Consider the following 92,694-nt stretch of genomic DNA (forward strand, 5'->3'; position numbering starts at 1 on the left):
CAGGCGAACCGCTTCTTCAACAGCGATTTCGCAGAATGGGTTCATTGCCATTTTGACGTTGGCGAGATCAACGCCGGTGTTGTCCGGCTTGACGCGCACCTTCACGTTGTAGTCGATAACTCGTTTTACAGCGACCAGAACTTTCATTCATTTCTCCATTTTCCCAGCGCGAGAGACGAAATCCTTTGTGACTGTGGGGTTGCATCAGTAAGAAAAGACCCGGACAGTAGGGCTATCCGGGCTTTACGATAGGCTAGACTTGATCAGAAATTATATTGCGCAGCGAACATGACGCGGCTCGCATCGCCATCGTCACCATTTACTTTTTCCACTTGGTAGTAGCCGTACTGAACTCCAAGATTGATGTTTGTCACCGGGCTCCACTGATAGTTAACAAAAGCATTGCTGTTGGTTTCGTGCTTGTTCCCAACGGCCAGGCCATCATCGACAGCATCATCCCAGTCCATGGTGGTGAGGCCATAAACAATGTTGAAATCCCCCGGCCCCGCCTTGATGCTAGCGCCAATATTGGCGCTGTAACCAGTGAGAGTTTCTACGTTTCCGCTGGAATCCACATAGGCGTCTTCACCGTAGTAGTTGGTTCCTGAACGCCAGAGATAACCGTTGGCGCCGTCGGTGTAATTGACGTTGCCTTGGAGGCTGACCGTGTCAGTGACGTTGAACTTGGCCGAACCGAAGACAGCAAAACCCATTGCTGTATCGTCTTGAGTCCCAGTGTCATAACCAACCTGCTGTATCAATGCAGACGTGGAGAAAGCCAACGGCCCGGACTTGCCAGTATATCGAGCAGTAAAGGTCGGGATGCTTTGTTTGGTTGATACTGCGTCAGGGCCATCAGTGATGCTCGCTTTCGGATCTTCAGCCGCCAGTGATAGACCCCCAGTGGTGTAACGGACTTGAGTGGTGCGGCTATATAGGCCCGCATTGCCCGCTACGCCGTCAAACTCCAGCACCGAGGTAGCTCCTGTGAACGCTGTGTGGTTTGACCAGGTCTGCCCCATCAACCAGTTCTTATACTCGCCGAAAGCATGCCGCAGGCGCACGGTGCTGGTACTGGTTCGAAAATCACCTTCGACGGTGACTTTTACATCATTCGGAAGCGTCGTACGAACACCAAGGCGTGACTGTACTGCGTCGGCACCGAAATGACCGGAGACTTCGTTATCCTCTGCCGCGCCGGTGTTCACTTTACTGAAATCACCTGAGCGGGTGAGCGGGTGCCGGTAGCAACGCTGATATCTTCATCTATATCGTAGGAGGCATTGAGTCGTGCGTAGCCGTAAATATCGACTGTCGCATCGCCAGCATTAAATCCAATCGCTGCGGCTTGTCCGGCGACACTCAATGCCATAGTGACTGTAGCCAGTTTTATGGCTGTAGATAATTTATTGTTAGGCATAGGATCTTCATCTCCAAAGATTATTGTTGGCGTAGTCGCAATCTATCCAGACTAACCCTGACTGACGTACTTTCGAAATTGTCTTTCTCCGTCAGAGAGCGTTTGCAAATTAGCAGTGGATAAACTCACCAACAATTATCTATATTTTATACTAGCTATGCCTTGCTGTTATATTTTGGGGGCGGTTTAACGGTGGGTGCTCTCATTCCATGATTTCTTCAGGCATCCGAGAGCAGATTAAGGGGCTGATTGGAAGGATTAATTTCTTTTGGGTCAAACAGTAATTTGCCATTCCACGTTCCGGCTTGAACCTGGATTGCCACTTGCTGCATCATGATTTGTGCCAGTTTGAGAGTGGCCACTGAAGACGGGAGGTCCATCGGGGTGACAATCGCCAGGGTCCTGCTAATTTCAGGGGAGGTTATGGGAATGGCGACCACTTCGGATCTTGTTGTCATATCGTGAACGGCTGCTGACGAAAGGATACTGTAACCCAGGCCCCGGCGTACCATGTCCGTGAGCATTGGCCAGGCGCTGACTTCTAGTGCGAGGTTGAGAGATTTATTGCGCTCTGCCGCCTCTTTCTCCATCCGAACCCGCAAGCCATGTTTTTCTTCTGGAAGCACGAGTGGTAAATCCATGACTTCATCCAGAGTAATCTCGGAGAGCTTGGATACCTTGGTGTTAGGGGGTGATATAAGGTAAAAGCGCTCCTCGATCAGCGGGCGGTAGCGCAGATTCTTCTGGCTGCCGTGATGGCTGTAGGTAATGGCGAGGTTCAGTCTGTGTTGTAGCACCATCTGTTGCAGGGTCCCGCTCATGGCAGATTTCACTGCAAGAGTTACCTGAGGGAAGCGTTTGCGATACTCCTCAATGGTTGCACCGGAGAAAGTATGGGCGACGGTAGGTAGTAGTCCCAGAATTACCTGGCCCGTAACTTCGCCCGCAACTGCAGTTACATCGGCTTGGGTTCGCTCCAGGCTTTGAAGAAGCATCCGAGCTCTTTCGTATAAAAGTTCTCCTGCAGCAGTAAGTACCACACCTCGGCCGTGGCGCACGAAAACCTCTACGTTGAGAGCTTCCTCTAGCATCCGGATCTGTCGGCTCAACGCAGGCTGGGCCACAAACAACTTTTCAGAGGCGCGGCTGAAGCTACCTGTGTCGGCGACCGTAAGGAAGGTGTTCAACTGGCGTAGGTCGATGTTGAGATTGAATGGCATGGACGTGTATTTCCCCATAACAACTAATTATTAGTCCTCCCTACTCTATATTATTTTTATGGGTCCGACCTAGTTCCTGTTGATCAGCAATGCTATGCCAAAAAGTGATGAATGGTATAAAAAGTATATAATTGTTGTAGATTTTTCTTGCTGGTACGGTTGGTTGCATCTGGCTACTCCCGCGGAACGCGGCTTTGCGACTTCTTCGCAGGGTTAATTGAGCTTCGTAATTAATCGCGACCAAATCGCGACTGAAAGTAATCAAGAGGGTTGAAGTTATGCATAATCGTTCTATTTACGGTAGCGACCACCAGCTGTTCCGCGAGAATGCTCGCCGCTTTTTCCGAGAAGAGCTTGAGCCAAACATCGAGCAGTGGGAGAGCGATGGCATTGTGCCCAGGGCTTTCTGGCGTAAGGCTGGCGAGCACGGATTTCTTTGCTGTGGCGTGCCGGAAGAGTACGGCGGGCCTGGCGCGGATTTCCTCTATAACATGGCACTGTCAGAAGAAACGGGTTATGCCATAGGTGGTGCCAGCGTTGGTTTCTCCGTGAGTGCTGACATCGTTGCTTACTATCTGATGAACGCCGGCTCCGAGGATCATAAACGTAAGTGGTTGCCAAAAATGGTGACCGGCGAGGCAATTGCCTCTATTGGCATGACCGAGCCTGGCGCCGGCAGTGATCTCAAGGCGATCCGTACTTCTGCTGTTCGTGATGGTGATGACTATGTTATTAACGGGCAGAAAACGTATATCACTAATGGCCAGAATGCTGACTTTGTGCTGCTGGCTTGTGTAACTGGTCCGGGCAAAGGTGCCCACGGCATCAGCATGATCATCGTGGAAGCCGACCGTCCAGGTTTCGAGCGTGGTCGCAATCTGGACAAGATCGGCCAAAAGGCTGCAGACACCTCCGAAATGTTTTTCCAGGATGTTCGTGTGCCGGTAACCAACCTGGTGGGTCAGGAAGGTGAGGGTTTTGCCATGATGATGCGCGAGCTACCCCGGGAGCGGATTACTATCGCTTGCCGTGCCCAGGCTGAAGCACAGCGTGCTTTTGATCTGACCAACGAATACGTCAAAGAGCGCAAGATGTTTGGTCAGGCACTGGCAGATTTCCAGAACACCCAGTTCACACTCGCCGAAATCAAGACTAATCTGGAAGTGGGTTGGGCCTACCTCGACCAGTGCATCAGGAAATGCGACGAGGGCACACTGACTGCGGAAGAGGGTGCAATGGCCAAGCTGTGGACCACCGAGAATGAGGGAGTGGTGGTCGACAAGTGTCTGCAGTTATTCGGTGGTTACGGTTACATGTGTGAGTATCCGATTTCCCGCATGTTCGTCGATGCACGGGTTCGCCGAATCTATGGTGGTGCTTCTGAAATCATGAAGCTGGTTATAGCGCGCTCTCTTTAAATCGGTATTCAAACTGGCCAGACCGGCAGCCGCTGGCTGCCGGTTCTGTAATCAAGAAAGGAAGGAAATCCCATGTCTGGTATTACCGCATACGGTGCCTACATTCCCAGAACTCGCCTGTTGAAGTCTGCTATTGCTGATGCCAACGACTGGTTTGATGCCAGTCTTCGTGGTCTCGCCAAAGGCGAGCGTAGCGTCTGTAACTGGGATGAAGACACCATCACCATGGCTGTCGAGGCCGGCCAGGATTGTTTGTCCGCTCTGGATCAACGTTCTGTCAGCTCACTGTATCTCGCCTCGACCACGCTGCCATTCCTTGATCGGCAGAACTCGGTTGTGGTCAGTCAGGCCCTGAATCTTGGCGATCACCTGCGCACGATGGATGTGGCTGCTTCACAGCGTGCTGCAACCTCAGCGCTGATCACCATGCTGGAGTCCGGTCGTGCCAAGGGTAACTCACTATTGCTGGCCTCTGAGCATCGTCGCAGCAAGTGCGGGTCCCGTGCCGAAATGTTGTGGGGCGATGGTGCGGCAGCTGTTGCGGTTGGCGATGACGATGTGATTGCTGAATACCTGGGTAGTGAAACCTACGTAACGGATTTTGTGGACCACTATCGCGGTGAGGATTCCACCATTGATTACGAGTGGGAAGAGCGTTGGATCCGTGATGAAGGCTATATGAAGAGCGTCCCGCTGGCGGTATCCCGTCTGCTGGAGAAGACTGGTGTGAAGGCGTCCGAGATCGCTCATTTCGTGCTGGCATCTGATCAGGCCAGAACTCCCGCCGCTGTTGCAAAAAAGATTGGTATTGCCGCAGAGGCCATCGCTGACAACCACATCGGTGAGGTCGGGGTGGCTGGAGTAGCCCAGCCTGTTCTTATGCTCACCGACGTGCTTGAAAAGGCAAAAGCCGGTGACCTGATCCTGCTTACAGGCTTTGGTCAGGGTACGGATGCCGTGCTGCTCAGGGCTACCGATGCTATTGCCGGCAGGCGACCAAAAACCGGTTTCAGTGGCGCCCTTGCCCGCCGTCGTGAAGACAAAAACTACAACAGGTTCCTAAGCTTCAATAATCTGGTTGATCGTGACGTCGGTAAGCGCGGTGAACTGGATAAGCAGAGTTATCTGGCCGCCATGTATCGGCGGAAGGACTTGCTGACCGGGTTTATTGGTGGCAAGTGCCGTGAATGCGGGACGATTCAGATTCCCAAGGAAAAATACTGCGTTAACCCTGAGTGTGGCGCCCTGGATAGCCAGGACGATCACCCGATGTCGGCTGTTAAGGGACGCGTGATGACCTGGACTGCTGACCGCCTGACGTTCGATTGGAATCCTCCTGCCTATTTCGGCCTGGTGGAGTTCGAGGGCGGTGGTCGTCTGATGATGGACTTTACGGAAGTTGAGGCTGATGCCATAGATGCAGGTGTTGAGGTTTCCGTGCACTTCCGTATCCGTCAGTTCGATAACCAGCGGGGCTTCCGGAAGTACTTCTGGAAAGCTACCCCGGCTCAGCAATAACTTACGCAGCGAATACAGGTGAATAACAATGGCTAGTGGAATCAAAGATAAGGTAGTGATCCTTGGGATGGGCTGTAGCAAGTTTGGTGAGCGTTGGGATGCCAGTCCTGCTGACCTGATGTCCGAGGCGTTTGAAGAAAGCCTAGCAGATGCGGGTGTCCACAAGGGCAAAATTGAAATGGCCTGGTTCGGTGCTGGTATCGATGCTTTCAACGTCGGCTCCAGCGCCATGCCGCTGTCCATTGCCCTGCGGTTGCCGAACATTCCGGTGACCAAGGTGGAGAATATGTGTGCAACCGGTACAGAGGCATTTCGCGGCGCGGTTTACGCTGTGGCCTCGGGTGCCTGCGATATCGCCCTGGCGCTCGGTGTGGAGAAACTCAAGGACGTTGGCTATGGAGGCCTGCCTCAGCGTACCCGGGGTGTTGAAAACGATATGTACTGGCCCAACCTTTCAGCGCCCGGCGCCTTTGCCCAGCTTGCCAGTGGCTATCGCGCCAAACACGGTGTCGACAAGGCTGAGTTGAAGCGTGCCATGGCTCACATCTCCGTGAAGAGCCATGCCAATGGTGCCAAGAACCCAAAGGCCCACCTTCAGCGTGAGATTACCGAGGAACAAGCAATTAATGCGCCATACATTGCAGAGCCCATCGGGCTGTTTGACTGCTGTGGTGTGAGTGACGGCGCTGCCTGTGCAATTGTCTGTACACCGGAAATTGCCCGTGCCCTCGGCAAGTCGGATCTAGTCTCCGTCAAAGCTTTGCAGTTGGCGGCATCGAATGGTGACGAGGCTGGCTTCAGCAATTGGGATGGTTCTTACCTGAAAACAACCAGAATTGCAGCCCAGCGTGCATATGATGAGGCTGGCGTTCGTAAACCCCGAGAAGAAATCAGTATGACCGAAGTCCATGATTGCTTTTCGATCACTGAGCTGGTCACGATGGAGGATTTGCAGCTGTCAGATGAAGGGCAGGCCGTTCGGGATGTGCTGAATGGTGACTTTGATGCAGACGGTCGAATTCCGTGCCAGATTGATGGCGGCCTCAAGTGCTTTGGGCACCCGATCGGCGCTTCCGGGATGCGAATGATCTACGAAAACTATCTGCAGTTTTATGGCAGGGCTGGCGACCGTCAGCTGAAGGATCCTCGTCTGGCGCTGAATCACAATCTGGGTGGCTTTCCGCACCAGAATATTTGCAGTATTTCGGTGATCGGCCGGTATGAGTAACGTGGCTCACCCGGGGACGACCTGGTCCTCCCCCCAGCCAGCTTCTCCTAATTCACACTGTCAGGAAGGTAGAGCATGAGTGCCGGTGAACAGATTGCTGCCCTGGAACTTGCCGATAACAGTATCAGCGCGATTGACGTGTTTGTTCGCCAGGGACTGAAGAGTCTCAAGGAGTTCAGCACCGTTGATGGCTGGCTGGATGGAGGGCTGCTGGATAAGCACCAGCTGAGTTGCTACGAGTTGGCGTTCTGTACGGCTGAGCTCGGCGCTGCCCGTGAGGTGTGCCGTTACGCCCGCGATGCTGGGGAGGAAGACAGTCTTTCTGTGGATACCGCGCTCGCGTTCACCGCTGAAGCCGCAGCCTCGGTACTTCAACGTCTTGTGGCGCGTGCCACTGATTTGGGGCTGGATATTACTGAACTGTCTGGGCTGTATTGTGATAGCACCACGGGAGTTCTGCGAGCCAGGTATGGTAGTGCGGAATTTCTTGCAGCCATAGGCGCTGCCGTTACTGAGCGTGGCAGCAGCAGGCTCCCTACATTGCTCAATGAAGACAAGGAGATGGTTCGTGACATGTTCGCCCGTTTCGGTGCGGACGTCGTTGCTCCCGTTGCTGAGAAGATTCATCGCCATGACCTGGACATCCCCGATGAGATCCTTAATCAGGCCGCGGAACTGGGCTGTTTCGGCATCAGTATCCCTGAGAGGTTCGGCGGTCTACAGCCAGATGATCGAGACGATAGTCTCGGCATGATTGTGGTTACGGAGGAGCTGTCCAAAGCATCGTTGGGCGCAGCGGGGTCGTTGATTACCCGTCCCGAAATAGCTGCCAAGTCCCTGTTGCAAGGCGGCACCGCGGCCCAGCAGGAAACCTGGTTGCCAAGGATTGCCTCCGGTGAAAGCCTCTGCGCCATTGCCATTACCGAACCTAATTTTGGGTCTGATGTGGCATCGCTGGGGCTAAAGGCAACTCCGGTAGATGGCGGCTGGGTACTGAATGGTAGCAAGACCTGGTGCACCTTCGCTGGCAAGGCAAGTCTGTTACTGGCGATGGCGCGCACCGAACCGGACCCAAGCCTGGGGCACAAGGGGTTGAGTCTGTTTCTGGTGGAGAAGCCTGCGGCAGCTGGCCATGAGTTCCGTCACCAGCAACCACAAGGTGGGGTCATTCAGGGTAAGGCGATTGCCACTGTGGGTTATCGCGGAATGCACTCCTACGATGTGTTTTTTGAGGATTATTTCGTTCCCGCTGATGGTCTGATCGGAGAGGAGAGCGGTCGTGGTAAAGGGTTTTATTTTACTATGGCCGGTTTCGCCGGCGGTCGTATCCAGACTGCAGCGAGGGCTACGGGCGTGATGCAGGCTGCGTTTGAAAAGGCTCTGAGCTACTCCCGCGAACGCAAGGTGTTCGGTAGTCCTGTAGGCGACTATCAGCTTACACAGGTGAAACTGGGGCGCATTATGGCCACCCTGACGGCGTCTCGCCAGTTCAGTTATGCGGTAGCACGAATGATGGATGAGGGGACTGGCCAGATGGAGGCGAGCCTGGTGAAGCTGTTCAGCTGTCGGGCAGCTGAATGGGTAACTCGTGAAGCCATGCAGATTCATGGTGGCATGGGCTATGCCGAGGAAACTGCGGTAAGCCGTTACTTTCTGGATGCCCGTGTGCTGTCCATTTTCGAGGGTGCTGAGGAGACACTGGCACTCAAAGTGATCGCAAGAAACCTGGTAAGTAACGTCTGAATGTAAGGCTTATCCGCGGCTGGTGGACCTTTCTGGTGAGCCAGTTAACTATGTTGGTAAATAATTCGTAAGAGACCTGTAGGAGGGTGTCATGAGTGATAAGAAGCTTCTGGAAGATAAAGTTATTGTGGTTACCGGTGCCGGGCGTGGTATCGGACGTGCGACCTCAATGATGCTTGCCGAGAAAGGCGCCAAGGTTGTCGTCAATGACATCGGGGGCAGTGCAGACGGTTCCGGTAATGATTCCACTCCGGCCCAGGAAGTGGTTGACGAGATCAGGAAAGCCGGTGGTGAGGCTGTTGCAAACTTTGACAGCGTGACTGAATGGGAAGGTGGCCAGAAAATTATCCAGGCTGCCATTGACACGTTTGGCCGCATCGATGGTGTAATCAACAATGCCGGTAACCTGCGCGACGTAATTTTCCACAAGATGAGCGAGGCCGATTTTGAGGCCGTGCTGGCGGTTCACCTGAAAGGAACCTTTAACGTCAGCCGTGCGGCAGCCCCGATTTTCCGGGAGCAGGGCAGCGGTACCTTCGTCAATATGACTTCTACCTCAGGGCTGATCGGTAATTTTGGCCAGGCTAACTATGCCGCTGCAAAAATGGGCGTCGTCGGTCTCTCCAAGTCAATGGCTCTGGACATGCATCGTTTCGGTGTAACTTCTAACTGCATTGCACCATTTGCTTGGAGCCGCCTGATCGGCAGTATTCCTACTGATAGTGAAGAGCAGAAAGCGCGCGTTGCCAAAATTCAGCAGATGACGCCTGACAAGATTGCCACTCTGGCCGTGTCACTATGCAGTGATGAGGCGAAAAATGTTACTGGACAGATTTTCGGTGTTCGGAACAACGAGATCTTCCTGTTCAGCCAGCCACGCCCATTCCGCTCTGCCCACACGTCTGATGGCTGGACTCCGGAGACCGTGCTGAGCCGTGTACTGCCGGCATTTGAAGCGGACTTCTACCCGTTGAGTCGCTCCGCCGATATCTTCAGCTGGGATCCGTTCTGATCCGGATATGACACCGCAGTATCGCGCCGGCCTTTGAGGGGCCGGTCACCTGTCCGGTACTGACGCAACAACAAAGGAGCGCCACTGTGGCTATCGATTACGATAAGCTGATGAATCGCAAGTTCGAGCGCCTCGAACACACCTACACCGAGAAAGACACCATCCTTTATGCCCTGGGTGTCGGCATGGGTATCGATCCCCTTGATGAGGACTGTCTCAAATTTGTCTACGAAGATGGTCTCAAGGCGTTGCCGAGCATGGCCAACGTATTGGCTTACCCGGGCTTTTGGGCGAAAGAGCCGGATACCGGGATTGACTGGGTCAAGATTCTTCATGCTGGTCAGGAGATGATCATGCATAAACCGTTGCCTGTTTCCGGCACGGTGGAAGCCACAACAAAAGTGAATGAAATCATTGACAAAGGTGAGGGTAGGGGTGCCCTGATTCTGTCGGAGCGCACGGTCCGTGATGTCGCCACCGGTGATGACCTCTGTACCCTGATCATCACCACTCTCGCCCGTGGTGATGGTGGTTTTGGCGGCCCCTCCGTGACTTCTCCGAAGCCCGATCCGATTCCCGAGCGTGAGCCGGACGAGGTTTGTGACCTTCCGACCTTGCCAATGTCCGCGTTGATATACCGGCTTTGTGGCGACTATAACCCGTTGCACGCCTCACCTGAAGTTGCCAAAGCCGCTGGCTTCAAGGCGCCGATTCTGCACGGGTTGTGCACTTTCGGAGTGGCCACCCATGCCATTCTGAAAACAGTGTGTGACTACGATCCCGCACGGCTCCATCGCCTTCGCCTCAGATTTTCTTCGCCCGTTTATCCGGGCGAAACCATTCGCACCGAAATCTGGCGTGAGAGTGATCAGGTGGCGTTTCGTTGCCGGGTTATCGAGCGGGATGTCGTGGTGATCAACAACGGTTACGCCGAAGCCGGCTGATCCTCTGGCCGGTGAGCAACATCGGTCGTTGTTTCCAGCACACAGACAGTCAGGATTTAAACAACATGCAAAATATTCTCTCAGGACTCCGTGTCGTTGAAGGCAGTGCCTTTGTGGCTGCTCCCTCCGGTGGAATGACACTGGCACAGTTGGGTGCAGACGTAATTCGCTTTGATCCCATCGGCGGGGGTATTGACTACAATCGCTGGCCGGTTACGGCTGACCAGAAAAGTCTCTACTGGCACAGTCTTAACAAAGGCAAGCGTTCCATCGCAGTGGATTTCCGTCGCCCGGAAGGTCAGGAGCTGCTGACCCGCCTGATTACCCAGCCCGGTGACGAAGCAGGACTGTTTCTGACCAACTTCCCTGCAAAGGGCTGGTTGTCCTACGACCGCCTGCGGGAATATCGGGAAGATCTTATCTATCTGAACCTGATTGGTGACCGCCATGGCCGAGGTGCGCTGGATTACACTGTCAATTGCAAGGTCGGATTTCCGGCACTGACAGGAGAGGGAAAAAGCAGCGAAATTCCGCCACTGAATAACCCGCTCCCGGCCTGGGATGTGATCACCGGTCAGCAGATTGCCCTGGGCATGCTGGCGGCAGAACGCCATCGCAGCAGAACCGGTGAGGGCCAGATGGTCCGCATCGCGCTCGCAGATGTTGCAATGGCTACCCTGGGTAACCTTGGTTATATCGCAGAGGCCATGATCAACGGGGCTGACCGTGACGGTATTGGCAACAACATCTTCGGCACCTATGGCCACGATTTTCAGTGCCAGGATGGTGAGCGGGTAATGGTTGTGGGGGTCAGTCCAAATCAGTGGCGAGCGCTGGTGGAGGTGACTGGTACTGAAGCTGAGATTAATGCGCTTCAGCAACAAATGGGACTGGACTTCCGCAAGGAAGGTGATCGCTACCAGGGCCGTGATGGCATCACTGAGATTTTCCGGCCCTGGTTTGCGGCACGCCGTTTCGAGCAGGTGGCAACGGAGCTGGACAATGCGGGTGCTTGTTGGGGCAAGTATCAGACCATCCGTGAAGTTGTAGAAAATGATATTGACTGCTCTGAAGATAATCCGCTTTTCCAGATGGTCGACCAGCCCGGAATCGGCAAATATCTGATGCCCGACCACCCGTTGCGTTTCACCTCGATGGAACAAGGGCCTATACGTCCGGCGCCCCGACTGGGTGAGCACACCGAGGAAATTCTGGCCGAAACCCTGAGTCTGTCCACTGGAGAGATTGCCCGGTTGTTTGACCAGAAGATTGTGGCCAGTTCGGGCCAGTAATCACCCGTTAAAAATTACAATTCCGCCGGCTACCGGCGGCGATGGAGAGGTGGAATGGGACCATTACACGGATATCGGGTCATCGAGTTGGCCGGTATTGGCCCGGGGCCTTTCAGCGGCATGATGCTGGCCGACTTGGGCGCCGAAGTGATCAGCGTTGAGCGCCCTGGCGCCGGGGCGTCGAAAGTGGCGCTGGATTGCAGTCGACGTGGCAAGCGTTCGATCGCCCTGAATTTGAAGAGCGAGGCAGGCGTTGAGGCGTTACTGAGGCTGGTGGAAAGCGCTGATGCCCTGTTCGAGGGGTTCCGTCCGGGCGTGATGGAGAAACTGGGCGTTGGCCCGGATGAATGTCTGGCCCGCAATCCGAAACTGGTCTACGGCCGAATGACCGGGTGGGGTCAGTACGGCCCTATGTCCCATGCGGCCGGTCACGACATTAACTATATATCGCTGACGGGTGCGCTCAATGCAGTGGGGCGTGCCGGGGAAAAACCCGTACCTCCGCTGAATCTGGTGGGTGATTTTGGAGGCGGCGGTATGTTCCTGGCATTGGGTCTGGTGGCCGGGCTACTGGAAGCCCAGAAATCCGGCAAAGGCCAGGTCATTGATGCGGCGATGACTGACGGGTCTGCCGTCCTGATGTCCATGTTCCACAGTGCCCACGCCATGGGGCTCCATACACTGGAACGAGGCACCAACAAGCTTGATGGTGGTGCGCACTTTTATGACACTTATGAAACAAGAGATGGTAAATACATTTCCATTGGTGCCATCGAACCTCAGTTTTATGCCCAGCTGGTTGACGTCGCCGGCTTGTCGCCGGAGTTGTTTGCTGACCAGTTGAACCGGGAACGTTGGCCCGAGCTAAAACGGGTACTCGCCGGTGTTTTTCTTCAGAAAACCCGTGACCAGTGGTGTGAACTCATGGAAGGCACGGATATCTGCTTTGCTCCCGTTCTCGACCTGCAAGAGGCTCACAGCCACCCCCATAACGTTGCCCGAAAGTCCTATATCAAGGTTGGTGAGATGATGCAGCCGGCTCCGGCTCCGAGGTTCAGCAGAACATCCCCGGAGGTCCGCCACGAAGCACGGGCGTACGGTGCTGACACTGAGGCCGTGTTAGGTGCACTGGGGTTCACCGAAGCACAGCTTGAGGCCATAGTCGAAAAGCCCGTAGCCAGCTGAGTAGATCCCGATTCAATAAATCTGAAATGGATAGCCGAAAATGAGTCATCTGCTATACGAAAAAAAGAGCGGTGTTGCCTATCTCACGATGAATCGCCCTGAAGTCAGGAATGCGCTGTCGCTGGAGATGCGTGAGAAGTTGTTGACGACTTTGCAGATTCTGGAGTCGGACAGTGCCGTTCGCTGTGTGGTTTTGCGTGGTAAAGGCGAGCACTTTATGGCAGGTGGCGACGTCAAGTCGTTCATGGAATTCACCAGGCTGACACCAGCAGAAAGGCGCCTGACCTTCATTAACCGTATTCATACCAATCTCAATGGCATCATGTACACCATGCGTCGGCTGAACAAGCCAATCATTGCCAGCGTATCTGGTGCGGCAGCCGGTGCTGGCATCAGTCTGGCGCTCAATTGTGACCTGGTGATTGCTTCCGACGATGCCTTCTTTACCCTCGCATACAGTCGTATTGCCAGTAGCCCGGATGGTGGTGCGACCTATTACCTGCCTCGCCTGGTAGGGACCAAGAAGGCAATGGAAATTGCCCTGCTTGGCGATCGCTTCACCGCCGCAGAAGCGAGAGATATGGGCATGATCAATCGTGTAGTACCTGCGGCAGACCTTGAGGAGCAAACCCAAAAGCTGGCAGAACGTTTGGCTAAGGGGCCCAGCAAGGCCTACGGCAACATCAAACAATTGATCCTTCAGTCGTCCGAGAACTCTCTGGAACAGCAGTTACAGTCCGAAGCAGAAACCTTTGGCGCAACTGTCATGGCAGAGGATTGGGTCGAAGGGGTTAGCGCCTTTAATGAAAAACGTAAACCGCAGTTTACTGGCCGTTGAAGTCGTCACTCTGAACGGACGTGGCGGGCTGGTTACAGGAGATTAATAGTGAGTAATACAACGATAGACAAAGCAACCTTCAAAGGTATCGTCTGTGGAAGCAGACACCTTACCCACGAGGAATTCCAGCAACATGTCCGCCGCGCAGCCGCAGGCCTGAAAGGTCTGGGAGTCGAGCCTGGAGACTGTGTCGGCATCTTCATGCGAAACGACATACCGTTTCTGACCGCTAATCACGCTGCCAACTATGTCGGTGCCTATGCTGTCCCCATTAACTGGCATCTGGCGGGTGAAGAGCTCACCTATATTCTGAATGATTGTGGCGCGAAGGTGCTGATCATTCATGCCGATCTATGGCGGGCCATCCATGACGCCATTCCCGAACGTGTGACGTGTCTTGTGGTTGAAACCCACGAAGATCTCCGTTCAGCCTTTGGTCTGGATGTCCACGCCTGCACGATTCCGGAAGGACAGACCAGCTGGTACAAGTGGCTCGAAGCCCAGCCGCCTATTTCTGAGCCAGCACAGATAGGGCCATCATCCATGCTGTATACGTCGGGTACCACCGGTCACCCCAAGGGAGTTCGCCGGATTGCCCTTGATGAAGAGAAGGCGGCCCGGATGCGCGATTTTCGGTCCCGGGTTTACGGGTGTGCTCCGAAGGCCCGCTGCATGGTGCCGGGGCCGCTTTACCACAGTGCGCCCAATGGTTACGCCATGCAGGCATCCAAGATCAGCGACTTATTGGTGATTGTGCCGCGTTTTCACGCCGAAGGTGTATTGAAGCTCATTGAGGAGTACCGGCTTACTGCAGCGATGATGGTGCCGATCATGTTCATTCGCCTGCTCAAGCTGCCGGAGGACGTCCGCAACAGGTACGACCTGTCCACGCTGGAATTCATCATTCATGCCGCAGCACCTTGTCCGCCGGATATCAAGCGGAAGATGATCGATTGGTTCGGACCGGTGATCAACGAATTCTACGGATCCACAGAGTCGGGCGCGGTTGTGGCCTGCAACTCAGAACAGGCACTGGCGAAGCCAGGCAGTGTTGGCAAAACTGTACCGGAGGCGGATGTCCGGATTCTTGATAAAGCGGGAAATATCCTCCCTGCTAACACTATTGGTGAGATTTACTCCCGCTTTCCTATTCATGATTTCACCTATAACGGCAGGCCGGAAGCGCGGGAAGAAATCGATCAGGACGGGTACATAACCTCCGGTGATATGGGCTATATGGATGAGGATGGCTTTCTCTTTATTGCGGACCGCGCCAAGGATATGGTGATTTCGGGCGGGGTTAACATATACCCGGCAGAAATCGAATCAGCGTTGCACAATTATCCGGGCATCAAGGATTGTGCTGTGTTCGGGGTGCCCGATGAAGAGTTTGGCGAGTCAGTGATGGCAGTGCTGGAGGTCGAAAACGAGGGGGATATTTCCGTTGATGAGGTGAGGGTTTATCTGCGGGAACACCTGGCCGGTTTCAAGGTTCCCAGGACCATCGAGATTGGCAAGGATTTGCCCCGGGAGGACTCCGGCAAGATCTTCAAACGTCGGCTCCGTGACAAATACTGGCAGCAGGCGGGCCGCAAAATCTGAGGTTGCCATACTTCTGGCACGCATGCGGCCTCCTGGGCTTTTCAGGGGGTCAGTATCCGCGAAATGCCGGCCGTCTCCTGTGATGACGAGCATCGATAGCTTCGGCGAAATCCTCGGTGTTGAAGGCCGTTTGCTGGTACTCGGCTTCCAGGCTAAGTGTGGAAGAGAGATCCAATGTGGCGGCCATCGCCACCTCTTTCTTGATCAGGCCGAGAGCTGTGGTCGGTCCGGATGCCAGTTCGCCGGCCAACTCTTCGGCTGCCCCCCAGAGCCGATCATTGTCCACCACTTTGTGGGCAAGCCCCCAGGCGAGTGCCTCTTCTGCCCCGAAGATGCCGCCAGTCAGTGCCAGTGCTGCTGTACGTCGTGCGCCGAGGGCACGGGTCAGAAACCAGGAGCTGCCCCCGTCCATGACTGCGCCAATACGGGCAAAGGAAATATGAAATGCTGCATCCTGGTTCACCAACATAAGATCAGATGCAAGGGCAAGGCTCACGCCGGCGCCTGCAGCAGGACCATTGACGGCAGCTATGACAGGCACCGGCAGGCTGGTAAGCCGCCTGATGACCTGATTGATTCCGTTTTCCACCTGATCACCAATGGTTGCGCGACGGCCGAGGATTTCATCCGGCTGGACATCAGCACCGGTGCAGAATCCTCGGCCGTTGGCGCGGATCACAACGGTGCGAACATTCAGGTCTGAGGCCTGTTCTGTAAGCAGTCGGAGTAACTCCCCGCGCATCTCGTTGCTCATCGCATTGAGACGGTCAGGTCTGTTCAAAGTAATGGTCAGAATGTTGTTGTTTATCTCATGTTCTATATCAGCCATGGCGACTCCGGATGTTATTGCCTTGTGACGATTTGTGGACTTTTATCAGTTTTTAAAAGTAACCCGAAATTGCTGTTTAATCCTGACTTTTGGCATATCCGATCAGCATGGAAAGTATAGATAAATTATAACTGTGCCAATGCAGGCATAGTGATAGCGTTGAGCATCCGTTCTTTGTCATCTGGCAATCCGGATTAATAAAAAAGGATAACCGTGGCGACATCATTCACGGCCAACAGATTGTGAGAGTAATATGAGTGACGCAAACTTACAGTTTGAAGATTCAAATATGAGCGGTTTTCGGGAAGTTCTCGGGTTTTCGGTAACGGATTGGGAGCCTGGTCGAGCCGTTATTACCGCAGAGATGACGGAGCGTCATCTCAATCGGAATGGTTTTGTTCACGGTGGGGTATTTGTGTCCTTGCTGGATAGTGCCGCAGGGCTTTGCGGAACATACTGTTCGGTGCCCGGTAACGTCAGGCGTTGCATTACGATATCGCTTAACACCCATTTCATGAATCCATTGCAAGCAGGGGTGGTGCAGGTCGAAGCTGAGGTAGTCAGCCGCGGCAGGAAGATATTTTTCGTCGAAGGAAGAATTACTTGTGAAGAGCTTCTGGTCGCGACCGGCCAGGGAACCTTTCGCTATGTCCTGGGTGGCGAAAATGAGGAGGGTGTTCAGGCAGATTGAAGTCTGCCAAGTTATGCCTGTCTGGCAAGGGTTCTATAAAATATGGGTCGTTGTTGATATTGCTTTGCGGTGATAGTTTGATTCTGTGAGGTGGATGCGTGTTACCCGCCACACCCAACAAAAACAAAACCCCATGCTGGGAGCAATCTCATGATAACAAAATTCAAGTCGCTGACCTTCGGCTTTGTTCTGGCGATAGCCGGGGCGACCCAGGCCTCTGCTGACGTTGTGCTGCGTTACGCAGAAGCAGGGCCTAATCGCGGCACCCGCGCTGCAGCCGTGCAGTTTTATGCGGATGAAGTTGAGCGCCTGTCGGGTGGTGACATCAAGGTTGATATCCATTGGGGCGGTGCGCTGCTCAAGTGGAGTGGCGTCATGAGTGGTGTCTCTGCGGGTAGTGCCGATCTTGGCTCAGTGCTTTCTTCATATGAGCCTCAGGAGCTCAAAGCGCTAGGTATTGGCGATATTCCGCTTGAATACGCTGATCCCTGGGTTGGTATGCGAGCCATGTACGAGCTGATGACCACCGAGTCCCAACTTCAAGAGTCGCTTGCCGGTCAGTCACTGGTCTACCTCAGCAACTTCAGTACAACCGGTGTCCAGTTCGAGTGTACCGAGGGCAACCAGATTCGCACCGTTGACGATATCAAGGGCAAGCGTGTTCGGGCCACCGGCACCTATACCAACGTGCTGGCGGAGCTGGGTGCTGACACTGTGAGCATGACTTTCGGTGAAGTTTATCAGGCACTGGATACGGGCCTGGTGGACTGCCTTGCCAGTTACTTTTACACCATGAAAGCCTACAAGACTTATGAGGTGGTAGAAACAGTGACCCGGGTTGACTGGGGGCAGCTTCTTGGTTTTGCCATTGTTATCAACGAGTTTGCCTGGTCCGATTTAAATGAAGAACAGCAGACCATTATGCTGAAGGCCGGATCAAATATGATTGATCACTTTGCCCGCCTGACGATCGAGGATGCAGAGAAGGTGGCTAAGACCCTAGCGAATGGAGGTTTTGGCAAGGTGGTTCCGGTAACCCCGATGGCGCCCGAAGAGCGCAAGAAGATTCTCGAAGCCACGCTCCCATTCCGTGATAGCTGGATTGAGGACGCAAATCGTAGAGGAATGGATGGCCAGCGGATCTGGGACACATACATCGGACTGCTCGAGCAGTATCAGTCCGAATTCGAGGCCAATGGTTACCCCTGGCAGAACTGATATTTAATGGACAGGTCCGCCCTTAGGCTGAATGGCTCAGGGGTGGGGCTTTGAATCACGAATGGGCGGCCATGCCGCAATTCGCAAAACAAGAGGATACAAACAATGGATACCAAAAAAACGCTGAAATCTTTGGCCGTCGGCTCCGTTCTCTCTCTTGCTATATTAGGCCATGCCGGGGCGGAGACCACGTTCCGGTTCGCTGAAGCAACTCCAAACCGGGGCGCACGGGCAGACGCACTGCAGTATTTCGCTGATCAGCTGGAATCGCAGTCCGGTGGCGACATGAAGCTGGACATTCACTGGGGTGGGGCGCTGCTCAAATATAGTGCCATTCTGGGTGGCGTCAGCTCCGGAACCGCGGATATGGGGTCCGTTCTGGCCGCCTATGAGCCTCAGAAAATGCGGGCCCTGAGTGTCGGCGATATTCCGGTGCCACAGTCCGATTCCTGGGTCGGTATGCGTGCCATGTATGAACTGATGACGACCAACGAGCAGTTGCAGCAGGAGTTTGAGAAGAACGAAGTGGTGTACGTCACCAACTACACCACCAGTCCGATGCAGTTCGAATGTGCGGGTGATGTGCGAATCGAGAAGCTGGAGGATTTTGCTGGCAAGAAAGTCCGCGCCTCCTCGATCTACGCCAAGATTCTCGATGAAGTTGGCGCAAACATGGTGAACTTCATCTATTCCGAAGTGTATCAGGCTCTGGATACCGGTCTGGTGGACTGCTCTGGTGGCTACCTTTACGCCATGCAGGCGTTCAAGACTCCGGAAGTGACCACCAGTGTGGCGTTGATGAACTGGGGGCAGATTGCGGGTTTTGCCATGGTCATGAACAAGTGGACCTGGGATGACCTGACAAGAGAGCAGCAGGAGCTGTTGCGGGAAGTTGGCTCGGAAATGGTCGACTTTTATGCCGAAAGGGTAATTGCAGACAACCAGGAAGTGATCGAAAAACTGCCTACTGGTGAGTTGGGCAATGAGGTCGAAGTCATTGAATGGTCCGATGAGAATCGCGCTGAACTGTTTGACGAATCGGATAAATACGTTAAAGCCTGGATTGAGGACATGAACGAGGCCGGTCTTGATGGTCAGGCCATATGGGACGAGTATCAGTCTCTGTTGAACAAATACCAGACGGAACTGGACGAAAACGGTTACCCGTGGGCCCGGAGCTGAACCCGGGAAGCCTTGGCTTTCTGCAGGCGACAATGTCGCCTGCAGGTCAGGGTAACCTCACGGACCTGCCAACAATATACAACTACTGGGTAAACGGGACCCGTCCTCGGTCGGAAGGGTTCTCATTGGGAGGTGCACATGGTCGTCACCGAGCGTTCGGAACGACTGCAGTCTGAAGGCTTATCGACTGCTCCCCTGAAGGCGGTGAGGCATGCAAGGGGCGCTCTGGCCTGGCTGGAGAACGTGTTTTTGCTGATCGCCGTGGTTTGTATTCTGGGACTTTGCGTCGTCATTGCCAGCAGCGTTCTGTTACGAACATTTGCTTCATCCGGAATCCCCGATGAAGTCGTCATAGTCGGCGAAATGATGATCGGCGCGCTAGTTTTGCCGCTGGCATTTGTGGCCGCTGACCGTGGGTTTATCGCCGTGGAAATCTTCACCCAGTTGCTGGGGCCAAAAGTGCAACAGCTGCTGAACGTGTTGACCGTGATTGTGGGATTGATTGCGGTGACGCCGATTACCTATGCGGCCTTTATTTCCGTGGTGGATGCTTTCGAGTCCGGGGCTTATTTCTTTGGCCTTCTGGAGCTGCCCAAATGGCCGGGGCACACCCTGTTCTTTCTGGGTTATTTCCTGTTTTTTATACGGCTGATTGATCTGGCTATCCATGACTGCCTGGAGGCACTGGGAGTCATCAAGCGTAAACAGCCTAAAGCCGCAGATGAGGTAGAGCGCTAATGGAGCCGTCCGTTATTGGCAGTTGGGGCTTTGGCGCCGCGCTGGTGTTGATGATTATGCGTGTCCCGATCGCCTATGTGCTGGTTGGCGTGGCCTCGGTGTGCTCACTGCTGGCCTACGCGTGGCGGCCAGATGGGGAGTTCCTGTTTGAGCGCGGTCTGCGCCCTGCCATGGCACTGATCGAGTCCAATGCCTTTGATTTTATCCATTCCTATTCACTGAGCATGATCCCGCTGTTCATTGCGGCCGGACACATTGCCTACCATGCACGTATTACGACTGATATTTATGAAGCGGTTCGAGTCTGGTTAGCCAAGATGCCCGGTGGCCTGGCTATTGCCTCGCTTTTCGGTTGCGGAGGCTTTTCCGCCATCACTGGCTCCAGTCTCGCCTGTGCATCTTCCATGGGAAGAATCTGTGTTCCGGAGATGCTCCGCTTTGGTTACGACAAGCAACTGGCGACTTCGACCGTAGCCATGGGGGGCACTTTGGGATCGCTTATCCCACCCAGTGTACTGTTCATTCTTTACGCCATGTTCACTGAGCAATCCGTCAATAAGCTATTTTTGGCTGGTGTGCTTCCGGGCATTCTCACTATCGTCGGGTTCATCCTGGTGGTCATGATCTGGGCCATGCTTAAACCGCATCATGCTCCAGCGCCCAAGGACCTCAACTTCACCAACCGTGACCGGCTTAAGGCGGCGATTAAAGGCTGGCCGGCGCTGATGCTGATGGTCATCATTATTGGGGGCATATACGGTGGCATCTTTACTGCCACTGAAGCGGCGGCGGTCTGTCTGTTATTTGCCATTGGTTTTGGAGTGCTCTCCCGCCGGCTGAGCTGGAACGATTTTCTGAATTCCATGAAGGAGACAGCGTTCCAATCGGCATCGCTGTTCTTTATTGCCGTTGGTGCGAAGATTTTCGTGTCCTTTGTGTCCCTGACCGGCGTAACCGGTGCCTTTGTTGGATTTGTCGAGGGTCTGGGTCTCGATACCTGGATGGTCCTGCTGTTCATAGTCTTGCTGTACATCGTGTTGGGGATGTTCCTGGATTCCATTGGTACCATGTTGCTGACTCTGCCGTTTGTCATTCCGTTGGTGGAAGGCATGGGGTTGGATCTGATCTGGTTTGGCGTGGTGGTAGTCAAGTTGCTGGAAATAGGGCTGGTTACTCCGCCGTTGGGCATGAACGTGTTTGTGATAAACAGTGTGGTTGGAAGGGAAATCAAGGTGCATACCATCTTCTTCGGGGTCATGAAGTTCTTGGTGGCAGACCTGATTGTACTGGGCCTGATTGTGGCATTCCCTATCATATCGCTGCTGATCCCCAACAGTATGGGTTGATGAACCAGGGAGTCTGATTCAATGTTGAACGAGCAGTTTGCCGACGGTGCCCAGGATTCTGCAGCCATTGCGGTACAGCACCTACTGGAGAAAACAGCCGATCGTTGGCCACAGAGTCCTTCTGTCAGCTTTGAGGGCAAAACTTTCACCTGGGAGGAAACCTACAGCCGCTGCCATCATTTTTCCTTGGCCCTGGGGGGGTTGGGGGTGGTTTCGGGTGACCGGGTTGCCTATCTCGGTTTCAACTCCCATTGGTGTTTCGAGCTGTTTTTCGCCGCGCCTATGACCGGCGCTATCGTTGTGCCGGTTAACTTTCGTCTGTCGATAAGCGAGGTGATCACCTGCCTAGAGGACGCGGAGCCGGTCGTGTTGCTGGTGGACGAACATCATCATGACCAGGCTGCTGCCATTATGCGGACTTACCCTTCGCTCAGGGTCGTCTATGCAGGACACGGTGAGGTTCCCGACGACATGCTTGGTTATGAAGAGCTCTTGGCCAGAGCTGAATCTATCGGACTTTCCCCCAGTGGCAACGATGATACCCTGGCGATTTTCTATACGGGGGGCACCACCGGGCGCTCGAAAGGGGTGATGCTTTCCCACATCAACCAGTTCACCAATGCGCTTGGCGGTATCTCCTGGTACCGCATGGTCGAGCGGGAAACCCACCTGCTGGCGAACCCCATGTTTCACGCCGCTGCCGGCTCAAGGGTTTATACCGCTACCATGACGGGTACCCACACCGTGATCCTGTCCCGATTTGATGTCGGGGAAGTGATGCGACTGGTGGAGCGCTATCGCATCAATACTATGCAGATCGTACCCACCATGCTGCAAATGATTCTGGACCATCCGCAATTTGCTGATGTCGACCTTTCCAGCTTGCGGCTTATTAGCTACGGAGCCGCTCCCATGCCGGTAGCACTGATGGAGCGGGCCCTGAATGTGTTGCCCGGGGTTTCGTTCGCTCAGTCCTATGGCATGACCGAAGCCTCACCGGTTGTCACTGTGCTTGATGGTGATGATCATTCGCTGGAGCCGCAACGGCTGGCACGGCTGGAGTCAGTTGGGCGTCCTGTGTTCCACAACCATGTCCGGATTGTGGGTGCAGGGGGGGGGGCAATGCCCTCGGGAGCAGTGGGGGAGATTGCCGTCAAGGGCTCCAATGTCATGAAAGGATACTGGCGTGCCCCTGAACTTACGAGTGCGGTTCTAAAGCAGGGCTGGTATTACACTGGCGATAGTGGCTACCTGGACGAGGATGGTTACCTGTTTCTTTCTGGCAGGATTAAAGACATGATCGTCAGCGGCGGCGAAAACGTCTACCCGATTGAAATTGAAAATATCCTGTCTCGTCATCCCGATATCAAAGAGTGTGCGGTGGTAGGGGTGCCCCACGAAAAGTGGGGGGAGTCTGTTCATGCTGTTGTCAGGCTCTCGGAAACCAGTCGTGTTACGGAACACGATATAAAGGACTATTGTCGAGAGCGAATTGCTCATTACAAGTGCCCGACTGCTGTTACATTTGTAGATGAGCCACTTCCGGTTTCAACTATCAATAAGATACTCAAGACTGAAATCCGGAAGATGGTAGTTCGCAAACCAAAGTAATGCCTGTCCGGCATCGAATTAATCACTTATTGATATTTGTGTTGTGATGAGAAAAGTCAGATAGTCTCATGATGTGGTTATTTTAGACCTCTTTCGTGGGTTTCTTTCGGGCTTTCTGATCCTTCAGAAAGCCCTTTTTTTGTCCAAAGATAATGTAAATTCTTGAAAGAGCGTTCGTTATGGAAAGTGTCCGATTTAAATTTCCCGCTCCGGAAATCGATGGAAGTATTGATGAGCTACGTAAAGAAGTGCGTACCTTTCTCGATACGGAGGTTCGCAGTGGCGGTTTTATTCCAGTGACGGACTGCTGGTGTGCCGGGGTTGATCCGGAATTCAGTCGCAAGCTGGGCCAGAAAGGGTGGATAGGGGTTACCTGGCCGCGGGAATATGGTGGCCGCGAGCTGAGCGCCTTGCATCGCTATGTCATCACTGAAGAGCTGTTGGTTGCGGGGGCTCCTGTGCACGCCCACTGGATTGCTGATCGCCAGAGTGGACCGCTGATTCTGGCAACCGGCACCGAGGACATGAAATGCAACATTCTTCCCCGGATCGCGGCGGGTGAGTGTTTTGTGGCCCTTGGTCTGAGTGAACCGGAATCTGGTTCAGACCTGGCATCTGTTCGGACTCGTGCCCGGAAAGTTGACGGCGGATGGGAAATTACCGGCACCAAGCTGTGGTCGTCGGGCGCGAAACATTGTCAGTACATGACAGTACTGGCTCGGACCAGTGAGCGGGACCCGAACCAGCGCCATGAAGGCTTGACACAATTTCTCGTGCCCCTGAACTCGACCGGGGTGACCGTGCGCGGCATACGCGACATGAGTGGCGTGGAGCACTTCAATGAAAGTCACTTTGAGAAAGTTTTTGTGCCCGACGATGCGGTATTGGGAGCAGTTGGTGCGGGCTGGAAGCAGATTACCAGTGAGCTGGCGTTGGAACGCTCAGGCCCCGAGCGTTTCCTGAGCACATTTGTTGCCCTGGAAAAGGTGCTGCAACAGGGTGCGTCCAGTATTACCGGACACCAGGCTGCCGTTATCGGTAGTCTCCTGGCCCGAATTCGTGCATTGCGGGCTATGTCTCTTGGTGTGGCAGCGCTGTTAGGCCAGGGTCATTCTCCCGAAGTCGAGGCGGCACTGGTGAAGGATCTTGGTACCAGGCTGGAACAGGATATTGTTGAGCGGCTGCGTGAGTTCTGGCCAGTGCATCTAAAGCAGAGCTACGGAGATGAGCTTCAGAGGCTGATGTCTGACAGCCTTCTGCGTCAGCCTTCCTTTACCTTACGGGGCGGTACTAACGAAGTACTCAAGGGCATAATTGCCCGAGGTATGGGGCTACGCTAAAGCGTGCCCCTCCAGGATTTTTGGGGGTTTGAGATGGAAGAGACGGAACAACTGGTTCTCGATACCGCACATCGGATTTTCACTGACCAGTGCAGTGCTGGCATTGTTAACGGCTCAGAGCGAGGCGAAGTGCCGGATCGGCTGCGGCAGGCCATCCTTGAGTCAGGAGTGACGCTGGCCTGGGTGCCAGAACCCGCGGGTGGAGTCGGAGGCTCACTGGCCTTGGGCTTCAGCCTGATTCGTCAGGCCGCTGAGTTTGCCCTGCCGGTGCCATTGGCTGACACCCTGGTCGCCAACCTGTTGCTGGCGGAAAGCGGGCTTGCGGCAACCGAGAGCTGGGCCGCGCTGGCTTTTGACGGCGGCGAGCTGCCGCTGATGGTGGATGGCAAAGTCAGTGGCATGGTTGAGGCCGCCGCAGGCGCGTCCGGTGCAGAAGTGCTGGTCGTGCCTGTATCAGACAAGGGTGCGGTCAGAATTGCTACGTTTGCACACGCTGCGGTCGAAGTGGAGCATCGGGAAAGCCTGGCTGGTGAGGCGAGGTCCCGAATTACGTTCAGGTCAGTAGCGCCGGATCAGCTTTCCGGCCCGGTAGATTGCATGACTGCAGACGGCTTGAAGCAGTTCTGCGGGCTAGTCCGTGCCTGTCAGATTTCAGGCGCTCTGGAAAAGATTACAGAACTGACAGTGGGTTACGTTAAAGAAAGGCAGCAGTTTGGTCGCCCCCTGGGTAAGTTCCAGGCGATTCAGCACAAAGTGGCGGATATTGCGGGTGAAGCGGCCCTCACCGGTGCGGCGATTGATCAGGCGATCAGGATGGTGTCTGCCCAGTATGCGCCACTGAGGGGGGGCTCGCAGGCATTCCTGGCGCTGGCAACGGCCAAAGTGGTCGCATCTGAAGCAGCCGGCAAAGTGGCTCGAGATGCCCACCAGGCTCATGGCGCCATGGGGTTCAGTTATGAGTATCCACTGCAGCAATACAGTCGCCGAATCTGGAGCTGGCGTGAGGAGTTCGGCTCCGAGTTCTACTGGTCAGAGCGTCTGGGTATGGCGGTGACTTCTGAAATTCGTGCCCATGAAGCCCGCCATACGACCGGATCTGCCTGGCATATGGTTTCCCGATGAGCAGCTTGACAGGAGAGTCGATGAATACCTTTGAAGACGTTGTTATTGAGTGGCACGGGCATGTTGCGCTTGTTGAAATTTGCCGTCCGCCACTGAACTTCTTTGACGTTACACTTATTGAGCATCTGGCCTCTACATTGGAGACTCTTGACCGGGATGATCGTTGTCGCGCAGTCGTGTTGGCGGCCCGAGGCAAGGCATTTTGTGCCGGCGCGGATTTCTCTTCCAGTGGCAGTGATCTCTTCGAACCAGACTCGGATAACAATGCGCTGAGTTTGTATGGCGCCGCGGCCCGGCTGTTTGGTTGCCGCAAGCCGGTGGTGGGCGCCATCCACGGTGCAGCAATCGGCGGAGGCCTGGGACTGTCGCTAGTGCCAGACTTCCGGATTGTCTGCCCGCAAACGCGGTTTGCCGCCAACTTTGTCCAGCTCGGCATACACGCGGGTTTCGGCATCAGTCTGGTGTTGCCGAAGATTATTGGCCAACAACGGGCACAGTTGATGCTGTTGACTGGTCGCCGGATCAAGGGAGAGGAAGCGCTGGAGTTTGGTCTGGGAGACAAACTTGTTCCTGCGGACAAGGTCCGTGACGAGGCGATCGCGCTGGCTACTGAAATCGCACGATGTGCTCCACTGGCAGTGGAGTCTACCCGGGCTACGCTTCGTTACGGCCTGGTAGAGGAGTTGAAAAAGCGTCTTGAACACGAGTTTGCGGAACAGGCCCGGTTGGCCAGTACACAGGATCACAAAGAAGGGATGGCAGCAGTCAGTGAGCGGCGGGAGGGTCGATTTACCCGCTCGTGACGGGCCAGCCATCGCAGACATAAAAGGGGCCTTGGCTGCCCCTTTGTGTCCACGGTTGTTCAGAAGCCGCTGGTTACCTGCTTTTTCGCCGCTACGTACTCATCTTTGAGTTCCGCGACAGTAGCAGCCACAGACTTTTGCTGGGTGATGCCGCCCACGCCCTGGCCAGCACCCCAGATGTCCCGCCACGCTTTGCTCTTGCTGCTACCCGAGCCAAAACTCATCTTGCTCTTGTCCGAAACTGGAAGATTGTCCGGATCGAGGCCGGCACTCTCGATACTGCCCCGCAAGTAGTTGCCATGAACGCCGGTAAACAGATTTGTGTAGACGATATCAGACGCGGACGACTTAATAATCATGTCTTTGTACGACTGTTCCGCATGAGCTTCTTCCGTCGCGATGAATCGGGTGCCCATGTAAGCGAGGTCTGCACCCATCACCTGAGCACTCAAAATGTGGTTACCCTTGGTAATGGCCCCTCCCAGGATCAGCGGGCCATCAAATATCTGTCGGATTTCCGATAGGAGCGCGAACGGGCTAAGGGTTCCGGCATGTCCCCCGGCACCGGCGGTCACCAGAATCAAGCCGTCTACACCCATGCTGAGGGCTTTTTTTGCATGGCGGATATTGGTGACGTCGTGAAACACCAGCCCGCCATAGCTGTGCGCGGCCTCGATAATCATCGGGTTTGCCTGCAGACTGGTGATAATGATAGGCACCCTGTGCTTCACGCAGATCTGCATGTCATGCTCCAGACGCTTGTTGGTCGGGTGGGCTATTTGATTGACCGCATAGGGTGCCACTTTTGCTTCCGGGTTTTCGGCCTGGTAAGCAGCCAGGGCCTCTCCGACTTCGGTCAGCCACCCGTCAAGCTTTTCTTCCGGCCGCGCATTGAGTGCCGGGAATGAACCTATGATTCCGGCTTTACATTGCTCGATGACCATCTTCGGATTGGAAATGATGAACATCGGTGAACAGAGTACCGGGAGATCCAGTTTGTCCCTCAGGGTGTCCGGTAAGCTCATGGTGTTTGCTCCTGATTGATGTTTGTTTTAACAGTGCGTCAAAGCACCAGGTAAAGGGTCAGGTACATGATTGCCAGTGTGCTTACGCTGAACCAGCCATTCCAGAGCACGCCAAAACGTAGCGGAGATATACCCGAGAAGCTGGAAATAAAACGCAGGGAAGCCGTAAAGGGTGAGGCTCCGGCAAAGACCGCCCATGTGATCGAAATGACTGATGCCTGTACCAGGGGGGAGATGTTCAGGTCGGGGATCTGTTGTAAGGCCCCCAACATCAATGTAACCGTAATGATGGCGTTGACCCCTATGAATGCAAAAATCACCATGACCAGTGAAATGCCCATCATCAGTGCCGCGTTGCTGACATTGGCCTGAGTGAGCAGGGTGCTTGCGGCGACAGGGTCAATCAGCGGAATCAGGATCACGCCGATAAAACCGGATGAGGTGAACAGTACCACTTCGTTACGCTGGTTGGTGAAGGTTTGCGGAAACGAGTGCCTCATCCGCCGTATCAATAGCCCGGCCTTGACGTCTGTCGGACGGCCGCTGTACTGCTGCCAGATCCAGACCAGGCCGATGACAGGCGCGCACATTAGCAACGTTGGAAATAGATCCAGTCCGGTCAGCCTTGAGAGGCTGTAGGCAAGACTGGGGATCAGCGCGACCAGCCCTACCAGCGGAATTAGCTGTGTCAGGTTTCCTCCGTTAGTTGTGCGGGTTCTGGGTCTCGGGTAGGCAAACCAGTCCAGCGCTCCTCCCCAGAGAATGAACAGTAGCGTCCAGACCAGACCAAGAGGTGCGTACTGCTCCCAACTTAATTGCGGAATTCCTGACAGCACCAGAAGCATCGTCACAGAAGTTGGTGCCCAGAGTGGAACACCACAGAAACCTCGCAGCGTCGCAGTAAGCATGCGTCTGCTCCGGATTGCAGCAATGCGCTGGGCTTCTGGATCTGCCGTCGGACGAATGGCTCGGCGAACCATGGTGCCAAGCACGTTGAGAGCGCCAATGTTCAGCATCACGCTGAACAGATGTGACCCAAATGCCATCAGCATATAGCGCCGTGCCGGGGGCTGGTTAACCAGTACCTTGCCGCATTTGCGTACGAGCGAGGAGGATTTTGCGGACTCTCTCAGCACTGCAAGTGAGGTAAGGAAAAAGGTGAAGAACGCAGCGCGATCAACACCGGTGGTAATTGCCTCACCCTCAATCTTGCCAATCAACCAGAGCGTTGCGGCAAGGGCCGGAGCAATAACAGAAAAAATCCGATAGGTCAGACTTATACCCGGCCACTGAAGAACCACAAATAGCAGTAGTGATGCGCCAGCCAGGCCACTGAGCCAGTCAGTGGTGACAAACTGCTGGATGATGGCGCACGCAGAGACAAGTAACAGGCAAATGGTTGCCACGTTGCGACGGAACAGTGCTCCGCCGTTACTGAAAGCTTGATCCAACGCTAGCGCACTCACACGGGATTCGGTCTCCAGGTAGCTTGCTCATTACTTGTGGCTGAAAGCGCCCGGCGGGGCCGGGCATTGCGGAGGTTGGTCAGCCCAGGAAACTGACTGAGTTGGCCAGTGGCTCTCGCACGGTGCGCGTCCTGTTGGCATCGACTTCCGGGTCTTCGTAACCAAAACTGATGCCCAGCAGGATCCCGATGTTGTCGTCCAGTCCAAATGCCTCCCGAACCAGGTGTGGATAACCGCGCATGCTACCCATCGCGCAGGAACTGATGCCGAAGGCCTGCATCGTCAACATAAGTGTCTGGGCGTAAATGCCAACGTCCAGGGCGATGGTTGATCCGAATTCGCGGTCCATGCCCAGAAAGACGATATGGGGGGCATCAAAAAATTCGAAATTGCGGCGTACCGCACGGAATCGCCCCGCCTTATCATCACGGGCGATGCCCATCTCATTGTAGAGCGCGACAGCACAGTCTATCTGACGATGGCGATACTCTCCCTCCCAGCGCGAAACATAGGGGAAATCCGGCTCGGCGGGTGTTCCCTGATCCAGTCCAGCGAGAAACTGTTTCTGTAGCTTATCTCTGACCTCACCCGAAGCGACAAATGCTTGCCAGGGTTGAGTATTACAGTTGGACGGTGCTTGCTGGGCTATATCAAAAATGTGCTCAAGCGTCTCCCTTGGAACAGGATCAGGTAGAAAGCCTCTGACTGATCGCCGGGAAGTAATGGCATCAAGCAGTGACATGGAGGGTTTGGTGACAACCATAGCGTTCTCCGGTGTGATTCCTGCAAATATCCTTACCTATACGTTAGCAAGTTAGTGGTTGTCTGGGAAAAGCATATTTGGTATCGAAGCTATGCCGATAGCGTATAGCTTCGAGGTTCCTGGCCCCTCATGGTTGACGTATCAGCTCCTGATGGATCTGGCTAGCAGTCTCCCGAAGCTGCTCCAGCAGGTAATCCAGAACGCCGGGCTCTGCTGCCTTGCTCGGCGGAAGCGTGATATTGATTGCAGCGATGGTTCTGTCGTGCCGGTTATGAATCGGAACAGATAAGCCGCACATACCCTCTTCGAGCTCCCGGTCAACCACAGACCAGCCCCTCGCACCATCTTCCCTGATGATTCGGCGCAATTGCTCTTTGTCGGTGACAGTAAACCGCGTGTATTGCTCGATACTGACGGTATCAAGGAAATGGTCCAGCTCTTCATCCGGGAGGTCTGCAAGCTGTATCCGCCCCAGCGAGACTACGTGGGCAGGAAGCGATGACCCGATATTCAGCGTGCTTTTGAGTAGCTTCCGGGTGGGGATGCGCATCACATAGTAGATGTCATACCCGTCCAGCACCGCAATTGAACAGGACTCATGGACACGCTGTACCAGCTCTTCCATGTGGGTCTGAGCGAACGACCAGATTTCCATCGAGGACAGGTACGAGAAACCGAGATCGAGGATGCGGGGGGTGAGCCAGAAAAGCTTGCCATCAGTGCGGGCGTAGCCCTGGTCGCAAAGTGAGTGCAATAGTCTCCGTGCGCTCGCTCTCGAAATGGACGCTCTGGCAGCAACCTCCGACAGTGACAGTGTTGAAGCGCCCTCACCAAAAGTTTTTATGACCTCCAGTCCGCGTATAAACGAATGGACAATAAGGCTTTTGTCGATTTCTGCGGCAGGCGGCATTGTATTGATTCCCAAAATACATTTTGACACTGGGTGTTTTTTGAGCTTTTCTGACGTACGTTCTCTAAGAGAACATTGTGTGCGCTAAGCGAACAAAAAACAAGTCGTCGCGGCGTATTCCCTGAATTTGGAGATAACGACAATGCTAAAAATTCATTCTGGTCTGTTTAAGTCGATAACCACCGGCTGCCTGTTAGCGGCTGGTATTGCAACTTCAGCCAGCGTCCTGGCACGTGATCTTACCTACGGTAGCTACTTGCCTCCTCAGCACCCCACGAGCACGGGCATAAGCGCCTTCCTGGAAGAAGTGGAGAAGCGAACCGACGGTAGTATCACGTACAGCTTCTTCCCATCCGGTGCTGCGGCATCGGGCAAAGAGATGCTGTCAGCTGTCCGTGACGGGATGATAGATGGTGGCTTTCTGGTAACCGTGTATTACCCGACAGCCATCCCGGCGAATACGACGATCTCCGATCTCTCGTTCTGGGATCAGAACTCCCTGATTGCCACTGCGGCGAGTATCGACACGGTTCTTACGGGCTGCCCTCAGTGCCTCGAAGAATTTGAAGAACATGACGTTCAGTTTCTTGCCAGCTATGCCACGCCTCCTTATCAGGCTATGTGTAAAGATGAGTTTGCCTCCGGGTTTGAGCCTGATGGCATGAGAATGCGGGTAGCAGGCGAGGAAATTGGTCGTTGGGTAAGTCAGATAGGGGGTATTCCTGTAAACATTCCCAACAATGAGTCCTATGAAGCAATGGAACGCAGTCAGCTTGACTGTGTAATCGGGGCTACCAGCTGGCTGAAATCTCTGTCTTTGAGCGAGGTGGCCAACAGTGTTGTTGACCTGCCGATGGGAGCCTTTCTCGGAGGCTCGCTGCTCAACATCCGCAATTCAGTCTGGGAGGAGCTGACAGTTTCGGAGCGCAACGCAATTATCGAATCGACTCCTGTGGGAGTTGCAAGAACCATTTTTGAGTATCAAAAAGAAGAGGCAGAGGTTCGTGAAGCAGCAAGTGATCAGGGTATCCGGTTTGTTCCGGTCTCGGACCAGATGAAGCAGATTCGCGGTGAATTCATGCAAGCTCAGGTAGAGCGGGCAGCGGCGACAGCATCTGATCGAGGCGTTGAGGATGCGAATCAGATTGTAGAAAACTTCATCGCCAACCTTGAGAAGTGGGAGCAATTGCTGGCCGACCCCGACATAACGGAGCAGCAGTACGCTGCCTTGTTGAAAAGTGAAATCTACGACAAGGCATTCTGAATCCTGATCAATCCGGCCCGGGTCCTTTCAAATCGGTGGGGCTCGTGGCCGTTGCCAAGGTGAGCTGATTAATGAGTAAAGAAGCAACTGAATTTCTGCCGTTCCGTGGCATTCGGGTGCTGGACCTGAGTCAGGGGCTTGCGGGCCCGTATGCGACCCAGATGCTGGCGATGATGGGGGCAACGGTGTTGAAGGTAGAGCCCCCCCAAGGTGATTGGGGGCGCCTGATGGGCCTGCGCCGGGAAGGCCATAGTACATTGAGTGTTTCGGCGAACTGGAATAAACGTGCCATCTGCATCGACGCCAGAACGGAGGGGGGGGCATCGGTGTTGAAGCGACTTGCAAGCCAGTCCGACATGGTGATGGAAAGTTTCCGGCCGGGGGTTATTGATAAAATCGGCCTAGGTTATGACGTGCTAAACGAATTGCGCCCGGGAATAATAATGGGTTCCATCAGCGGGTTTGGCCAGACCGGCCCCTACGCGGAAAGGCCGGGCTCTGACAGTATTCTGCAGGCGATTTCCGGGATGTCAGTAATGAACGCTGACGCCCAGGGGAATCCGAAGCGGGTGGGAATGCTGGCAGTGGATATGATCACAGGCCTTTATGCCGGATTTGCCCTGGCGTCTGCCCTGTATCAACAAAAACTTACCGGAGAGGGCGGCCATATTGACTTGTCCCTGCTCGCTGGGGCTTCCGCCTTTCAGGCGATGCCAATGATGGAGTCCTTTCTGCAAGGCGGTCAACGCAGTGCGCACGTTACCGTTCCATCCGGCACCTTTGAGGCCAGCGACGGCCCCATTTCGGTGGTCTGCCTCCGGAATGAGATGTTCTATGGTCTGGCTCGGGTACTTGGGCATCCGGAGTGGCAGCAGGATCCGCGTTTTTCTGACAACGAATCGCGACAGCGCCACGCAACGGAAATCCATCAGCTCATAGGACAGGTGTTTGCGACTCGTCCGAGAGCCCACTGGATCGATCGCTTGAATGAGGTGGGGGTTCTCTGTGGCCCGCTGAACGATTACACCGATTTGCTTCGCGACCCCCAGGTCCAGTCCCTCAACCTTATGCCTGAGGTCAGCCATCAGGCTTTTGGAAAGATTCCTTTCCCGAAGTTTCCGGGAGTCGGGCCTTCTGTTGAAAACCTGAGGCCGGCACCCGGTTTGGGTGAGCACACTTGTGAAGTGCTGCGGGAGGCAGGCTATGACGAAGAGCGGATTTCGTCACTGGTTAGTACGAAGGCCTGTTTCCAGGCTCTGACTAAGACTGACAACTGAGGAATGGGGGAGCGATGAAAGCAATCTTGTGTGAAGAGTTAACTGGTTATGAAAACCTGAAAATGGCTGATGTTGAGCGACCAGAACTGGCGTCAGGGTGTGTCCGGATCAAGCCCCATTATTCAAGCGTAAGCTACGCCATTTCATTAATGGTCGCCGGTCGATATCAAAGGAAGCTGGCTTTGCCTTTCATTCCGGGTACCGAGGTTTCAGGGGAGATCCTTGAATCTGGCCCAGGCGTGGAGACCTTCAAACCCGGTGACCGTGTAGCCGCCATTGTCGATGCCGGGGGGTATGCTGAGGAGCTGGTCACTGACGCGGCTACGGTGTATCCGGTGCCCGATAACGTTTCACTGGAACGGGCGGTAGGTATCCCGCTGTCCTTCGGAACCGCCGCAACCGCTCTGGAGCGCGGGGGTGTAAAAGATGGGCAGACGGTGCTGGTGTGCGGTGCGGGCGGGGCGCTGGGTCTGGCAGCTGTCGAGGTTGCCAGGCTTAAAGGAGCCAAAGTCATTGCGGCAGCGAGCTCCGAGTCCAAACTGGAGGCAGCCCGGGAGGCTGGAGCCGACATCCTGATCGATTACAACAAACGGAATCTTCTGGAGGCTGTCAGGGCCGAGACCGGGGGGCGCGGGGTGGATGTGGTGTTCGATCCGGTAGGGGGTAAGCTATTTGAAACGCTTATCCGCTGTACAGCGAACGGCGGGAATTTACTCTCACTCGGTTTTGCCAGTGGTGAGATTCCTCAGGCGCCGGTAAATCTGCTTCTTGTCAAAAACATCAGCCTGCACGGTGTGAATTTTTCCGAGTATATCGGTTGGGGAAAAACCGATCGCCGCCAGGAGTTTGTGCCAAGAATTTGTGGTTTGATGAACTGGCTGTTTGCTGCTGCCTCGACCGGTAGTCTTAACGTCAGAGAGCCACAAGTGTTTGATTTATCTCAAGTGATACAGGCAATCGACTGTGTTGTGGGACGGCGCTCGGTAGGCAAGGTTGTTCTCAGGATCCATTGATGGAGGCGGTTATGGGTAGATGGCTGAAAAAAATAAGCGACGGATCAGCAGTGGCTGTTGGCGCAGTCACTGTGCTGATGATGTTGCATGTTACGGCTGAGGTGCTGCTCAGGGTTGTGTTCGCCATGCATATTCCCGGAACTATGGAAGTGGTCACCTACTACTACATGGTTGCTGCGGTTTTTATCGGTATTTTTTCCTGTACCACGGACGATGTTCACGTTCGCGTGGATGTGGTTGCCCAGTTTCTTTCGGGACGCCTTCGGCGTCTGGTTGACGGTATTGGCGTGGTAGCGATAGCGGTGTACTTCGCTATTTTTTCTTATGGGCTTTATCTGCAGGCAGTGCGTAGCTGGAAGCGCCAGGAGACGGTAGATGCGATTGTTGTCGAGCTGTCGATCTGGCCATCCCGCTGGTTGGCTGTTATCGGCATCTTCCTTGCCATGTTGGCATCATTGTATTGGCTCTACCAGTTTGTGGTACCTCGATTGGATAAGACGGAGGATAAGCTGTGAGTCCTGTAGAGATTGGCCTCGTCTGTATCGGATTACTGCTAATACTTCTTGTTCTGCGCCTGCCCATTGGGGTTGCGTTAGGCTTGACCGCTTTTACCGGCATCTGGTTCCTCCGCGGGTCAGGGGCCGCATTTTCGCTCATGGGGGCGACTACATTCCAGTTTATTGCGCACTGGTCGCTGACCGCCATCCCGATGTTCATCCTGATGGGCTCGATTGCTTTCCATACGGGCCTCACCCGCACACTCTTCGACGCAGGTCGAGCCTGGCTCAGTTTTCTGCCTGGTGGTCTTGCAATTGCCACGAACGTTTCAAGTGCCGGCTTTGCCGCCGCAAGTGGCTCCAGTGTGGCAATGGCTGGTGCCATGTCGCGCCTGGCGGTGCCTGAAATGCTGCGGGCTAAATACGATCCCGGGCTTGCTACCGGTATCGTTGCCGCCTCTGGCACTCTTGGGGCTTTTATTCCTCCGAGTATCCCGTTTGTTCTCTATGCGGTATTCATGGAGGCGTCTGTAGGTCAACTGCTGATGGCAGGCATAATTCCGGGGCTGCTGACCATGTTCGCCTATGCTGCTGTCATCATCATCAGGGTGAAGTTGAATCCTGACCTCGCACCACGGACGAACGACCACTACGAGATGCCCGAAAAGCTTCGTCTTCTGGTTAAATCCTGGCCCCTGCCGGTGATTGTTGCGGGTGTGGTGGGTGGTCTGTACACGGGTGTTGTTACGGCCACGGAAGCTGGCGCTTTCGGAGCCTTTATCGCCGTGATTGCAGCGGTTGTCCAGGGCTCCTTCAGCTGGTCGGCGATGAGGGAGGCGGTCTCCGAGACTGTTCAGAGCACAGCCTCGATATTCCTGATTGCCATTGGCGCGGTGCTATTCAGCCGGATGCTGACGCTGAGCCAGATACCGATGAATATAGGTATATGGGTTGAAGACTATGCTGTGGCGCTATGGATTTTTCTGATAATAGTTACCGTGTTTTATATCATCCTGGGTATGTTTCTCGATCCTATCGGCTTGATGCTGGTAACACTCCCGGTTTTGGCGCCATTCGTAATTGCTTTCGATATTAACGTCATCTGGTTTGGTGTGCTGGTGGTCAAGTTTATAGAAATCGGCCTGCTCACTCCTCCTATTGGACTCAACCTTTTTGTGGTCAGCGCTGGGGTCGGGAATGCCGTTCCGTTTGGGACGATTGTGAGGGGGACTTTGTGGTTTCTGGCAGCGGAAGCTGTCGTGCTGACATTGCTTATGTTCTTCCCTCAGATTTCGCTTTTCCTTCCTTCACTGATGTATTGATGAACTTGTTCAGGGTAGCTCGGTTAATCGGTGTTGCGGGGGTATCTGTTAGGCCGCCGTGATGGCAAGGTATAAAGATTCGGCATGGTATCGATAGAATAATGGTTTGCGGGGTAAGGGAAGATTCGTTGACCAATTGGTAGAGAGCGGTTAGCTTTTGCTGACTGCATGTATTTTCATCGCAGTGGCTCAGTCGATACGTGTTTGTGTTGGCAGGCTTGATCCATGACAACAAAAACCTCGGGAGATTCCTATGACCAATCACTCTTTAAAATTCATGCGGCCACTGACGGCTTCAGTCTGCTCTGCCGCCCTGATTTTGGGGGCAACCAGCGCTACTGCCCAGGATGCCGACCCCAACCTGCCTGATACCATGACCTGGTCCTCGTATGATGTAGGCTCAGCAGGTTATGCAGAAGCCTCAGCCATCGCCGATGCCTTTGGCAGGAAATACGGCACCCGCATCCGTATTCAACCTTCAGGCTCTGCTATTGGTCGCCTGCAGCCCTTACTTAGTGACCGGGCCACGGTTGGTTTTCTCGCCACTGAAACCTTTTTCGCAGCTGAAGGGGTCTATGATTTTTCAACTCGCCAGTGGGGACCACAAGATTTGCGCGCCCTGGCCGGACGTCCTTCGTCGATTGGTATCTTCACAGCCAAGGATGCCGGTATCGAGACTTTGGAGGATCTCGAAGGCAAACGCTTTGCTTACGTGGCGGGTAACCCCTCAATCAACGTTAAATGTAACGCTTTCCTGGCATTCGCCGGCCTGACTGAGGATGATTTGGAAGCGGTGGTTTTCCCGACTTATGCCAGTGCGATGAGCTCTTTGGCCAGGGGAGAGGCTGATGCCTCATGCACAACGACTACGCCCAGCCATGTCTATGAGCTGGCAGAGTCTCCTCGAGGCATTCGCTGGCTGAACATGGATCCCGACGACCAGGAATCCTGGGCGAAGGTAAATGAAGTAGCCCCGTTCTTTGCACCCTTCCGGGAAACGATTGGCGCAGGCATCAGTGAAGAGAACCCCGTCGACATAATGGCGTATCGCTACCCCGTAATGGCTGTGAAAGCGGAAATGGATGCCGATACCGCATACAACATGCTTAAGGCAGTGGATCAGGCCTATCCGATGTACAAGGACGCTACTGCTGCAATGCCTCGCTGGGAACTCACCAAGTCCGGGGTGCCAGCTATTGATGTACCGTTCCACGAGGGTGCGATCCGGTACCTTAAAGAAAAAGGCATCTGGACAGAAGAACATCAGGCCTGGAATGACGATCGTACTGAGCGTCTGAATGCTCTGTTGGAAGCCTGGCCGAAGGCGGTTGCGGAAGGGGAAGGCAAGAGCGATGAAGAGTTTGCCGAAATCTGGGAAAAGCATCGTCAGCAGGCACTCAACTCTCTCTGATTGTCTAGCTGTTTGTTAAAGCTCAGGTGGCGGTGCTCGCTGGCGCCGCCACCCATTATTTTAATTCCGGAGCACTTTCCAACATGACATCTCCGCAGGCTGCAGATACCCCGAACGCTACTCCTGAAATCCAAAGCTCTGACAAAGGACGTCTGCGTGGAATCGGATACTGGATAGTCCTGGCCCTCGGTACTCTCGGGTTGCTCATGGCGATCAACCAGACCTTTAACCTCAAATTGCTGGGTTTCCAACCTTTGGGAAACTCCTATCTTTATTACCTCATCGGAATATTTCTAGCTGCGGCATTTTTGTGCTTCCCGGCCTGGTCAGGCGCCCGTAACCGAATCTACTGGTATGACTGGGTTCTTGCCTCCTCGGCACTGGTTTCTTGTGGCTATCTTGGCTTCCACGGCCTGACCATGATCAACATGGGCTGGGAGTATACTGCGCCGACTGCAGCCACAGTATTTTCGGGCATTCTGCTGGTGCTCGTTCTTGAGGGTGTGCGCCGTTGCGGGGGGTGGCCTTTGCTGGCCGTATCACTGTTTTTTGGCAGTTATCCCTTATACGCAGACAGTATGCCCGGTTTTCTCTGGGGTAATCAGTATGAGCTGCCGGAGCTGCTTCGCGCCCATGTCATTGGTGTGGAAAGCATTATCGGTATTCCCATGCAGGTGGTTGCGCAGCTGGTCATCGGTTTTGTGGTATTTGGTGCCGCACTTACCATTACCGGCGGTGGTGACTTCTTCATGCGGTTTGCTACCGCTCTGATGGGGCGTAGCCGGGGAGGCCCGGCGAAGGTTTCGGTACTGTCCAGTGGTATTCTGGGCAGTCTTTCGGGCAGTGTAATTTCCAACATCCTCACCACCGGCCCGATCACGATTCCGACAATGAAAAAAACTGGCTATCCGGCGCATTATGCCGGTGCGGTGGAAGCATGTGCCTCCACCGGTGGAACTCTTATGCCGCCGGTGATGGGGGCGGTTGCCTTTATCATGGCGTCGTTCCTTGGCGTGCCCTATGCGGAAATTATGATTGCGGCTTTCCTCCCGGCTTTGCTGTTCTACCTGGCGCTGCTATTCCAGGTGGATAACTATGCCGCTCGTCGAGGCTTGAAGGGTTTGCCGGATTCCGAGATTCCTTCCCTCAAGGAAACCCTGAAGGATGGCTGGCCTTATCTGCTGTCGCTGGTCATGCTGATTTATATGCTCCTGGTCATGCGCATTGAGGCATACGCGCCTTACTATGCCTCGCTCGTTCTGCTGGGTGTTGCGCTGTTCAAGCGCGACTACCGCATGAACTGGACCCGTGCCAAGGCCTTTATTGCAGATTTAACAACCAATGTCTCCAATCTGGTAGCAATTCTGGCGGGTATCGGGCTGGTAGTTGGCGGGCTTTCCTATACCGGAGTTGCCGGTGCGTTCTCGCGGGAGCTGTTGCTCTACGCGGATGGCAGTATACCGCTGATGTTGATTGCCGGTGCTATCACCAGTTTTATACTCGGGATGGGGATGACCGTCAGCGCCTGTTATATATTCCTGTCGATCCTGTTAGCACCGGCATTGGTTAACGCGGGCCTTAACCCCATTGCCAGCCACCTGTTCATTCTATACTGGGGCATGTTGTCGTATATCACTCCGCCGGTCTCCCTGGCTGCGATCACCGCTGCCGGTGTGGCGGGTTCCAATGCGACTAAAACCGGTATCTATGCCATGCGACTGGGGGGGATTCTGTTTATCCTCCCGTTCCTCTTTGTGGTAAACCCTTCCCTGATACTGCAAGGTGATATTGAGCGAATTCTTTTGTCGGCAGGTACTGCAATTGCAGCAATCTGGTTAATTGCCTCGTCGATGGAAGGTTATCTGTATCGGATCGGAATCGTTGGCTGGCCTCTGAGAGTTCTGGCACTTGTTGCGGGCGGCCTGATGATCTATCCGGACATCCTCACTGAGCTCCTTGGATTCGGGTTGGTCGCAGTGATGTATATGGGCAACCGTTTTCTCGGGGCGCACAAGGCTCCCGTTTTCAGAAACTGAGGCTGAAAGCCGTGAAAGGATGAGTGGCGATGATTGATAAACGGGTGGCGTCGTTGCGGGAGGCGGTAATGGATATTCCGCATGGAGCGAGCGTAATGATTGGCGGGTTCGGGAGCTCTGGCATTCCGCTTGGCCTGATTGAAGCGTTAAGGCAGCAGCGCGCGGGAGATCTCACCATCATCTCCAATAATGCCGGGGTAGGAGAGGAAGGTATTGCCAGCTTGCTGCGCGATGGTCTGGTCAGGAAAATTGTCTGTTCCTTCCCGCGCTCTGCGGGTTCCATCTGGTTTGAAAAGCGGTTCGAAGAGGGGGCTGTAGAGCTTGAACTGGTGCCCCAGGGTACTCTGAGTGAGCGAATCCGGATAGCGGGCGCTGGCATTGGAGGGTTTCTGACACCGACCGGCTACGGTACCAAGCTTGCGGAGGGCAAGGAAACACGGGTAATTGACGGCAAAGGCTATGTGCTGGAGATGCCACTGAATGCAGACTTTGCCCTCATCAAGGCTGAAGCGTCAGACCCCTGGGGTAATCTGGTTTATGACACGGCTGGCCGGAATTTCAATCCGATGATGGCTATGGCTGCACCTTTATCAATTGCAGAAGTGAAGCATATCGGCCAGTTGGGCGAGCTTGATCCGGAACGGATTGTCACTCCGGGCATTTTTATTGATCGGGTCGTATCACAGGAGACAATACATGTTCCGACTTAGCTCTGAAGATATGGCACGCCGCGTTGCGGAAGATATTCCGGATGGTTCGTACGTCAACCTTGGTATTGGTATGCCGACCAGGGTTGCGAATTTTGTTGCCGATGACAAACAGGTTATCTACCACAGCGAAAATGGAATACTGGGAGTTGGCCCTGCCCCGAAGCCCGGGGAAGAAAACACCAATCTGATCAATGCTGGCAAACAATACGTCACACTATTGCCGGGCGGCTGTTATTTCGATAATGCTGAATCCTTCGCAATGATGCGAGGTGGCCATCTGGACATTGCAGTACTGGGTGCGTTTCAGGTAGCTGAAAACGGCGATCTGGCCAACTGGGCCACAAATGAAGACCGATTTCCGCCCGCGGTGGGCGGCGCCATGGACCTTGCCGTAGGGGCCAAAAAGCTGTTTGTCATAATGCGTCATACCACTCGGGAGAATGAGCCCAAAATCCTGCAACGCTGCACCTTTCCCCTAACCGGCATGGGAGTTGTCAGCAGGATTTTTACGGACCTTTCTGTACTCGATGTGACACCGGAAGGGTTGCGGGTGATTGAACTGTTCGGGTCTAACACATTCGAAGAAGTACAATCGCTCACGGAGGCCCGGTTATTGCCTCCGCTGAACTCATGATGCGGCGAGCCCCATCCCGAAATATGTCTGGGACGCTTCGACTATAGGTGGATGGGACATGATTGACGCTTTTTCGCGACCGGACAGCCTATCCGGAATTCGCACAGTGCTTACATACCTGGCACTCTTTGCCGGTATTGCGAACTTTCTCCCTGGTCATAACTACCTTGCCACCGTGCTGGCCTGCCTGGCGATTCTTATGGGTTGGGGTAACCTGCGTACGGTGGGCCGTGCGATTTTGACACTAATCGTGGTATTGACCTTTGTCGGGCTTGCTGTAGAGCCTTCAGCGGTCCCGAAAGCTGCCGGCAACATGGCTAGAATCGGGGCGTTGATCATAACCGTAATGCTGTTATCGGCAGTGCTGGGACAGTCTGACGACCTGAAGCTGATTTCCCACAGCCTGTTTGGGGGTAGATCGCTGTTCCGCTACGCTGGCATGACTTCTGGTACTGCCTTGCTTTCTGTGCCGCTCAATTTTGGCGCGGTCGGGGTCATCGCGACCATGATCGGCCTTCAGGTCAGGGACCAGGGCGACAGCCCGATGGCGCGGAACGCGGCGAGGGCGGTGGTTCGTGGTTTCGGGGCATCTCCAATGGCATCGCCCTTGTCCGTTGCTGTTGTTTTGACGGTGACTTTCCTCCCAGCTCTGTCGAGCTGGAAGCTGATTGCCTTGGGGCTGCCGTTTGCCGTGTTCTACCTCCTTGCCGGAACCCTTTCGCGGGAAGACGAACCACCACGTGAAGAGCTGGCGATCATTCCGGAAAAAGTCGATGCAGCAGTGCTGCCGTGGTTGCGCTTCATCGGCATTATTGCCCTTGTCTGTGTGGGTGCTTTCACTTTGAGTGTTGGGTGCGGTCTCGTGTACTCCCAAGCGGTGACGCTGAGTTGCCTGACGGCTGTTGTCATCGGGCTGGTATACCGCCGCGTTCATGACGGGGTCGTGAGTATGCCATCACTCGCAATGATGAATAACGAGTTAGTCATTATGGGTGGCTCCTCGTTTCTAGGCGGAATCATTGGCACTCTGGCATTGAGTTGGCTGGGTACGGGGTTCAGTTTGCCGGTCTGGGCCTATCCGATGGTCGCCATGGCAGTGCCCTGGCTGTTCTTTGCCGGTGGCACGATCGGCGTGAACCCGATTATCTCGGGTACCCTGTCGGGCAGTATTCTTGGGCCGATCTGGCCAGAGTACGGTCTGCTGGGGCTAGGGCTGGGTATGGTGGCGGGATGGGGTATTACCATCGCTGGCACACCATATTCCGCTAATGCGTTGTTGCTGGAGCGATGCACGGGTTATAGCGCCACCATAGCCTCCTATGGCTGGAGCCTGAAACTCTCACTAATGGCACTGGTTACCTGCAGTGTGGTGTGTGCTATTTTCACGCTGCCGTTCTGACGTTACATCGACGGGAACCGGATCTTCTCGTCGTATCCCGACATTTCAGCTGTGACCGGCTACCCGGTGAGGCACATAGTGTTCTTCCAGCGCCATTTTTTCTTCCTCACTCAGTTCTAACTCCAGCACAGCCAGTGCTTCCTCAATATGACCGGGTTTGCTGGCACCGATGATAGGGGCGGTGACCGCAGGGTTGGAGAGCACCCACGCCAGGGCAATACGGGCCATAGACGTACCACGATTCTCTGCTACTTCCTGCAGCGCGGCGATAACGGATTGATCAATATCGCTGCCGAGGCGCCATTTCCGGGTATTTTCATCGGTGCGCGCCCGTGCTGTCTCACCGGCTTCGCCCTGCACGGTTTTCCCGGCCAGGATACCCCTGGCCAGCGGACTCCACGGAATCACGCCAATGCCCTGGTCAGCACATTGTGGCAGCATTTCACGCTCTTCTTCCCGGTAGATCAGGTTATACATCGGCTGCATGGCCACAAATCGTGTCCAGCCGTGCTTTTCTGCCGCGAACTGGGCTTTGGCGAATTGCCAGGCAAACATCGAAGATGCGCCGATGTAACGTACTTTGCCAGCCTTCACGACATCATGAAGCGCCTCCATCGTTTCCTCGATGGGCGTGTGGTAGTCCCAGCGGTGAATCTGGTACAGATCAACGTGATCGGTGCCGAGACGCTGCAGTGAACTGTCAATGGCATCCATGATGTGTTTCCTGGACAGGCCCCGGTTGTTCGGGCCATCTCCGGTAGGGTTAAAAACTTTGGTGGCAATGACCACATCTTCCCTCGGCGCGTAATCCAGTAACGCCTTTCCCACCACTCGTTCGGATTCACCGATCGAATACATGTCTGCGGTATCAAAGAAGTTGATTCCCGAATCCAGGGCCTGCTTGATAAAGGGGCGACTGGACTGCTCGTCCAGTACCCACTCGCGCCATTTCGGCGAGCCATAGGTCATGGTGCCAAGACATAGGCGAGAGACTTTCATGCCGGTGGTTCCAAGGCGGCGATAGTTCATGAACCTGCTCCTTTATGCCATTCATGATTCGCATGTTTGTTGGGGCCGACCTGATGCTGGCCCGGGGCCTAATCAAGAGTAGATGAAAGCGTCGTTACGTGGACCGCCCTTTAATTCATATTGTGTTAACAGGGTCTTAACAAATGGCGAATTGTGTGTTGCTCAAACGGTGCTACGTTTGATTAGGACAACAACAATACTGAGGATAGCTTATGTTACGTAAGACACTTTCTTCCATCGCTCTCACCTTAGGTCTTGCTTCTGCTGCATCAGTGCAGGCGGAAGACATTGAAATTGGTGCGTTATTTCCGCTCAGCGGCCCTAATGCCACCTATGGTGATATATTCATGTCGGGGTCAGATCTGGCTGCCCAGCATGCCAATGAAGACGGAATGTTGTCAGGCAATCTGAGCATTCTCTACGAAGACAGCCAAGCATTGCCCCAGCAGGGCGTTGTCGCAATGAACAAGCTGGTCAATGTTGAAGGCGTTCCCTACGTCCTTTCTGCCTTTACCGGGGTTTCCAAGGCAGTGTCCACACTGGCTCAGCGTAGCCAGACGGTGACGGTCAACGGTGGCGGTGTTGGCCCGGACCTGGCAGAGCTGGGTGAATATTTCTGGAACGTTATACCTCTGGCGAACAATGAAGTGGGGGCATTGGCCCACTACGCCGTGAATGACCTGGGCCACAAGCGGTTCACCCTGGTGTATGTTGATGATCCACTGGGAGAGTCGATTCTCAACGAGTTAGAAAAAACCTTGCCTCCACTGGGTGCCGAGCTCGTGGAGTCTCACTCGATAGCTGCTTCTGCCCAGCAATTCAGCGGGGTGGCTGCCCGGGTTCGCAGCGATAATCCGGATGTGGTCTATGTCGCTTCCTACGGTTCCCAGCAGTTGCAGATCGTCAAACAACTGCGAGATAACGGTGTCAAGGCGCAGATCGCCAGTTATTCAGCCTTTTCCGTGCCCGAGCTACAAGAGCAGAAGGAATCCCAGGGAGCATTGTTCACGACTCAGAGCATTGACTGGGATTCTGAAGATCCGGTCACCAAGCGCTTTGTCGACGACTATAATGCTGAACACGGCAAGAACCCGACGTCATACATTGCCAATTACTACAACGCTGTAAGAGTTTTCGCACTACTCGCTCAGGACCTGGAAGAACAGGGCAAAGAGATTACCGGCGCCAACCTCCTGGCCCAGCGTAAAGCGACAGACACTTTTGAGCTGGTTGGGGGTGAGGTGTCTTTTCAGGAAAATGGCACCCTGCTGGCACCGATCCAGGTGCTCGAAGTCGACGGCTCAGGCAGCGGCAAAGTAGTTTCTGTCAAAACTGCGGAGTAAGGAGCTGACATGCTGTTTCTGCAACTCCTTGCAAACGGCTTGCAGGTGGGGGCGATTTACGCCCTCACTGCAGCTGGCTTCTCACTGATCTTCGGGTCTACCAAGATATTCCATTTCGCCCACGGCGCGACCTTTGCAATCGCGGCCTACCTGTTCCATTTTGCGCTGGCCGGGCTGGGTATGCACTGGACCTTTGCAGTGTTGTTGGCAGCCGTCAGTGCGGTGGTGTTTGGTGTTTTGCTGGATCGGCTGATGTACGCACCGATCCAGCGTCACGAAGGCTCCTTCTTTACCGTATTTGTCGCTTCCTTCGGTATTGGGATCGTGGTGCAGAACCTGCTCGGAAGTGTGTTCGGGCGGGGCTTCATGTCTGTTGCTACCCCCTTGAGCACCTCTATCGAGGTGATTCCTGGCCTCTATCTTTCGCCGCTGAACGGGCTGGCAATTGTGGCGGCCATAATCTGTTTCGCGGCACTGCATTTCTTCCTGACCCGTACCTTCGTGGGTAAGGGTATGCGAGCTCTGAGTGAGAATCCGGAGCTGGTGCGTACATTCGGGCTCAGCCCCCGCAGGTTGTCGACTTATGCCTTTGCTCTCGGGTCTCTGCTGGTAGTGCCAGGTGCGATCTTTACCGCAGCTGGTACCGGTATCAACCCGGCTGTGGGGCATCATGTCATGTTAATCAGCCTGGCTGCGACCATTGTGGGCGGGATTGGCAGTCTCCGTGGCGCCGCCTGTGCCGGCTTGCTCATCGGTGTGGCAGAGAACCTGGCAATGTGGAAGTTGGGTACCCAGTGGAGCGAAGCAATTACTTTCGCGATCCTGTTCTTCTTTATCATCTTCAAACCGTCCGGTTTCTTTGGACGGCAGACGGTTTCGTGAGGCGCTGACATGACAGCTTATATACTGAACTTGCTGGTCCTGATCTCGGTTTACGCGATCCTGTCGACCACACTGAATTTCATTATCGGCTATGCCGGTATCTTCTCTCTGGCCCATGCGGTGTTTTTCGGAATCGGTGGCTACACTGCAGCTCTGGTGGCAATGAATGTTACCCCGGAGTTCTTTGTGGCCATTCCCATTGCCATGGCTGCTGCCGCCGGGACGTCTCTGCTTCTGGCGTTGCCCGCCCTGCGGGTGCGGGGCGAATACTTTGTGGCGGCGTCCCTGGGGCTGCAGGTGCTGGCAGTTACCCTGTTTTCGGAATGGAAGAGTTTCACCGGGGGCATTGGTGGCGTCATCGGGATTCCGTCCGTGGAGCTGTTTGGCTTTCCCGTATACCAGCCCTGGCAGTTTCTGGTCATGTCGCTGATTTGTCTGGCGATTATCATTGTTATTATCCGCACGCTCGTGCATACCAGCTTCGGGCGTAGCCTAAAGGCAATACGGGACAGTGAATCGGCTGCATTGGCGTCGGGCAAGAATATAACGGTGATCAAAACCCTGTCTGTCGTACTGTCTTCGTCGTTGGCCGCTGTTGCCGGAGCGCTCTATGCTTTTTACATGAGTTTTATAAATGTCGAGAGCTTTATGCTTGATACTTCGGTACTGGTAATGGCCATGGTCATTATTGGAGGCACCGCCACGATACTGGGTCCGCTGCTGGGCGCCGGGTTATTGATGCTCCTGCCCAGTGCCCTGACTTATCTGTGGTTCCTGCCTCAGACCGAGATCGGTTCCATCCAGCAGATCGTGTACGGAATGGCCATGGTATTGCTGATGATTTTCCGCCCTGGAGGCATTGTGAGTTCACACCCGGGAGGTAGCAAATGAGCGAGCAGTTAACTTCAGCTCAGGAGAAGGCAAGTCCTGTTCCCGGTTCCGGCTTTACGGGCTCGACGGATGATCAGGAGGTATTGCTTGAGATCAGTAACCTCAGCAAGAACTTTGGTGGTCTGCAGGCGATCAATGATGTTTCGCTAAATCTTCGGGCCGGCATTATTACAACCCTGGTTGGTCCGAACGGGGCAGGTAAAACCACCTTGTTCAATATGATTACCGGTCACATTCAGCCTTCTGAGGGTGATGTGCGCTGGCAGGGAGAGTCGTTGATCGGAAAGTCACCCTGGAAAATTGCCAGGGAAGGGATTGCCAGGACATTTCAGGATCTTCGGCTGTTTACCCACATGACGGTGGAAGAAAATATCCTCACCATGATGGAGCCGGGGTCGTGGCTCTGGCAGCTGGGTGGAAAATCCGGCAAGGCCAGGCGATACGATAAAGTGAGCCGGATTCTTGAGAGAACGGGGCTAACGGACAAGCGCCATACCCGGGCACTGGACCTGGCTTATGCCGAGCGCAAGTTCCTGAGCCTGGCCCGTATCATGGCAACGGATTCCCGGCTGTGGCTGCTGGACGAACCGGCGTCAGGGCTTGACCCCAACTCCTATAACCTGTTTCTGCAGTTGCTCAGAGAAGAAGTCAAGGAGGGTATAACGGTCTGCATCATCGAACACAATCTGGATATAGTGGTGAATATTTCCGACCGTATTGCATTCCTGGATCAGGGTAAATTGCTGGCCGATGGCGAGCCGGAGACCATCCTGAACGACCCGGCCCTGGCCGCAATTTATTTCGGGGAGAGATAACCATGACAGACAAAATTCTCCAGGTTGAGAATCTGGTGGTCGGTTATGGTGGCCGACCCGTGCTGACGGACATCAATGTTCATGTTAACGACAATGAAGTACTGTGCCTGATCGGCCATAACGGTGCTGGCAAATCCACCCTGTTGAAGTCCATTTTTGGTCTGGTGCCCCATGAAGGTGGCCGCATTCTGTTTAATGGCAAAGCGGCAGTCACTGAGCCCCGGGCGATGACCATGGCAGGCATGTCCATGGTGCCGGAGGGCCGTGGTGTGTTTCCGGGTATGACCGTAGAGGAAACAATGAGCCTGGGCATGTGGGCTGCGGGTGTTCCTGAAAAGGAGCGGGCGGAGCGAATCGATTGGGTGATGTCGATCCTGCCGGTGATGAAAAAATTCTACCAGACACGGGCGGGTGATCTGTCCGGCGGGCAGCAGCAGATGGTCTCTATTGGCCGTGCTCTGCTCAGTCGTCCTCGCTGCTTGCTGATGGATGAGCCCTCGATCGGCCTGGCGCCAAAGCTGTTCCAGGATCTCTGTGGCCCGATACGGGAACTGCAGCAGAAAACAGGGATGTCGATCCTGCTGGTGGAGCAGAACGTCAAGGAGGCCCTGAAAATCTCTGATCGGGTCGTGGTGATGAAATCCGGTCAAATGACGTGGGAGGGCCAGCCGGAAGAACTGAGCGATAACAAGAAACTGATGGAACTGTACTGATGAAGAAGCTGACCCTGACTACGCTGGTGGCAGCGCATCTGGAGCGGGCTCCGGAGTCGTGTGCCCTTGTGGTGGGTCATCGTCAAATCAGCTACCGGGAACTGGATCAGATGGGCCTGGCAGCGGCTGCCTGGCTGAGTGAGCAAGGTGTCCGCCCGGGTGACCGGGTGGCTGTATGGTTGGTTAATCGGCCTGAGTGGCTGGCGTTAATGCTGGGATTATCCCGTATCGGCGCTGTGCTGGTGGCAGTGAATACCCGTTACCGCACGTCAGAACTGCAACACATCCTGTCAGTGTCGGGAGCCCGTATGCTGATCATGCAGCCGCGCTTTCGGAAGATTGATTTCCAGGCTTTGCTGGAGGATCTGCAGCCCCACACTGTGCCGGATCTGGAAACAGTTGCCGTTATTGATCCGGAACCACAATTGCCCCGGCTGGACGGATGTTCCGCGCTGTCCTTTCCGGATTTGGCAAGCTCGGATGCGCCGGAAATAGCGGACAAATCCAGCGACAATGACCTGGCTATGCTGTTTACCACCTCAGGCACCACCAAAATGCCGAAGTTGGTGATGCATAGCCAGTTCTCGCTTGCCAGCCACGCACACTGCGTGGCTGCAAAATTTCTGTTTGAGCAGCCAGGCGCTGGACTGCTTGCGCCGTTGCCATTCTGTGGAACCTTCGGGCTGGTGCCGGTGATTGCCGCGCTGGCGGCAGGCACGCCCATTTCCGTCATGGAGACGTTTGATGCGAAGCCAGCTGTTGAGCTGATCCGGAAACACCAACTGACCCATTTGTTCGGCAGTGACGAGATGTACTGGCGTATCCTTGATGCATTGCCTGAAGACTCCAGGCTGGATAGCCTCCGGGTATGTGGCTTTGCCGCATTCCAGACCGGCGCCGAGGAGCTTGTCAGGCAGGCAGATGCCCGCGGCATACCGCTTGCGGGGGTCTATGGATCCAGTGAGGTGCAGGCCCTGTTTTCAATACAGCCCAGGCCAGAGAGTGCGCAGGAGCGGTGCAGGGGAGGAGGCTTTCCTGCAGATCCGAAGGCCCGGGTGAGGGTTCGTGATGCCGAGTCTGGCGGGTTGCTGGCTCCTGAGCAGAGCGGCATTCTGGAAATTACCGCCACGGGTAACTTCTCAGGGTATTTCAACAACCCTGGCGCCACTTCTGAGGTCATCGACCAGGATGGTTATTTCTCTACCGGGGATATTGGCTATCTCCGTAAGGACGGCTCATTCGTCTACCAGACCCGACAGGGTGATGCGATTCGCCTTGGCGGGTTCCTGGTAAACCCGTCAGAGATCGAAGATGTCATGAGAGACTGCCCGGGTGTCGTTGAAGCCCAGGTGATTGGGGCTGATGTCGATGGTGTGCAGTCCTGTGTGGCGTTCGTGATTGCCAAACCGGATAGCGATATTGAGGCTGAAGGCATCAGGGTCTGGCTCAGGAACGTCATCGCGCCGTTCAAGGTGCCGGCGCGAATCTGGTTTCTGGACGACTTTCCGGTTACTGAGAGTGCCAATGGCGTCAAGATTCAACGGGCGAAGCTGAGAGAAATGGCCGCCGAGCGTGATGCGGGTGTTCACACTTAGCCTATCCTTATTATTTGGGACGGTGCATCTGGAACTTCTGAGAAGCATCCACTTTGAAGTAGTCCTCTGGGCCACCACCACGAAGTACAGGTTCCGCCGCTGCGGTATCGTAGATACCGTTGCGGAGCAGGCGCCTCGCAATGTGGACGCCGACTACTTCACCGAATACCATCCAGGTGTCGACCTTTTCGCCATTGGCACCGGCAAGCTGGAGCACCTGAGCTACACGACATTCGAGTGTGACCGGGCTTTCCGCCACGTGCGGTACCGAAATCACACGGGCCGGGGCCGGGGTCACACCTGAAAGCGCGAATTCGTCCACCTCCGGTCCTACTGCCGCGCAGGTTTCGTTCATGGCTTCGCTCAGTGGACGTGTCACCAGGTTCCAGCAGAACTCCCCGGTTTGCTCGGCATTCCGTACAGAATCCTTGAAGCCGATACTGGAGAACGCGACGATGGGCGGGTGGTAATTGAAGGCGTTGAAGAAACTATAGGGTGCCAGGTTCAGCACACCGTTGCAGTCCCTCGAGGAGATCCACCCGATGGGGCGTGGTGCCACCAGGGCATTGAATGGATCATGGGCCAGTCCGTGACCGTCGGCCGGTTGATAAAAGTGGATATCCTCGGACATACAACGTACCTGCAGGGTTAAGGGGTCAGTACCCTATTCGATGAAAATTATTGCCCTGATCCTCCCATGATGCCATGTCATAGATATCGAGACCGCAGGATCTCACAGAACTCTTGGGCGAACGTTGGTAAGGTTTCAAAGTTTTCGGCGCAGAGTTGAAAATTGCGCTCTGCCCAATTGTCCGTCAGTTTGATCTGCTTGATGTTACGGGTGCCCTTGTGGCGGGCGAATCCCAGCTCAGGGATAATGGCGATACCCACGTTGGCCGCTACCATACGATAGATGGCATCGTAGCTTGCTACCTGAACGCGGATGTTCAGAGTGATATGGAGTTTTTCGGCTTCTTTCATCAGGAATTGATGAATGGCTGAGCCCTCCAGTAACGAAATCAGAGGATAGGAGAGGCATTCCTCAAAATCAATCTGGTCAACTTTGGATATGGGATGGTCAATTGGACAGATCACCACCAGGCGGCTTTTTGCGAAAGGTAGCGTCTGTAATCCTGCAGTGACGACGTTGCCCGAGACAATGCCAAGATCGGCGCCCCCTTCCTTGACCGTGCGAACAATTTCTTCGCTGAGCTTTTCTTTCATTTCAACATGCACGTTGGGATGAGACAGCAAATACTCACCCAACACATTCGGTAGCAACTCGGTGATGGCAGTGGTGTTGGCGAGAAGTCGTAGCTGCCCCGTGATGCCGTGCGCGAATTCCTGCAGATCGCCAGTGAGCACTTCCAGTTGTGATGCAATCTTGCGGGCATGATGGAGGTAGACCTTGCCCTCATTGGTAAGCTTTACCCCCTGCGAGTTTCGCTGCAGCAGTTTCAGGCCGAGATGGTCTTCCAGGTTCCGGATGCGGTTGCTGGCTGCGGGGACAGACATGTGGCATTGCTCGGCACCTTTGGAAAGGCTTTCGGACTCGGCAATCTTGATGAACAGCCGAAAATCCGTCAGGTCGTACTTGATAGCCATTTTTACCCCGCTTGCCGGAAACAACAACGGGTAAGCTAAAGGATTTTGAGGGGTTTGGCTATAAGATGATCTCTTGACTCCAGAAAGCCCCCGCCGGAACGGGGGCTTTGTATTGGTGTGGTTAAAGGATCAAAGCATTTCTCTAACGACCTTGTTAGCTGGCAATCCGCGCTTTTCAAGAGGTTTGGCCCAGTCCTCGTGTACCTGGGTCAGGTCTTCGCGGATTCCTCTCAGCTCATCTTCCGGCAGGTACAGTGGTACGATGCCGTGCTTCACCTCGAGATCTGAAATGGCTTGTTTCTCAGCACGATTGACATAGTCGCAGTGATTCTGGTTTGCATGCTGGCCAGCTTTCACCAAGGCTTCCTGGTTTTCCGGGGAGAGCTTGTCCCAGGCACGGTCACTGATTGAGTAGGTGACATTGAAGCTGCCAATGCTCAAATTGGGAATCATCTGGTCCAGTGCTGTCTCCAGGCTCCAGTCCTCAATGCTGATAAGACCCCAGAATACACCGTCGAGCGTTCCGCGTGACAGAGATGGTAGTACATCAGAGCCTTGCATGCGGATAGGGTTTGCTCCGAGGCGATTCGCAGTCATCGCCATTGCACCCCCGGCTGTACGGAGTTTCAGGCCGGAAATATCGAGGGGTGTGGAGAGCTCCTGATTATTGGTGAGAATCCGATAGGGGCCGAGGTTAGCCGTGAACAGGGGGCGAACGCTTTTCTTCTTGAACTCAGCCTCGTAGAGTGCTTTGCCAGGTTGGACCAGATCGTAGAACTTGTTGGCCGCTGTACAGGAGTCCGTAACCATCCCCGGGAGTTCTACCACTCCGGATAGGGGCAGATGTTCCGAAAGGTAGGCTGGTGCAACGTTGGCGACGTCGGCGACACCTGAGTTCAGTAGTGTCAGGGCCTCAGAGCCTTTGCCCAGTTGCTCGGCAGGAAAATACTGGAAACTGATGCGGCCTTCAGAAAGTTCTTCAGCCTTCTTCATGAACGCCTTGGCACCGTAGGATGTTGTGAAAGCGGATTCCGGCATCCAGTCTGCGAACCGCAAAGTTATATTGTCCTGAGCATTGGCGGTAGCAATCGATCCGGCGGTCATCGCTACCGATACGCATGCAGTAAGAAAAAGTTTGGTTTGGTTCATGACATACCCTTTTTGTTAGCTTTGTGCTTTGTACAAACAACGGACTTTAAAAATATCAGAGTTTCCGGTGTGGTCTATTTATAAAATATTCACTGAGTTTTAATGGCTGGTTAATGGTGCCTTTCAGGGGGCGTCATGCCGGCGCCTTAAGAGATCGTTAATAGCGTCTTTGTATTTTTTGCATTGACATATTTGTCGCTGCTGAAAGATATTTGGGTTAGCTAAATAGCCAGATTTATTTAATTTCTACGACTGAAATAATCATGACAAATAGTATAAAAGGTGACAGCTATGATTCATTCCCGGCTGGTTGGTGACGCGAAGGTTACCAACGTTATCGAGTACTCAGGTCCCACCCACGATCCGGCCTTCCTGTTTCCGGAAGCAGAGCGAGCCGATATTGATCGGCTGGAGAGCGCTATGGCACCCCATCACTGGGTGCCCCATATGGGCAAGCTGATTGTCACCATTCAATTCTGGATCGTTCAGGCAGGCACAAACATCATCGTAATCGATACTGGCGTTGGTAACTTCAAGCCCCGGGAGAGTATCCCACGGATGCACATGCTTAACGGCCTCGTTCGTGAATGGCTGGTTGCCGCCGGCGCAGCGCCTGAAGATGTTACCCACGTGGTGACAACCCACCTGCATGCGGACCACGTGGGCTGGAATACAACCTGGCAAGACGACCGCTGGGTGCCGACGTTCCCTAATGCGACCTATCACTTTCCCCTGGTGGACTTTGATTTTTGCAAGGAAGGCAAGAATAAAGAGCCAGGGGTTATCGACGTGTTTGGAGACTCTTTTTTCGACAGCGTAATGCCTGTTGTGGATGCGGGGCTGGCAAAAATGATACGCCCTGGCGAGGAAATTGCCGACTGCCTGACCGTGCAGCCGGCCGAAGGCCATAGTCCCGGTCAGGTGATTTTCCGACTGGAATCCAAGGGCGAAGTGGGAATTTTCTGTGGTGATATTTTTCACAGTCCATTGCAGATAATGCGGCCTGAATTCAACTCTGGTTACTGTATCTGGCCGGAGAAAGCGCGTGAGGTCCGCCTGAAAATGCTGAATGACGCTGCTGACCAGTCCGCATTGTTGTTACCGGTTCACTTTGGATCGCCCTATTGCGGGTACGTGCGGCGCCAGGGCGAAGGTTTCCTGTTTGAGCCGGCAACCTGGTAGTCCTTCTCTGACTGCCCCGACCTGAATAACAAGACAAGGGTTCTACATTGAGTACGTTAGCTAACATTCCCAGACCGCTGAAGTACCTGGACTGCCCAGTGCGATACATGGAAAACGCACTGGTCGCAGTCGCTGCATTAATGATCCTGGTGGCCATGGCTGTTACCTGCGTGGACGTTTTTATGCGGTACGTCCTGTCGATGCCCCTGAGCTGGTCCTTTGACTTTATTGTCTTGTACTTGTTGCCAGGCTCCTATTTTCTAGCTTTTTCCTATGCTCTCAGAACAGGCACCCACCTGAAGGTGGATTATTTTGTCAGTTACATTAACCGGAGGTTGCGGGGGCTGGTGCTGTTTCTGGTTGGTCTGGTCGCGGTGGTGCTGTTTGGCTACATTGCCTGGTTTTACCTGGTTGAGGCCTACCACGCGTGGCTGGATGGCGACGTGATGGGGGGAGTGATTCCCTGGCCCATGTGGCCGGGAGATATGTTGGTATTTGTGAGCTCGCTGATCTTTGCACTGCGACTCCTGATTATCAGCTTTAGCCACCTCTCACTCTTGCGTGGAGGTGAGGCATGACAGTCTACCTTCCCTTTATCGTTCTCTTTTTTCTGCTGGCTTTTGGCGTACCAGTTGCGATCAGTTTGGCGTTAGCGGGCTCGCTCGGTATATTTCTAGCGACCAGCGCCGATGTGCTGGTAGGTATTTTGACGGCCTCCCCCGGCTCCGCTCTGACTACCTATGAATTGCTCACAATCCCCATGTTCATCCTGATGGCGGAGTTCATGGGAGTAAGTGGGATTACCTCCTCACTGTTTACCGCAATTGCAAAGTGGACCCATAACATCAGGGGCGGTGTGGGTATTGCTACGGTCATCACTGGTGCGGCGTTCGGCGCCATCTCGGGTTCCAGCACGGCAGCCGCAGCGACGCTGGCAAAAACCAGCATTCCTGCCATGCGGGAGCAGGGATACAGCAGCGGCATGTCGGGCAGTATCGCTGCCATTTCAGGCACCATTGCGATGCTGATTCCCCCTAGCGTTGCGCTGATTTTTTACGGACTGCTCAGCGGCGTCAGTATTGCCAATCTGCTGATCGCCGGGATTGTGCCAGGCATTCTCGTGGCAACGACCATTGCCGTGACCATTAAGGTATTGTTGTTGCGAAATCCTCTGCCAAGACAGGATGTCCAATACAGTCTGGCTGAAAAGTTCCAGTCGCTTAAAGTTGCGGGCCCGTTCGTTGTTCTGTTCCTTTTGGTGACGGGACTGATTTATACCGGTATTGCCACGCCGGTTGAATCTTCAGGCCTGGGTGCTTTCGGAGCTTTTTTGATCGCGCTGAAATCGGGCAACCTGACGCGTTACCGGTTCTCTGAAGCCCTGTCTAATACCTGCTCAATTACCGCGATGATCGGCCTGATCATTGTCTGCGCCCACATATTTGGCTACTTCATTACCTTGACCGGCCTCACCAAGGAGATGGTGGCATGGGCTGGCAGTCTCGACGTGTCGCCCTATGTCATTCTGGCCGCGATCGTCGTTCTTTACCTAGTGCTGGGGCTGTTCCTGGATCTGATCTCCATTCTGATATTGACGGTACCGGTGGTGCTGCCTCTGGTAACAAGCCTGGGATTTGATCCCCTGTGGTTCGGCGTTATCGTTATTTTGCTGGCCGAAATTGGCATAGTGACTCCTCCTGTGGGCATTAATGTTTTTGTTGTCTCAAGGTCTGCCAATATTCCTGTGGAGAAAATATTCTCCAGTGTAATGGTTTATGTGTTGTCGCTGCTTTTGTTGGTTGGGGTTCTTATTATATTTCCGGAACTGGTTCTTTGGCTGCCTTCAACTTCCGGATGACAGGCAGCTTTACCAACTGGATATGATGGCGCCGTGTTTATTTTGAATGAATATTAATAAAAGACTTATGAATTGAAAATTTTTATTTGAAATGAAAAAAAGGGAATCCAATGATTAATAAACAGATTGGCAGTCCTGAGGAAGCGATTTCGCGGATCAAGGATGGCGACATCATCGGCATCGGAGGATTTGGAGGAGCCGGCTCTCCGAACGTCCTGATTGATACGCTGATCGCTCATAGTGACGCAAAAAATCTGACAGTCGTGAGCAACAATGCCGGCCAGAATGAAGAGGGTATTGCTGCGCTGCTGAAGACTGGAAAGGTAAGCAAGATTGTCTGTTCTTTTCCGCGAATGAAGAACGCATGGGTTTTCGAGGAGCTTTATCGTAAAGGGGATCTCGAGCTGGAGTTGGTTCCCCAGGGTAATCTGGCTGAACGGTTGCGTGCCAGAGGCGCAGGCATCGGAGCGTTTTTTACGCCCACCGGTTATGGAACTGCTCTTGCCGAAGGTAAGGAAACCCGTGAGATTGAGGGTGTTCATTATGTCTTGGAACATCCCATAAAGATCGATGTGGCATTGATCAAGGCCAAGTCTGCAGACCGCTTTGGCAATCTTGTCTACAACAAGACAGCTCGCAACTTCGGGCCGGTAATGGCCATGGCCGCGGATACCACCATCGCTGAGGTCAGTGATGTGGTGGAGGCCGGCGATCTGGACCCGGAGGTGGTTGTGACTCCGGGAGTCTATGTGGATTGTTTCGTCAAAGTCTGAGCACGCTACCATGTTGGCGGCAGAAGGTGTAACTAATGAAGACAGAAGAGAAAATGGCGCTGGCCGGACGAGTGGCAGCGGATGTACCGGAAGGAGCTTACCTTAATCTTGGCATCGGCCTGCCTACACTGGTGGCTAACCACTTGGGTGGTGACGATAAGGAAGTAGTACTTCATACAGAAAATGGTGTTCTGGGCCGCTGGATAGACGCGCCAGAAGGCGAGCAGGATCCGGATTTGATCAATGCGGGCAAGGTGCCTATCAAATTATTACCCGGCGCAGCTTTCTTCCACCATGCTGACTCCTTTTCGATGATGCGTGGCGGGCATCTCGATATTTGTGTGCTTGGTGCATTCCAGGTCTCTGCCAGTGGTGATCTGGCGAACTGGCATACCGGGGACCCTCAGGCAGTTCCGGCGGTAGGCGGGGCAATGGACCTTGCCATTGGTGCAAAGCAGACCTTTGTGATGATGGATCATGTGGACCGGGAGGGTAATCCCAAGATCGTGTCGGAGCTGACCTATCCACCGACAGGGTTAGGTTGTGTGACTCGCATTTATACCAACCTTGGAACATTTGAAACCACCCCGGACGGAAACAGGGTGAAAGCTGTTTACGTAACTCCGGATCTGACGTTGGATCAGATTCAGCAAAAGACCGGAGTGGCGATTGATTTTTCCATGATTTCACAAACGCGTCAGGAACATTAATCATGATCAGAATAGTCTATCTTCTGGTAAGACCGGAAAGCATGACTCCGTCGGAATTTGCTGAGGAATGCCGGGTGCATTACGACATGTCCCGCAAGGTTCCGGCCCTTTATAAATATGAGGTGAGGCTTGTGGACCAGGAGCCCTCAGACACCCATGTGGCCTATCTCGATATTGGGCCATTTGATGCGGTGGCAGAATGCTGGTTCGAGAATCGTGATAAGTATGACGAATACCTTGCCTCAGATATTCGCAAGGAGTGGTTTGAACACGGTAAGACCTTTATAGGGCAACTTAAGCCTATTTATACACGGGAAATCCATTGAATGCCGGATTCTCCGCTGGCCTTGAACACAAAACACGGGAGTAAGACCATGTTGTTTCTAGTGCAGATGAAAGTGAACCCACCTACGCACCTGTCGCAGGACGAGTTCGCACGGATCAAGGAAGAAGAAAAGCAGCGGGCCCTGGAAATACAGCAACAGGGGAAGTGGCCCCACCTGTGGCGGGTGACTGGCAAGTATTCCAATGTAAGTGTTTTTGATGTGGAATCCAATCAGGAGCTCCATGACCTGCTGACGTCTCTGCCGCTCTTTCCGTTTATGGAGGTAAGCGTCACACCAATGAATGTTCATCCAAGCGCATTGAGCGATTGATACGTTACGTGTATTAGTTCGGTTGTATTCTTTCTCGCCCAAGATATGCGGGTAACCCATAACGGCTTACCCGCATCGGAATTTTGTGCACACCAAGCCCCTCGCCGATATTTGGTGGACTTCAGTTTGTAGGGCGGTTGCAACGCCGAGGCGCACTGCTCGCTAATCGAATAAGTGTTCTGTGTCACTGAACGATCCATTAACAAAAAATGAATTCTAACGGAACGCCCTAAGCGCGAGTATTACGGGCAGAACCCGTGGGCCGTGGTCACTCACCAAAGCGGCTAATACAAATAATAGGGGCACACAATGAACACACTGGTTACTTTTTTCACTCGACTTATGCATAGGTATATGCCGGATGCATTTGTTATTGCCATTGCTTTGACCCTAGTGACTGCGGGGCTGGCGGTCGTCGCGGAGGGCGCCTCAGTGGCGGAAGCTGCCACGCTCTGGGGTGATGGATTCTGGTCACTGCTCTCCTTCGCAATGCAGATGGCTATCATATTGATATCCGGATATATGTTGGCGAAGACCCCACTGGTGGATAATTTGTTGGATAGAGTGACGAGCAAAGTAACGTCGCCTCGTAAAGCTATAGTTATAGCTACCTTGGCCGGTGTTTTAGGGTGCTGGTTCAACTGGGGATTCGGTTTGATCGTGGGTAGTGTAGTGGCTCGCAAGCTGGCCATTAATGTCAAGGGGCTGCACTTTCCACTGGCCATCGCCGCGGCCTATTCCGGTTTGTCGGTCTACGGTATAGGCATGTCCGGTACGGTCCCACTGCTGATTGCGACTGACGGTCACTTTCTGGAAGGCACCATGGGTATAGTCCCTTTGACGGAAACCATTTTCTCGCCGTTGCTGTTAGGCACATCCCTTTTCGTACTAATTACGCTACCCATCTTTAATGCCATGATGCATCCATCTGATCCTGAGCACATTCGTGAAATTGATCGGGAGGAAGTTGCTCGCAGGGATGCAGAGGCACACGCCCGGGAAGCACGTAAGCCTGCTCATGGGGAGAAGACTTTTTCCCAAAAAATGAATGACAGCCGTTTCTTTGGTATTGCCATTGGCCTTATGGGGATGTTTTACCTATTTCTGTATGTGAAGGATGGCGGTTCACTGAACTTGAACAGTCTGAATTTTGCTTTCCTGTTCCTGGCCATCCTTTTGTTCGCCCGGGCATCGGCGTTTCTTGAAGCACTTAATGACGGTATTAGAACCGTCTCCGGCGTTATCATCCAGTATCCCTTCTACGCAGGCATCATGGGGATTCTTGTAGGCTCTGGCCTTATGATTTCGTTTTCTGATGTATTCGTTGGCTCTGCATCAGCCACAACGTTACCTTTCTGGTCTTTTCTCAGTGGAGGTCTGATTAACATTCTGGCCCCTTCAGGGGGTGGCCAATGGGCGGTTCAGGGGCCGGTGATGATTGAGGCTGCCAAAGAGCTCGGGGCTTCCTATGGTGCGACAGCGGTAGCCGTACAGATTGGTGATCAATGGACCAATATGGTCCAGCCATTTTGGCTGTTACCCGCGTTGGCGATCTCCGGACTTAAGCTTCGTGAGATTATGGGCTATCTGGTACTGATACTGGGCTATCTGGGTGCGGTCTTCGGCTCAACCGCACTCATTTGGGGCTACATGGCAGCCTGATCTCTTCTGTCTCCAATCGGATGTCTGGGAGACTACCCCAACATACTACAACACGAGGATTTTACATGAACAAGCGCAGAGCAGCTATCATCGCACCGGTTCGCACCGGCGTTGGCGGGTTCGGACGCAGTCTTCGCCCGCTTTCTGTAGAGCATCTGATTGGCACGGTGGTGAAGGAGACCGTGGATCGTTCTGGCATTGATCCCAAAAAAATCGAGGATGTGGTCATAGCGCAGTCATATGCCAACAGTGAGGTACCCTGTGTCGGTCGGTGGGCAGCCTTGCAGGCAGGCTTGCCGGAAGAAGTGCCGGGATTGCAATTGGACCGTCGTTGCGGTGGTGGACTTCAGGCCGTTATTAATGCCGTCATGATGGTGGAGTCCGGGGCATGCGACGTGGTCGTTGCCGGTGGTGTGGAAAGTATGAGTAATATTGAGTATTACTCCACCGATATGCGCTGGGGCAAGAAAGCCGGGTCGTTCACGATGCACGACCGCTTGGACCGTGGGCGGGAGCGTTCCCAGCCAGAGGATCGGTTTGGCTACATCTCGGGAATGATCGAGACCGCAGAAAACCTGGCCCGCAAATACAACATTTCAAGGGAAGAAGCTGACCAGTATGCCGCGCAGAGCCAGCAAAGGGCAGCTGCCGCCTGGAGAGAGGGTAAGTTTGATGAGGAAGTCGTCTCCCTGTCCATACCTCAGCGTAAGGGTGATCCTATCACCTTCAAGCAGGATGAAGGCATTCGGGGTGAGACGACCATGGAAACCCTCGGAAAACTCAAGCCTATTATTCCTGGCGGCACAGTCACCGCAGGCAATGCAAGCCAACAAAGCGATGCAGCGGCTGCCTGCCTGATCGTTTCAGAGGATAAGCTTGAGGAGCTTAACCTGACCCCTATGGGCTTTATGGTGGGATGGGCCGCCGTTGGCTGTAACCCGGCTACCATGGGGATCGGGCCGGTGGGTGCAGTGGATAAACTGTTCCGGAAAACCGGTCTCAGTCTCGAGGATATGGACCTGGTGGAAATCAACGAAGCCTTTGCCTGCCAGGTACTGTCTGTGCTCAAGGAATGGGACTGGGAAGATTACGACAAGCTTAACGTCAATGGCTCCGGCATATCCCTCGGCCACCCTATCGGAGCGACCGGTGTTCGAATCATGACCAGTTTGCTTCACGAAATGAAACGTAGAGGTAGCCGCTATGGTCTGGAAACCATGTGCGTTGGCGGCGGTCAGGGTGTAGCCGCGATCTTCGAACGGTCTTGAAGTCGGCCTCTTAAGGGAGTCAGCCCATGAACAGTAGCGAGCATCTGTACAGTCTGGTAGAAGACAATCTCCAAAGTAATCCGGAATCGGTAGTCTTTGTGGAGGATGGTCAGCAAACTAGTTTCAGTCAATTTGACCAACTGTGTCTGCAAAAGGAGCAGTGGCTCCGCAGTCAGGGTATTGGTAAAGGGGATACTGTTGCCATGTGGTTGGTGAACAGCCGCCACTGGCTTGCATTTTATTTTGCCCTGGCCCGTATTGGGGCGACTCTGGCGCCACTGAATACCCGCTACAAAAGCCACGAAATCGGCTACATGATCAACAAGTCCCGGCCGCGATTGCTTATCATGCAGGATCGCTTCCGCAAGATTGACTTTACAGACATTCTCCTGAAAGTAGATCGGGATGAATTAAGCTCGCTTGAAACCGTGGCGTATCTGGAGACGGGTGAAGCTCTACCGGAAACCTTACACGGTATTCCCGTCACGAGTACTATGATCACCGGCAACCAGTCTTCCCGGGAAGAGACGCCTGACGCAGACGGAGTCTCCATCCTTTTCGCTACCTCCGGCACCACCAGCGGTCCAAAGCTGGTCATGCAAACCCAGGCTAACCTGGTTCGCCATGCTCATTACTGTGCGCAAAGCTATGGTATGACGGGGCCGGGGTCTGCGTTACTGTCGGTGTTGCCGCTCTGTGGAGCGTTTGGCCTAAATGCGGTGTTAGCAGCCATGGCGGCGGGCTGCCCGACGGTGATGATGGCTGCATTCGACGGTCCCCAGGCCGCGTCACTGATGCGACAATACAACATCAGCCACGTGTACGGTAGTGACGAGTTGTACCGGAAGCTGATCGATGCTGCCGACGGCGACAAGCCCTTCCCCGCAGCCCGCCTGTTCGGTTTCGGGGCCTTTACTTCCAGCTTCAACGAATACGCATTGGCTGCCTGGGAGAGAGGCATTCCACTCTGTGGCCTATACGGTTCAAGCGAAGTCCTGGCGATTTTTTCTGCACAGACCGGTGACAGACCTGTGCGGGAGAAAATCCGCGGCGGAGGCGTCCCTGCAGCATCAGATCGAGCGCAGCTGCGCATCAGGGATATCGGGTCAGGTGGATTGCTGCCTGCCGGAGAAATCGGAGAAATCGAAATCAAGGGGCCCACCAACTTTATTGGCTACCTTAACAACCCGGAAGCGACAGAAAATGCGATCACGGACGACGGTTTTTACCGCACCGGTGACCTGGGGTACCTGCGAGAAGATGGCTCCTTGGTGTACGAAGCTCGCATGGGGGATGCCATTCGCCTGGGTGGTTTTCTGATCAGCCCATCAGAAATTGAGGCGGTGTTAAAGAATATTCCCGGAGTTGAGGATGCCTATATCGTGGGCATCGAAATTGACGGCAAATCACGCGTGGTCGCTTTTGTTCGGGACGATGGCCAGGCAATGCTCAGTGAGCAGCAGGTTATCGATATTGCGAAGCAGGAACTGGCCGCATTTAAGGTGCCTTACAGGGTTTGGTTTGTGGATGATTATCCGGTTACGCAGAGCGCGAATGGGCTTAAGGTGCAGCGCGGGAAACTTAGAGCTATAGCTGAAGAAAACCTGGCAGAAGGAGATTGACGATGGACCATTCCCTGTATTTCGAAGACCTGGTGGTCGGGCAACACTTTGAAAGCGCCGCCCGAACCGTCACCGAATCAGACATGACTTTTTTCTCCATGCTTTCCGGGGACTGGAACCCCATTCACTGCGACCAGGAGTTTGCGGGCAATACCCGGTTTGGCGAGAGACTGGTTCACGGCGCCTTTGGCATCGCGGTCGCCACCGGCATGATGCACGCCCTGGGTATTTTCGAGAAGTCCGCGGTGGCAATGATGTCCATCAGCAATTGGTCGTTTCTGAAGCCTATTACCATCGGTACGACTCTGCGGCTGCGACTCACCATCCTGGAGGCGGAAGCTGGGGAGAGTAAGCGGGTCGGTAGGGTAAACCGCCGGCTGGAGCTGCTTAACCAGAATGATGAAGTCGTTCAGAGTGGCCAATCCGACATGTTGATTCTGAAAAAGTTGGCCTGACTCCGGTTTGCCTTACCTGAATTTAGTTTGGAGATACCATGAGCAATAGAATTCCAGATGCTTTGCGAAACCTGACGCTGCCAGTCATTTCGTCCCCCATGTTTACCGTTAGTTACCCTGACTTGGTCCTGGCGGAGTGTAAAGCGGGTATTGTCGGCTCTTTTCCGGCGCTGAACGCACGACAGCCAGAATTGCTGGATGAGTGGCTGACGATGATGAATGAAGAGCTGGACAGCTTCAAAGCTACCAATCCTGACAAGCGGGTTGGCCCCATTGCAGTAAACCAGATCTCTCATTCATCCAACGTGCGTCTGGAGCAGGATGTGGAAACCTGTGTCAAACACAAAGTGCCCATTATTATCTCCTCTTTGAGAGCGCCGGTTAAGGAAATCGTGGACGAGGTGCATAGCTACGGCGGCATCATACTGCATGATGTCATCAATTTGCGTCACGCGATGAAAGCACTGGAAGCTGGCGTTGACGGCCTGATTTTGGTCGCGGCCGGGGCTGGTGGCCACGCAGGCACCCTATCCCCTTTCGCTCTGCTAGGGGAAGTTCGCAGACACTTTGATGGCCCGGTGGTCCTGGCAGGGTCTATTGCTACTGGAAATTCGGTGCTGGCAGCCGAGGTTATGGGCGCTGATTTTGCCTACGTAGGTACCCGCTTCATTGCCTCTCAGGAAGCTAATGCCCGGGAAGACTATAAGGAATGCATCGTTCAGTCTGGCGCCTCTGATGTTGTCTACAGCAACTATTTTTCCGGAGTACATGGCAATTATCTGAAAGAGAGTATTCGCCGTACCGGCCTTGACCCGGATGATCTCCCTGTTGGCAACAAGAGCAAGATGAGTTTCAAGGATGGTCGCTCCAAGGCCAAGGCCTGGAAAGATATCTGGGGCGCAGGGCAGGGTGTGGCTATGATAAACGACTTCCCGCCAGCGGAGGAGATCGTGGCGCGTATGAAAGCAGAATACGATGAGGCGTATGCCAAACTGTGTAACAGGCGCTGACAAAGGCGCCTATGTGAAGTTGGCTTGAGAGCGAATTTCTTTCACCAGTTCCTTGCCGCATGTCGGTAAGGCATTCAGTTCCCTCACAATCAGACTGCGCTCCCGCTCTGCCCAGTCGTCCTCCAGGTCGATGGTGGCGATGTCAAGGAAAGCAGCATAGCGGCGAGCGATGGAGCGGGGCAGGATGCCAATGCCCACGCCGCGGCTGACCATTCTGCAGGCAGACTCGAAGCCGAAGACCTGGATACGCATCTGAAGGGGGGAGCCGGTTTCGCTGGCCTGTTCCTTGAGGAAATTGAATAGGGTGCTGCCCTCACGTAAACCGATGTGTGGGTAGTCGAGGGTTTCCCGAAACGAAATGGTCCGGCTTGCTGCCAGTTCGTGATTTATAGGGGTGACAACCACCAGCCTGTCAACACTAAATGGAATGATCTCAAGTTTCTTGTTTGCATTCACCGGACCGGCAACCACCCCCATATCTGTTGAGCCGTCGATCACGCCCCGAATAATATCGTGCGTCAGTCGCTCCTGAAGATCCACGCTGACCCCCGGGCGGGTCGCCAGAAAACGCGCCAGTACGTCGGGCATGAAATCGCTTACTGCTGTGGTGTTGGCAAAAATCCGCAAATGCCCCGACTCGCCTTCCGCGTATTGCGAAAACTCGTCCTTGATGTAGTCAACCTGTCGCATGATAGCCCGAGCATGAACCAGCAGGTCATGGCCCGCGGGCGTAAGCTCGACACCCTGGCTATCACGATAGAACAGTCGGCTTCCCAGCTGTCCCTCAAGGGATTTGATACGCATGCTGGCCGCCGCCGTTGAAAGGCTTGCACGCTTGGCCCCGCCCGTCAGGCTGTTGGCTTCTGCAACGTGGATAAACAGACGTAAATCGGGGATATCAAAGTGCATAATAAAAATTCGACAGCAAGCTAACAAATGGATTCACAGTCTAAACCACCGGGGTGTTCATGGAAACCAAACGCACCCTTGAGCAAAAACAAATTCTCACTTGCTTCGTATACCTGCATTATTGTCATTATTCCGAACCCAGAATAAAGATTGATAGAGGATGCACAATGTCACGTTCCCCCGAAGACTGGATTGGCGAGAACGAATCCTGCAAGGATCGACTGGACCCTGCGCATGCCTGTCGTATTGCGGCAATGCTGGATCAGCCATTTCCTCAAGAAGGCGATGCCTTGGCGGCCTTGTGGCACTGGGCATTTTTCCAGATACCGGTTCCGCCGTCTGCAACAGGGCCTGATGGCCATATTGCGCCTGGAGGTTTTTTGCCGAAATCCGAAGGCAACACCCGGATGTGGGCGGGGGGCCGGGTTAACTTCCACAAGCCGTTGGCAATCGGTCAACCAGCGGAACGTCAGTCGCGTATCGAGGCCGTGAACGAAAAAAACGGGCGTTCCGGTAAGTTGCTGTTTGTTACCGTGGCACATGAGTATCACCAGAACGGTGAGCTGTGCCTGAGTGAAGAGCAGGACATCGTTTACAGGGCACCGTCAGTTCCCCGTCTGTCGCTCGATAAACCGGTTGCCGATCCCCAGTGGAGTCAGTCGGTGACGCCGTCCCCCCTGTTGCTATTCCGGTATTCAGCCGTCACCTTCAACGGCCACCGTATACATTACGACCACCCCTACACGACAAAGGAAGAGGGGTATCCGGACCTGGTGGTCCACGGCCCACTGATTGCTACCCTGATGGTGCAGGCGTTCGTTGACGCCAATCCAGGTCTGAATCCGGTGCGCCTGTCGTATCGAGGCTTACGGCCGCTGACCGTCAATAGGCCCTTCCGTGTTGAAGGCAGAATTGATGGTGATGGTAAAGCATTGCTCTGGGCCGCCAATGAAGATGGCCCCGCTCACGAAGCAGAACTTCAATTTGAGGAGAAGAGATAGATGACCAGTCCATCCCTGAAAAAGTACGAGGATATCCGAGAAGGCGTGCGTGGTCTGTGTGCGGAATTTGATGCCGCGTACTGGCGCGGCGTAGACGAACGTAAGGCCTTCCCGGAGGAGTTCGTTGAAGCTATGACCCGTGCCGGTTGGCTGGCGGCGATGATTCCCGAGGAATATGGTGGTTCGGGTCTCGGTGTATCGGAAGCCTCGGTGATACTGGAGGAGGTTAACCTTGCGGGCGGTAATTCCGGAACTGTGCATGGCCAGATGTACAACATGTTTACCCTGCTGCGCCATGGCAGTGAGGAACAGAAGCAGAAATATCTGCCAAGAATCGCCGCAGGTGAATTGCGTTTGCAATCGATGGGGGTGACCGAGCCAACTACCGGAACCGATACTACCAAGATCAAGACCACTGCGGTGCGTCAGGGCGACAAGTATGTAGTCAATGGCCAGAAGGTGTGGATTTCCCGCATCCAGCACTCAGATCTGATGATCCTCCTGGCCCGGACCACGCCGTTGGCAGAAGTGAAGCGCAAGTCGGAGGGGATGTCGATCTTTCTCGTTGATTTGCACGATGCAATCGGCAATGGTCTGACCGTTCAGCCTATCGCCAATATGGTGAATCACGAAACCAATGAACTATTCTTCGACAACCTTGAGATTCCTGCCGAGAATCTGATTGGCGAGGAGGGCAAGGGATTTCGTTATATCCTTGACGGCCTGAATGCCGAGCGGGCACTGATCGCGGCCGAGTGTATAGGTGATGGCCGCTGGTTTATCGACAAAGCTCGCAAATATGCCAGTGACCGGGAAGTGTTTGGCCGTCCGATTGGCAAAAACCAGGGCATCCAGTTCCCCATTGCCAAGGCGCACATCAATGTAGAAGCAGCTGACCTGATGCGCTGGCGCGCCTGTGAAGAATACGACAGCGGTCGCAATGCCGGCGCCAGCGCCAACATGGCCAAGTACCTGGCGGCTGAGTCATCCTGGGAAGCGGCTAACGTGTGCCTGCAGACCCACGGAGGGTTTGGCTTTGCCAACGAATATGACGTAGAGCGGAAGTTCCGTGAAACCCGTCTGTATCAGGTGGCACCGATTTCCACCAACCTCATTTTATCCTATGTGGCAGAGCATCTTCTTGAATTACCCCGGTCGTTCTAACTCTCAATAACTGCGAGAACGTTTTTGTGGCAGCAAATAAAGCCCCCCTCCCCCTGGAGGGGGTTACAGTGATTTCGTTGGAGCAGGCGATTGCCGCGCCCCTGTGTACCCGGCAACTAGCGGAGCAGGGGGCGAGGGTTGTCAAGATTGAGCGTCTTGGAACCGGAGACTTTGCCCGGGACTACGATACCAGAGTTAATGGATTGTCCTCCCACTTTGTATGGGTTAACCGCTCCAAGGAAAGCCTGGCGTTAAATTTGAAAACTCCCGAGGGGCAGGAAATTCTGCATCAATTGCTGGCGGATGCGGACGTATTCGTGCAGAACCTGGCGCCCGGTGCTACGGCCCGTATGGGGCTGTCGTTCAGTGAGCTGTGTGCACAGTACCCGGGACTGATTGTCTGTGATGTGTCCGGCTATGGCGAGGGTGGGCCGTACAGGAACAAGAAGGCTTATGACCTGCTGATCCAAAGTGAAAGTGGTTTTCTGTCGGTGACGGGAACACCCGGGGCCGGTGGTATGGCAAAGGCTGGCTGTTCAGTTGCGGACATTGCCGCTGGAATGTACGCCAGCAATGCCATTCTGTCGGCACTGTTGCTACGTGGTCGAACCGATGAGGGCAGCCATATTGACGTCTCTCTGCTCGAAAGCCTGGTGGAGTGGATGGGCTACCCGATGTATTACAGCTTTGATGGAGCGCAGCCACCACCAAGGGCAGGAGCTTCTCACTCCACGATTTATCCGTACGGACCGTTTCCGGTCGGGGATGGTAAAACCGTGATGCTTGGGTTGCAGAACGACCGCGAATGGCGGATTTTTTGTGAGAGGGTTCTTGAGCGTTCGGAGCTGGCAGGAGATGCGCGTTTTTCTGATAACGCCCGTCGGTCAGCGAACAGGAACCAGCTCGGTGAGCTTATCGGTATGATCTTTTCGGAGTTGACACTGGATCAGGTGCTAACCCGCCTGGATGAGGCCGGTATCGCCAACGCATCGGTTAACGACATGACACAGGTATGGCAGCATCCTCAACTAGCGGCCCGTGACCGCTGGCTAGAAGTGGCAACGCCTGTCGGGCCCGTGCCGGCACTAAAGGCACCCGGGCTATGGTTTCCGGAAGCCGTCTCGGCGGTGCCATACCTTGGCGAGCACAGCACTCTAATTCTTGAACAGCTCGGCTACAGCCGTGACAGGATTGATCAGTTAAAAAGCGCAGGAGTGATCTAACACCTGCGTAACTCAGAAAACAGGATTCTGACCATGACAGGCAAAGATTTGAAAACCATGCTCTTCGTGCCGGCTTCCCGACCTGATCGCATTCCCAAGGCGATCGCTAGCGGTGCCGGAGCGGTAATTGTGGATCTAGAGGATGCGGTGCCAGCGGATGCCAAGATCCCTGCCCGTGAGGCATTAGATGCGTTCTTGGCAGACCATCACGGTGAGTCGATCTACGTGCGCGTTAATGCCCGGGGTACTAATGAGTTTGAGGTGGACATGGCGCTATGCGCCCGCCATTCGAAGGTGGTTGGCATCATGTTGTCGAAAGCCGAGTCCGCGGAGGACGTCCAGGCCGTGGCCAGTTTTGGCAAGACCGTCATTCCGCTAATTGAATCAGCTCGTGGTCTGGTTGCCCTTAACGAAATTGCCTCGGTGCCCGGAGTTGAGAGACTGAGCTACGGTGGCCTGGATCTCAGTGATGACCTCGGCATTGAAGGTAATACGGAAGGGGCGGAGACGGTCATGGACCAGTGCCGCTATCAGCTTCTGGTGAGCTCCCGAGCAGCTGGTTTGCTGGCTCCTATTGATACCGTGTTTCCCGTTTTTGATGACGAGGATGCGGTACTAAGTCGTGCGCGCCGGGCCCGTAATATGGGTTTTGCGGGCATGCTTTGCATTCATCCAAAACAGATTCCACAGGTGCAGGCTGGTTTTTCCCCGGATCCTGATCAGGTGGCCTGGGCGCGTAAAGTCATGGAGGCGGCGAGGTCAGGTGGTGCTGCTTTCAAGGTGGAGGGCCAGATGGTGGATGCTCCAGTGATTGCTATGGCCAGAACTATTCTTGAGCGTGCCAGTTAGACTGCTCGCCAGAATTTCGGGAGGTTCATAGCAGGAACAGTTTCAGCAACATCTTAGCCGCAGAGCCGGGAGAAAACATGAAAGCAGAACGGAACACCTATTGGCCCAAGGGGTTGCCACGAACACTTGAACTGCCCAAAACGAGCCTCTACTACAACCTGGAGGTGGCGGCAACCCGCTACCCGGACAAGCCGGCGGTAGTATTCTATGACTCGGTGGTCAGTTATTCCGAATTGCGTCAGCAAGTTGGGGCACTGGCGGGGTATCTGCAGTTGGAGTGTGGTGTGTGTCCCGGTGACCGTGTCGCTCTGTATTCGCAGAATTCTCCTCAGTATGTCATCGGTTACTACGCGATTCTCCGTGCTCAGGGGGTGGTGGTTCCCGTCAACCCGATGAACCTGTCAGAGGAGCTTCAATACTGTGTATCCGACAGTGGTGCCCGCACGGCTCTGGTGTCTCAGGAACTGTACGGTAATGTGCAACCTCTATTGGCCTCGGGCGATCTTGATCACGTGATTGTTCATGCCTATGCTGATTACCTGACTGCGGAGACTGACCTCGCTGTTCCGTCTGCTGTAACAGAACCTAGGCAGGAGCACGCCGCCCCCGGCGTTGTCCTTTGGCAAGACGTGATTAGTCGCGAACTGGCGCCTTCTGCTTTTACCGGTAAGCACGACGACCTGGCCGTTATTGGCTATACCTCCGGTACCACGGGGCATCCGAAGGGCTGTGTTCATTCCCACAGTACCGTGATGGCCGCAGTGGCAGCTTCGGCCGTCTGGCGCGGTGGTTCGCCGGCATTCTCGGCACTGGCCATTGCCCCGCTGTTCCATTTTCTGGGGATGCAAGGTGGAATGAATGGGCCTATCTTCAACGGTGCAACCTCGGTGCTGATGCAGCGGTGGGATCGGGATGTGGCGATGAAACTGATTGAGCGTCACCATGTCAGCCTGTGGAGCGCTCCGCCGTCGATGATTGTCGATTTTTTCTCGAATCCGGACCTGGCCACCCATGACGTCTCCAGTCTCCGTAAACTGATGGGGGGTGGGGCGGCGATGCCTGAAGCCATTTCTCGCAAGCTGGCAGAAGAGTTTAACATCGTATACAACGAAGCCTACGGACTGACCGAAACTGCTGCTTTCATTCTTGGTAACCCCGTCGAGCGCGGCAAACGACAATGCCTGGGCATTGCCAGCTTTGGGGTAGATGCACGTATCGTTGACCCTGCCACGCTCGAGGATCTACCCCAAGGCGAAACTGGAGAGATCATCCTGCACGGCCCTCAGGTAATGCTGGAGTACTGGAACAATGCGGAAGCGACCGCCAAGAGTTTTCTGGAACGTGATGGTAAACGCTTCCTTCGCACTGGCGACTTGGGATACATGGATGAGGAGGGCTACTTCTTCATGGTCGACCGGCTCAAGCGAATGATTAATGCCTCCGGATTCAAGGTCTGGCCGGCGGAAGTAGAGAGTATCATGTATGGTCACCCGGAGATTCACGAAGCCTGCGTCATTGCAGTGCCGGATCCGAAGCGGGGCGAAACGGCCAAGGCGATGGTTGTACTGAAACCCACTGCACCAGAAAATGTCACCGAAGACGACATTATCGAATGGTGCAAAAAGCATATGGCGGCTTATAAAGTGCCGACAGCCGTTTCGATTATCGATGAGTTGCCGAAGTCCGGCACCGGTAAGATCATGTGGAGACAGTTGCAGGAAGAAGCCCGAATGGAGGGGGCAAATCGTGCCTGATGCCGGCATGAATCTTAAGAACGCAGATAGAGTACCAGAAGCTGCCGAGTTGGTTGAGGTAGCGCAGAACGTTTTCTGGTCCCGTATCCCCCTGCCTGGAAAACTGAACCATATTAATATCTGGCTGATCCGTGACGAGGACGGCTTTTCCGTGGTTGATACCGGCATGTGTACACCCACGGCTGAGACCGCCTGGAAGTCTCTGTTGGAGTCTCTGCCGGAGGGCAAGCCGGTCCGGCGGGTGTTTGTGACCCACTTGCATCCGGATCATGTGGGTATGGCTGGCTGGTTGTTGGAGCGGGACGCAGAAGAGTTCTGGATGACTCGAATGGAGTATCTGACCTGTCGGGTAATGGTGGCTCAGTCCCACGACGAAACCGTACCTGAGGACTTCGCCGCCTTTCACCGTGCTGTTGGCTGGCCTGATTCGGCCATCGACTGTTACTACGATCATTATCACAATTATGGCAGACGGGTTTCACGGTTGCCCCGCAGCTACCAACGGCTGGAGGAAGGGCAGCACCACGTTATCGGTGGACACCGATGGCGGGTTGTTGTAGGTAACGGGCACTCTCCTGAGCACGCCTGCCTGTACTGCGAAGAGAGCAAATTGCTGATCTCCGGTGATCAGGTGTTGCCCGGCATTTCGTCCAATGTCTCAGTGACACCCCTGGAGCCGACTGCAAACCCGATGGCTGATTGGCTGGCCTCACTCACTAAGCTGAAAGCTGAAATTCCCGATGATGTGCTGGTGCTACCAGCTCATCAGCAGTGTTTTACGGGATTGCATGATCGGATTGAAACCCTGATTGCAGACCAGAAGAGGGCCTTCACGGGTTTGCGGGCGGCTCTTGCAAGTGAGCCAAAGAGAGTGATTGACGTATTCGCAGTGCTGTTTGGTCGTGACATATCAGAAGAGGACTTTATGGTTTTCAACTTGGCAACCGGAGAGGCCCTCGCCTGCTTGAATTATCTCATTGAACGTAACGAAGTGCATTTTGTGACCGATGCGAAGGGTGTTCGCTGGTATCGGTCTGTTGGGTTTCAGGAGCAGGAACGGGAAGCACGGCGTCCGGAATAACTCAGGTCAGCTACTCAAGGGGGCTAACCATCATCCTATTTTCTAACAAGGAGGCCACAATGGCACTTGATCAAGAAATGCTGAATCAGTTTGTCGAAAGTGTGCGTCGGTACGTCCGTGATCGCCTGATTCCCCTGGAGATGCAAGTGGCAGAGGAAGACCAGATTCCGGAAGACGTCATCGCCGAAATGAAAGAGATGGGGCTTTTTGGAATTTCGATACCTTCTGAGTTCGGTGGTCTGGGTCTGAGCATGTCAGAGGAAGTCGCAATTATTCAGGAAATGGGCTACACCTCACCAGTTTTTCGTTCAATGTTTGGTACCAATGTTGGCATTGGTTCGCAAGGCATCGTTATGGACGGTACACCGGAACAGAAGGAAAAATATCTACCCAAGCTTGCCACCGGCGAACTGATCGGCTCATTTGCGCTGACCGAGCCTGATGCAGGATCAGATGCCGGGTCAGTGAGAACAAGCGCCCGGCGAGATGGTGATGATTACATCATAAATGGAACTAAACGATACATCACTAATGCACCCAGGGCGGGGATCTTCACAGTGATGGCTCGCACCGGCACCCGTGAAGAAGGTGCGCGCGGTGTGTCCGCATTCCTGGTCGATGCGAAACTACCGGGTATATCGCTTGGAAAACGTGATCAGAAAATGGGGCAGAAAGGCGCTCATACCTGTGATGTTATCTTTGAGGATGTGCGCGTACCTGCAGATACCTTGATCGGAGGAAAGGAAGGGCAGGGTTTCAAAACAGCCATGAAAGTTCTTGATCGGGGGCGCTTGCATATCAGTGCGTTAAGCGTGGGTACGGCCAAGCGACTCATTGATGAGAGCGTTTCATATGCATCTGGCCGGAAACAGTTTGGAACAGAAATTGCCAATTTTCAGTTGGTGCAGGCAATGCTCGCAGATAGCCAGACTGAGTACTATGCCGGAAAGTGCATGGTTGAAGCGGCTGCTAAATCCTTCGATGCAGGCGAGGCGGTGTCGATGAATGCCTCGAGTTGCAAGCTGTTCTGTACAGAAATGGTAGGGCGTGTTGCGGACCGGGCAGTTCAGGTCCACGGTGGCGCTGGTTACATCAGCGAGTACTGTGTTGAGCGTTTTTTCAGGGATGTCAGGTTGTTCCGCCTATATGAGGGAACGTCGCAGATCCAACAACTGGTAATTGCCAAGCATCTAGTCCGCAACGCGGAACATTCGCCGGGGTGATTCGCAGATAAAATTTGATAATGCTGAACTCCTAATGGGGCTCCTAGGCCTGGACTTACCCCGTCCAATAACGCTCGAAAGACATAATGATTGAAATTCATCGTTCCCGTTTCGAGACCGCGGAAGAATACAGCAGGCCAGGGGGCTATGGGTTTGGTGCCAACACCACAGCGTTCTTCCGGGTCATCGATGTTGGCGTTCGTTGTTATTTAACGATCACAGCAGGATATTCCAGGCGGGTGGCGGAGCCAGTTACTTTTTATCGGCTTATCATCGGAGCGGTTCCGGTGGGCGCCTGTTTACTCGCATCTGTACAACAGGTCCAAGGTCATTCGCTACCACCTTTTCATTATTAATGCCTGAATCAGTGACTTTGCAGGCGAATATACCCCGCAAATCGCCATCGGCGCTAACGGGAGCCATCAATTGTCGAAAAATAGGTTGCGAGTGCCTGAAACGCGCAGCCTGAAGTCGACCAGAGACCAGGATTTGGCTGCTTTTTGATCAAACCATGGTCGTTAGGCAATAGCGGATTGCCCCGGTATGGTTTCCCGGGTGGTTTTAAGATGATGCGGTCACTGCCGAACGAGCCTATCCGGAGGCGGCGATTCCTTCGTAGAGGTCGCGGTAAACGGCAAAGCCCGGACAGTGTCGACCAAAGCGCAGAACCCACTGTCGGCCACTGTGTACCAGGCGACAGGCCATGGTCATCAGCTCCTGCATCACGGTTCTCAGGCGGCGGCGTTTAGCCGGGTGGCGCACTGGCGCATCCGGGCCAGTCAGTCTCAGGCCCATCCAGCGCAGCACGTTATATCCCAGTGTTGCGAAGGCCATGACCAGGTTGTTGGTGTCGAACTTGCCGGACGGCAGGCGCTCCAGATCCAGGTCGGTTTTGAACTCGCTGTGGAATTGCTCACTGGTGGCGTGATCGCTGTAAAACGCCATGATTTGTTGTTCATCGGCCACCTCGGCTGGCAAGGAGGTAATCCAGCCTTCAAGACTGACCTCCGGCTCCAGATACAGCTGGCCACCGGCATCGCTGGTGCGCACCGTGACTTTAACGATCTGGCGCAACCCGGGCTCGTCCGACAGGTTTTCCGATAAAACCGCCTCCATCTTGCCGTTGCGGTCCAGTGTCCAGGCTTTCTGAGCCTGGGCCTTCTCCGCCCAGGCCAGGGGATCCTGCTTGCGGGGATTCCACTTGATCAGGAAGTCGACCTGCTTCTGCTCGCGCAGAAAGTCGCGATTGTCACGGGCATCGTGTGCGCTGTCCAGGCGCAGCAGGATGGGCTTGTCCGTCAGTGCCCGGGCCCGGGGTAAAACCCGCTTGAGGGTATCGAGAAACCCATTATTGGCGTGCTGGCTGCCAGGGCGCAGTTCGCAGCCCAGGCACCAGCCTTCCTGGCCCAGATAGGCCGCTATCGGTGCGTAGCCGTCGTAGCCCTTGTAGGTGTAGCTGACACCCTCTTTGCGGGTCTGGCTGTTGTCCATGGGAAAGACGTCCATATCCAGGGCAACGTGACCCATCGCCAGAGGTGATACCGGGGCTTCGATGGACTGAAGAAACTCAACGCTGGCATCATCCAAAAGCGGCGTCAGGGCTCGGGCATCTTCATCAAACCGTTGCCGCAAGCGGGCTGACGATGGCGACTGCTTGATGCCCATGGCGGTTTTGAAGAATGGATCCGTGCGTACCGGCTCGACCGCCTCGAAGTCACTCTTGCCCAGCGTGATCAGGCCAAGGTAGGTGCGGATCAGCTCGATGTTTGGAATGCCGTGGCGCTTGACGACCGTGCGAGCGGTTTTGATCAGCGACGTGTGCCGGTTCAGACAATGGCCTATCAAGGCCAGTCCGCCATGGGGTGTATAGACTTCGGTTCGGGATTGCTGGAGAGTGAAAGTACGCATGAGCCAAATGCACTGACTGGGTGAATGGATGTCAGGTGCCATTATATCGCTTAAGGCTCTGTTATTGCAGGCTTTAAGCGCAGTTTTAGCCGATTGAAGTCACTGATTCAGGTGGAAATCAAGGATCGCCTGAAAGACATCATCATCTCCGGTGGCGAGAACATTTCCACCATTGAGGTGGAAGACACCCTTTATCGTCATCCAGCCGTTCTTGAAGCCGCGGTGGTGGCCCGTCCTGACGACAAGTGGGGCGAGACGCCCTGTGCGTTCATCACCCTCAAACCGGAAGCCGGTGAGGTCAGCGAAGAAGATCTGATCGCTTTCTGTCGTGAGCGGCTGGCCCGCTTCAAGGTACCCAAAACCATCGTGTTCACCGACTTGCCGAAAACCTCCACCGGCAAGATCCAGAAATTCGTGCTGCGTGATCAGGCGAAAGAGCTCGGCTGACCAGGCACAGACTTAATCCGGTTCCGCGGGGCCCGGAATCCATCAACACAAGAACAACATCAGGCGCGGCTTGTTACGCGCCAGGAGAACTTTTGCATGCAAATGTACCATCGCAAGAACGGGGAAGAGCAACCGTACTGGCCTGCGGGCCCCTTCAAGATTCGTCTGCCGTTTGTCCACTATCGCTGGGAATTCGCGGAAATGGTGCAGGGCCTGATCATGTTCGTGGTCAGCCTGGCCATGATTCCCCTGTTGGAGAAATACCTCGGCGTGCCTTACGACGTCGCGCTCGCCTACGTGGTGATCTGCGGCATCGGTTTCATGTTGCCGGCGCTGTTGGGCGTTCCACTGGTACCGGGCTGGATTACTCCGGGTATTCCCGTAGTACTCCTGTTCCTGGGCGACTACGAACCCGGGCCTGAGGCTATCCAGGCGCTTTTCGCACTGCAGTTCCTGGTGTTCATTATCTTCCTGGTACTGGGGATAACCCGCTTGGGCAGCAAACTGGTGGAGCTGATACCCCGATCCATGAAGGGCGGGATCATCATTGGCGCCGGTATTGCGGCACTGATGGGTGAAATTGAAGCGGGTGGCCGGCTGGCAGAAACCCCAATCTCGCTGATCGTCGGTGGCCTGGTGTGTCTTTACCTGATGTTCTCCGTTTCCTTCAAAGGCTTTGTCGACAGCAACAGCATGGCCCGGAAAATCGCCAACTACGGTATGGTGCCGGGGATGGTCGTCGCCATCGTGGTGGGTTTTGCGACTGGCGAGTACGCTGTACCCAATGTGGAATGGGGCATCACCAAACCAGCGTTTGACGAGCTCTGGAATTACTTGCCGTTCGCGGTTGGTTTCCCGGATGCCAATGTCTTTCTTTATGCCATTCCGACTGCGGTGATCGCCTACGTGATCGCATTCGGTGACATCGTCGTGGGTCAGTCCCTGATGAGCCGCGTGGACCATCTGCGCAAAGACGAAGACATCGACAACAGCATTGACCGTGTACACCTGGTAACCGCTCTGCGCAACGGCGGCCATGCCTTTTTTGCGCCCTATCCCGGCCTGGCGGGCCCAATCTGGACCGCGGTAACCGCTACTATGGCCGAGCGCTACAAGTACGGCCGCAATGCCATGGAGTCCATCTACAGTGGTGGTGGCACTTTCTGGATCACCGGCTTCATTGCCGTATTCATGCTACCGCTGGTGAGCTTCTTCCAGCCGGTGCTGCCGATTGCCCTGTCGCTGACCCTGCTGCTGACCGGCTACATCTGCCTGATGGTGGGGCTCGAGCAACTGGAGAACAACACCGAGCGTGGTATTGCCGGCACCATGGGTGTGGTACTGGCGGTTTATGGCGCAGGCTGGGGCCTGGCCACTGGCGCGGTACTGTATATCCTGATTGAACGCACCAAACTGATCGGATTTACCGCCGACCCGGAGGCGCCGGGCGTCAAGGCAGCGGAAGAGCACTAAACGGTGGCCTCCGCGTCCAGCGGAGCCCACCAACCCCTGTGTGTCCTTGGAGGTATTGGCGTCGCCATACCTCCTTTTTTATGCCCGTTGACGATCTGTCATTTTGTGACAATCTGTCGACTTTTTTCTGTTTCTGCCTTCCTTCATAACTGAATTCAGGTTTAAACTGGTGCCTCTGATTAATTTTCGTACGCGGTTTACGCTGTACGGTGAATGCCGCTCCATAATCACAATAAACCGGAGGCAGTCATGACCATCAGTTCCACTCCCGAGGGTGTGTCCGTTTCGCCGCGGCACCTGCGCTTTGATCTTGCTGCTGATCTTCAAACGCTCTGGCACAGCAACGACAGCTTCCGCACAGCCTTTTTCAACGCACTTTCCCTTCAGTTCCCGGACGGGGAGCAGCAGTTTATAAATGCGGTCCGCCTGTACCGAGACCAGGTGGATGACCCCAAGCTTAAAGAGGAAATTCGCGGTTTTATTGGCCAGGAAGCGCTGCACAGCCGGGAGCACAAACATTACAACGAAGCCCTGAAAGCCCGTGGCTACGATATCGATGCCATTGACGAGCGATTCCGCAAACACATGGAATGGGTCGGCAGGCTGCCGCCCAGCCGGCAACTGGCCGGGACCTGTGGCGCTGAGCACTACACCGCGGTACTGGCAAATGCGATTCTCAAACATCCGGAGTGGATGGAAGGCGCATCTCCTGGTATGGCCCGATTGTGGCGCTGGCATGCCATTGAGGAAACAGAGCACAAGTCGGTGGCTTTCGATGTCTACCGCCATTGCGTCGGCAACGAGCGGTTGCGAAAGATCGTCTTCCTGTTCGTGACGTGGAATTTTTTCAAGTACACCTTCCTCAACACCTGCAGTCTGCTTAAGACTGACGGCAAGTTATGGAACCTGGGCACCTGGATTGGCGGAATCAACTTTCTGTGGGGTAAGCCGGGCGTATTGCGAAAGTGTCTGCCGGACTTCCTGGCCTATTTCCGGGAGGGATTTCATCCCTGGCAACAGGATAATCGTGACCTGATCGATAAAAATCTCAATGAACTTGAGCTGGAGCAAACGGCCGGTTAGCTGGGTGCTGAAATTGCCATGGCTTTGTGTAAGACTGGGCGCTGCCAAGAACAATGACAATAAAGGGAAGTGTCCGGCAGGAACAACTTCCCGCAGTTGGAGGCCCCCATGCGCGTTGGTCTTATAGTGGATTCGGCTTGTGATTTGCCCTACGAGTTCAGCCGTAAACACGACCTGTTCGTTCTGCCCGTGACGGCCGTTATCGACGGCCAGACCTATATCGATGAACACGATCCGGTACGAACCCAGGAGTTCTACCAGAGCGGGCTGCTGCAAAAGGGGCATCACGCCGAAACCCAGGCCTTTTCTCCCCAGCAGATTCATGACCTGTTCATGGAAAAGATTGTCACCCAGTTTGACGTGGCCATTTGTGAAACGGTTACCCGCTCCCGCAGCCTGATCTTCCAGAACGCCACCGAAGCCATGAACAGTGTCATGTCCCATTACGAGGAAGCACGCAAAGCTGCCGGGCGTGAAGGTAAATTTTCCATGCGCGTCATCGACAGCAAGCAGATCTTTGCCGGCCAGGGTCTGCTGGCGGCTCACACGCTCAGGTTGATCGGGCAGAAACTGTCGAAAAATGCCCTCCGCAATGAAGTCGAAGCCTTTACCGACAGGATCTATACCTGCGTGATCCCCCGTGACCTGCATTACATACGGGAGCGGGCCCGAAAGCGTGGCGACAAGAGCGTCTCCGCGCTGGTGGCCTTTCTGGGGAAGGCTCTGAACATCACCCCGGTGATTTTCGGCCAGGGTGCCGAGGGCCAGCCCGCCGCCAAAACCCGAAGTTTCGACATGGCGGTTGAAAAGGTCATGAATTATGCTGCTGGCCGGGTGGAAGCCGGGCTGCTGAGCCCCTATGTCAGCCTTTCCTGTGGGCTGACCTGGACGGAAATTGAGGACCTCCCCGGCCTGAACCGCCTCCGGGATGCGTGTGAGAAGAATGGCGTGGAGCTGCTACTTTCGCAGATGGGCATTACCAGCAGTATCTACGTGGGCCCCGGTAGCCTTTGCCTGGCCCTTGCCGCAGAGCCCCACGAATTCGGCGACTTCCAGTAGCTCCCTGCCACGCAGTCCGGAGGAAGGATACCTCTTGGCCTGCCAGCACCCTTCCTCCTGTATCTTCGGCAAACGCACATGCTGCCGCTTCGTGTTAGCCTCTGGTTGCTTCAACCCTAAACGCCCACTTTCAGACAGCTCCGGACCGTGACTATGACCAAAGGCAAAACGGATCTCGCCAATGCGCTTCTCGAACAGCATGTAAAACACGAACTTTCGTCCCTGAAAGGGGCAAAGCTGCGGCGGTTTCTCACGACCGAAGTGGATGAACTGTTTGGCTACGCCGGTACCATTACCCTCAATCGCCTGACCTCGGTGGAACAGGTGATGGGCGTGATCCAGCGCATTGTGATTGACATGGAACTGGATGCCGGAATTCCGGAAATGGCAGCGGAAATGGCCACGGAAGTACTGAACGCGCCGGTCCAGAAAACCTCACGGCTGCGGGATATTATTACCCGGGAGCAGGCAACAGGTTTTCTGGAAGAGGCTCTGGAGTTACGCCAGCAACGGGAAAGGGTCATCAGTGAGATTATGGCTCATCCGGTCTACCAGGAGCTGGTTTCGAACGTGGTGTATCAGGGTGTGGTGAACTACCTTTACGAAGACAACCTGATCACCAAGAGCGTTCCCGGTGTGGGCTCGATGATGAAGTTCGGCAAGCGCATGGCCAACAAGGCGGTGCCCGGCCTGGATGAGACTTTCGAGCGCCGTTTCAAGGCATGGCTTTCGGACAGCCTGCCGGGCCTGATTGCCCGCAGTGAGCAGTTCCTGCACCGGGCGCTGACAGACGATGAATTGCGAGACAGCGTGATGGCGGCGTGGGTGTCCCTTGAGGACCGGACTATCGAAGAACTCCACGAGGGCCTGGGTGATGTTCAGCTGCAGGAATTTGTGGTTCTGGGCTACGAGTTCTGGCTGCAGTTCCGCAAGACCGGGTATTTCGAAGGCTGTGCCAGGGCGGTGGTGGAGCACCTGTTCACCATGTACGGCGACAGGCCGGTGGTTGAACTGCTGGCGGCCGTTGGCGTCGATCGTGAGGTGGTAATGGCGGAGGTGGATGCCTATGCACTTCCGGTCATAGACGTGCTGCGGGAGGAGGGGTATCTTGAGGCCCTGGTTCGCCGTCGCCTTGAGCCGTTCTACAAGTCGGCGGCGGCGAAAAAACTACTACAGCAGCAGGGCTGAAGGCGCCTGTTGCCCTCAGGCTGTGGGGATGTTTGGGAATGTGGGTGCCGAGCGAACTGTTCTGGGCCTATTTGGTGGCGATTTCGCTGCTGACGGTGACGCCCGGAGTGGATACGCTGCTGGTAATGCGGAATGCCGGACGCGGCGGTTTTCAGGACGGATGCGTGACCAGTGCGGGCATTTGCAGCGGGCTTTTTATCCATGCCAGCCTCTCGGCTTTGGGCATTTCCATGTTACTGGTGGAGACCGCCTGGGCGTTTACCGCTCTCAAATGGGCGGGGGCCTGCTATCTCATCTGGCTGGGACTGAGTTCGTTGCGCCAGGCTATTAAACGTGCCCCCGAAAAAAGGGCAGAGGCGGAGGTCGCTGGTGATCACCCTGTCGCGATGACCTCGGTGGCAACTGCCGTGGCATTCCGTGAAGGCCTGTTGTCCAACGTGCTGAACCCGAAAACGGCCCTGTTTTACATGGCGCTGTTACCCCAGTTTATCGATCCGGCCGGGAATACCCTTCAGCAATCACTGTTTCTGGCGGCGATTCACTTTTTGCTTGCGATGATGTGGCAGTGTGCACTTGCGGGGGTGGTGGTCAGATCCCGCCGGCTTGGGGTGGGGCAGGGCGCGAAGCGCGCCCTGAATGCGTTAACCGGCGGGTTCTTTGTCGCTATTGGTGCGAAGCTGGCTTCGCAATAATTACTTTTCCAGATACTGCAGCTTGTCGGGTTTGCCGTCCCACTCCTCGGCGTCCGGCAGCGGATCTTTCTTCTCGGTGATATTCGGCCACTTGCCTGCCAGGTCGGCGTTGAGTTCAACAAACTGGACCTGATCCGCGGGCAGTTCGTCTTCCGAGAAGATGGCCTCTGCCGGGCATTCCGGCTCACACAGGGCGCAGTCTATGCACTCGTCCGGGTCGATCACCAGAAAATTCGGGCCTTCGTAGAAGCAGTCAACCGGGCATACTTCCACGCAGTCCGTGTATTTGCACTTGATGCAGTTATCGGTAACGACAAACGTCATAGTCAGTTTCCTGGTCCAGTAGTCAATCTCATCAGTGTAATAATAATTGCGCGATATTGTATTGAGCGGCCTGCCCACTCGCAAGCACCGAGGGGCTATATCGTTATTACATGGGTCAATTCTGACGCATTTTCCGCTTATTTGTTCAGAAGTTCCTTCAATTCATACAGGCGGTTCAACGCATCCCGGGGCGTTAGCCCGTCAACGTCCAGTTCCGCCAGAGTTTCTTCCACCTTGCTGGGTTCCAGACTGGCAAACATGTCCCCCTGCATCACCGTCTCTCTGACACGGGGAGGGCGTTTCGTGTGATCTGGCTCAACAGCAGCCTCTGTGGCCGCGCCGGGCGCGGGACTGGCCGGTGGCACACTGCCTTCAAGATGGGAGAGCTGCTCACGGGCGTGGCGGATAACCTCCTGGGGTACGCCCGCCAGTTTAGCCACCTGCAGCCCGTAGCTCTGGCTGGCTGGGCCGTCATGGACATTGTGCAGGAATACAATGGTGTCGTCGTGCTCCGTTGCGGTCAGGTGAACATTAACCGCATGCTCCAGGTCCTCCGCCAGTTGCGTGAGCTCGAAATAGTGGGTGGCGAAAAGGGTATAGCAGCGAATATGCTTCGCCAGGTGTTCCGCCGTGGCCCAAGCCAGCGAAAGGCCATCGAAGGTACTGGTGCCACGCCCCACCTCGTCCATCAGCACCAGGCTGTGCTCGGTAGCGTTGTGGAGGATATTGGCGGTTTCCGTCATTTCCACCATGAAGGTCGAGCGGCCACCGGCGATATCATCCGATGAGCCCATGCGGGTGAAAATGCGATCAACCGGGCCGATGACCACACGGTTGGCGGGCACAAAGCTGCCAGTGTAGGCCAGCAATGCAATCAGGGCCGCCTGGCGCATGTAGGTGGACTTACCGCCCATGTTGGGGCCGGTGATCACCAGCATGCGTCGCTGCTGGTCCATCAGCAGGTCGTTGGGCACGTAAGGGTCGCTGAGCAGTTGCTCGACCACCGGGTGCCGGCCTTCCTCGATGTCAAAGCCGGGGGTGTCGCTGAATTCCGGGGCGTTGAAACGCAGGCTGGTGGCGCGCTCGGCGAAGTTACTGAGTACATCCAGCTCCGCCAGAGCCTGGGCGGCGTCCTGCAGTGGTGCCAGTTCGGCGGCGACGGCTTCCAGAACCTCGTCGTACAGCGCTTTCTCCCGCGCCAGTGAGCGGCTCTTGGCACTGAGAGCCTTGTCTTCGAACTCTTTCAGCTCCGGGGTGATAAACCGCTCGGCGTTCTTGAGGGTCTGGCGCCGAATGTAATCCACGGGCGCCTGGCCGGACTGGGCGCGGGTGATTTCAATGTAATAGCCATGCACCCGGTTGTAGCCCACTTTCAGCGTGCTGATGCCGGTGCGTTCCCGTTCCCGGGTTTCCACATCCAGTAGAAACTGGCCCGCGTTCTCGCTGATGTTGCGCAGCTCGTCCAGCTCTTCATCAAAACCTTCCCTCATAACGCCACCATCCCGGATTACCACCGGCGGGTTGTCGATGATGGCCCGTTCCAGCAAGTCCGCCAGTTCCGGATACTCGCTGATGATGGTAGCCAGCTTTACGACATGGTGTGAATTCACCGGCTTCAGGGCCCGCTGCAGGTCCGGCAGAGTCAGGAAGGCATCCCTGAGCCGCGCCAGGTCCCGGGGGCGGGCAGAGCGCAACGCCACCCGCGCCAGAATCCGCTCAATATCGCCGATGCTTTTGAGCAGGTCGTGGACTGGTTCGTAATGAAACCCGTCCAGCAGCGCAGAAACTGCCTGCTGTCGCTGTTCCACGATGGTTACATCGCGCAATGGCCGGTTGAGCCAGCGTCTAAGCTGGCGCCCGCCCATAGACGTAGCCGTGCGGTCCATTACCCAGGCGAGCGTGTGCTGGGTGCCCCCTATCAGATTGGTGTCGATCTCCAGATTGCGGCGGCTGGTGGCATCCAGAATCACTGCCTCTTCACGCCGCTCACGGCTGAGCTTGCGAATGTGAGGCAGGGCCGTACGCTGGGTTTCCCTGGCGTATTGCAACAGGCAGCCTGCGGCACAGATTGCCAGGGTGAGATCCTCACAGCCAAACCCGGTCAGATCTCTGACCTGTAGTTGCTGGGTCAATACGCGGCGGGCGGTATCCGCTTCGAATAACCACGGACCCTGGCGGCGAATGCCGGTATAGCCTTCCAGTACGTCCTGATAGGGAAAATCCTCGCTCACAAGGATCTCCGCCGGCCTCAGGCGCTGAAGCTCGCCCTGCAGCCCCTCCAGGTCTTCCAGCTCGGAAACCGTAAAACGGCCACTTGAAATATCCAGAGAAGCAAAGCCGAACTGTTCCCGATGGCTGTAGATGGCAACCAGCAGGTTATCCCGGCGGTCCTCAAGGAACGCATCATCACTGAGGGTGCCTGGTGTCACGATACGCACCACCTGGCGGTCTACCGGCCCTTTGCTGGTGGCCGGGTCGCCAATCTGTTCACAAATGGCGATGGATTGACCAGCCCGCACCAGACGTGCAATGTAACCTTCAGCAGAGTGGTAAGGAATGCCCGCCATGGGGATGGGGCTGCCCCCGGACTGCCCGCGGGCGGTAAGAGTGATATCCATCAGCTCGGCGGCCTTGCGGGCGTCGTCGTAGAACAGCTCGTAGAAATCCCCCATGCGGTAGAACACCAGTTCGCTGGGGTGTTCGCCCTTGATTTTGAGGTATTGCCTCATCATCGGGGTGTGCTGGGACAGATCGGTCTGGGCTGCTGACATGAACGGTTCCGGATCCATTGGCTTTATGTGAAGGCAGGGATTGTAAGAAAATAACCCCCAGGATGAAACGAAGGAGATCATTATGCCACTGACCGACGAGGCATTGGCGGAAGCAGGCACTCAACTGGCTGGGATACTTGAACAGCGCCAGCTCACCATTGCGACGGCCGAAAGCTGCACTGGCGGCTGGGTTGCCAAGGTACTGACTGATCGCGCAGGGTCATCGGCCTATGTGCTGGCGGGGCTGGTTACCTACAGCAATGAGGCCAAGAGAGCATTGCTCGGGGTTACTGAGTCTTCCCTGAATGAGCACGGCGCTGTCAGCGAACCGGTGGTGCGGGAAATGGTTGCGGGTGCATTGGCGGCCACTGGCGCGAGCGTTGCGGTTGCGGTCAGCGGCGTGGCCGGCCCCGGCGGCGGTAGCGACGACAAGCCGGTAGGCACGGTGTGGTTTGCCTGGGGCAGTTCACCGGCAGACATCGAAGCTGTTGTGGAAACCTTTCCCGGAGACCGCGATGAGGTGCGGCGTCAGTCGGTTCTGTATGCGTTACAGGGAGTTAGAGGCTTTCTGGAAAACTCCTGAATAGGAGGGGTTGGTCTTGCCCCCGTGTTATGTTTTAATACTGTTCAAATATACAGGAGTCCGGTTTTTCCGGGGTCCGTTGTTAACGATTTCGGCCGCCGGGCTCCCGTCCCGATAACGGCATTGGCGACAGAGGGTTTGCAACAATGGAAGATAACCGCAACAAAGCACTGAGCGCAGCGCTTAGCCAGATTGAACGCCAGTTCGGCAAGGGTGCCGTAATGAAAATGGGCGACCAGCCCCGGGAAGCCATCCCCGCAGTCTCTACCGGTTCACTTGGCCTTGATGTCGCTCTGGGCATTGGTGGCCTGCCTTACGGTCGGATCTGCGAGATTTATGGCCCGGAAAGCTCCGGCAAAACCACGCTGACCCTCCAGGTGATTGCCGAAGCCCAGAAAGCCGGAAAAACCTGCGCCTTCATCGATGCAGAGCACGCCCTGGATCCCATCTATGCCGAAAAACTGGGTGTAAACGTGAACGACCTGCTCGTCTCCCAGCCGGATACCGGTGAGCAGGCGCTGGAAATCGCCGATATGCTGGTGCGCTCGAATGCTGTGGACGTCATCATTGTTGACTCTGTGGCGGCCCTGACTCCGAAAGCCGAAATAGAAGGCGAAATGGGTGACAGCCACGTGGGCCTGCAGGCCCGCCTGATGTCCCAGGCCCTGCGCAAACTGACCGGCAACATCAAACACGCCAACTGCCTGCTGATCTTCATCAACCAGATCCGCATGAAAATCGGCGTCATGTTTGGTTCGCCAAAATATCTACTAGAAAAAGTGTATGAGTGTGTGAATGAGCCCAACCACGGGCTTCAGCAGGCCGCCTAGCTCTATCATACAGAAATTATGCTTTTTCGACCTTATGTACTACCCTCTGTCGCAAAGAATCAGGTCGGTTAGGCACCCAAAATATCGAAGCATACGAAACGAGTTTCGAAACAAGTTTAAGGTGAAAGTTTATGTCTAATTCTGATGTTCGTACTAAGGCCCTCTCATCAGCGCTGGCTCAAATCGAGCGCCAATTTGGTAAGGGCGCAGTCATGAAAATGGGTGACCAACCTCGCGAGGCCATCCCCTCTGTTTCGACAGGCTCATTGGGTCTTGATATAGCGCTGGGGATTGGCGGGCTTCCCTATGGCCGGATTTGTGAGATCTACGGGCCGGAAAGCTCTGGCAAGACTACTCTGACCCTTCAGGTAATTGCAGAAGCCCAGAAGCAGGGCAAGACCTGTGCATTTGTGGACGCCGAGCATGCTCTGGACCCACAGTATGCCGAAAAGCTCGGCGTTAACGTAGATGAACTGCTGGTTTCACAGCCAGATACCGGGGAGCAAGCGCTGGAAATTGCCGACATGCTGACCCGCTCTAACGCCGTTGACGTCATTATCATTGATTCGGTTGCAGCACTGGTCCCCAAGGCAGAGATTGAAGGAGAGATGGGCGATAGTCACGTCGGACTGCAAGCACGATTGATGTCCCAAGCTCTGCGGAAGCTTACTGGTAACGTAAAGAATTCTGGTTGTCTGATGATCTTCATCAACCAAATACGAATGAAAATCGGTGTTATGTTCGGAAGTCCTGAAACAACCACGGGTGGTCAGGGATTGAAATTCTACTCATCTGTTCGCTTGGATATCCGTCGCATCGGTTCTGTGAAGGAAGGCGACGAAGTTGTCGGTAACGAAACTCGCGTTAAAGTGGTTAAGAACAAAGTCTCTCCTCCTTTCAAGCAGGCTGAGTTCCAAATTTTCTATGGCTCGGGTATTTCCCGGAACGGTGAAATTATTGATCTGGGCGTCAAGGCTGGCATTGTTGATAAGTCTGGCGCGTGGTATGCGTACAATGGTGATAAGATTGGGCAAGGAAAGGCAAACTCTTGCAAGTTCCTAGAAGAAAACCCTGCCATCGCGCGAGAAATTGAAGCGAAAGTGCGTGATCATTTCATGCCAGAATTGATTAAGCCTAAAGCTGAAGCCCAACTATTAGAAGAGTAGTTCCTGAGTGACAAAGGATTGCATAGAACATAGGGAAATCGATTGGGACATCAGTTGTCTAAAGCCCTTCGTTTCGGCTGACTTTTTTCGGTTAGTCGTCAAGGAGGGTAATGATTTAGTAAGCGGCAAGGCTCAAAGCACTGCTCGTTATTATGTTGAAGCTCTCAAAGATTTTTCTCGCTTTCTTGCAACCTCTCTAAACGATACTCAGATACCCAGTGACCTAAAATTGGGTATCGCGCCGCAGCATTCCCGTACTGATTGGATGCACTTTTTGTATCGTTTCTACCGTTATTTGAAGGAAATTAACACTCCGGGTCAGGCACGGAAAAGATCCCTCTGTTTCAATGAATGGTTGAAACGAATGGCCTCTCGGGGTATCTGCCCTAGCGGATTGAGGATGCCGAAAGTTGACAAGGTTCGTTCGGCTCCACCTCAAACGGTGTTGCACACACTTTCCGAAGAACAGTTTGAGGAAGTTGAAGCCCTTTATTCGTCTGAGAATTTCTTGGGCGAAGCCGATCTTGTAGCTGAGGCCAAGCTCGTTTGTACGAACGTTTTGGCCGAGTATAGTGACGCCGATATAACTGGGAAGAATCTGTCAGACCTTATTCAAGCGACGTTAGAGAAGCGCTTGTCGAATTTGTATAGCGGGGCCTGGGAGATATATCAAACAGCATTGGAAAAGAGGGCTGAAGGCATTAGGTTGATTCAGGTCGGCGCTGAATTTGCCCCCATAATCGACGACTGGTTGATGTTCCCTGACTCCTTCAAGGCAAAGAAAAATAAACCGATTCTGGCACGTGCTCGGGCTCTCTCGGATGAGCAATTTTGGGCAGGGCTGTTGGCTTGGTATATGAATTACCACTCTTTACGGGGAGTTCACGCTGTAGAGGGGCATTCGCCTCAGCAAGTGGTGACTCGGTTGCGAAATGAAATAAGAGACTATCGAAAGGGGCTGAGAGGGAAGTATAGCGCGAATGAGTTCATCGAGCTAATGGGAGCCTCAAGAGATCTGATGGTGTCGGGTTTCTTGTTGATGATGTTTGAGACATGCGCCAATCCTGGGGATTTGGGCGATATTACGATTTATGACAAAACACAAGTATTTGACAACTTGGCCGTTATTGATTGGACCAAAAGTCGGGCTCGAAAAGTTTTGAGCAAGTGGGATTCTTCAGCTGAATCTCGTGAGAGTGTCACCCAAATTTTTAATCAGATACTTGTGGCCACGAAGTACTATCGAAATCATGCTCATGCTTCGGATCAAGATAGGCTGTTTCTTCATATTTATGCGCATTCTTCCACTGCTAAACACCGGACGATTGCGAAAGACTATGTCGCTGCACAAGCGACCTACAAAAGCTTTTTTGCTCACAATATCGAAAGCCTTATCAATCGGATAACGGATGGCCGATGGAAAATCAGGGCGAAAGCGATTCGAGTGTCACTAATTCTTCTGAAGACATTGAAAGAAGGGGTGTCTGCGGCCCAGGAAATGGCTCAACATTCAGAAGGTCGTACAACGAAGGGGTATGTGTCTTCTTTTCCTTTCAAGCAAAAGCTCGAATCGCATATGCGAGAGTATATTGAGTGGCTTGAAGCGCTGGTAACCATCAAGCTCGATGATGTCGCAGCCAAGCTTGGACTGAATGAAGAAGAGTATAACCGAGTAAGGGACGATGTATTGTCGAGCCAATTCGGGTCCGTTCATTGCTCAGACCCTAAGTCCGGTTTCCAGCCGGGGAGTCTGGCGGGCGTGCCATGCAATCAAGTTATGATGTGCATGAGTTGCGAAAAGCGGAGAAATATTTTCATCGCATCTGAAAATAATGTGGCTAATCTGATCCTGTGGCGAGAAGCATTGCTGGAAGCGTTTGAGAACGGTGTTATTAATGATAGCAATATCAACTGGGTGCTCTGGCGGATTTATGTAGACACTATGTATGATCGGTTGAGCAATCAATTAAAGCATAAAGCCTTGCTGTTGGATGTTGAAAGAAATATCGTCGAGCAAACCGAGAATCCATACCGGAATGTGTTTTTTCGCTCAACGGAGAGTGCTTAGTGAATCAGGTTGTTCGTATTTTTCCGGAGATACACGATCGAAACGGTAATTTCAAGTGCTTCGATTATGACTGGCTCCGTTCTGAGTGGCCTGCGAGTCAATGGGAGATCCGTGATCCTATCAACCCCGATTTCGAAAACCCTGACTTCATTAACTTCGATTGCATTGTTGCCCCAGGCGAGACCCTCTTGGATTATCCCGATCTTGTTGAGGATATAAAAAAATCGATTGTCATCGCTGTAGAGCTTGACAAAAACTTTCATGAGCGACAACTCACATTCCAGGCTCGGAGTGTGAGTGCTATTACAAATTTCGCTTATCATTTGATGCGAATTTACCGGGAAATCATCGGCATGGGATTTAGTTCGCCGAGTGATCTCGATGCAGTTTCGGTCAGAAGTTTGCTTCAAAGGCTGGTTCAACCAGAGCACATTTCCCGACGCTATGCAAAAAGGTTGGCGGCCTATTTCGACAGTGTGCCATTGTCCGAAATTCCGGTTGCGATCCATCATGACAATCGCGTGTTGTCGGGTGTTAAACAGCAAGCGCTTGCCGAGGCGATTGGAGTTACTCAATTCAGAACATGCCTTAAATCATTAGGCTTGATCAAATCGGTTAACAGGCAGCTGCAAGAGCATTACACGGGTGTAAAGTTCGATACAGAACTTTTGGAGAGAGACACTGATCCTGACAAATCCAGCGAAAAACAGGTAAGAGATCTTTACCGAGTTCTTTGCACTTTCCATCGGCAGAGCATTTCCCTCACTGATTTTGTACACCCTTTGGTTGTTGACCCCTTTTTGGATACTAATCCTTCTGACGCTGCTGACCGGGCTCTACAAACTGTCGAAGTGCGAGTATCCGAGGGAAGGACGCGAGATATTCCGATCCCTGTTTATCTGACGTTGCTAGACGCGGCCGCACGCTGGGTTCTTGATTACGCCGATGAGCTTTTCGAGCTAGAGCGTCAGATGCGTGATAACGACACGCACAAAAAGGCTCAGAATCGAGCAGTTCGTGTCCTTTCTGCTCAGTCTAATCAAATTGGAAAGGTAGCCAGCCCGTTCCCGCTGGGATATTACCGTCATCATCAGGAGAACGCCAAGGAAAGCAAGTACAGCCCGGAGTTTCTCGCGATATTTCAAGAATACTTGGAGCAAGGTCTTAGCCCGAAAGAGATCCGGCAGCGTTCAGGCTTAAATAAGAGTCAATACCTGTACGTTACACGAATTATCAATGATTACTACGACCAGAATGTAGAGCACAGCGGGCTTTCGCTAAACTATGCGCTATACGGCATCTTGCCATTTTGTTGTCAGTTGCTCCTGCTGTGCTTTACAGCGGGACGTGAATCGTCGATTAATGATCTTCGGGCTGGATGTATTCGTCGTGTCGCAGGCCTCAGGTACATCAATCTGTATATCCCTAAAACCGTCAGAGATTATGAAGATTTGCCGACTTGTGCTCTCGTGGAGCGCACGGTCAGAGTGTTGGAACGCCTAAGCGAAGAAGGTCGAATGCTCTGGGACCACGACAAGCTTTTTCAATTCGTCGATCTAAAAGGTGATTCCAGACTCAGGTCATTTCGGTTCGACAATGTCGCGTCGCGGTTCATGGATTTTATTGATCTTGAGCGAGATGAGTTTGGCAATCATTGGAATTTAAATGAGCATCAATTCCGTCGGGCGTTCGCGATCATGTATTTCTACCGATATGGCTCGGATCATGAGACCAGTTTCAGCGCTCTTATGCACCAATTAAGACATGAAGACTGGACCATGACCGGAAAATATCTGACTCAGCGTGAGGCTGGCGCTGCTTTTCGTCAGATTGAAGAGGAATGGTTGGCGGGAATTCTTTTGAAAGGTAGGTCGAATGATCCCGAATTGGAGAGTTTGTCGAGCCTTTCAGAAAGCGTTCAAAAATCTGTTTATCAAACGGATCTCGTAAGGCCGAGTCAGGCCGAGCGAGCCCTGAAGAAAATTCAGGAAGACGGTCTAACTATAGAGTTTTTGAATTTCGGTGCTGTTTGCCTCGGATTGTCGCCAGGTCGAGCTGAGAAAGCCAAGTGCGCGATCAAAGATGGTAAGGAATACCTGGTGGCGTTCCACAAGGCCTCTGAGAGGTTCTGTGACGGCTGTCCAAACCTAGTGCAGTGTTCGTCGCTGGTGTCCACAGGGATGAGCGAGAGCGACTCTCTAACAGACCTGGCGTGCAATTCTCCTATACTCGACTCGGTTATTGGTTCTGGAGATGTTAATGACCAAGGGTAAGTCATCCAATAAAGCTGGACTCGCACCACAAGCCGCTCGTGACAAAACCACAACTGAGGTCGGGAATAAAATCAGCTTCATCAAAGAACAGCTGGAGGGTAGGAAGGCAGATCCGTTGCATGGTTTGCCCGAGGAGATCCGTAAAGAGGTACAGCAGAGGCTAACTAACCCCTTTCACGGACTGCCCAGGAGCGTAAAAGCATTTTGTGAATTAACCAAGCTTCCGGACGTTGACGCCACACTCAAAGAAATTTCTCGTGCAACCTTGACGGGGCCCAATGGGCGTGCGGATTTGCACGACAAAGTGAAAGATCTAGTCTCGTTGGTTAAGTCTGCAAATGTTCAGAGTCCGGAGTCACAGATTGCCGAGATTCGGAAAGAGAGAGATCAGGCTGAGAAGGAAAGGGCAAATTTGGCCGGTTTAAATCATGAAATGCATCTCAAGATAGAGGAATTGAAACGTGAGCTTCGCTCGGCAGAGGCGGAGGTACAAAGTCTGACAAAACAGCTTATGAAGCGGCCAAAGTCACAGAGTATTGATTCTAAAGTAACCCCGCTCAGGCCAGATAACGGTGTATAAAAAATTACTTTGCCAAGTTAACTACTCTGGTAAGCCTCTGGATAAAGTGCCGTTTGTTATCGGCCCGGACGGTAAGCCGTTTGAACCGCTCAATGCGTTTGTCAGAGCTACGCTGTTTGACAGTAGCAAAAATCGTTTGAAGACGGTTAATGCAAAAGTAGACAAGATTGTTACCTTCCTTTGTTATCTTCAGCAGAACGATCGCCGTTGGACCAGAGCGACGCATGATCGCGTTCGTCAATTTCGTAACCAGGGCGGTATCGGGAAAAGGAAACGCAATTCGACTACGATCAATGGTTACATCGGGGCCATATATGAGTTCTACTGGTGGTGCGAAGGGAAAGGTTACTGTAATCGAGTAATCGGTATTAACAATGTTGATATAGATGATTATCTTTATCCGCTATTTGTTTATCCGCCGGGTCCTAATGATGTCAAAGGGTACAGTCTACCGAATTTATTAGACCCGACCCCGTCCCGAATGCGGGCAGATATTACCGACAAAGAAAAATGGGAGGCGGCTTATGAAAAAGCTATTGAAGAGGACAGTATATACTCTCAGCGCGATGCAGCATTGATTCTGTTTATTCTACAGTCCGGGGCTCGCCGTGGAGAAGCCCAGTCTACTCACACTGATCAGTTCGCTGAAGATCCTCACCCAAGTCAAAAGACGATGCCAGTGAAGGTGAGAAAGACAAAGAGCAGCAATGAGGGTAGGATATTGAATATCCCCGTCGAAACATACTTGGAAATGCAGCATTTCATTGAAGAGGTTCGCCCCTCTTTGCTGACGAATCGTAGGATAGATGCGGGGTATTTGTTTTGTAATCCTAAAGGTAAATTTCTTTCAGATTCTTACTACAATAAGATTCTAAAAAAATACAGCATCAAACCCCACGATGGAAGAAGTACTAATCTCACTGAGTTTTTTATCGAAAAGATCAAAGAGGGCATCGACGAAGAATCAGCGATACTTCTCGCAAGAGAGCACGCAGGCCATTCACAGAATGACCGATCTGCTAAAACGCTCAAACAACACTACCTGCAAGCGAAAGCCATATTTAAAGCTCAGAATCAGGGTACCTACCTTGAGCAGGAGAAGCGTAAGAATGCAGCGCTTCAAGCGGAATTGGATCTCGCCAAAGACAAAATTTCCCAGCTTGAGCATGAGCTTCAACGCTTGAAGACTGATAAACGGTCAAATTTCGGTTGAAAATCCAGGGGTCTTTCCGTGTTCGCTTGGTGGCGGTTAGACAATTGGGTTACTCCTGGTGCAAAGGGTTAGAACCCCTGACCTGCTTACTTTCCGGCCGTTCACGCAACACTGCCCACCCCCAGCGACAGGACTTGCGCTGCACTGATCGATCAGGAAGACTACTAATGCGTCTACGTCAAACGTAAGCGACCGGTAATCCCATCTTGAGTCAGACGTTGCCTTCGTGAAGATAGTGTCCAGTGGACAAATGGCTTGAAAAATCGCCCAGAGCTTGTCTTTTTGTTCTAGGGAGGGTCTGATTAACGCCTGATTTATCGCTGAATCGCTTTTCAACTCGAAAAAAAGCCATTCAAGCGCGATTTTGGCGTTATCACCCTCTGTTTTGTTCGATTTTTGTCTATTTCCCGCCGTTTTGGCGGAAAACAGGCGAACTGACCCTACGACAGCAGGTATTTTTCACCCATCAGCAGGTTGCTGAACGCAGCCAGCAAGTGCAATCGGTTACTGTTTTTGGCCAAGCCGCGATAGCGAACTTTGCTATAGCCAAAGACCTGCTTGATGTACCGGAATGGGTGTTCCACTTT

General features: G+C 54.1%; 82 protein-coding genes and 3 pseudogenes. 67 read left to right on the top strand and 18 right to left on the bottom strand.

Features of this window, described 5'->3' with window-relative positions:
• The 4 genes and pseudogenes from ABJM11_RS15315 to ABJM11_RS15330 all read right to left on the bottom strand — a co-directional run.
• Positions 1 to 147, bottom strand: a pseudogene (locus tag ABJM11_RS15315) (electron transfer flavoprotein subunit beta/FixA family protein); the annotation flags it as partial.
• A 116-nt stretch (positions 148 to 263) separates the two neighbouring features.
• Entirely contained in the window at positions 264 to 1,208 is a 945-nt protein-coding gene (locus tag ABJM11_RS15320) for a DcaP family trimeric outer membrane transporter (RefSeq protein WP_348293815.1), read from the bottom strand.
• Complete coding sequence (locus ABJM11_RS15325; protein WP_348293817.1) at positions 1,205 to 1,420, bottom strand: hypothetical protein; 216 nt, start codon at positions 1,418 to 1,420, stop codon at positions 1,205 to 1,207. Before ABJM11_RS15325 ends, ABJM11_RS15320 begins: the two co-directional genes overlap by 4 nt.
• Before the next feature lie 218 nt (positions 1,421 to 1,638).
• Positions 1,639 to 2,640, bottom strand: coding sequence for a LysR family transcriptional regulator (locus tag ABJM11_RS15330; RefSeq protein WP_348293819.1), 1,002 nt, complete (start codon positions 2,638 to 2,640; stop codon positions 1,639 to 1,641).
• A 278-nt stretch (positions 2,641 to 2,918) separates the two neighbouring features.
• Between ABJM11_RS15330 and ABJM11_RS15335 the strand changes: the two genes are divergently transcribed.
• From ABJM11_RS15335 to ABJM11_RS15380, 10 genes are all read left to right on the top strand, one after another.
• Positions 2,919 to 4,058, top strand: a complete 1,140-nt coding sequence (locus tag ABJM11_RS15335; RefSeq protein WP_348293820.1) for an acyl-CoA dehydrogenase family protein — start codon at positions 2,919 to 2,921, stop codon at positions 4,056 to 4,058.
• 72 nt (positions 4,059 to 4,130) lie between these two features.
• Entirely contained in the window at positions 4,131 to 5,576 is a 1,446-nt protein-coding gene (locus ABJM11_RS15340) for a 3-oxoacyl-[acyl-carrier-protein] synthase III C-terminal domain-containing protein (RefSeq protein ID WP_348293821.1), read from the top strand.
• Positions 5,577 to 5,604: 28 nt separating this feature from the next.
• Complete coding sequence (locus ABJM11_RS15345) at positions 5,605 to 6,804, top strand: acetyl-CoA acetyltransferase (protein WP_348293823.1); 1,200 nt, start codon at positions 5,605 to 5,607, stop codon at positions 6,802 to 6,804.
• Between the two features lie 75 nt (positions 6,805 to 6,879).
• The gene (locus ABJM11_RS15350; protein WP_348293824.1) at positions 6,880 to 8,547 is read left to right on the top strand and encodes an acyl-CoA dehydrogenase family protein; all 1,668 of its coding nucleotides are present in this window, start codon (positions 6,880 to 6,882) and stop codon (positions 8,545 to 8,547) included.
• Between the two features lie 91 nt (positions 8,548 to 8,638).
• Positions 8,639 to 9,559 (top strand): SDR family NAD(P)-dependent oxidoreductase, encoded by a 921-nt coding sequence (locus tag ABJM11_RS15355; RefSeq protein WP_348293826.1) that lies wholly within the window; start codon positions 8,639 to 8,641, stop codon positions 9,557 to 9,559.
• A gap of 86 nt (positions 9,560 to 9,645) precedes the next feature.
• Positions 9,646 to 10,503: a MaoC/PaaZ C-terminal domain-containing protein gene (locus tag ABJM11_RS15360; protein ID WP_348293827.1), complete on the top strand. Its 858-nt coding sequence runs from the start codon at positions 9,646 to 9,648 to the stop codon at positions 10,501 to 10,503.
• Positions 10,504 to 10,568: 65 nt separating this feature from the next.
• Positions 10,569 to 11,795, top strand: a complete 1,227-nt coding sequence (locus ABJM11_RS15365) for a CoA transferase (protein WP_348293828.1) — start codon at positions 10,569 to 10,571, stop codon at positions 11,793 to 11,795.
• Between the two features lie 54 nt (positions 11,796 to 11,849).
• Positions 11,850 to 12,980, top strand: a complete 1,131-nt coding sequence (locus tag ABJM11_RS15370) for a CaiB/BaiF CoA-transferase family protein (protein ID WP_348293829.1) — start codon at positions 11,850 to 11,852, stop codon at positions 12,978 to 12,980.
• A gap of 40 nt (positions 12,981 to 13,020) precedes the next feature.
• On the top strand, positions 13,021 to 13,818 hold the full coding sequence (locus ABJM11_RS15375; protein WP_348293830.1) for an enoyl-CoA hydratase-related protein: 798 nt from the start codon (positions 13,021 to 13,023) through the stop codon (positions 13,816 to 13,818).
• A 48-nt stretch (positions 13,819 to 13,866) separates the two neighbouring features.
• Positions 13,867 to 15,420 (top strand): acyl-CoA synthetase, encoded by a 1,554-nt coding sequence (locus ABJM11_RS15380; RefSeq protein WP_348293832.1) that lies wholly within the window; start codon positions 13,867 to 13,869, stop codon positions 15,418 to 15,420.
• Between the two features lie 49 nt (positions 15,421 to 15,469).
• Here ABJM11_RS15380 and ABJM11_RS15385 read toward each other — a convergent pair whose 3' ends face one another.
• Entirely contained in the window at positions 15,470 to 16,249 is a 780-nt protein-coding gene (locus ABJM11_RS15385) for an enoyl-CoA hydratase-related protein (RefSeq protein ID WP_348293833.1), read from the bottom strand.
• A gap of 253 nt (positions 16,250 to 16,502) precedes the next feature.
• Between ABJM11_RS15385 and ABJM11_RS15390 the strand changes: the two genes are divergently transcribed.
• From ABJM11_RS15390 to ABJM11_RS15430, 9 genes are all read left to right on the top strand, one after another.
• Positions 16,503 to 16,940 carry a PaaI family thioesterase gene (locus ABJM11_RS15390; protein WP_348293834.1) on the top strand — a complete coding sequence of 146 codons (438 nt, stop codon included), beginning with the start codon at positions 16,503 to 16,505 and terminating at the stop codon, positions 16,938 to 16,940.
• Positions 16,941 to 17,090: 150 nt separating this feature from the next.
• Positions 17,091 to 18,158: a C4-dicarboxylate TRAP transporter substrate-binding protein gene (locus ABJM11_RS15395; protein WP_348293835.1), complete on the top strand. Its 1,068-nt coding sequence runs from the start codon at positions 17,091 to 17,093 to the stop codon at positions 18,156 to 18,158.
• Between the two features lie 105 nt (positions 18,159 to 18,263).
• A complete protein-coding gene (locus ABJM11_RS15400; protein ID WP_348293836.1) occupies positions 18,264 to 19,340 on the top strand; it encodes a C4-dicarboxylate TRAP transporter substrate-binding protein in 1,077 nt (358 codons plus the stop codon).
• A gap of 138 nt (positions 19,341 to 19,478) precedes the next feature.
• Positions 19,479 to 20,078, top strand: a complete 600-nt coding sequence (locus tag ABJM11_RS15405; RefSeq protein WP_348293837.1) for a TRAP transporter small permease subunit — start codon at positions 19,479 to 19,481, stop codon at positions 20,076 to 20,078.
• The gene (locus tag ABJM11_RS15410; protein WP_348293839.1) at positions 20,078 to 21,424 is read left to right on the top strand and encodes a TRAP transporter large permease; all 1,347 of its coding nucleotides are present in this window, start codon (positions 20,078 to 20,080) and stop codon (positions 21,422 to 21,424) included. Before ABJM11_RS15405 ends, ABJM11_RS15410 begins: the two co-directional genes overlap by 1 nt.
• Positions 21,425 to 21,445: 21 nt before the next feature.
• Positions 21,446 to 23,035: a long-chain-fatty-acid--CoA ligase gene (locus tag ABJM11_RS15415; RefSeq protein WP_348293841.1), complete on the top strand. Its 1,590-nt coding sequence runs from the start codon at positions 21,446 to 21,448 to the stop codon at positions 23,033 to 23,035.
• 179 nt (positions 23,036 to 23,214) lie between these two features.
• Positions 23,215 to 24,375 (top strand): acyl-CoA dehydrogenase family protein, encoded by a 1,161-nt coding sequence (locus ABJM11_RS15420; protein WP_348293843.1) that lies wholly within the window; start codon positions 23,215 to 23,217, stop codon positions 24,373 to 24,375.
• Between the two features lie 33 nt (positions 24,376 to 24,408).
• Complete coding sequence (locus ABJM11_RS15425; RefSeq protein ID WP_348293844.1) at positions 24,409 to 25,497, top strand: acyl-CoA dehydrogenase family protein; 1,089 nt, start codon at positions 24,409 to 24,411, stop codon at positions 25,495 to 25,497.
• Between the two features lie 20 nt (positions 25,498 to 25,517).
• The gene (locus tag ABJM11_RS15430; protein WP_348293845.1) at positions 25,518 to 26,300 is read left to right on the top strand and encodes an enoyl-CoA hydratase/isomerase family protein; all 783 of its coding nucleotides are present in this window, start codon (positions 25,518 to 25,520) and stop codon (positions 26,298 to 26,300) included.
• Positions 26,301 to 26,359: 59 nt separating this feature from the next.
• Here the strand turns inward: ABJM11_RS15430 and ABJM11_RS15435 are convergent, their stop codons facing one another.
• From ABJM11_RS15435 to ABJM11_RS15450, 4 genes are all read right to left on the bottom strand, one after another.
• Entirely contained in the window at positions 26,360 to 27,325 is a 966-nt protein-coding gene (locus ABJM11_RS15435) for a nitronate monooxygenase family protein (protein ID WP_348293846.1), read from the bottom strand.
• 38 nt (positions 27,326 to 27,363) lie between these two features.
• Positions 27,364 to 28,791 carry a hypothetical protein gene (locus ABJM11_RS15440; protein ID WP_348293847.1) on the bottom strand — a complete coding sequence of 476 codons (1,428 nt, stop codon included), beginning with the start codon at positions 28,789 to 28,791 and terminating at the stop codon, positions 27,364 to 27,366.
• Positions 28,792 to 28,870: 79 nt separating this feature from the next.
• A complete protein-coding gene (locus ABJM11_RS15445; RefSeq protein WP_348293849.1) occupies positions 28,871 to 29,554 on the bottom strand; it encodes a nitroreductase in 684 nt (227 codons plus the stop codon).
• Between the two features lie 127 nt (positions 29,555 to 29,681).
• Positions 29,682 to 30,464, bottom strand: a complete 783-nt coding sequence (locus ABJM11_RS15450; RefSeq protein ID WP_348293851.1) for an IclR family transcriptional regulator C-terminal domain-containing protein — start codon at positions 30,462 to 30,464, stop codon at positions 29,682 to 29,684.
• A 127-nt stretch (positions 30,465 to 30,591) separates the two neighbouring features.
• On the opposite strand from ABJM11_RS15450, the gene ABJM11_RS15455 reads away from it, so the two are divergent.
• The 10 genes from ABJM11_RS15455 to ABJM11_RS15500 all read left to right on the top strand — a co-directional run bounded on the left by ABJM11_RS15455 (position 30,592) and on the right by ABJM11_RS15500 (position 42,027).
• The gene (locus ABJM11_RS15455; RefSeq protein ID WP_348293853.1) at positions 30,592 to 31,728 is read left to right on the top strand and encodes a C4-dicarboxylate TRAP transporter substrate-binding protein; all 1,137 of its coding nucleotides are present in this window, start codon (positions 30,592 to 30,594) and stop codon (positions 31,726 to 31,728) included.
• Positions 31,729 to 31,799: 71 nt separating this feature from the next.
• The gene (locus tag ABJM11_RS15460; RefSeq protein ID WP_348293855.1) at positions 31,800 to 33,005 is read left to right on the top strand and encodes a CoA transferase; all 1,206 of its coding nucleotides are present in this window, start codon (positions 31,800 to 31,802) and stop codon (positions 33,003 to 33,005) included.
• A 14-nt stretch (positions 33,006 to 33,019) separates the two neighbouring features.
• On the top strand, positions 33,020 to 34,018 hold the full coding sequence (locus ABJM11_RS15465; protein ID WP_348293856.1) for an NADPH:quinone oxidoreductase family protein: 999 nt from the start codon (positions 33,020 to 33,022) through the stop codon (positions 34,016 to 34,018).
• Between the two features lie 11 nt (positions 34,019 to 34,029).
• On the top strand, positions 34,030 to 34,533 hold the full coding sequence (locus ABJM11_RS15470; RefSeq protein ID WP_348293857.1) for a TRAP transporter small permease subunit: 504 nt from the start codon (positions 34,030 to 34,032) through the stop codon (positions 34,531 to 34,533).
• Positions 34,530 to 35,837, top strand: a complete 1,308-nt coding sequence (locus ABJM11_RS15475; protein WP_348293858.1) for a TRAP transporter large permease subunit — start codon at positions 34,530 to 34,532, stop codon at positions 35,835 to 35,837. The genes ABJM11_RS15470 and ABJM11_RS15475 overlap by 4 nt, the downstream gene beginning before the upstream one ends.
• 253 nt (positions 35,838 to 36,090) lie before the next feature.
• Positions 36,091 to 37,248 carry a TAXI family TRAP transporter solute-binding subunit gene (locus ABJM11_RS15480; RefSeq protein WP_348293859.1) on the top strand — a complete coding sequence of 386 codons (1,158 nt, stop codon included), beginning with the start codon at positions 36,091 to 36,093 and terminating at the stop codon, positions 37,246 to 37,248.
• Positions 37,249 to 37,331: 83 nt separating this feature from the next.
• Positions 37,332 to 39,284: a TRAP transporter permease gene (locus ABJM11_RS15485; RefSeq protein ID WP_348293860.1), complete on the top strand. Its 1,953-nt coding sequence runs from the start codon at positions 37,332 to 37,334 to the stop codon at positions 39,282 to 39,284.
• Between the two features lie 29 nt (positions 39,285 to 39,313).
• Positions 39,314 to 39,994, top strand: coding sequence for a 3-oxoacid CoA-transferase subunit A (locus ABJM11_RS15490; protein WP_348293861.1), 681 nt, complete (start codon positions 39,314 to 39,316; stop codon positions 39,992 to 39,994).
• Positions 39,981 to 40,628, top strand: coding sequence for a 3-oxoacid CoA-transferase subunit B (locus tag ABJM11_RS15495; protein ID WP_348293862.1), 648 nt, complete (start codon positions 39,981 to 39,983; stop codon positions 40,626 to 40,628). The genes ABJM11_RS15490 and ABJM11_RS15495 overlap by 14 nt, the downstream gene beginning before the upstream one ends.
• Before the next feature lie 58 nt (positions 40,629 to 40,686).
• Complete coding sequence (locus tag ABJM11_RS15500) at positions 40,687 to 42,027, top strand: hypothetical protein (protein WP_348293864.1); 1,341 nt, start codon at positions 40,687 to 40,689, stop codon at positions 42,025 to 42,027.
• Between the two features lie 45 nt (positions 42,028 to 42,072).
• Here the strand turns inward: ABJM11_RS15500 and ABJM11_RS15505 are convergent, their stop codons facing one another.
• Entirely contained in the window at positions 42,073 to 43,056 is a 984-nt protein-coding gene (locus tag ABJM11_RS15505; RefSeq protein WP_348293866.1) for an aldo/keto reductase, read from the bottom strand.
• A 212-nt stretch (positions 43,057 to 43,268) separates the two neighbouring features.
• On the opposite strand from ABJM11_RS15505, the gene ABJM11_RS15510 reads away from it, so the two are divergent.
• From ABJM11_RS15510 to ABJM11_RS15535, 6 genes are read left to right on the top strand one after another with little or no spacing between them, the layout of a single operon-like run.
• Positions 43,269 to 44,399, top strand: coding sequence for an ABC transporter substrate-binding protein (locus ABJM11_RS15510; protein ID WP_348293867.1), 1,131 nt, complete (start codon positions 43,269 to 43,271; stop codon positions 44,397 to 44,399).
• Between the two features lie 9 nt (positions 44,400 to 44,408).
• Entirely contained in the window at positions 44,409 to 45,281 is an 873-nt protein-coding gene (locus tag ABJM11_RS15515; protein WP_348293868.1) for a branched-chain amino acid ABC transporter permease, read from the top strand.
• Positions 45,282 to 45,290: 9 nt separating this feature from the next.
• Positions 45,291 to 46,172 (top strand): branched-chain amino acid ABC transporter permease, encoded by an 882-nt coding sequence (locus tag ABJM11_RS15520; protein WP_348293869.1) that lies wholly within the window; start codon positions 45,291 to 45,293, stop codon positions 46,170 to 46,172.
• Complete coding sequence (locus ABJM11_RS15525; RefSeq protein WP_348293870.1) at positions 46,169 to 46,987, top strand: ABC transporter ATP-binding protein; 819 nt, start codon at positions 46,169 to 46,171, stop codon at positions 46,985 to 46,987. The genes ABJM11_RS15520 and ABJM11_RS15525 overlap by 4 nt, the downstream gene beginning before the upstream one ends.
• A 2-nt stretch (positions 46,988 to 46,989) precedes the next feature.
• A complete protein-coding gene (locus tag ABJM11_RS15530; RefSeq protein WP_348293872.1) occupies positions 46,990 to 47,700 on the top strand; it encodes an ABC transporter ATP-binding protein in 711 nt (236 codons plus the stop codon).
• The gene (locus ABJM11_RS15535; protein WP_348293874.1) at positions 47,700 to 49,295 is read left to right on the top strand and encodes an AMP-binding protein; all 1,596 of its coding nucleotides are present in this window, start codon (positions 47,700 to 47,702) and stop codon (positions 49,293 to 49,295) included. The genes ABJM11_RS15530 and ABJM11_RS15535 overlap by 1 nt, the downstream gene beginning before the upstream one ends.
• 10 nt (positions 49,296 to 49,305) lie before the next feature.
• Here the strand turns inward: ABJM11_RS15535 and ABJM11_RS15540 are convergent, their stop codons facing one another.
• The 3 genes from ABJM11_RS15540 to dctP all read right to left on the bottom strand — a co-directional run bounded on the left by ABJM11_RS15540 (position 49,306) and on the right by dctP (position 52,049).
• Positions 49,306 to 49,926, bottom strand: coding sequence for a flavin reductase family protein (locus tag ABJM11_RS15540; RefSeq protein ID WP_348293875.1), 621 nt, complete (start codon positions 49,924 to 49,926; stop codon positions 49,306 to 49,308).
• A 77-nt stretch (positions 49,927 to 50,003) separates the two neighbouring features.
• On the bottom strand, positions 50,004 to 50,900 hold the full coding sequence (locus ABJM11_RS15545) for a LysR family transcriptional regulator (protein ID WP_348293876.1): 897 nt from the start codon (positions 50,898 to 50,900) through the stop codon (positions 50,004 to 50,006).
• A 129-nt stretch (positions 50,901 to 51,029) separates the two neighbouring features.
• Positions 51,030 to 52,049 carry a TRAP transporter substrate-binding protein DctP gene (dctP, locus tag ABJM11_RS15550; protein WP_348293878.1) on the bottom strand — a complete coding sequence of 340 codons (1,020 nt, stop codon included), beginning with the start codon at positions 52,047 to 52,049 and terminating at the stop codon, positions 51,030 to 51,032.
• Between the two features lie 291 nt (positions 52,050 to 52,340).
• Between dctP and ABJM11_RS15555 the strand changes: the two genes are divergently transcribed.
• From ABJM11_RS15555 to ABJM11_RS15610, 12 genes are all read left to right on the top strand, one after another.
• Positions 52,341 to 53,231 carry an MBL fold metallo-hydrolase gene (locus ABJM11_RS15555; RefSeq protein WP_348293880.1) on the top strand — a complete coding sequence of 297 codons (891 nt, stop codon included), beginning with the start codon at positions 52,341 to 52,343 and terminating at the stop codon, positions 53,229 to 53,231.
• 107 nt (positions 53,232 to 53,338) lie between these two features.
• The gene (locus ABJM11_RS15560; RefSeq protein ID WP_348293882.1) at positions 53,339 to 53,809 is read left to right on the top strand and encodes a TRAP transporter small permease; all 471 of its coding nucleotides are present in this window, start codon (positions 53,339 to 53,341) and stop codon (positions 53,807 to 53,809) included.
• Positions 53,806 to 55,089 (top strand): TRAP transporter large permease, encoded by a 1,284-nt coding sequence (locus tag ABJM11_RS15565; protein WP_348293884.1) that lies wholly within the window; start codon positions 53,806 to 53,808, stop codon positions 55,087 to 55,089. Before ABJM11_RS15560 ends, ABJM11_RS15565 begins: the two co-directional genes overlap by 4 nt.
• A 110-nt stretch (positions 55,090 to 55,199) precedes the next feature.
• Positions 55,200 to 55,862, top strand: coding sequence for a 3-oxoacid CoA-transferase subunit A (locus tag ABJM11_RS15570; protein ID WP_348293885.1), 663 nt, complete (start codon positions 55,200 to 55,202; stop codon positions 55,860 to 55,862).
• A gap of 35 nt (positions 55,863 to 55,897) precedes the next feature.
• Positions 55,898 to 56,572, top strand: a complete 675-nt coding sequence (locus tag ABJM11_RS15575; RefSeq protein WP_348293887.1) for a CoA-transferase — start codon at positions 55,898 to 55,900, stop codon at positions 56,570 to 56,572.
• 2 nt (positions 56,573 to 56,574) lie between these two features.
• Complete coding sequence (locus tag ABJM11_RS15580) at positions 56,575 to 56,898, top strand: 4-methylmuconolactone methylisomerase (protein WP_348293889.1); 324 nt, start codon at positions 56,575 to 56,577, stop codon at positions 56,896 to 56,898.
• Positions 56,899 to 56,946: 48 nt separating this feature from the next.
• Positions 56,947 to 57,228 (top strand): muconolactone Delta-isomerase family protein, encoded by a 282-nt coding sequence (locus ABJM11_RS15585; protein ID WP_348293891.1) that lies wholly within the window; start codon positions 56,947 to 56,949, stop codon positions 57,226 to 57,228.
• Between the two features lie 309 nt (positions 57,229 to 57,537).
• Positions 57,538 to 58,890, top strand: coding sequence for a TIGR00366 family protein (locus ABJM11_RS15590; protein WP_348293893.1), 1,353 nt, complete (start codon positions 57,538 to 57,540; stop codon positions 58,888 to 58,890).
• A 65-nt stretch (positions 58,891 to 58,955) separates the two neighbouring features.
• Positions 58,956 to 60,158: an acetyl-CoA C-acetyltransferase gene (locus tag ABJM11_RS15595; protein WP_348293895.1), complete on the top strand. Its 1,203-nt coding sequence runs from the start codon at positions 58,956 to 58,958 to the stop codon at positions 60,156 to 60,158.
• 26 nt (positions 60,159 to 60,184) lie between these two features.
• Entirely contained in the window at positions 60,185 to 61,780 is a 1,596-nt protein-coding gene (locus ABJM11_RS15600) for an AMP-binding protein (RefSeq protein WP_348293897.1), read from the top strand.
• A 2-nt stretch (positions 61,781 to 61,782) separates the two neighbouring features.
• Positions 61,783 to 62,235 (top strand): MaoC/PaaZ C-terminal domain-containing protein, encoded by a 453-nt coding sequence (locus ABJM11_RS15605; protein ID WP_348293899.1) that lies wholly within the window; start codon positions 61,783 to 61,785, stop codon positions 62,233 to 62,235.
• Positions 62,236 to 62,273: 38 nt separating this feature from the next.
• Complete coding sequence (locus ABJM11_RS15610; RefSeq protein WP_348293901.1) at positions 62,274 to 63,245, top strand: nitronate monooxygenase family protein; 972 nt, start codon at positions 62,274 to 62,276, stop codon at positions 63,243 to 63,245.
• 9 nt (positions 63,246 to 63,254) lie between these two features.
• On the opposite strand, the gene ABJM11_RS15615 is transcribed toward ABJM11_RS15610, so the two are convergent.
• Entirely contained in the window at positions 63,255 to 64,154 is a 900-nt protein-coding gene (locus tag ABJM11_RS15615; RefSeq protein WP_348293903.1) for a LysR family transcriptional regulator, read from the bottom strand.
• Positions 64,155 to 64,321: 167 nt separating this feature from the next.
• On the opposite strand from ABJM11_RS15615, the gene ABJM11_RS15620 reads away from it, so the two are divergent.
• The 7 genes from ABJM11_RS15620 (at position 64,322) to ABJM11_RS15650 (ending at position 72,449) form a co-directional block, all read left to right on the top strand.
• Positions 64,322 to 65,155 carry a MaoC family dehydratase N-terminal domain-containing protein gene (locus ABJM11_RS15620; protein WP_348293905.1) on the top strand — a complete coding sequence of 278 codons (834 nt, stop codon included), beginning with the start codon at positions 64,322 to 64,324 and terminating at the stop codon, positions 65,153 to 65,155.
• Positions 65,156 to 66,319 carry an acyl-CoA dehydrogenase family protein gene (locus ABJM11_RS15625; protein ID WP_348293907.1) on the top strand — a complete coding sequence of 388 codons (1,164 nt, stop codon included), beginning with the start codon at positions 65,156 to 65,158 and terminating at the stop codon, positions 66,317 to 66,319.
• A 26-nt stretch (positions 66,320 to 66,345) separates the two neighbouring features.
• A complete protein-coding gene (locus tag ABJM11_RS15630) occupies positions 66,346 to 67,542 on the top strand; it encodes a CaiB/BaiF CoA-transferase family protein (protein ID WP_348293909.1) in 1,197 nt (398 codons plus the stop codon).
• 33 nt (positions 67,543 to 67,575) lie between these two features.
• Complete coding sequence (locus tag ABJM11_RS15635) at positions 67,576 to 68,391, top strand: CoA ester lyase (RefSeq protein ID WP_348293911.1); 816 nt, start codon at positions 67,576 to 67,578, stop codon at positions 68,389 to 68,391.
• Positions 68,392 to 68,468: 77 nt separating this feature from the next.
• On the top strand, positions 68,469 to 70,145 hold the full coding sequence (locus ABJM11_RS15640) for a long-chain-fatty-acid--CoA ligase (RefSeq protein WP_348293913.1): 1,677 nt from the start codon (positions 68,469 to 68,471) through the stop codon (positions 70,143 to 70,145).
• A 7-nt stretch (positions 70,146 to 70,152) separates the two neighbouring features.
• Positions 70,153 to 71,226, top strand: a complete 1,074-nt coding sequence (locus ABJM11_RS15645) for an MBL fold metallo-hydrolase (protein WP_348293914.1) — start codon at positions 70,153 to 70,155, stop codon at positions 71,224 to 71,226.
• Positions 71,227 to 71,285: 59 nt separating this feature from the next.
• Positions 71,286 to 72,449 (top strand): acyl-CoA dehydrogenase family protein, encoded by a 1,164-nt coding sequence (locus ABJM11_RS15650; RefSeq protein WP_348293915.1) that lies wholly within the window; start codon positions 71,286 to 71,288, stop codon positions 72,447 to 72,449.
• A gap of 591 nt (positions 72,450 to 73,040) precedes the next feature.
• Here the strand turns inward: ABJM11_RS15650 and ABJM11_RS15655 are convergent.
• Positions 73,041 to 74,357 (bottom strand): IS1380 family transposase, encoded by a 1,317-nt coding sequence (locus ABJM11_RS15655; RefSeq protein WP_348293917.1) that lies wholly within the window; start codon positions 74,355 to 74,357, stop codon positions 73,041 to 73,043.
• Between the two features lie 111 nt (positions 74,358 to 74,468).
• Here ABJM11_RS15655 and ABJM11_RS15660 point away from each other — a divergent pair.
• The 6 genes and pseudogenes from ABJM11_RS15660 to ABJM11_RS15685 form a co-directional block, all read left to right on the top strand.
• Positions 74,469 to 74,804: pseudogene (locus tag ABJM11_RS15660) on the top strand (AMP-binding enzyme); the annotation flags it as partial.
• 96 nt (positions 74,805 to 74,900) lie between these two features.
• Positions 74,901 to 76,277, top strand: coding sequence for a solute carrier family 23 protein (locus ABJM11_RS15665; RefSeq protein ID WP_348293918.1), 1,377 nt, complete (start codon positions 74,901 to 74,903; stop codon positions 76,275 to 76,277).
• A gap of 249 nt (positions 76,278 to 76,526) precedes the next feature.
• Positions 76,527 to 77,360, top strand: a complete 834-nt coding sequence (locus tag ABJM11_RS15670) for a metal-dependent hydrolase (protein WP_348293919.1) — start codon at positions 76,527 to 76,529, stop codon at positions 77,358 to 77,360.
• A gap of 108 nt (positions 77,361 to 77,468) precedes the next feature.
• Positions 77,469 to 78,419, top strand: a complete 951-nt coding sequence (locus ABJM11_RS15675; RefSeq protein WP_348293920.1) for a DegV family protein — start codon at positions 77,469 to 77,471, stop codon at positions 78,417 to 78,419.
• A gap of 153 nt (positions 78,420 to 78,572) precedes the next feature.
• Positions 78,573 to 79,607, top strand: a complete 1,035-nt coding sequence (locus ABJM11_RS15680; protein ID WP_348293922.1) for a hypothetical protein — start codon at positions 78,573 to 78,575, stop codon at positions 79,605 to 79,607.
• Positions 79,608 to 79,645: 38 nt separating this feature from the next.
• Positions 79,646 to 80,299 carry a LysE family translocator gene (locus tag ABJM11_RS15685; protein WP_348293924.1) on the top strand — a complete coding sequence of 218 codons (654 nt, stop codon included), beginning with the start codon at positions 79,646 to 79,648 and terminating at the stop codon, positions 80,297 to 80,299.
• On the opposite strand, the gene fdxA is transcribed toward ABJM11_RS15685, so the two are convergent.
• Positions 80,300 to 80,623 carry a ferredoxin FdxA gene (gene fdxA, locus ABJM11_RS15690; RefSeq protein WP_114613659.1) on the bottom strand — a complete coding sequence of 108 codons (324 nt, stop codon included), beginning with the start codon at positions 80,621 to 80,623 and terminating at the stop codon, positions 80,300 to 80,302.
• 137 nt (positions 80,624 to 80,760) lie between these two features.
• Entirely contained in the window at positions 80,761 to 83,394 is a 2,634-nt protein-coding gene (gene mutS, locus ABJM11_RS15695) for a DNA mismatch repair protein MutS (RefSeq protein WP_348293925.1), read from the bottom strand.
• Positions 83,395 to 83,476: 82 nt separating this feature from the next.
• Here mutS and ABJM11_RS15700 point away from each other — a divergent pair, with 82 nt between their 5' ends.
• The 7 genes and pseudogenes from ABJM11_RS15700 to ABJM11_RS15730 all read left to right on the top strand — a co-directional run bounded on the left by ABJM11_RS15700 (position 83,477) and on the right by ABJM11_RS15730 (position 92,107).
• On the top strand, positions 83,477 to 83,977 hold the full coding sequence (locus ABJM11_RS15700; protein WP_348293927.1) for a nicotinamide-nucleotide amidohydrolase family protein: 501 nt from the start codon (positions 83,477 to 83,479) through the stop codon (positions 83,975 to 83,977).
• Positions 83,978 to 84,123: 146 nt separating this feature from the next.
• Positions 84,124 to 84,741, top strand: a pseudogene (recA, locus tag ABJM11_RS15705) (recombinase RecA); the annotation flags it as partial.
• A gap of 197 nt (positions 84,742 to 84,938) precedes the next feature.
• The gene (gene recA, locus ABJM11_RS15710; RefSeq protein ID WP_278349899.1) at positions 84,939 to 85,973 is read left to right on the top strand and encodes a recombinase RecA; all 1,035 of its coding nucleotides are present in this window, start codon (positions 84,939 to 84,941) and stop codon (positions 85,971 to 85,973) included.
• A gap of 7 nt (positions 85,974 to 85,980) precedes the next feature.
• Positions 85,981 to 88,041 carry a hypothetical protein gene (locus ABJM11_RS15715; protein WP_278349900.1) on the top strand — a complete coding sequence of 687 codons (2,061 nt, stop codon included), beginning with the start codon at positions 85,981 to 85,983 and terminating at the stop codon, positions 88,039 to 88,041.
• Positions 88,041 to 90,314: a hypothetical protein gene (locus ABJM11_RS15720; protein ID WP_348293928.1), complete on the top strand. Its 2,274-nt coding sequence runs from the start codon at positions 88,041 to 88,043 to the stop codon at positions 90,312 to 90,314. The genes ABJM11_RS15715 and ABJM11_RS15720 overlap by 1 nt, the downstream gene beginning before the upstream one ends.
• Positions 90,301 to 90,894 (top strand): hypothetical protein, encoded by a 594-nt coding sequence (locus ABJM11_RS15725; protein ID WP_278349902.1) that lies wholly within the window; start codon positions 90,301 to 90,303, stop codon positions 90,892 to 90,894. Before ABJM11_RS15720 ends, ABJM11_RS15725 begins: the two co-directional genes overlap by 14 nt.
• Positions 90,887 to 92,107 (top strand): site-specific integrase, encoded by a 1,221-nt coding sequence (locus ABJM11_RS15730; protein ID WP_278349903.1) that lies wholly within the window; start codon positions 90,887 to 90,889, stop codon positions 92,105 to 92,107. Before ABJM11_RS15725 ends, ABJM11_RS15730 begins: the two co-directional genes overlap by 8 nt.
• Positions 92,108 to 92,547: 440 nt before the next feature.
• Here the strand turns inward: ABJM11_RS15730 and ABJM11_RS15735 are convergent.
• Positions 92,548 to 92,694, bottom strand: a 147-nt coding sequence (locus tag ABJM11_RS15735; protein ID WP_407070004.1) for a transposase, incomplete at its 5' end; no start/stop codon positions are given.

The organism is Marinobacter sp. (assembly GCF_039977835.1).
Classification (GTDB): Bacteria; Pseudomonadota; Gammaproteobacteria; order Pseudomonadales; family Oleiphilaceae; genus Marinobacter.

Bases quoted from the DNA above. Each gene is read 5' to 3' on its own strand.
- ABJM11_RS15325 (WP_348293817.1), bottom strand. From the start codon at position 1,420: ATGCCTAACAATAAATTATCTACAGCCATAAAACTGGCTACAGTCACT.
- ABJM11_RS15330 (WP_348293819.1), bottom strand. From the start codon at position 2,640: ATGCCATTCAATCTCAACATCGACCTACGCCAGTTGAACACCTTCCTT.
- ABJM11_RS15335 (WP_348293820.1), top strand. From the start codon at position 2,919: ATGCATAATCGTTCTATTTACGGTAGCGACCACCAGCTGTTCCGCGAG.
- ABJM11_RS15340 (WP_348293821.1), top strand. From the start codon at position 4,131: ATGTCTGGTATTACCGCATACGGTGCCTACATTCCCAGAACTCGCCTG.
- ABJM11_RS15345 (WP_348293823.1), top strand. From the start codon at position 5,605: ATGGCTAGTGGAATCAAAGATAAGGTAGTGATCCTTGGGATGGGCTGT.
- ABJM11_RS15350 (WP_348293824.1), top strand. From the start codon at position 6,880: ATGAGTGCCGGTGAACAGATTGCTGCCCTGGAACTTGCCGATAACAGT.
- ABJM11_RS15355 (WP_348293826.1), top strand. From the start codon at position 8,639: ATGAGTGATAAGAAGCTTCTGGAAGATAAAGTTATTGTGGTTACCGGT.
- ABJM11_RS15365 (WP_348293828.1), top strand. From the start codon at position 10,569: ATGCAAAATATTCTCTCAGGACTCCGTGTCGTTGAAGGCAGTGCCTTT.
- ABJM11_RS15370 (WP_348293829.1), top strand. From the start codon at position 11,850: ATGGGACCATTACACGGATATCGGGTCATCGAGTTGGCCGGTATTGGC.
- ABJM11_RS15375 (WP_348293830.1), top strand. From the start codon at position 13,021: ATGAGTCATCTGCTATACGAAAAAAAGAGCGGTGTTGCCTATCTCACG.
- ABJM11_RS15385 (WP_348293833.1), bottom strand. From the start codon at position 16,249: ATGGCTGATATAGAACATGAGATAAACAACAACATTCTGACCATTACT.
- ABJM11_RS15390 (WP_348293834.1), top strand. From the start codon at position 16,503: ATGAGTGACGCAAACTTACAGTTTGAAGATTCAAATATGAGCGGTTTT.
- ABJM11_RS15395 (WP_348293835.1), top strand. From the start codon at position 17,091: ATGATAACAAAATTCAAGTCGCTGACCTTCGGCTTTGTTCTGGCGATA.
- ABJM11_RS15400 (WP_348293836.1), top strand. From the start codon at position 18,264: ATGGATACCAAAAAAACGCTGAAATCTTTGGCCGTCGGCTCCGTTCTC.
- ABJM11_RS15405 (WP_348293837.1), top strand. From the start codon at position 19,479: ATGGTCGTCACCGAGCGTTCGGAACGACTGCAGTCTGAAGGCTTATCG.
- ABJM11_RS15410 (WP_348293839.1), top strand. From the start codon at position 20,078: ATGGAGCCGTCCGTTATTGGCAGTTGGGGCTTTGGCGCCGCGCTGGTG.
- ABJM11_RS15415 (WP_348293841.1), top strand. From the start codon at position 21,446: ATGTTGAACGAGCAGTTTGCCGACGGTGCCCAGGATTCTGCAGCCATT.
- ABJM11_RS15420 (WP_348293843.1), top strand. From the start codon at position 23,215: ATGGAAAGTGTCCGATTTAAATTTCCCGCTCCGGAAATCGATGGAAGT.
- ABJM11_RS15425 (WP_348293844.1), top strand. From the start codon at position 24,409: ATGGAAGAGACGGAACAACTGGTTCTCGATACCGCACATCGGATTTTC.
- ABJM11_RS15430 (WP_348293845.1), top strand. From the start codon at position 25,518: ATGAATACCTTTGAAGACGTTGTTATTGAGTGGCACGGGCATGTTGCG.
- ABJM11_RS15435 (WP_348293846.1), bottom strand. From the start codon at position 27,325: ATGAGCTTACCGGACACCCTGAGGGACAAACTGGATCTCCCGGTACTC.
- ABJM11_RS15445 (WP_348293849.1), bottom strand. From the start codon at position 29,554: ATGGTTGTCACCAAACCCTCCATGTCACTGCTTGATGCCATTACTTCC.
- ABJM11_RS15450 (WP_348293851.1), bottom strand. From the start codon at position 30,464: ATGCCGCCTGCCGCAGAAATCGACAAAAGCCTTATTGTCCATTCGTTT.
- ABJM11_RS15460 (WP_348293855.1), top strand. From the start codon at position 31,800: ATGAGTAAAGAAGCAACTGAATTTCTGCCGTTCCGTGGCATTCGGGTG.
- ABJM11_RS15465 (WP_348293856.1), top strand. From the start codon at position 33,020: ATGAAAGCAATCTTGTGTGAAGAGTTAACTGGTTATGAAAACCTGAAA.
- ABJM11_RS15470 (WP_348293857.1), top strand. From the start codon at position 34,030: ATGGGTAGATGGCTGAAAAAAATAAGCGACGGATCAGCAGTGGCTGTT.
- ABJM11_RS15480 (WP_348293859.1), top strand. From the start codon at position 36,091: ATGACCAATCACTCTTTAAAATTCATGCGGCCACTGACGGCTTCAGTC.
- ABJM11_RS15485 (WP_348293860.1), top strand. From the start codon at position 37,332: ATGACATCTCCGCAGGCTGCAGATACCCCGAACGCTACTCCTGAAATC.
- ABJM11_RS15490 (WP_348293861.1), top strand. From the start codon at position 39,314: ATGATTGATAAACGGGTGGCGTCGTTGCGGGAGGCGGTAATGGATATT.
- ABJM11_RS15495 (WP_348293862.1), top strand. From the start codon at position 39,981: ATGTTCCGACTTAGCTCTGAAGATATGGCACGCCGCGTTGCGGAAGAT.
- ABJM11_RS15500 (WP_348293864.1), top strand. From the start codon at position 40,687: ATGATTGACGCTTTTTCGCGACCGGACAGCCTATCCGGAATTCGCACA.
- ABJM11_RS15505 (WP_348293866.1), bottom strand. From the start codon at position 43,056: ATGAACTATCGCCGCCTTGGAACCACCGGCATGAAAGTCTCTCGCCTA.
- ABJM11_RS15510 (WP_348293867.1), top strand. From the start codon at position 43,269: ATGTTACGTAAGACACTTTCTTCCATCGCTCTCACCTTAGGTCTTGCT.
- ABJM11_RS15515 (WP_348293868.1), top strand. From the start codon at position 44,409: ATGCTGTTTCTGCAACTCCTTGCAAACGGCTTGCAGGTGGGGGCGATT.
- ABJM11_RS15520 (WP_348293869.1), top strand. From the start codon at position 45,291: ATGACAGCTTATATACTGAACTTGCTGGTCCTGATCTCGGTTTACGCG.
- ABJM11_RS15525 (WP_348293870.1), top strand. From the start codon at position 46,169: ATGAGCGAGCAGTTAACTTCAGCTCAGGAGAAGGCAAGTCCTGTTCCC.
- ABJM11_RS15530 (WP_348293872.1), top strand. From the start codon at position 46,990: ATGACAGACAAAATTCTCCAGGTTGAGAATCTGGTGGTCGGTTATGGT.
- ABJM11_RS15535 (WP_348293874.1), top strand. From the start codon at position 47,700: ATGAAGAAGCTGACCCTGACTACGCTGGTGGCAGCGCATCTGGAGCGG.
- ABJM11_RS15540 (WP_348293875.1), bottom strand. From the start codon at position 49,926: ATGTCCGAGGATATCCACTTTTATCAACCGGCCGACGGTCACGGACTG.
- ABJM11_RS15545 (WP_348293876.1), bottom strand. From the start codon at position 50,900: ATGGCTATCAAGTACGACCTGACGGATTTTCGGCTGTTCATCAAGATT.
- dctP (WP_348293878.1), bottom strand. From the start codon at position 52,049: ATGAACCAAACCAAACTTTTTCTTACTGCATGCGTATCGGTAGCGATG.
- ABJM11_RS15555 (WP_348293880.1), top strand. From the start codon at position 52,341: ATGATTCATTCCCGGCTGGTTGGTGACGCGAAGGTTACCAACGTTATC.
- ABJM11_RS15560 (WP_348293882.1), top strand. From the start codon at position 53,339: ATGGAAAACGCACTGGTCGCAGTCGCTGCATTAATGATCCTGGTGGCC.
- ABJM11_RS15565 (WP_348293884.1), top strand. From the start codon at position 53,806: ATGACAGTCTACCTTCCCTTTATCGTTCTCTTTTTTCTGCTGGCTTTT.
- ABJM11_RS15570 (WP_348293885.1), top strand. From the start codon at position 55,200: ATGATTAATAAACAGATTGGCAGTCCTGAGGAAGCGATTTCGCGGATC.
- ABJM11_RS15575 (WP_348293887.1), top strand. From the start codon at position 55,898: ATGAAGACAGAAGAGAAAATGGCGCTGGCCGGACGAGTGGCAGCGGAT.
- ABJM11_RS15580 (WP_348293889.1), top strand. From the start codon at position 56,575: ATGATCAGAATAGTCTATCTTCTGGTAAGACCGGAAAGCATGACTCCG.
- ABJM11_RS15585 (WP_348293891.1), top strand. From the start codon at position 56,947: ATGTTGTTTCTAGTGCAGATGAAAGTGAACCCACCTACGCACCTGTCG.
- ABJM11_RS15590 (WP_348293893.1), top strand. From the start codon at position 57,538: ATGAACACACTGGTTACTTTTTTCACTCGACTTATGCATAGGTATATG.
- ABJM11_RS15595 (WP_348293895.1), top strand. From the start codon at position 58,956: ATGAACAAGCGCAGAGCAGCTATCATCGCACCGGTTCGCACCGGCGTT.
- ABJM11_RS15600 (WP_348293897.1), top strand. From the start codon at position 60,185: ATGAACAGTAGCGAGCATCTGTACAGTCTGGTAGAAGACAATCTCCAA.
- ABJM11_RS15605 (WP_348293899.1), top strand. From the start codon at position 61,783: ATGGACCATTCCCTGTATTTCGAAGACCTGGTGGTCGGGCAACACTTT.
- ABJM11_RS15610 (WP_348293901.1), top strand. From the start codon at position 62,274: ATGAGCAATAGAATTCCAGATGCTTTGCGAAACCTGACGCTGCCAGTC.
- ABJM11_RS15615 (WP_348293903.1), bottom strand. From the start codon at position 64,154: ATGCACTTTGATATCCCCGATTTACGTCTGTTTATCCACGTTGCAGAA.
- ABJM11_RS15620 (WP_348293905.1), top strand. From the start codon at position 64,322: ATGTCACGTTCCCCCGAAGACTGGATTGGCGAGAACGAATCCTGCAAG.
- ABJM11_RS15625 (WP_348293907.1), top strand. From the start codon at position 65,156: ATGACCAGTCCATCCCTGAAAAAGTACGAGGATATCCGAGAAGGCGTG.
- ABJM11_RS15635 (WP_348293911.1), top strand. From the start codon at position 67,576: ATGACAGGCAAAGATTTGAAAACCATGCTCTTCGTGCCGGCTTCCCGA.
- ABJM11_RS15640 (WP_348293913.1), top strand. From the start codon at position 68,469: ATGAAAGCAGAACGGAACACCTATTGGCCCAAGGGGTTGCCACGAACA.
- ABJM11_RS15645 (WP_348293914.1), top strand. From the start codon at position 70,153: ATGAATCTTAAGAACGCAGATAGAGTACCAGAAGCTGCCGAGTTGGTT.
- ABJM11_RS15650 (WP_348293915.1), top strand. From the start codon at position 71,286: ATGGCACTTGATCAAGAAATGCTGAATCAGTTTGTCGAAAGTGTGCGT.
- ABJM11_RS15655 (WP_348293917.1), bottom strand. From the start codon at position 74,357: ATGCGTACTTTCACTCTCCAGCAATCCCGAACCGAAGTCTATACACCC.
- ABJM11_RS15665 (WP_348293918.1), top strand. From the start codon at position 74,901: ATGCAAATGTACCATCGCAAGAACGGGGAAGAGCAACCGTACTGGCCT.
- ABJM11_RS15670 (WP_348293919.1), top strand. From the start codon at position 76,527: ATGACCATCAGTTCCACTCCCGAGGGTGTGTCCGTTTCGCCGCGGCAC.
- ABJM11_RS15675 (WP_348293920.1), top strand. From the start codon at position 77,469: ATGCGCGTTGGTCTTATAGTGGATTCGGCTTGTGATTTGCCCTACGAG.
- ABJM11_RS15680 (WP_348293922.1), top strand. From the start codon at position 78,573: ATGACCAAAGGCAAAACGGATCTCGCCAATGCGCTTCTCGAACAGCAT.
- ABJM11_RS15685 (WP_348293924.1), top strand. From the start codon at position 79,646: ATGTGGGTGCCGAGCGAACTGTTCTGGGCCTATTTGGTGGCGATTTCG.
- fdxA (WP_114613659.1), bottom strand. From the start codon at position 80,623: ATGACGTTTGTCGTTACCGATAACTGCATCAAGTGCAAATACACGGAC.
- mutS (WP_348293925.1), bottom strand. From the start codon at position 83,394: ATGTCAGCAGCCCAGACCGATCTGTCCCAGCACACCCCGATGATGAGG.
- ABJM11_RS15700 (WP_348293927.1), top strand. From the start codon at position 83,477: ATGCCACTGACCGACGAGGCATTGGCGGAAGCAGGCACTCAACTGGCT.
- recA (WP_278349899.1), top strand. From the start codon at position 84,939: ATGTCTAATTCTGATGTTCGTACTAAGGCCCTCTCATCAGCGCTGGCT.
- ABJM11_RS15725 (WP_278349902.1), top strand. From the start codon at position 90,301: ATGACCAAGGGTAAGTCATCCAATAAAGCTGGACTCGCACCACAAGCC.